Genomic DNA, 115,343 nt, shown 5'->3' on the forward strand with positions numbered 1-115,343 from the left:
AAAATAAGTCAAAAGCATGCCCAAGGGGCGCAGCGAAGGGTTAAAAGCTAAAAGTAAAAAGAAAGAATTTTTTCTTTTACCTTTTTACTTTTTACTTCTCCAGTTCCTTTGCCCCATGCCCCATGACCCATTTTTTAGTTAGGTAGGGTGGGCAATTAGCCCACCTAACTATCAACCTAGATTACAGATACTGTGCTAAAGTTTTAGCTAAGGTTGTTTTTGGTACTGCACCGACAACCGTATCGACTTGCCGACCGCCTTTAAACACCATGAGTGTCGGAATGCTGCGAATCCCATAATGGCTGGCAACAGTGGGATTTTGATCTGTATTCAGCTTCACCACTTTCACCTGTCCTGTGTATTCGGCAGCCACTTCATCTACGACGGGAGCCACCATGCGACAAGGACCACACCAAGGTGCCCAGAAGTCTACTAACACGGTAACTTCACTTTCGAGGACTTCTTGCCTGAATGTGGCTTCTGTCACGTTAGTAATGGATGACATACTCGCCTCCTGTTATTTCGTTTATTCGATTTTATCGAATAAATAAAATATAATCTAATTTTTGGGATAATGCAAGTATGAGATTCTTATATCATCCAGAGCGAAAACATATTTCATTGGCAGGAGTGTTGTATGCTTTAGGCGATCCTGTACGGTTAGAGATTGTACGGCAATTGGCGACTAAGGGGGAGCAGTGTTGTGCCGATTTTGATTTTGCGATCGCCAAGTCCACCATGTCCAACCACTTTAAAATTTTAAGAGAGTCTGGCGTAGTCTGGACGCGCAAAGAAGGAACACAACATATAAATTCACTCAGGCGAGAAGATTTAGAAGTATTGTTTCCGGGGTTGTTGGATGTAATATTGCGATCGGCACAACCGTTAATGAGTCAAGAGTCAAGAGTCATTGGTCATTAGTCATTGGTCATAGTCATTAGTCATTGGTTATTATTTACCAACCACTAACCACTAACCAATGTAGAGACGTGCCATGGCACGTCTCTACAACTACTAACCACTAACCACTAATCACTAACCAACCTAAATATCTAACCGCATTTCGTTGGTTGTCGAAAAACCAAGGCGTTCGTAAACTGGTTTGCCAGAGGGCGAGGCGTGGAGGATAACTCGCGTACAGTTTAGTATCCGCAAGTGGTCAACTGCCATACTCGTCAGCTGCTTGGCGATACCTTGACCACGGAAATGTACGTCAACATAAACACCCCAAACATAGCCATATTTACGATAATGCTCTGCAAGTACGTGGGGGTAAAGACCAGTAAACAACTGACAACTAGTTGAACCGATCACTTTACCGCCAGTTTCTGCAACAAAAGCTTTGTAGTATAATTCTCGCCGAGCGCGGCTGATAAAGTCCAGAATCACCTCAAGCCAGTCAGATCGGATGGATTCAGCTGAAACGTCGTTATCTCGCCATAGTTGATAAAAGTGTTGAGCAATCAAAGCATCTTCTTGGGGAATAGCTTCTCGAAAATGAACAGTTGGTGTTACCGACATTATTCAAAATACATGGGGTTGCGTTCCATCCTAGTATTTCTATATTCTCAGTAGAAGCATCTGTAATATTTTCCTCCACTCCTCCACTCCCCCACTCCTCTTATGACCGCACCAGCAGCACCTACATCAATGTGGAGTCCCCTGCGGCAGCCAGTATTTCGTGCTTTGTGGATAGCATCGGCGGTATCAACAATTGGTACTTGGATGCACGACGTAGGGGCAGCTTGGTTAATGACCACTCTGGCTCCCAACTCACCGCTGTTGGTAGCGCTAATGCAGGCGGCGGCTAGCTTACCTTTTTTTTGCTGGCATTACCAGCAGGAGCGATCGCCGATGTCGTCGATCGCCGCAAGCTGCTACTGTGGACACAAACTTGGATGCTGGTGGTTGCAGCCTTACTGGGAGTACTGACTCTGGCAAAAGTTATCAGAAAAATGGGTTTTAAACCCATTTTTCTGATAACGGTCTGTGAACTTCGTTAATGAGACTTGGATACTCGTGGACGAGCATTGGAACCTTGTTGATGAATCTTTGATACTCGTGAACAAATATCGGAACCTCGTCAATGAGTCTTGGATACTCATCAATGAGCATTGGAATCTTGTTAATGAATCTTTGACACTCGCGGACGAGAATTAGAACCTCGTTAAAGAATCTTTGATACTCGTGAACAAATATCAGAACCTTGTTAATAAGCATTTAATTCTCGTTAACGACTCTTTGCAACTTGTAGGCGAGTATCAGAATCTCATCGATGAATATTGGAAACTTGACTTTGGATTTTAAGAATTTCCTGTAGCTGCTGTTCATAGAAAAACTCCTTTTCTCCCAAGGCTGGAACCAAATCAGTTAACCAGTTTGCTTTCTCGTCATAACGTGCAAAAAAGGGACGTTTGCACCAATCGCGATCGCGTCCTTGCAAGAAAGAAAGTACAAAAACCTTCTCGCCCTTAATCTGTGCGACGCCATCCACTGCAACTTTACCCGGTAGTGCTGACATGACTGGGCCTCGAACCGTACGAGCTAAACCAGACACCTTTTGGATTGCGGCTTGAAATATTTCCCAAGCTTGAACGATTGGCACTTCAAAGTAGTGTTTTGCGCCGGTGTCACGTTCCATAAACATGTAGTAGGGGACGCAACCTAAGCGAACTTGCTCTTGCCACATCCGCGTCCATACTTGGGAAGAATCATTAATTCCACGCATGAGCGGCGCTTGGGTACGAATCTGTGCTCCTGTGGTGCGAATGTGGCGGATCGCTGCTTGAGCAATTTCGGTTTCGATTTCTTTCCAGTGGTCATAGTGTGCCATAATCGCGAGATGCTTGCCTGCAAGAGTTACCTTCTCAAACAAACGCAAGACATCATCAGCATCTTCATTTGTCACAAACCGATAAGGCCAGTAAGCTACTGACTTAGTACCAATCCGAATCGTCTGGATATGTTCAAAACCCTCACCTAATAGCGGTTCGATATACAAAGAGAGATGCCTAGCTTTCATCGTCATCGGATCTCCCCCGGTAATTAAAACATCTGTTACCTCTTGATGTTGGCGAAGATAGTCTTGGAAAAGTCCTGATTCGCGGGTAGCAAATTTTATTCCGTCCATACCGACAAACTGCGGCCAGCGAAAGCAGAACGTGCAATATGCATGACAAGTTTGACCGGCTGTAGGAAAAATCAGGACTGTCTCGGGATATTTGTGTTGAATTCCCGGTACTCGCTTGCCATCAAGAGTTGGAACATTGTATTCAACTTGCCCAGCTGGATGGGGATTGAGTTGCGATCGAATTGCATTTACAACCAGACGCAAATCTTCTCGGGTGGAATTTTGGAGATGCCAAATTACCTTATCCAGAGATTCGGGAGATAACATCTCTCCCTGAGGAAAGGTGAGGCGGAAAATTGGGTCATCAGGAATGTTCTCCCAATCAATTAGCTCCTCTACCACGTAGTTATTGACACGGAACGGCAACACTTGAGCAACTGCTTTGATTGCCAAGCGGTCTGCTGCTGAAAGTTTTTGCAGTTGGGGAAGCCGATCTATGTCTTTTATTCCATATAGTTCGATTTTCTTAGGTTTAATTTGTAACATTCATTAATCTCTTTAATATTTAGGATAAATTAGAAAGATTTTTACCTTTTGCCTGCTGGCTGAAACACTTGGTGTCTTTGTGCCTTGGTGGTTAAAAACTTTTGAACCACTAAGACACTAAGACACAAAGATAAAATGATTAATTTTCAATAGCACCCAATTCTTTGAGTGTATCTTTTTGTACCTCGTTCAAACCAACAACACCTTTAATGTTCATCCCTTCATAAGGTCTTTTTGGCAAAAACGTTTTGATGCACTCACCTGTTGTGATATTCCATTGTTTGATGGCTCCATCTTGGGAACCACTGAATAAATAACCATCGGAACTGAAAGTAACAGAACGCACCCAATTGCTATGTTCTTTCAGCGTGTTAATACGCTGGCTGCTGTCAAGATCCCAAATCTCTACGGTGTGATTGACGCAAGCACAGGCAATAATTTTACCTTCGGTACTAAAAGCCACAGAACGCACCCAATCTTGACAGTGTAAAATTTGACGGCATTCTCCAGTGTAAATATCCCACAGCCGTACAGTTTTATCATCGCTACCACTGGCTAAGATCCCCCCAAACCCCCCTTCCAAAGTAGGGCTAAAAGCAACAGACCAGATTCGCATCGTATGTCCTTCCAAAGTGCGAATACATTCACCTGTATGGACATTCCACAGCCGCACGGTTTTATCGTTACTAGCGCTAGCGAGAATTTCACCGTCGGGACTAAAAGTGACAGACTGCACCCAATTTGTATGCCCCTGCAAAGTCTCAAAGCATTGACCTGTACGAACATTCCATAGCTTGATACTACAGTCAACGCTACCGCTGGCGAGAGTTTGACCATCAGGGCTAAAAGCAATAGACCGAACGCGATCGCTATTTTGCAAAATTTTCACGCACTGTCCGGTCAGAATATCCCAAAATCTGATAGTGTGGTCATCACCGCCGCTAGCTAATATCCCCATCGAATTGTACGCCGCAGGCGTTCTTGGAGAGTAAGCGACAGACCAGAGACGACCAGTGTGCCCTTCCAAAGTGCGGATACATTCGCCAGTGTGAATATCCCACAACCGTACAGTTTTATCGTCGTTGCTACTCGCAATTATCTTCCCATCTGCACTAACGGCTAGGTCGTGTATCCAATTGGTGTATCCTTGCAAGACTTGGATGCATTGATAAGTCTCAACATCCCAAAACCTGACGGTTTTGTCATAGCCACCACTGGCAAGTGTTTTTCCATCCGGACTAAAGGTAACAGACCGTATGGAATTGGTATGTCCCTCAAGAGTTTTAAAACATTTGCGCGTTGTTATATCCCAAAGTCTGACTGTTTGGTCAGAACTGCCAGTAGCGAGAATTTTTCCATCGGGACTGAAGGCTACAGAACGTATTGAACTGGTGTGTCCTTTGAGAGTCTGCAAACATTCACGCTTTGTTATATCCCAGAGTTTAACTGTTTGGTCAGCACTGGCGCTGGCGAGAATTTTGCCATCGGGGCTAAAGTCTAAGGACAACACCAACTTTGTATGTCCTTGAAGAGTATCAAGGCATTGGCCTGTGTTCACATCCCAAAACTTAATAGTTTGATCGGCACTGCCACTAGCAAGAATTTTGCCATCAGGACTGAAAATTACATCACGTACGAAGCTGTTATGTCCCTTTAAAATTTTCAAGCATTCCTGGCTGCGAACATCCCAAAGTCTGATAGTTTCATCACTACTACCGCTAGCGACTATATGACCTTGGGGATTAAAGACTACAGACCTAATCCAATTAGTATGTCCCTGAAAAGTTGTTAAAAGTTTTTGGCTTTTGACATCCCATAGTTTCACAGTTTGGTCATCGCTACTACTAATAAGTGATTTTCCATCTGGACTAAATCCAACGGTTCTTACCCAGTTGTCGTGTGCTTTCCAATTACAAATTTGTTCACCGTTTGCAGTTCGCCAAAAACTAATTCTGCCATCGGCATCACCCGTAGCAACAATTTCTCCATTGACTGGGTGAAATGCTACTGACAAAACACTATCGAAGCTGCCAGTAAAAACAGACTTGGATAAATCTGAATTAGTAAAGTTGACATTATGCAACTTCACACCGATGAGGTATGCTTGACAAATCTTTAAATTGGCAAAATTACAACCACTTAAATCGATTCCTAAATGACAAAGGAGATTAATAATATTTCCTCCTGCATAACCTGATGTAAGTGGTGTATTTACCTGCAAGATGGTTAGAATTTGCAAAAGATGTTCTTTGATGAGATTTTTATTACCAAAAGTATTAATTAATCTTTCAGCAACTGGCTCCAATAGAAAACGAACTTGGGTATTTCTGATTTTTCCTTCTGTTTGAGCCTTTAGTAAGGCATACCTTTTGAAGAGTGAAATTTTCTCTAGAGTAATATCTGAGGTAATTTCTTCACAAATCTGGTTAACTAATTGGCTAACCATATATTCCATGACTACGGGCTGTAGCGTAAATCTAGATAAACCCTTTTCGTTATTAATTAGCGATCGCCGCCGCAGTGATTCTAAAGCTTCAATTAATTGTGGTTGTGATGCAGTGGAAATAATATCTGCTTGTAACTCTGAAAAGGAAGTGGGTTTCAAATTAATTGCCAGCCAAAATAAAATTTCTTTTTCTAAGTCTGATAAACGATTAAATTGCTGTTCTAAAAGATTACGAATATCCCCAACAAACACTGAATTACCTTGACTGAGAAATTCAGTAATATTCCCGCCAAATACTTCTTGAATAGTGGTGGCAACTATTTTTAATGCTAAGGGATTACCTGCGTAGTGATCTATTAATTTGTTCCAGTCTTCCTCTGAACCAAAAAAATCACCTTTACCAACAAAAATGCTCTTTGCTGCCAGATTTTCTAAACCGCTTAATTGTAAGATTCGAACTTTGAGTTGGTCTCCTTCCAAGGTAACAATTTCTCTCGGAATCTCTCGACTAGTTAACACCAAACAGCTTTGATGAGGCATTTCTCCTATTTGTCGGAACAGTTCCCCATATCCTTCATATCCTTTTTTATACTGTCCAGCACTTTCACCCCCCAGCAGGATTGACTCTGCATTGTCCAGTACGAGCAAACAGCGGTATTTCCGCAAACAGGCAATTAGTTGTGAAATTCCCGTTGTTACATCCGACCATTCGATTTTCGCTTCGTGGTCTGTGCAAAAGAACGCGATCGCATCTGCCAGAATCTCTTGGACAGTAGGTGCATGACGCAGCGATCGCCAGATCGCGTACTCAAACCGATCCTGAATTTTCTGTGCCAGCTTCATAGATAAAGCTGTTTTGCCAATTCCCCCCATACCAAATATCGCCACAAGTCGGCAGCGATCTTTGACTACCCATTTCTCTAAAAGGTCTAACTCCAACTCGCGTCCAAAGAAAATGGGAACATCTGGTGCTTCGCCAAAATCCCGCTGGGATGAGGCACTAGCTGTTGTTGATAACTGATATCTCTCGTTTAGGAGATTCCTGATGATCTCTAATTTTCCAGGAGTACTCCCGGCAATACCAAACTTTTGGTAGACCGAACCAAGCCGCTTACGCACCGCCGCCGCACTAATCTCAAGAGTGGTTGCTATAGACTCTGCCGTATGACCAGCTAAAGCCAGAACTAAGGCGCTTAGTTCTGCTTCAGATATATTGCGTTCAGTCGTAATTGCTCTCAAAAAGCTTTTGGAAATTTCAGTCATAGGGGTAAACCTCTCCAGACTAATTTATAAGTATGTGAGGTAAAAAAGAGCTTTTAGTTATACTTGGTTATCGTCAGTAGAATTCAAGACATCTCCTTTAGTCAGCTCTCTGGCAATCAAGAGGACGGGAGAGGATCAAACCAGCCCTAGAAAAGGCGAAAAATTACACTAGGTAACAAATCACCACTACCAAATATACTCTAAATTATCAACTTGTCAACCTAAATTATCAATGAGTATTGACAACTATATCAAGCAACTATAGAATTTATAACTAACTAGGTGTAAATATAGTTAACTAGTGCAAAATGGCAGAAATAACTATCCAGTTGAAAAACTAGCTTTCACCCGCGCATGGTGCAGCTACACAAACAAAGGCTGGGTCGGTAGGCTTCGTAGGAATAACTCCAGGCATTATCCTTTTGCCTTCTTGTACTAGGTATAAATCGCGAGGATAGCTAAAGTAACTAGCACTGAGGTATTCTATGCCACCACCTGAGGCTCCTAATCAATTTTTTGACTTGATCGAGCAAGATCTTCTTGTTTGTCAAAGTTGTAGGGATGGAATCATTGAAGTTACGATCCGCAAGATAGGTTTGGAAGAATTTGAACTGCGTCTGATTTCCTTCCGGGGTTCCTGGCGCTGTCCTTCTAAGGATCTGATTAGCTACGTAGAACAGTTACCACTAGATACGCACAGTCAAGTAGCTATCTATCGCGAACACTTCCAAAAGAGGTTGAGGAGTTTGTTACCTAATGGGTTTGGCTCACTCAAGCTAGATTTTTCAAAATCCAGAAGAGGAAGAACTGCGCCAATGTTTAGCTGCACGAAAACCGAATTGTTGGATTTTGACTGATTTGTGAGTAGGTCTGCTTAATAAAAGTATTTTTCGTGGTGACTGGCAATAGGAAATAATGAATAGAGAATGGTTAGTGGTTAGCGATCGCTAGTAAACTACTAACTACCAAATTTTACCTCTAGGTATGGAAAAGCAGTAAAAACTGTTTTCGCCCTTGAGGTCAACAAGTTAATAATTTTCAGTCCAAGAGAGTTTGGAAAAAGGCTACAGCAGGGCTGATCGGTGCAACAAGTCATCGCATCAGCTCTGTTTTTTTAAGTACTCAAACAGAATTAATTACACACCTCACATCTTGCACCAAGAAAAATTGATGTAATTTTATTACTCAGTAAAAAAAGCGGAACTCCTAATTTAACGATAAAAGTCAATAAAAATCAGGTAGCTTTATCGCACATCTTTTTACTTTATCTGGGGTTGTACGGTGAGGTGCAAGATATGAGACACGATGAATTCAATTTTGCTCAACTACTTATTCACATTCACCGATCGGGAGTTCACAATTATGTCTTTATTTCGCTTGGCTTGCGTGTTTCTTAAATATTTTTTATTAGCATTGGTTGGTTTAGCGATCGCCTATGTTTTATCATCTCCTTTTGGAGGCATAGGGATAGCAGCTATGCTATTTCCTTATGTTGTAGACTTAGTTATGCGATTTGGAATTGTTCTGTTCTGCGTAATCGCAACAACAATCATCTTTGAGTCTGTGCGATAAAAGATGTTTAGAAAGTCAAAAAAGCTTGTGCAACGATACTCTCTCAACAGAGAAAAACACAACAGTGTTACACCAATGAAGCTTAAATTTTATCAAGGCTATCTGAGCGATAAACAGTAGGAGTTGCGATTGATCTACATTCCGTTAAATACAAACTTCCAGCAGAGTCAAGCCATTGCTTTAATCTGCTGGAGTTTCTAGAGGTTAAATGTTTTATCTTAAGGTTTTAGTAGCGGCGATTGCTGCGTCCACCATTACCCCAGCTGCCACCACCTGAAGAATAATTTTTTTGATTGGTTTTCTCTGTACGAGGTCTAGCTTTGTTAACCTTCAAGTCTCTTCCCATCCACTCTGCGCCGTCAAGGGCATCAATAGCACTTTGTTCTTGTGCATCTGACTCCATTTCTACGAAGCCAAAACCGCGTAAACGACCTGTTTCGCGATCTGTAGGTAATTGAACTTTCTTAACTGTGCCGTACTCAGCAAAAACTTGCCTGAGGTCTTCTTCCCTAACCTCGTAGGATAAATTACCAACATAAATTGACATAGTGCATCTCCGAAATCACATAGGTAGAGAGTTAGATTCGGAGAGACGCTTCATAATAACCAAAACGATATTCTCAACCGAAAATAATTCCTGCCTTTGAAGTATAGCAAAAAATTTCCATGACCACAGCTTGTGGTGCGATCGCCATATCTTCACTATTTTTTATCGATAGATGGAATAAACCTATATTTATTTAATACTTGCTTTCCAGTTCTACGAGTGGCAAAGTTTACAAATTCTTGCACGGTTTTTGATGTTAGCTTTTTGATGATAATCCCGATAGGTCTTGTCATTTTATACCTATCGTTTTTGACATTTTGAATTGCGAGGAAGTCCAAGAAACGCGATCGCCCTTAGCAAAAATATAAATCAACCCTTATTTTTCATAGAATTCATCTCATTGAAGCCTAATGCAACTCGGCATAAATAACTCTACATTTAGAAGTAAGCCTAAAGATTAATTTATCAGCCATTCCTCCCTTTGCCTTCAAGCACTAGCAGCTAAAACTCATGAATCCATCATTGACTGCAACTGAAGTCCGTCAACTATGTCGCCAGGGAAAATTTCAAGCCCCTACTCCTGGACTTGCATCTGGGTATGTGCAGGCAAATCTAGTCATATTGCCCAAATCTATTGCATTTGACTTTCTGCTATTTTGTCATCGCAACCCCAAACCCTGTCCCTTACTTGATGTGACTGAAGTTGGGAACCCCGAACCTCAAATGGTTGCACCCGGTGCTGACATCAGATTTGACTTACCTCGTTACCATGTGTTTCGCCACGGTGAACTTCTAGAGGAAGTTACGGATATCAAAGAATTTTGGCGTGATGATTTTGTCGCCTTTTTGATTGGTTGTTCGTTTTCGTTTGAAGCAGCACTGATGAATGTAGGCGTACCCGTGAGACATATTGAGGAAGGCAAAAACGTACCGATGTATAAAACTAGTCTTAATTGTATGTCAGCAGGCGTGTTTTCTGGCCCCTTAGTAGTTTCTATGCGTCCCTTGTCACCTGCTGACGCCATTCGCGCCGTGCAGATTACCAGCCATTTTCCCAAATCTCATGGTGCGCCTGTACATCTAGGCGATCCAAGTGCAATTGGTATTGCAGATATAAATTCTCCTGATTTTGGGGATACAGTGACAATTCGTGAGGGAGAAATTCCTGTATTTTGGGCCTGTGGCGTGACCACACAAACAGCAATTGTTCAAGCCAAACCAGAAATAGCAATTACTCACGCTCCTGGACATATGTTTATTACAGACATCAAAGATGAATCTTTTTCTAGCTAAATAACCATCATGAACTGCTTACACTCCTAAGCATAAAAATTATTTTACTCTTTGTGTCTTAGTGTCTTGGTGAGACCAGCCCCCGTCTTGGCGGTTCCCGTCACGATGGGGGACTGGCGAACCCGAAGGGTGTTTCAAGATTTTTTTTAACCACCAAGGCACAAAGGCACAAAGTATTTTCAAATCAGTTTGCCTAATGAAAATTGCCTTGAAATACTGCCCAGAAATCTTAGACAAAATTGCCCAACTAGAATCTATCTGCGGACGGGATGTTGGTAGAGGCATTCAGCCACTAGTTCAAATAGCGAAGGGAGGACTGCTGGCAACAGCTTGTTCCATCGCTGAACATCCCGATCCTCACGTAGCTATTATTACTGGTTTTTTTCTGCCATACGCTAATCCACCTGCTCCCGAAACCGATGGCCCCATAGGTTGCGCTCTCTTAGCAGCAGGTCTGCTGAGAGTCGGTATACCTGTCAGAATTGTCACTGACTCTCTTTGCTTTCGTGCAGTCAAAATTGCACTGCTGGCAGCAGGAGTACCTGCTAGTATTCCTTTTGATATTGTGCCAGTGGAGACGACCACAGGAAATCATCAAGTGGTTTCCTCGCTGCTCAATTTTTGGGACTCTTTAGAAAGACCTATTTCTCATGTGATTTCTATAGAAAGACCAGGCCCTAGTTATGATGGCATAGTCCGCAATATGAGAGGACAAGATATTACAGCTTATACTGCACCTTTACATATTTTATTTGCTTCAGAAAAAATCATCTCCGTGGGAATTGGTGATGGAGGTAATGAATTAGGAATGGGCAACATTCCTAAAGAAGTAATTCATCAACATATTCGTCATGGTGAAAAAATTGCTTGCATCATTACCTGCAATCATCTAATTGTTTGTGGGGTTTCTAACTGGGGGGCAACTGGTTTATTAACGGCTTTATCTTTGCTTCGTCCTGACTGGAAATCGGCAATTATTTCAGGATTAAATCCAAAGATTGAGTTTCGTATTTTAGAAACAATTGTTAAGTACGGGCCAGCAGTTGATGGAGTTAAAGCGGTGCAAAGTCTTTCTGTTGATAATTTAGCTTGGGAATTTCATGCCCAAGTATTGCAAGTAACAACTCGATTAATGTGGTAATTTCCAAACTAAACTGGAATCATGCAATGGCGACCTGTGGTATCAGAGTTGTCAACTTCACCAATTAAGGAAGGATGACGACTCCACCAATAAGTTGATTTGAGGTAGCCTGGTTCCAATTGCATGAGGGGAAGACCATGCTGTTGCAACACCCCTTGAATGCGGTGAAATGCTTCTGGAAGCCGGTTAAAGGGAATATCAGGAAAAGCGTGATGCACACCATGATAGTTCAAACCACCCATCAACCATCCGACCAGGGAACTAGTGTTGAGATTGCGACAAGCATAGAACTGCGTCAGTTGATGACCTGTAAACCTGCCCCAAAGCGCATAGTGTTCTAAGTGATCGCGCGTCTGTCCTATGACTCCAGCAACCCGTTCTAAAATTAACCAAAATAACAAGTAGCGCAGCAGTACTCCTTGAGAAATGAGTAAGATCAGCAGAATACCGTTCACCAGAAGCATACCTGTGATATCAAGTAGCAACTGTTGACGTATCCGAGGTACTACCGTCTGGAAGCGCACACCCTTAATAAACGTTTTAAAAATCATCCCAAATCCCGCCAGTACAAAAATATCGCAGACCCACTGATGACGCACATACCAGCGCACAAGAGGATGAGCTTGCTGATACTCTTGCCAAGTCCACTGGACTCGTTCTGGATCTCGTAGATCAATCCCATTCCAGCCATGATGCAAACGGTGCAGTTCTGCATAGATACTGTGGGGCCACAGCATTGGCCAGCTGATCAATCGGGGCATCAAAGCATCGAACCAATTCCATCCCGTCAGCGTCCGATGAATCATATCATGGGTGCACAGAAGCCAGTAACCATAGAATATTCCCGCCAGCATTGTTGCACCGACAAAGAGGCTGACCTTCGGTGTTAACCAAGCTAATGTCACCAGGCTGAAAAATATCAAACCAAGTATGCTGAAGCGTAATAGTCCTACTAAAGGATTTACTTGGTGTAAGTCGGCGGTGACTTGCCGTAACTCTTGAGAGAGACTAGTCAAAGTCATGGTGCGATCGCCCATAACCCACCTCACCTGAAATTGTAACCTAAGTAACTATTAGCTTAGCTCTTGAAAAAACTATTGCCATGTTGTATGTTCTAAAGGCTTCCTTAGAATGGCACAAACAAAAGAGGGGCAAAACAGCTTTACGACTGCATATTATGCAAATCTGTCAATATCCTACTTACAGTTTGCTGGGTAAATTTTTGCAACATAATCCTAATTTTTAATACTTTCCCACTCTCGATAAAGTTTGGTTAAGGGGGAATGGGTAAAGGGGAAAGGAAATGACCGAGCGTGCTTTCTCCATTTAACCTTTAACCGAACCGTATTGTTCCCACTCTCCTAAAATCTTTTGTGCTTGCTGACAAAGTACGTCATGGAACTGAGCATTACTAGCTAATAAACCACCCCATTGATTAATATCCCCGGTGTTGTATTGCAATGGCTGACCATCAAAGTGGGTGAACTGACCACCAGCTTCTGTCAAAATTAGTTCTGGTGCTGCCATATCCCAATCTTTAGGAGCAGATTTTCCAGAAAGGGAAATGTAAATATCTGCCTGTTGTTCAACAATAGTGGCAATTTTACAGCCTACGCTACCAACGGCTTTTTGATTTTGACAAGGCAAGTTTTGCAGTAAATATTCTAGTCTGTCATTGCGATGCGAACGACTGACAACAAGGGTTAAATCTTCAATGCGTTCCCGTGAGGATACTTTCAAAGAGGTGCTTTGGCGATCGCTATTTTCTACAAATGCACCACCGCCCTTGGTCGCGTAGTACAATTTTCCTAACTCCGGGAGTGCTACTACTGCTAACATCGGGCGATGTTCCTTGACCAAGGCCATGTGAATGGCATACTCTCCAGTCTTTTCAATAAAGTCTCGCGTGCCATCTAAAGGATCGATAATCCACGCCCATCCAGAATTCGGGTGCTTGGTTTGTTCTTGTTTGTAGGTTTCTTCGCTAATATAGGCAAAATCTTCTTGACCTAAAGCCGCTTGTAGCTTCTCCAAAATGTGGCGACTTACAGCAATATCGGCAATGGTGACAGGGTCATTATCTTTATACTGCACTTCTAGATTTTGATAAGTTTCATGGTAATAAGACCGCAGTATTTCAGCTGCACTCCAACCGACAGAACAAGCTAGTTCGAGGATTTTTTGTAGGTCTTGCATGAATTTTGCCTTATATTTCATGAACTTATCACCCCACCCCTTGCCCCTCACCGCTAGCAAGGAGGGGTATATTAGTTATTACTTTCCCCCCTCTCGGCTTACCCAGAGGAGGGGGGTGAGGTTTCCATCCAGCGGCGTGTGCCAAAAAATTGACAGGAAAAAGCAGCAATCTTTGCAGCTGATGCTAATGCATCAGTGAAATTTTCCCGTAAGATGTAATGACAAAAAGCACCGTGGAAAATATCTCCAGCCCCCAGTGTATCAACAGCTGGAATTTTTGGCACATCTATAAAGCCATTTGTACTCCCCTCTGAATATGTGAGATACCGAATCGGTTTTTCGCCGTGGGTAATAGCAATGTGAGAAATGCCAAGTCCACTGAGATAGGCAAACACTTCTTCTTCTGTCTGGCAATGGGGAGGATGGAAATTAGCAGAACAAATCGCGTAATCTACAAATGGCAAACTTTGTTCAAACCCTGATTTCCAGCTACCAGCATCAATAACAACTGGGATATTTCTGGCTTTTGCTGTTTGGGCAATTTCTATCCCAACTGTCATTTGATGTCCGTCAATTAGTACGATATCAATATTTTGGAGAATGTCTAACGGAATAGCTTGGCTGTTGGCTTGAGTTTTGACAGCATTGATGGAAATTACTGCGCGTTCTCCGCTAGCTTGGGTAACAATGATAGAAGAAACTGGCGGTGGGTTTTCTGTGGTGGGATCAAGGTCAATGATTTCGATTTGATATTTTTGCAAGTCCCCACGAATTAGCTGCGTCATCGGGTGAGAACCCACTACACTTAACACTGTAGCTAGATTACCCAAATGGCTAAAAGCAACAGCAGCATTTGTAGCCGGGCCACCTGCGGCAACAGTATAGTCAGCAGCGACTATTTTTTGATTGTTCTTGGGGGGAGATTGGGCAAGGTAAATTAGATCCAAGGTTAATAAACCAACAAATAAGCCATTATTGGTCATTGGTTAGTGGTTAGTAGTTAGTGGTTAGTGGTAAAACTACCCCTGTCAAGGTGTAAGTCTTGGAAATGGATTTTTCTTGGTGTCTACCCTGCGGGAAGCCGAATAAAGCGCGTCCATGCGCCTTAGTGGTTAAAAAATTATTTTTCACCACCAAGACACTAAGACACTAAGAGGAAAATGGTCTTCTGTGCTAGCATTTGGGTTTGTTTTCTAACTACCTTGACAGGGCTAGTGGTAAAACCCAACTACTAACTACTATCTACTAACTACTAACAACTCTTATCTTTTCCTTCATGCAAACCGATCCAAAACCAGGAACACTCTATGTTGTCGGCACCCCAATTGGCAACCTGGAAGATATGACTTTCCGGGGAGTGCGAATTTTACAAGCGGTGGATCTGATTGCAGCGGAAGATACGCGCCATACGGGGAAGTTGCTACAGCATTTTCAAATTAAAACTCCACAACTGAGTTACCACGAACACAATCGTAATAGTCGCATCCCAGAATTATTAAAGCAGTTGGGTGAGGGTAAAGCGATCGCTCTAGTTACAGATGCAGGTATGCCGGGAATTTCTGACCCTGGATATGAATTAGTCAAAGCATGTATTGATGCTGGGATCGCGGTAGTACCAATTCCTGGTGCAAATGCGGCAATTACAGCTTTAAGTGCAGCAGGATTACCAACGGAAAGATTTGTGTTTGAAGGATTTTTGCCAGCGAAAGCTCAAGGGCGACGAGAACACCTAGAATCCTTGAAAACAGAATCTCGCACTTTAATTTTCTACGAGTCTCCCCACCGTTTGCAAGACACTTTACAAGATTTAGCAGATATTTTCGGAGCCGATCGCCAAATTGTCTTGGCACGGGAGTTAACTAAATTTTATGAGGAATTTTGGCGAGGAACGCTGGCAGAGGCACTTTCTTTGTGTCGCGATCGCGAACCCCAAGGAGAGTACACTTTAGTAGTAGCGGGAACTTCACCCACTCAATTGCAGCTATCAGAAGTAGAATTAAAAGCTGAGTTAACAAAACTCATCGCTCAGGGAATATCGCGATCGCAAGCTAGCCGGGAGTTAGCAAAAGTTACTTCCCTACCCCGCCGCCAACTCTATCAACTTGCTCTTACTATTGATACTGGGGATTAGGGCATAAAAATTATGAATTATGAATTATGAATTATGAAATTTTCAGCATTCATAATTCTCACCAATACCCAATTCCCGATCCCCAATTCCCAATGCCCAATGCCCAATTAGGCGATCGCTTCTTTTTGGTCATAAGTATTTTACATGTAGTTTCGCCAAGGTAAAGGCGGCATTACAATGGGATATATCGATCATGAGGAAAACGCAAGAATGACCCAAGTGGTTTTAGGAGAAAATGAAGGAATAGAATCGGCTCTGCGCCGCTTTAAACGCCAGGTTTCCAAAGCTGGCATCTTAGCTGATGTTAAGTATCACCGGCACTTTGAAACACCGTTAGAAAAGCGCAAACGCAAAGCAGTGGCTGCTAGACGCAAGCGGCGTTTTAAATAAACCGACTCGGTACTGACGTTGCTTGAAAAAATAATCTTAAATCAGCTAAAGCGCCTCCGCTATCATTTTTAAAAAAAATCAGCAAGAAGAACCACACCCCTGATTGGGGTGTAAGGGGATTGGCTTGCACAGGTACGGAGCGCGTCAAGTGTCCGATTGTGGTTAGATGGAGCAAGCAAAACTGCTGCCCATCAACCAAACTAGAAGAAAAAACAAAAAACACCGTGTTTGCCACGGTGAAGGTTTTTCGGCGTTCAATAAATTAGGGCTTCTTGGGCTTTCCTCTATAAAAATTGCGTAATTAACAAGTCACAATAATTACACATTCTTAGCTGGAGAAATTTTCGGTTCAGGAATGTAAATTATGCTGCTGTTACAACGGTTCATCGCTTTTTCTACTCCTTGTTTGAGGCATAATTCTACGCATTCAGTTACAAACAGGAGTACATCCGATACAAGCTGAGTTTCAGAAGCGGAAAATTTCCCCAATACATGGGAGACAGCATTAGTTTCATCATTATTAGTAGCATCTTTTGGTCTACCAATGCCGATCCTCAGGCGGGGGAAGTTTTGCGTACCCAGATGGGCGATCGCGCTTTTCATACCGTTGTGTCCTCCAGCAGAACCAGACAAGCGCAAGCGAGTCTTTCCTAGAGGTAAATCCATATCATCATAAATTATCAATACCGACTCAGGTGGCAACTTGTACCAATTGATGACAGCCTGTATAGACTGTCCCGAGCGATTCATATAAGTAAGCGGTTTCAGTAAGCGAATCTTGTCTTTTGTTGGTGCGATACCTTCGCCGTACTCACCTTGAAACTTGCGATTTTCTGCCAGAGGAATCTGCCAAGAACGCGATAGAGCATCCAACGCAGCAAAACCAATATTATGGCGTGTTTGTTCATACTTAGGCTCTGGATTCCCCAACCCGACAATTAGTTGGGGAATCACCAAAGCTGTTTTGGCAGTGGCTTCTGTCATTTGAAGTCTGAATTATGAATTATGAGTTATGAATTATGAAGGATTAAGTAAATATATTATCCTCCTGCCTTTTGCCTTCAATCTTCAAACTTCTTCCTTTTGCACAGCCTCTAATTTCTTCGGTTCAATTTCAGCAGTAGTCTTCACCGCTTCTTCTAACTGAGCTGCTTCTTTTTGAAACTCATTTTGAAACTCCCTAGAAGCATCTTGAAAACCGCGAATCGCCTTTCCCATACTGCGGCCAATTTCTGGCAACTTCTTCGGCCCAAAGATTAACAGCGCCACAACCATAATCAGAGCCATTTCCGGCAGACCAATACCAAATACATTCATTTGTGCTTTCTCCTGTCAACTCAAGAACTGCTGCGGAAACCCACAAATTTAGTTTAGACATAGTTAGTGGTTAGTGGTTAGTGGTTAACAACCAACTACTATCTACTAACTACTAACTACTAACTACCAACTTGACAAAAAAACCCGGACTGGCCGGGTGGGTAAGCGTTTTGATGCAAGCTTTAGAGCTTTCCTATCAATTAACGCCCTAAACTCCGCCAATCAACATTGACGTCCTGGATCATTATTGACTTGTTATAGAGTTGCAGAATAATCAGCAGAAACACGAAAAATAGACCCATAAAAACAGCCATCAGGGGGGTAGTACCCCAACCTGGAGCAACTTTACCATATTCAGAGTTCAGGGGTCTGAGGATATCTCCCAACCGCGTCCTTTGAGCCATATTTCACCTTAAGATCAGTTGCCAAAGCATTTTTTAATCTTCTGTAATATTCTATAAGAATAGCACTCATAATCTATCCCTAAATTATGGAACCCGCAACAGTTCTTAGCATTTCCGTTGGCGCGATTGTGATTGTCATCACCGCGCTATCTATTTACACTGCTTTTGGCCCACCCTCTAAGCAATTGAGCGATCCGTTCGAGGACCATGAAGATTAAATGGGAATTGGTTGGTGGTTGTTTGGAATAACCAACAATAAACAACCACCAACTACCAACAAAGAACAACCCAACCACTACCTAGCTCAAATTCTTGCACAAGTGTTGACTTGCAGTTGAAAACTGGCAATTTTCCATGGTTTGATAGTCAAGGTTCGTTCAGAAGATGAGAATGCAGTCTTCGAGAAGGAACGCTCCAACAAATCTACCGACTCTCCCAGACTCAACCCCAAATCACTCTGCAAACCCAACTCGGCTGTTTCTCCGCAGCATTCATAACAACGAATAATCCACTGGTGTGGGTCATCTTCTGCTTGCTTTAGCGCCATTAAGATTAAATTTTCAGCAGATAAATCTAAGAAACTCACTTCACTTTCTGCACGTATTTGTTCTGTGGTAGAAGAGTTGGAGGCGAGGTTGTTTGGACACACCATGACTTGCAAGGGTATATTCAATTCATACCCGCGTCGGGTAGTATAGGCTGATTTCCAGTCACCAGCATGGGGATACAAGGCATAAGTGAATTCATGTAAACCTCGATCTGCTTGAGGATCGGGCCAGCTGGGACTGCGTAGTAAGGTCAAGCGCAGCTGATTTGATTGAGCATCGTAACCATATTTACAATCATTCAGCAAACTAACACCGTAAGAATTTTGGATTTTGGATTTTGGATTTTGGATTGAGGATTGAGGAGATAAGCTAGCAGTTTCTCCCTTGTCCCTGTTGTCTCCCTTATCCCTTTCTCCAATCTCTTCCGTCAAATCTGCCCAACGCAAAGCGGGGACTTCCCATTTTGCCTGTTCTGCTGGAGTTTGAGGTTTGGTGGGGCGACGAATCGCACCACAAGGAATTTCGTAGGTGGCAAAGTCTGCTTCGACCTTAAGAGGAAAAGCGGCTTTCACTAATACTTGCTGTTCTTGCCAATCAACAGTCGTAGCGATTTTCAGCATTGGTGAAGCTGCCCAGAGAATGTAATCACAGCAGAACTCCGATTCGCCGAGTTGTTGCACCACACGTAGGCGGCTTTGTACTGGGCCGTTTTCTAGCCATTGAATAGATTTCAATTTGGCTGGTGGTAGAGGATGCTGGGCATAGTTGGGATCAATGTTCCATGCATCCCAGTATTGACCGCTGTCTTGAAAGGCTTGTAATTGATTTCCACATGGTTGATTGAGAACTTCTCTGTTATTGACTTTGTCAAAAACGCTAGATAAATTACCAGTTTGTTCGTCAACAATTACCTGCAAAAATTCATTTTCTAAAGTCAATCTTTCTGGCGAAATTTGTTCTTGCTTTTGCAGACCTAATTTGGTATCTTCATAATGAGCTGTATTATTGTCTTTTTCAAACTCAGAGGGACACAACCAAAAAAGACGACAGCCAACCGATGGAATATCGCTAGCCAAAAATAGCAGCGTTGATGCCTCACCCATCTGGGAGACAAGTTGCTGTCCGGAGGTATCATAAATCTGCCATTCCTGGTTGAGTGTTGGCGCTGAGGGTAAGGAAACAGCGACGACTTCAGAACGCTGCCAATTGAGAGAATTAAACACTACTACAGGCAAACTGTCGGGTTTTGGCGGATCTGGGAAGCGAATTTGGGATGCGATCGCCCTTAATGATTCCTGCAATATCTCCGTACCCACTTTTTCGACTTCCTGCCACTCTGGCAAGGCATCCTCGTAAACTTCAGTAATCGAGGAACCAGGCAGAATGTCGTGAAATTGGTTAAATAACACTTTCTTCCAAGCAGCTTCTAGTTCCGCCTTTGGATAACTTACCCCACCGCTAATTGTTGCGATCGCCGCAAACAGTTCCGCTTGGTACAACAAATTTTCACAACGACGATTCCAGCGTTTTTGATCCCCGTGAGTGGTATAGCAACCGCGATGGAATTCCAGATAGAGTTCATCGTCCCAGGTGGGGAGAGTGGGCGAGTCGGCGAGTGAGCGAGTGGGAGACTCTTGACTCTTGACTCTTGACTGAAGTTGCTGAAGATATTTCTCAGCAGTAGTAAATTCTAGTTGCGGGAACAAAGGAGATTTTTGCCAGCGTCGGGCGATTTCTAACATATCACGGGTGGGGCCACCGCCGTGGTCGCCGACACCAGGAAGCCAAAGCGAGTTTGCAAAACCAGTTTGAGTTTGCCATTCAATAGCGTAGTCAGCCATTTTCACTGGATCGATTCCTTCACCGATGGGTGCGGACATCAAACTAAATATTTCACTGCCATCGGGAGAATGCCACCAAAAAGCACCATAAGGAAACTTAGTCGTATCATTCCAGCGCAACTTTTGAGTCACGAAATATTCAATCCCTGCTTGTTGCATGAACTGCGGCAAAGTCGCACAAAAACCAAAAGTATCGGGAACCCAAACCACACTGGCAAGCTTGCCAAACTTTTCCAGCACGTAGCGCTGACCGTACAATAACTGCCGAACAATTGATTCACCAGCAATCAAATTTAATTCCGGTTCCACCCAAAAACCGCCCACAACTTCCCAATTTCCCGCTGCTACTTGTTCTTGAATAGTCCTAAACAAGTCTGGGCGATTTTCCTCAACCCAAGCATACAACGCTGGAGTCGAATGACAAAAAATCAACTCCGAAAAATCTTCCTGCAATTTTAGAACCGACTCAAAAGTACCTTGTGCTGCCCTCCAAGTTTCGCTTACACGCCACAACCACGCCATATCCAAATGAGCATGACCCAAAAGATAGATTTTGGATTTTAGATTTTGGATTTTGGATTGCAGCAGTTTATCACGTAAAGATAAAAGCGCCCGATCAAACTCTCCCTTCTCTTCCTCTGTGTACTCTGCGTCTCTGTGGTTCATTACCTCTTCCACCATTGCTGCTAAACTATCCAACTTCTCTGGCGCAAATTTTTCTAAATAACGCTGCGTCACAGCCAACTCATCAGCCACAAAACCGGGATCGAGACGGTTATCATCAGTGGACTCATAAACTAGTAGCGATCGCACCAACGCCCCATCACAATGTCCCGGACTCACCAAACGCAAAGCTACTAATAATTCCTCCCCTGGCGTCACCGCCTGACTGAGTAAAACCCGAGGAGAACAATCAAATAAATCTCCTTCACCCAGCAACTCTCCATTCACATATATTTCGGCAGAATTTGCCCACCAAACCAACGCCAGCCGCAAAGACAAACCCTGTAGGGCATAACCCTGTAAATCTTGAGGAATTACTAATTTTTGCGCTAACCACAAAACCTTTTGTCCCCCAGCCCAAGCAATATGTCCCTTAGCATTGATTTGGGCAGGTGTCCAATCAGACAAAGAGGATGCGTTTACCTCAGCAACAGCCAGATCCGCTGCCAAAAAGCGCCAATTCGGGAGAATATTCTCTTGACAAAAAGAGCGTAGTTTCTCGACTGCCGCCCAGATGAATTTAGTATTGGATGGCGATACGGGAGAGGTCATATTTTCGCTATGATGTAGTTCATTGTTAGTTGTCTGTTGTTTGTTGTTTGTTGTTTGTTGATTGTTGTTCGCTCGTTTATAAAAGACAACTACCAACCACCAACCACCAACCACCAACTACTAACAAACAACCACTTTATTGTTTGGTGAGAATCGGATCATTCACAAAGCTCTCAACAAAAATTCACTACCATGCCTTCTGCTTCCTCTGAACGCTATCAAAGCAGACTTTTTAACTTCGTTCACAAACAATCTCGACGCTGGAGTGAAGGGGTAGGACGCACCTTCCGCCATCTGCAAGTTGCTGCCAGTTGGTCGCTAGAAGCACTCATGTACCCTGTATTTATGCTGATTCAAAAAGCTGTTGAGTCAGCAAACAAACAACTACACGCCGGACAGCAACCACAAAGGCTACAGTTACAAGCACAAGCAAATGATACCGATTTCCAGCCTAAAACTCCTCCAGTAGCTGATATCCCCATTCAGCAAGTGCTACAGGCTGTGGAGAGTCTGCAACTTCAGTCAAGAGTCAAGAGTCAAGAGTCAAAAGTCAAAAGTCAAGAGTCAAATATTACCCCCACTCTCCCCCTCCCCCCTTCTCCTAATTCCCCCACTCCCCCTCTCTCCCCCTCTCCCCATCTTCTTCACATTCGGGGAATTGCCTCTGATTTATCTAATCGGCAGTTGGTGTTGGTCAGCCCTAATAATGAAATTCTGGATATTTTGACGCCTCAGCAGCAGCAACTATTGGAAGACCGAATTATTGCAGAAGTTGCTAACTACTGGCGTTGCTGGCGATTATCTCAAGTAAAGGAAGAAACAAAGGTATTAAGTGAAATTAATAACCTATTGATCAAGCTAACTTCCAGTAGCAGTGAAAATAACTTGCCAGCGCTATCCTCTGGTAATGTAGATAAAAATATTGGGTATTCATCTTTACTAAATACTGGGCGATCGCTGTCATTGCTAGATGCAGCTGTTGCCAAGTTGGAAACAAATACTTTAGAGCCAGTATCTCGCGCCAGTTGGCAGCTAATTCAAGTTCTCCAAACTCAGTTCCAGATATTTATTTACGGTAAAGAGCAGATAACTACCAACACACAAACAGTAGTTGTTGCTAATAATTTAAATAATCAGACGTCGAATATTAAGAACTTAATTTGGGCGGCAGTCAATTTCTTTTTTGGAGAACGCCAGGCTAAAAAACTAGAGCAAACTACACCTAAAAATAGAACTCCTGAAGCTTTACCAATCAGTCCAAACCAAAGATTTCTACAGCATTCTATTTCTCAAACCTTTATTAAAAAGCCTCAGTTGCAACTTAACGAAGTAGATCTATGGCTAAGCGAGAGTGATTTGTTTGGTGATTTTCAGGCAGTAAGTGAACCTGCAAATAATAATGTCAGCAATCAACAGTTAGTTGCATCGACTTCAACTCCAAACTCTACCCTTTCTACAACTCAGAAAGCAATCTCTTCTCTACAAAACTTCATTCATCGCTTCAAAAGCATCACATTACCACTAAAATCAAAATCCAGCGCGGGATTAGTACAACGGCAAAAACCAATTCTTGACCTTACTCCTACTCAAAAACAATCTGCTAAATTAGCCACTGACACACAAACTGCATCCACTATTTCTCAGTTGGAAAAACAAAGCGATCGCACTAAAATTTCTCAGCGGCGACACCGCCAAACTTCCGAAGTTGAAGCAAAACCAGATTGGATTGAAACGAAAGCCAAAATAGTTGGGTATGATAAGCATCTACTAGAGCAAATTTTAGAATTGTTGGATAGCACTATGCTTTGGCTAGAGGAACTATTCGTGAGCATTTTTCAGATGTTACAGAAGTTATGGCGTGGTAAATAAATTAGTTAGTAGTTAGTAGTTAGTAGTTAGTAGTTAGTCCAAAGAACAAACCACAAACAACAAACAACAAACAACTAATAAAATGATTAGACCTCAACGCATTGAACCTGGCCCTGGACAAGAATCAGTCTGGGACTATCCCCGTCCTCCTCGCTTAGAGGAAACAAACAAGCATATCCAAGTAATATTTAATGGTGTCACAATTGCAGATACTCACCGTGCTAAGCGTGTCTTAGAAACCAGTCATCCACCTTCTTACTACATTCCCCCAGAAGATATCAAAATGGAATACCTAATCCAATCACCGCAGTCTAGCTTTTGTGAATGGAAGGGAAATGCTGATTATTACACAGTCCGCGTAGGTGAAAAACAAGCGCAAAATTCTGCTTGGTACTATCCTAATCCTACACCTGCTTTTGCATCTATCAAAGACCATGTAGCTTTTTATGCTCATTTAATGGATGCTTGTTACGTGAACGGGGAAAAAGTCCAGCCGCAACCAGGTAATTTTTATGGTGGTTGGGTTACAAGCGATATTGTTGGGCCCTTCAAAGGTGGCCTTGGTAGTTGGGGATGGTAACTAGGTTTGTCCTTGGTAAATACAAATGACTAATGACAATTTTGCATTAGCTTAGGCGCGATCGCCTATAGTACATCATCCCGATCCCCATCCCCATGAATTCTTTAATCTGCTTAAGAGAATGTTAAAGTTAACACCTATATAAAGAAAATATGTAAGTATAATTTTTGAGATTGAGCAACTCTTCTTACAATTTATTCAGAGTTTTTGCCCTTATCACGTTTTTAGAAAATAAGTAAAATATTTTACATGATTTATAAAAACACTCATGTCTGCTGAGGCGATCGCACCTGAATTATGGGAGTGCATTAAGGCGATCGCCATAATCTCTACACTGCTTCCGAAAATCTCTATTTTGAACTTGAAGTAGAGATTAATCGTAGCTGAGAGACACTACTCTGAATTGACCGAGTGTAGTTGCTGTAATTAAAACAGTTTAGGAGTTCATAGAATGAAATTCGGAATTGATATTGGTCACAATTGCTCTCCAGATACAGGTGCTAAAGGAATTGATAAAACAGAAGATTTTTTAACAAAAGCTGTTGGCGAAATTGTGATCCAAAACCTACAAAAAGCAGGTCATAGTGTCGTTAATTGTACTCCAACTTCTGTTAGTAGTGTAAATGATTCTCTTCGTAAGAGAGTTGATAAAGCTAACCAAGCAAATGTAGATTTTTATGTTTCGATTCACTTTAATTCCTTTAATGGCAAAGCGCACGGTACGGAAGTTTTCGCTTTGAGTCCAAAAGGACGTGAAGTTGGTAAGAAAGTTCTTGACGAAATTGTTGCACTTGGATTTAATGATAGACGCGTTAGAGAAGCCAACTTTTTTGTTCTGAAAAATACAAATATGCCAGCCATTTTAATTGAGTGTTGTTTTTGCGATTCACCAATTGATATGGGCAAATTCAATGCTAAAGCAATGGCTGACGCTATTACTAAGGGTTTGATTGGCAATCCAGACGAAAGCAACAAGCCGCAAAATTTAATTATTAAAATGCCTACTTTCCTCAAACCTTCAACAGAACAAGTCAAAGATTTACCGAAGGAAAGTTGTATAGAAATTCAAGCTGGAACTTACCCAATCATGGATTTCCGTTTTGAAGAAGGGCATTATTTCATTGAATGGCCTAATACCAGTCAAGGCAACCGTCGCGAACACTTTGTTTTCGCAGGTCATAGCGAAATTAAATAAGCTAATAAAGATTTAGTTTGCATAATCTCTAGAGGATAAATATTTTGTAGTGCAGGCGGAAAGTCCACAACAACTATGCAAGTAAAAAATACATTAGCTTAACAAGTGATGCGATCGCTCTAATATTGTATATCTGAAATAGAGATGGGAATCATTCCGTCTCTATTAGTTTATATATTCTTTATTATGAATTAAAAGTTATAAGTTGGAACTCATAATCTTGAAAATTATTAATTATTTACTGTTGATTTGTAAAAGCTTGTGGTTCAAATATCAGATACGTTCCTCCCAGCCCTTCTACAATTGTGCGAGTATTAGCAGTCAACATTTTTTGGTAAGTGTCACCTTCGTTTCCCGATGTGCCCAAATTATCAACCAATAATTGCCTTTCAGAAACTTTTACTTTTGCTGTCTTCGCAACTGTATTAATTAAATCGGGATTAACTTGAGTGTTCACAAAAATAGTTGGTACTCTTGCTCGTCTGAGGTTTCTAACCAGTACTTTCACTCGTGCAGATGTGGGTTTTGTCTCACTATTAATATTCTTTAAAGCGTTTGGAGATGTAAGATCGTAAGCTGTGACATAATAAGCCATTGCATCATTAGTTGTCACTAACTTGCGATTGTTGCTAGGAATACTAGCAATGCGTAATTTCATCCATACATCTAACTGGTTTAGCTCTTTTTTAATTCTTTGAGCATTGCTGTTATATAGCGACGCATTTTCTGGTATTATTTTACTTAAGTTGCTGCTAATAATCTCTACCATCCTAATCCCATTTTTAGGATTGTGCCAAACATAAGGATTAGAAACAATTTTGCCGTTTCTCCTATACTGTAATGGATTGGGAACAGCACGCTGAGCAACTGCAATTTTAGCTGCTGGGCTTTTACTCGTCCTAATTAACCTCAACAAACTTGGTTCAAAACCGTATCCATTATAAAAAATTACTTTTGCTTGTTCTATCGCTGTGCTATCTTCTGGCTTTGGTTGATAAAGGTAGAGAGCAGTATCAGGGGATGTTAAGCAAGTAAGATTGATTGTTTGTGCTGCCACTTGTTTGGTTAAGTCACACAGTACACTTGTGGTAGCAACGACTTTGGGCAAATTACTATTTAACTCCGTGGGGGTAGTGGTGGTTGTGGAAGAAGAATTAACTAAATCAGTTGTATAATTACAGCCAACAAATCCAATAGTTAGGGCAACAAGGATAGCACGCAGAGATTGGGTTAGAAGTTTAATTGTGTAAGGATGGCGCGTATTGCTCATAGAAGTTGATTTCGCAGGCCAAATTGTGCAATCTATCTGTTGGAAATTGTAGCGACTGCGTTAGCAGTACGAGCCACAAGCAAGAAGTTTTCTTCGTGTCTTGGTGTCTTGGTGGTGAAAAAATAAATTTTATGAACCACCAAGACACTAAGACACCAAGTGGAATCAGCAAAAACCAGGCAATGAAAGCAGATTTTTCACCCTCCTTGAAAGGGCTGGTCTTCACACCTTACTATCAATGCTTGTACATCTAGCAGAATAACTGCAATATATTTCTGATACAAAAACTACTAACGAGCAACCAGTAACATTGATTGCCAGTTTGCACCCACCCTAATTCATTAAACAATAGATTGCTAAATTTCACTGATAATTGCGATCGCTTAATCCTGTTTAGCCTCAGAGAGAATACTTGAGACTGATGTCACAGGATAGACAAGCAAGAAATTTGGAGGAGCATCTATGTATTTCTGATGCCAAATTGATTACACATTAAATAAGCTCAACAGAGGTACTCTTGTACAACAGAGGTTCCTCCAAAACCTGATAAATGTTTGTACGGAAATTATGTTAAGAGTTGTAAAGCTATAAACTAAACATATATTTAAGACATTATGTTGAGCCAACCTGCCGCCTTGTCTTAGATAACTACAAATTATTCAACATTAACAATGAACAGTAATGACAAAAACAATGGAAGATCAGATCCATCTAACATGGATGAAATGAGAGTTACACCCGCCTCTCAAAAAACAGGAGCTTTCCCAAGGTCGATTGGTAGAACAATTAATAGAATCAAAGCCGATTTTTCTCCAGAAGCAGAAGAGCAGTTTGTTAGAAAATTCCAGATTTCGAGAAAGAGGACAAGAACAGCTATACGCTTTTTGCTGATGCTCGTGATTATACCGCTTTTAACTCAACAGATATCTAAGCAATTCTTGATAAGCCCAATAGTAGAGCATTTTCGAGGTAAAAATACACCTCAAATTTTTCTCAATTCTGAAATGGAAGAGGAAGCCCTGCATGAATTAAAATTTTTTGAAGAAAAGCTGAGATTTGAAAGCTTAATTTCTAAATCTCCTTCACTTTCTCCAGAAATCATAGAAGAAAAGGTTAAACAAAAAACACATGAAATAGCAGACGAATTTCGTAGGAAAGGTAGTGACGCTATCAGCAATATTTTTGCTGATATGCTATCACTATTTGCTTTTGCGTTAGTTATAGTTACCAGCAAAAAAGAAATTGTAATTGTTAAGTCATTTATAGATGAAATTATCTATGGTCTGAGTGATAGTGCCAAAGCTTTTTTGATTATTTTGTTTACAGATATATTTGTAGGGTTTCACTCACCACACGGCTGGGAGGTAATTCTGGAAGGATTGGCGGAACATTTGGGTTTGCCAGCAAGTCACAACGCGATATTTTTATTTATTGCCACATTTCCTGTGATTTTAGACACTATATTTAAATACTGGATATTCCGCTATCTCAGTCGGTTGTCACCTTCAGCCTTGGCTACATTAAAAGAAATGAACGAGTAAATAATTTTAATTTTTTAATGGCTTATGCGTGCAATGCTTTTGGAAGCACCGTGTCAACCTCTGCGATTAGCTGATTTACCTGTGCCAAAACCCAATCCTGAACAGGTACTGATTCGCATTCATGCTTGCGCTGTCTGTCGTACAGATTTGCATATTGTAGATGGAGAACTGACACACCCAAAACTACCTTTGATACCTGGGCATCAAATTGTGGGTACTGTAGAAGCTGTAGGGGAACGAGTGGAAAAATTTCGTGTGGGCGATCGCGTTGGCGTACCTTGGTTGGGTCATACTTGCGATCGCTGTCGTTATTGTGTGTCTGGACGCGAGAACCTTTGCGATTACGCCCAGTTTACTGGATACAACCTGGATGGCGGTTATGCCGAGTATACTGTTGCCGACTACCGCTTTTGCTTTTCCATTCCAGAGGGCTATCCTGACTTGCAAGCTGCACCGCTATTATGTGGTGGGTTAATTGGCTATCGCGCTTACAGAATGACTGGGGATGCTGAAAAACTCGGTTTTTATGGCTTTGGTTCCGCTGCCCATATTTTAATTCAACTGGCCCGTTATCAAGGGCGTCAAGTCTTTGCCTTTTCCCGTTCTGGCGATACTGAAGGACAAGAATTTGCCCGCCATTTGGGTGCAGTTTGGGCAGGTGGTTCTGATGAATTACCTCCGGAACCATTAGACGCAGCAATTATTTTTGCCCCTATCGGTAAACTAGTACCTGCCGCTTTGCGTGCAGTTGCTAAAGGCGGCGTGGTAGTTTGTGCTGGTATTCACATGAGTGATATTCCTGCTTTTCCCTACGAAATTCTTTGGGAAGAAAGGGTTTTGCGGTCTGTTGCTAACCTTACTCGCCGAGATGGGGAAGAGTTTCTAGCACTAGCACCCAAAGTCCCTATCCGAACAGAGGTAAATCTGTTTGGATTAAATGAAGCAAACGAGGCTTTAGACGCCCTTCGCAGTGGTAAAATTGAAGGCTCAGCAGTGTTGGTAGTTGATTAATGATTTGGGATTTTTAACTGAAGTGCGATCGCGGTTTTTTCCTGATTTTGGTAATTCTTATCTCCCCATCTTCTCTTCAATCTCCCTGCGGGTATTCCTCCCACAAAGTTGTAATTTCCCGCAGACTTTGATGATCGCCATTACCCAAAATGAGATGATCTAGCAGTGGGATACCCAAAAATTGTGCTCCTGCTAATAACTGCTTGGTTAATTCGATATCTTCGCGGCTAGGTTCAACATTACCGGAAGGATGGTTATGTGCCACTATTAGCCGTGTTGCACCTTGACGAATTACTTCTCGGAAAATCTCACGGGGAGGTGCAAGGGTTTCGGTAGCTGTGCCAATAGTAATTACTTGCGTTCCCAACAAGCGATTTTTTACATCTAACAGTACAACTGCAAAACGTTCTTGCGTTTGCCACATCAAATCTTGACTGAGAGTAGCGGCGGCAGCAGCTGGGCTATCGATGACTGTACGATCGGAAGGGCGAGATTGAAAGGCGCGTTTACCTAATTCGATTGCTGCTAATATTGTTGTTGCTTTTGCCGGGCCAATGCCGGGAATTTGCATCAATTCTGCGGCGCTAATATCTCGCAGAACTGCCAAAGGTTCGCGATCGCATTTACTCAATTCATGCAGAATGTATTGTCCTAAGCCCACAGCGGAAAGTTTGCCTGGCCCTTGACCAGTGCCGAGCAGAATTGCTATTAATTCAGCTGTAGATAATACTTTTGAACCGTGACTTAATAACCGCTCTCGCGGACGCTCAGTCTCGGGCATATCAACAATTCTGAGACAATAGGTCATAGACAAACCAAAGGAATAACGATGAAAGAGTATCTATACTCTAGTTATCCCCTGTAAGGCCTCAAAATCTCTACTAATTTGACAAAATATTTAAAGTTTTGTTGGTTGTTGGTTGTTTGTTGGTGATTGTTCTACCCACTAACCACTAACTACTAACCACCAACTAACACCTTACTGATAGGTTTGTGTTGCTTTGAGCATATGATAAGTGATGAGAAGCTGGGTGAGAGCGAGGGGGTAGCTTTGGATTGTTTCACCCGTCGTACCAGCAACTTTGCCTAACTCTGGATTACTTTCGCGATCGCATATGTTCTTTAAGTTGGGCATATCAGCACAAATCAAATGTTCTAGTTTGTTGACTTGTTCTAACGTTGCATGACCATCTACTTCTAAAACATCAACTGGTTTACCCATATCTCTGTCCAGTCCTAAACGGATGGCAGGCATGGAATTATTCTCACCAAGACCAAGAATTTGGGTAAAATCTGGATGGGGAATTGTTGGGCGTAGTACCAAACGGACATTTAGGTGTCCGTTCATTTGGTTTATATCGTCGTTGGGTGGATAGAAACTCACCACTATATCCGACCATTGCCGCTGCGGACGGATAAATTGCTCTGAATCTGGTTCCCGTTTTTCTAGTTCTGCCAGCACCTGTTCTTCTGTGTAGCCGCGCTTTTGGGTATCCCGCTTGACTTTCCACTGAGCGCGTAGTGGTTCGGGGGGTGCAAGGTAAGCTTTCACATCATAGTAATCGCGAGCACCACGAGTAGAATAACCCAGCAATCCTTCAACAATTACAAATTTGTTGGGTTTGATATACACAGGTGCCTCAAATGTACCTGTTTTGTGACTGTAGACAGGTTTGAGAATTGGTTGTCCCGTCCTGAGCAGCGATAGATGCTGCTGCATAATATCCAGATAGTTGCAGTCAGGATGGAGAGCCGTAATACCAATTTCTGCACGTTGCTTGCGATCGTACTTGTGGTAATCATCTGTGCAGATGACTGTAACATTTTCTGGACCGAGTACCTGAGCAATCCCTTTTGTCAGTGTTGTTTTGCCAGCGGCACTATCACCAACAATACCAAGAATGATTGGACGGCTCATGGTTCCTTCCCCCTGAAAATATTAGGTACAGTAAAACGCGATTTTGAATAGTATGCCAGTTTACTAATTCTAGAAATTAATGAAACATAACTCAAGGTGGAAAATGAATGCTGCTATCAAATTAAGTAACTAAATGTTGAGTTAATACCAATTTGCGTTCTAAAGTGTAATTCTGAATCGAGCGATAGCGGAGTGTAGAATCTCGCGAGATACTTCGCTTCATTTCGTTACGCTCAGTATGACAAAATTACAGTTCCGAATGCGGATTGGTATAATTACCGATAATTTAGGTTTTTTACTCTTTAAGACAATTTGTATCGATTTTTATCGATTGATGAAATTGGGTATTGGGTATTGGCGATCGGGTATTGGTGAGAATTATGAATGGTGAATGCTGAAAATTTTATAATTCATAATTTTTATGAGCCAGCGATCGCCGTATAGCAGCATCAGCATTTACAATTCCGTAGCCGTAAACTGTATCATAGCCAGGATCGCCCAAATCATAAGCAGTTTCTGCGAGAATTTCCCGTATCTGTTTTGCAGTTAGTCCTCTATTCACACTCCATACCAATGACGCAACTCCTGTAATATTGGGTGTGGATGCGGAAGTTCCATTGAAATAGCTAGTGTAGTCGAAATAATTGTAAAACGGCTCGGATTCATTACGAGTAGCATGGGTAGAAGCGTACTCTGATGGTGCTACGAAAGTTAAACCTGTGCCGTAATTGGAACCCCACCACTGTACACCTTCGCGCCCATAATCAACACGTGTCCCTGGTGTTTTAAGATTGCCATAGTAATCTTTAGTTCCCCAACAAGCACCTACGGCGATGACATTCTCGTATTTATTAGCTAAATCGGCGGGACTCGAAATAGCATTTTGGTTATCGTTACCAGTAGCGATCGCGAACAAGACATTGTTCTGATTATTAGCAATTAATTGTTCAAATCGTTCTGAGTAACCACCAGATAAGCTGAGGTTAATGACTAAAGTTTTACTTTGACTATTTGCCCAATCGATTAATGCTTGTGTTGCACCAGCCAAATCATCATCATCTGGGTTAGTACCAACTACATCGATATGCATAACCTGAGAATTCCAGTTGATTCCAGCTATGCCTATATCATTGTTGCTAGTAGCAGCGATCGCTCCTTGAACTAGAGTACCGTGAGAAAAATATGACCATTCATCAAAAGAATTGGAATTAATCACATTTGTTGTTCGGAGGTCGGAGTGAATATTACCGTTAAGATCAAATGCCAATCCTGTATCTTCAATCCCAATTAGGACATGATCTGAACCTGTTGTGAACCGCCAAGCTTTGTGAACATCCATCACATGCAGGTTCCATTGTTGATTAAACAGGGCGTCATTGGGTATTACTGATAAGTCAATGACAGTATCTGATAATTTAATGGTGTCAATACTCTCAAACAAAATTTGCTTGCCATCAACAGTTATGGCATCAAATACACGTGCTTGACTTAGATTTACTATGTCATAGGGATCGTAAAGTACGCCCTGATTTCTAGTAGTTGCATTGGTATTTGCAAAGCTGAATTTTGTAAAGTCGAAATTTGCAAAATTTAATTCTTGGACTTGTGCAGATGAAAAAGCAGAAAGATCGAGTAGATCTCGCCCTCCACTACCAAAGTCAATATTACCTTTGCCTGAGAATACTGTCTGTATAGAGTCAGGTAGATATGTAAATGTGTCTGCCCTCAGCGTTGGTTGATTGATGGCAGAAATAGCAGGTGTGCTATTGGAATTATTTGCTAGTCCCTGTTCTTCACTAGAATCTGAATTACCTACCCAATCTCTGTAGGTGATAGCTTCTGAATTAATGGGAATGCTACCGATCGCGTAGGCAGTATCGAGGGTGTTACCGGCATTATCAATCGGCGTTGCACAAACACTTAAGTCATATTTGGTTTTTGCTTTATCCTTGGGGTAAACTCGAATGTAATAAGTCCCAGCTTCCAAGGTTGTGTCGATTAATTCAGCTTTGTTGCCACTACGCTGGGAAGAAGCAATTACTTCTCGCCTATCTGCAATACCATTACCGTTTCCATCCTGAATTAGCTGGACATTGGCATTTGCTTTCAAGCCAGTCAAGGCAAGCTGAAAGCTACTACGACACTCAACGGTGAATTTGTAATAATCGTTTGGATCTTTTAGAGAGATTTTATCAGTAAAAATTTGGGAATTGGTTGTAATCGTGAAACTTCTAGCCGTATTTAGGGAATTGCCTGCAAGATCCGATGACATTGTTTAGACCTGACATTTAAGTGGTAGATAACATCAAAATCTATAATTTGTTTCTCTGATCGGAAAAAAACCTCTTTGTGTATAATTTTACTAAAATAAAATAAAAAATTTACTTAAAATTCAAACCATGAAAGACTTTTAAGTGATAATACTTACAAAAAATTGTATTTTTTGATACAAAATTCACTTTCAGAGACTAGAGACTGGTAAGTAGAAGGAGGACAAGGAGGGATGGGGTGAACCGCTTCGCGGAATTCAAAATTCAAAATTCAAAACAAAAATTTTGACTTTTGACTTTTGACTTTTCATCTCCCCCTCTCAAGAACTCTCCTTTGTCTCCCTTGTCTTCTCCCAGTACCCAGTACCTTAATATTGGTTATTCTATTGGTGAGTCTCGCAAAATACTCAAACAACAGCTGCTGATGCTCTCTTTTATTGATTCTTTTAATCCTTGGTTAGCGGGAGTGGGGTTGAATACTCTTTTGTTAGCTGTAGCTTGGATTGCTCCCAAAAAGCTACTCACCCCAGCCGGTTTATTTCATGCTTGGTTACTAGGCGTTCTGATTTGGGGAACATTAGGTTGGCAGGGATATGTAGTTGTAATGTTTTATTTTTTGGTTGGTTCTTTTGTCACACGCATTGGCATAGCCCAAAAGGAAGCTGAAGGCATTGCTGAAAAGCGTTCTGGGGCAAGAGGGCCGGAAAATGTTTGGGGTTCCGCTTTGACTGGAACGCTGTGTGCTTTGGGAGTAGGAATGATCAGTTGGGGAATTCTTCCTGTTCCCCAGTCCCTAGCCCCTAATCCTCAGTCCCTACTACTGTTAGGCTATGTGGCGAGTTTTAGTACCAAACTATCTGATACTTGTGCGAGTGAAGTCGGAAAAGCATATGGCAAAAGTACTTTCTTGATTACCACCTTACAACCAGTGCCGCGGGGAACTGAAGGGGCGGTAAGCTTGGAAGGAACTTTAGCTGGTGCGATCGCATCGGTTGCGATCGCCTTAGTGGGTTGGGGAGTTGGTTTAATTGAGCTATTGGGCGTGCTTTGGTGTGTGCTAGCAGCTTTTATTGCCACAAATTTAGAAAGTGTAATTGGGGCAACATTACAATCAAAATACGCTTGGCTCACAAATGAATTGGTGAATATTTTGAATACATTAATTGGTGCGATCGCGGCAATTTTTTTGGCTTGGTTATGGGCGATTACAATTGCCTAATGCAAGAATGCACAAGGCAAAAGGCAGAAAGCAGAAGGTTGTAACCAGTGAAATCTACTTTTTTGTCTGTTTCCAACTGTCTAGTTATTTCTGCCATGCTGCACTAATTACTTTCTGATACTAGGTAGGTATTTTTACCAGATTGTATGAGCAAAGCGGAGTTGCGACTCCGCCTTTCAAAGCTTAGTATGGCTAGTGTGGCAATCATAGCCTTTCCTCAAAATGTCTGCTAAAATACGAAATTTCTCTGATGGATAATTGTATAATTATTTATTTTCGTGTCTCTGCGTATTGACTCTATGGAATCTTCATCGTTTTTGACCGTTGATGAGCAACCAATTTCGATTGGACAAGTAGTCAGATACCTACAAATTTCTGGAAAATTGGGACAGTTTATTGGAGAAGTTCTGCGTCAGTATGTAATAGAAAAAGAACTACAAGTTCGAGAAGACATTGATATCAGCCCAGCTTTAACCGAACAGACAATTATTGATTTTCGGTTAAAAAATCAACTGACTGAACCGAAAAGTTTTCAAGAATGGCTAAAAAATAATGGTACAGATTACGATACATTTCACGCCAATGTCGCCCTGAACTTCAAGCTGGAAAGATTGAAAGCTGTAGTGACAGAACCAAAACTGCAAGAGTATTTTATAGAAAGGAAAATTTTCCTGGATCGGGTGGTCATTTCGCGAATTATTGTAGACAATCGGGAATTAGCTGAGGAACTACAAGCCCAAATCGAAGAAGGAGCTAGTTTTGAACAGTTAGCTAAAGAATATTCGCTGACAGAAGACCGAATTGTCAACGGAATGATGGGGCCGGTCAGCCGAGGAACAATGCCTGATAAACTGAGGGCAGCGGTTGATGTGGCTAGTCCAACAGCAGTGGTAGGACCAATAGAGCTGGAAGAACGTTATGGTTTGTTTCGTGTAGAACAATTTCTGCCAGCTTCATTGGAAGATACTCAACTAAAGCAAGCACTACAGAATGAGTTGTTTGAGAAATGGCTAGCAGAGAAAATTCAAAAGCTAACGGTAAAACTACAGGTGAGCTAAAACTCATAGATGATGAGTCTTCACATACAAGGGTGCTAGCCTCTCTAGCTTGGACACAAGCACCGTTATGCTTGTTAACTCCTGAACAACAAAACCTATTGAAACAACAGTCAGAAACTCAACGCTTCGGTTTAGGAGAAAAAATCTGGCCAAAAGATGGGGTAGGTTATCAGTTCTTGATAGTTACTGGTAAGGTTCGCTTGCGCGAAGAAGGAGTTGGTAAACCGTTGGCAACTCTGATGGCGGGCGATTGGTTTGGTAGTTTGCAAAAGTTTCCCGTCGAATGCAAAGCTGTAGCTGCTAGTAAAGAAGTATTGGTGGTGCGATGGAATACGGCAATCTGGGCAGAACTTTCCACACCACAAATAGAGGAGTTTTGGCGAGGAACTCAAGAAGAGGACACCGAGACGCGGAGAGTGGGTGACGCGGAGAGTGAAACTGTCCCCACGTCTTTGAGTCCCCGCGTTCCCGTGTCACCTTCTCCCACCCAACCAAATTATCCGTTCATCTCTAGCTGGAACACCGCCGCTGCTTGTTTAACAATGGTGGCGCAGCAATTAGATCACCCCGTCAAATTGGAATGGGTGCAACGCCAACTCAGAGGACAGCGCCCAAAATATCTTGTGGAAACAGCTGAAAAGTTAGGTTTTGTGCTGCGACGATTGCAAGTGAATTGGGGTGATTTGCAACAGCTGTCATTTCCAGCTTTGTTGCAGTGGGGTGGATCGACAACAAGTGAAGCCAGCTGGGTAGTAGCTTATGCAGTGAGAGGCGATCGCCTAATTATCGCCAATCCCCTCAATGGCGATCGCACTTGTGAAATTGTGCCACAGTCGCTAGTTGAAAACTATTGGAATGGGCAGCTGTGGCAAGTAGAACTGATCCAAAAGCAGGAAAGATTCAACCTCAGTTGGTTTCTACCCGCTGTCTGGAAGTACCGAGGATTGCTGACAGAAGTCCTGATCGCATCTTTGACGTTACAGATTTTGGGGTTGACGACGCCACTAATTACCCAAGTCGTGATTGATAAAGTCATGGTACAAGAGAGTTTGGCGACTCTCGATGTTATGGCGATCGCGCTGTTGTTGGTGGCAGTCTTTGAGGCAACTTTGGGCATCCTGCGGTTATTTATCTTTACCCATACCGCCCGTCGCTTGGATTTGAGTTTATCAGCGCAGCTATTTCGCCACCTGATGCGCTTACCTTTAGCTTATTTTGAGTCGCGGCGGGTAGGAGACACGGTAGCCCGCGTGCAAGAACTCGAACAAATTCGCCAGTTTCTCACAGGTACGGCCTTAACTGTGGTTTTAGACAGCATCTTTGCCGTGGTGTACCTGGTATTGATGTTTTATTACAGTATCCCCCTCACCTTCACGGCGTTGGCTGTACTACCTTTGTTTGCTATCTTGACCCTGGTAGCAACACCAATTCTCCGCAGCTGGCTGAATGAAACCTTTAACCGCAGTGCCGATAGTCAATCGTTTCTCGTAGAGACGGTGACAGGAATTCACTCAGTCAAAGCACATGCAGCAGAAGCAGTAGCACGCGATCGTTGGGAAGGTTTGTTTGCCCGTTTCATCCGCACGGGTTTTAAAGCTTCCACCACCTCCAACATTAGCAGCAATATTGGTGACTTCCTTACCAATTTCTCTAGCCTGCTGATTCTCTGGTTTGGTGCGAAGTTAGTGATTGAAAACAAGCTTACCATCGGTCAGCTTGTCGCCTTTCAAATGCTTTCTGGCAGAGTCACCGGGCCGTTGCTGCGTTTGGTGCAACTATGGCAAAATCTGCAACAGGTTCTGCTTTCCGTAGACAGAATTGGCGATATTCTCAACGTCGCCCCAGAGGCTGAACCAGGCACAGGTTTAGTTTTACCACCACTCAAAGGGCAAGTCACCTTTGAACAAGTCTTCTTCCGCTATCGACAGAATACAGAACCCGTGCTGCGGGGAATTTCCTTCACTGTCCAGCCAGGGCAATTCGTCGGCATTGTCGGACGCAGCGGTTCTGGTAAGAGTACTCTATCTAAACTTTTGCAACGCCTCTATCAAATCGAATCGGGACGTATCCTTATCGATGGTTTTGATATTAAAAGTGCAGACTTAGCCTCATTGCGTCAACAAATTGGCGTAGTTTTGCAAGAGGACTTTTTATTTAACGGTTCGATATTAGAAAATATCACCCTCGGCAATCCTGATATCACCGCCGAACAAGTAGTAGAAGCAGCGAGACTCGCCGTTGCCCACGATTTTATCAGTGAATTGCCCCACGGTTACGAAACCAACGTTGGCGAACGCGGTACAGCTTTATCTGGCGGACAGCGGCAACGCATTGCCCTAGCGCGGTTATTCCTCTCGTCAGCACCGATTTTGATTTTAGATGAAGCTACCAGCGCCTTAGACAGCGAAACCGAACAGCAGGTACTGCAAAACTTGCAAACAGTTTCCCAAGGGCGGACTGTGTTCTTGATTGCCCACCGTTTTGCACCCCTCAAGCGTGCTGATTTAATTTTGGTGTTAGAAAAAGGCGTTCTCGCCGAACGCGGTACTCATACGGAGTTGTTGCAGCAAAAGGGTTTGTATTGGTCACTGTATCAGCGGCAGCAGTTTAATATTTAGACCTCACCCCCTCTCTCCGCAAGCAAAGAGGGGGAATTTTACCATTTGAGTTCAAAAACTCTGCGTACCTCTACGGTAGCCTCTGCATTCCTCTGCGTAATACCATTTCACGTTAATCACGCTTCCTGAAATCATGCTTGCTGCCCTAGAAGGGAAATTACCTGAACGACAAGCCGATAACTATTCCAACCTTTGGCATTTGGAGTGATAAAGATGATTTCCTTTGGGAATCGCAAATTAAAAACTCTAACAAATACGTAACAGCTGAGTGGCAGTATGAAAGAGTCGAAGGGTTAGGGCACTGGTTTATGCTCGAACAACCAGAAAAGACGAATCGTCTACTTCTGGATTGGCTGGTCAAGCATTAGTCAAGCTGTTAAATATCTATAGCACGGCGAGATGCGATCGCACTTTCATCATCTGAAAGTACGATTGTCTTTTTATATTTTTATCGACAGACTAAAACAAAATCAAAATAGAAAGCTGTTAAATATTTTACGTTAGTGCAAGGAGTGATACTTAAATTTTTGAGTAACTATTACTCTAAGTCAAAAACTACCTCAAGACAAGCTCTTGGCATCAACCTGCGTAAAACCAAAAGATGACTATTGGCATCACTACGAGTTTGAAATCTACCATAAATAACACGTTGTGTGGGTGAAAGCCAACGCACTATCATCCACGGAGTTTGGTAAGTTATGTGTTGTTGATTCAACAAGAAAACCTCCTTAATCATTAAATGGAAAAGACACCAGTCAGCGCACAACAGTCAAAAGCAACTGGTGTCAGGTTTTCGTGTGGTAAATTTTGCAGCCATCGTCAGCAAAAATTTATTGTTCCATAGGCATAACCTCCCTACAAACAGCAGCAAGACCAAAACAAAGAGCTTCACCAACAGTAGTAGGAGTGGTAGGGTAGACCATACATACAGTTCGTAATTGCATAAGGAGCAGTTACGATCTGACACTAAGGAAAGACCAGTCAGGCAAATTGCTGTATTCTAATTAATCCAGCCAAACTGACTAGTCTTTCTGTATCCACAAAGTGAATGATACGTCTTGTTATTGGCACTGTCAAGACGTATCGTTCAAGAACCTTTCGTCTACTATGATAGAAGAAAATCCACAAACACAGGGTAAGTCTCCGTTAAGGCTACTAAGAGAACAAGCAGGTTTAACACGCCCTCAAGTTAGACAACTGATTGGTGTTTCCGAACGTAGGCAGGCTGACTGGGAATCAGGTAAAGCTATGCCTAGCGTTGAGAATGTTGTAGCCTTAGCTCGTCTGTATAAAGTTTCGCTTAAGACTATGTGCAAGTCTTTAGGTATTGATGTAAAAGATGTGCCTGATGATACAAATTAAATATTATTCTCAACAAAAAATTGAGACTAATAACTGTAGAGTGTGTGTAGCTTACCTTATAACTTTATAATTATATATCTAAATTAAATTAAGTATAATTACATATTCATAAGCGCAAAAATTGCATCAACTTCGCTTGTCTCTTCATCTACAGTTGTGGCTTGCTCAACTGAATTTATCCACTCGTGCTGCATTTGCCCTTGTTCACCCAGAAAATCATCCCAAATTTGCGATCGCACTAGTTGTAATAAGAGTTGCCATTCTTTCTCTACATCCGCAGCGCGAATGGTACGATCCACAAATTCCTCTACAATTGCAAAAGCAACTTGATTCGGTTCGCTAAGCAACTGTTTCAAGCCTTTTTCACAGTTACGAACGCTTTCGATATGAGCTATTTTCAAATTGATAAACACTTGTTGAGCAGAGGGCAATACAGTCAGCTTAAGTGTTTTCGCTTCTTTAGGGGTTAGTCCATCTAGATGTGGGCGAATGCGATACTGTACCAATCCCCGATAAGAAAGCTCAAACTCAGCTAAGCTGATGTGCATTTAAGTTGTATAATCAGGGCAGGCGAGACGCCCACCCCACAAGAGTTTGATTTTTTTGAGAATGCAAATTAAATGCCTTTTAGCTTAGTGTTTGGAATCCAAGCTTGAGTTTGCTGGGTATACCTGGGATGAGTTGGGCGCATATTGCTGCCTTTGTTTTCGGATTGATTCTTGCTCCCTTGTTTGGGTTACGCAGACGAGATTAGACCGCTAGCGAGTAAGTCAAAAGTCCTTAAACCCGGTTTTTTAAGATAAACCGGGTTGTTGATTGTTCTTAAAAAACAGTTTTTTGGTTAGAAACGTGGTTCAGCAGACCTTCACAAGCATCAACAAGTAATTCAATCACCTGATTAAATCCCTCTGAGTCGCCATAGTAGGGGTCTGGAACTTCTTTGAGAGTATGCTGAGAGCAAAAGTCACACATCAAGCGTACTTTATCGTGATATTGCCTACTTGGATCGAGATAGAGGATATTCTCATAATTTTCTCTATCCATAGCCAAAATCAAATCGAAGTCTTGAAAGTCAGACTTTTGAAACTGGCGGGCGCGACCACACATTTTTATTCCTAGCTTTTGAGCAGCCGCAACACTCATCCGTCGGTCAGGCGGGCTACCGATGTGATAGCTAGATGTTCCTGCAGAATCGCAGATGATGCTCCCGTTCAATTCACTCTGCTCGATCAAATGATTCATGATATTTTCTGCCGCTGGTGAGCGGCAGATGTTTCCTAGGCAGACAAACAGAAGTTTGTATGGCATAGATATTTTTGTCCTTTGTCCTTTGTCCTTTGTCATTAGGATAAGACAAATGACAAATGACAAGTGACAAATGACAAGTGACTATTTACTGAAATCCCGGAAGTTCTAACCCACTGGTCAATTCTTCCATACGTTCCCGCATTGTTGCTGTGGACTTGTTGTAGGCATCTTTCATTGCCGCAGTTACCAAATCGGAAAGTACTTCTGCTCCTTCATTAAGAGCATTGGCCGAAATTTCCACCCGCTTGGGTTCTTGGTTTCCGCTGACTATGACCTTAACCAGACCACCGCCAGCCTCTCCTTCAATTTCCATTTGCTCCAATTCGTCTTGAAGTCGCTTGGCACCTTCTTGCACTTGCTGAGCTTTTTTAAAGGCTTCAGCCAGTTCTTTCATTTTTCCTAAGCCAAAGCCAAATCCCTGTCCTTTTCCTGTCATAACAAATTATTCACCTGTGCTTTGATTAACAAGTCAAATTCAACAAATTCAATTATAGATGTGGTGGGTCATTTGCCTATTTCTGCTCTTAAGCCATAAACCCCAAGAATTTAATCAATATTACCAAAGGTAGCCAAATTAAAGATGAATTATTAATCATGAAGTAATCAAGTTAGATTTTACTTTCTTCCTTCTGTCTTGAAAATAGGGGAAAGGGGAAAGGGGAAAGGGGAAAGGGGAAAGGGGATGGGGGAAGGGATTTTCATTCCCTCGTTGTGGGCGTCTAACTTGAAAGTAACCTTACTCGTCAAGAGAGGACACCCCTCTCCGAGCTCGCGGAGAGGGGTAGGGGGTGAGGTTTTTTCATGCATGATGGTAAATTTTTTTTATCGCGACTGCCTTATTCCAGTCCAAGTGCTACAACTGTTGGAACGACAGCGACGGCGCTTAAAGTGTAGACGCGATCGCCGCATCCGCGCCTCCCCAAGAGTACACTGGTTCTTCTTCCTTCACAGATGCTTCCTTTACTGTGGGAAGATTATTGATGGGTTACACCCAGTCAAGAATTTGATGCTGCATTTGAACCATCCTATGTTCAACTTATTAAAATCTCAGTTGAAGAATACCCTCATTACATTGCTGTTGGCAACCCTATTTTTAGGAATAAGTACAGCTGGGTGGACTCCCTCCAGTAGCGCTGGACTACCAGCTGGGAATGCAATCACCGACGGCAAAGCTTTACTGCGCTATGCACTGCCAATAGATAATAAACCTGTGCGGGAACTACAAGCAAGCTTGGAAGATATATCCAACCAATTGCGGGCAAATAGACGTTGGGGTGCAGTCTCCAAAGACCTCGGCAAAGCATCTCGAATACTCAACAACCCTTCGCAAATTTTAGCCAGTGTACCAGATGAAAACAAACCCCGAGCCGAAGCTTTGATTTCTGAATTGAAATCTGGCGTAAATGAATTAGAAGAAGTCGCTAAAACCAAAGATAAAGAAAAAATTTTGACAACACGAACTGATCTGCTAAATATCGTTGGGGAACTTGAAGAGTTAATGGTGCAGGGATTTCCCTTTGAAGTTCCAGAAGAATACAGCAATTTGCCACAACTGAAAGGCCGTGCCACTGTGGAAATGAAAACCAACAAAGGTACAATTACCCTTGTGGTCGATGGCTATAACGCCCCTGTCACTGCTGGAAATTTTGTTGATTTGGTACAACGGGGTTTTTATAACGGTTTGGAATTCACTCGTGCTGAAGAATCCTATGTTGTGCAAACCGGCGATCCACCAGGCAAGGAAGTAGGTTTTATCGATCCCAAAACTGGCAAATACCGTGCGATTCCTTTAGAATTCCTGGTTGAAGGTGACAAAGAACCCACCTACGGTATTACCTTAGAACAAGCTGGTCGTTATACAGATTTACCAGTTCTGCCATTTTCTGCTTATGGTGCGGTGGCTATGGCTCGTCCAGAAAATGAAGTGAATGGCGGTTCTTCACAATTCTTCTTCTTTCTCTATGAACCGGAACTTACCCCAGCCGGACGTAACCTCTTGGATGGCCGTTACTCTGTTTTTGGCTACGTTACAGAGGGTAAGGAAGTTTTAAGAGAGCTGAAGGCGGGTGACAAAATTGAATCGGCAAAAGTCGTCAAAGGTGCAGAAAAGTTAGTAGAGCCAGAGCAAGCATAAATAGTTGTAATGGATAGTGGTTAGTAGTTAGTGGTTAGTGGGTATAACCAACTACTAACTACTAAAGTTGTAATCGATAGTGGTTAGTAGGTATAACCAACTACTAACTACTATCTACTAACTACTAACTCCTAACTCCTAAAGATTACCTGCGGTAAACACCTGCTCAGTTGCGATCGCTAAAACGATACATTTATCGTAACTTGGAAAGTAAAGCCCGATCGTTTGGCAATGGCGAAAAACTATTGTGAACAATGAATTATCTTTCCCACTAGTTCAAGAAATAGGCGAACAAGGACTATTAAAAATCTTGCAGCGCTTCTGTCCGGCAGACATTATCGGGGATGATGCGGCTGTAATTGCTACTGAACCAGGTAAAACTTTAGTGGTAACTACTGATGTTTTAGTTGAAAATATTCATTTCAGTGAAAACACTACGTCACCAGAAGATGTCGGTTGGCGAGCTGCTGCTGCTAATTTATCAGACTTGGCAGCGATGGGCGCTTACCCTTTAGGAATTACCGTTGGACTGGGACTTCCTGGCAATGTGTGTGTCAGTTGGGTAGAAAGCTTGTATCGGGGAATGACTGAATGCTTGCAATCTTACGATACACCGATTGTCGGCGGTGATGTGGTGCGATCGCCCGTCGTGACTGTTGCCATTACCGCCTTCGGTCAAGCTGACCCCCATCGAATTATCCGCCGTACCCAAGCTAAAATTGGGGATGCGATCGTTATCACTGGCGTGCACGGTGCGTCCCGTGCTGGCTTAGAATTGCTTCTGCATCCTGAAAAGGCAGAAAACCTCATTGAAGAGGAAAGAACGGCTTTAATTCGCGCTCACCAGCGTCCGAAACCACGACTTGATGTCTTACCTATCCTCTGGCAAATTTTAGACTCCTACTCCCAGACGCGCCATGGCGCGTCTCTACATCTCCCCATCGCTGGCATGGACAGCAGTGACGGCTTAGCTGACGCGGTAGTGCAAATTTGCCGCACCAGTAATGTTGGTGCTGTGGTTGAACGCACGCAGATAGCTTTTCCAAAAGTTTTTGACCAGTGGCTGACTAAAGAGCAAGCATTGGAATATGCCCTCTACGGTGGCGAAGATTTTGAATTAGTGCTGTGCTTGCCAAAAGAACCTGCTGATGAATTAGTGCAACAGCTTGGTCAGGGTGCAGCTATTGTAGGCGAGATTACAGAAGGGTCAACCGTAATTTTACGTGACCCAGATCAAGAATTCCCCGACCAAGTTTTGACTCTTAGCCAGGGATTTCAACATTTTGGTTAGTGGATAGTGGATGGTGGTTAGTGGTTAAAAACCAACTACAACATTTTGGTTAGTGTGGATAGTGGTTAGTGGTTAAAAACCAACTACTAACCACTAACTACTAACTACTAACTACTAACCACTAACAAATTATTTAACCCACTTCTCGGCTACTAGTTCTGCCAAGTCGAGAACACGTTGGCTGTAGCCCCATTCGTTGTCGTACCATGCCATAACTTTGACCATGTCACTGCCCATGACCAGCGTCAAGCTAGCATCAATAATGGAAGAGGCATCAGTACCCTGATAGTCGGATGATACCAGTTGTAGTTCGCTGTAGTCTAAAATACCCTTCAGTTCACCTTCAGATGCTTGTTTGAGGGCTGCGTTAACTTCCTCTGCAATGGTTGGCTTTTCGACTTGCACAACAAAATCCACCATTGAAACGTTGGGGGTAGGTACGCGCAATGCAACACCATTGAGCTTGCCTTTTAAGGCTGGCAATACCAGCGCCACAGCCTTTGCTGCACCGGTGGAAGTAGGCACAATGTTAATTGCCGCAGCACGCGCACGCCGCACATCCCGGTGAGAAGCGTCTAGCAAGCGCTGGTCTCCTGTGTAGCTGTGGGTGGTGGTCATTGTACCTTTGATGATGCCGAATTTCTCGTGCAGCACCTTGGCAATGGGAGCCAAACAGTTGGTGGTACAGCTGGCGTTGCTGATGATATGGTGTTTGTTGTGATCGTAATCGTGGTGGTTTACACCGATTACAAAAGTACCGTCTTCATTTTTACCAGGGGCAGTAATCAGAACCTTCTTGGCTCCTGCATTGACATGCTTCATCGCCCCTTCTTTAGCAGTAAATACCCCTGTCGCTTCGATAACTAGGTCAATTTCCCAATCTTTCCAGGGCAAGTTTTCTGGGTTGCGGTCGGATACGCATTTAACGGTTTTACCGTTAGCGATGATCGAGTTATCATCGGCAGTAATGTCAACACCCTTTAACTTTCCTAGCATCGAGTCGTACTTGAGCAGGTGAGCGTTGGTTTTGGGGTCTGAGGTGTCATTGATAGCAACAAGGTCAATGTTGCTATTCTCTCTACCCAACCAGCAGCGCATAAAGTTACGACCGATGCGTCCGAAACCGTTGATAGCAACTCTAATCACAGCGTCTTGCCCTCTGTTATATATGCCTAATTAAATCTTATGATTGACCCCGATCATATCGCAAAGGGGGGAGTATTTATAACTATAAACCGTTAGATCCCAAAAAAAAGTTAAATATTTTTTCGTGTTTGGTTAAAAAAGGGGGAGTGGGCATCGGGCATTGGGCATTGGGCATTGGAAATAACCAACCACCAACCACCAACTACTAACCACTAACCACTAACCACTAACTGCTGACTATTGACTACTGTCTGTGTAAAGGCTGTGATGAGCGATGTAACTTCTCACCGATTCTGGCACTAAGTAGCGGATCGATTTGCGATCGCGACACGAGTTGCGAATCAAACTTGACGAAATTCCTACTAAAGGGATATGCAATAATTGCCAGTGTATGCTATAAAACTGGTTTGCTAGTTGTTGCTCCACTTGCTTGCAGATAATTTCGCTTTGGGCTATACACTCACTACTAAGGAATCTGGGTGCGATCAACCAATCGCACTGGGGTGCTAACTCCTGTCCGCGATACCAACGAGGTAAGGTTTGGAATGTATCCAAGCCAACTATCCAATACCAATGAGTATTGGGATAAATAGCTGATAAATCAATCAGGGTATCGATGGCATAGGAAGTTCCCGATCGCAATTCTTCAACCAGTGAGACGGCAAACGCTGGATTATCTGCGATCGCCATCTGGAGCATGGCCACACGATGTTGAAACAAAGCTGCTTTTTTATGAGGAGGATGGTGCGATGGCACCCAAATTATTTCTTCGAGGGGTACTTGATGCAAAGCTGTTTCGGCTACTATGAGATGTCCCCAATGAATCGGATCGAAAGTGCCACCGAAAATTGCTATTTGCCGCATCCACTCTTTTACTTGGCTTGATTCAATTTCAAAGTAGTTGAATTTCCAATCTACTATTATAGCTAATTTCAGCAAATAAACCAAATTATGTATTTGAAAATACAGTCGTTTGTGTCCCGAAGGTGCAGAAATTCACAGAATAAACATAATATTGGTTTAAAAAGAGAAAAAACTACTAATGAGGTTAAAATCAATCTCAACCAGTAAAATCTGAGCACAAAAATTTACTGATTAGGAACATGAAATTTATACAGAGGTAGTATCGTTAAAAAACAAAATCCTGTTATGATACGCGTGTCATTTGTGAAGATTGTGTGGTGTGGTGTTAGAGGATTAATCAATGAAGAATTCTGTAGACTTTAGCGGTAGACCTTTTCATTTTATTGGTATCGGCGGCATAGGTATGTCTGCTTTGGCATACGTGCTAGCAAAGCGTCAATTGCCGGTTTCTGGTTCGGATCTTCGTCCTAATCACATAACCTGCAAATTGGAATCTATCGGAACTCATATTTTTGCTAAACAAGAAGCAAGCAATTTAGAATTCTTTCGCCCAACAGTCAACGGTAATCAAGTAGTCTTAAATGCTGAAGATGAAGAGCCAAATTTAGAATTGGCACAACTACCACAAGTTATTTGTTCAACAGCAATTAACACAAATAATTTAGAATACAAAGCGGCTATAGAATTAGGCTGCCCAATATTTCATCGTTCTGATGTATTGGCAGCTTTAATTGCTGAATATGACAGCATTGCCGTTGCCGGAACTCATGGTAAAACCACTACAAGTAGCATGATTGGTTACATGCTATTGCAAGCGGGGTTAGACCCCACGATTTTAGTAGGTGGTGAAGTCAATGCTTGGGAAGGTAACGCTAGGTTGGGACAAAGTCGCTATCTGGTGGCGGAAGCAGATGAGTCTGATGGTTCGCTAGTTAAACACGCTCCGGAAATTGGTATTATCACCAATATCGAACTGGATCATCCCGACCACTACGACAATTTGGAAGAAGTAGTGCAGATATTCCAGACCTTTGCTGAAGGTTGCAAGACGTTAGTCGGTAGCATTGATTGTGCAACGGTGCGCGATCGCTTCCAACCAACAATAAGTTATAGTTTATACCAAGATACAGGTGCGGATTATACCGTTACCAATATAGATTATCGTGCCGATGGCACCACTGCTTTGGTTTGGGAACAGGGTAAAGCTTTGGGTGTGTTAAAGTTACGTTTGCTCGGTCGCCACAACCTCAGCAATGCCCTAGCAGCGGTGGCCGTTGGTCGAGTTCTAGGTTTAGAATTTGGAGAAATTGCTAAAGGACTGGCGACCTTTGAAGGTGCAAGACGCCGTTTTGAATTCCGGGGTGAAGTTGATGGCATTACCTTCATCGATGACTACGCCCACCATCCCAGTGAAATTCGCGCTACTCTGGCTGCTGCGCGCCTGCAAGCAAGACCAGGACAAAGAGTAGTAGCCATATTCCAACCCCATCGCTATAGTCGCACACAGGCATTTTTTGAGGAATTTGCCCAATCTTTTACTCATGCCGATGCAGTCTTACTTACTGATATTTACAGTGCTGGGGAAGCCAATTTAGGACAGGTTAGCGGTGAACAACTCGCACAAGAAGTTGCCAAGTATCATCCGCAAGTCAACTATCAGGCTAATTTAGCTTTGATATGCGATTTTTTACAGCAAAATCTGCGCCCTGGAGACTTGGCGCTGTTTCTAGGAGCTGGGAATTTGAATCAAGTGATTCCGGAAGTAATCGCAACACTTCGTCAGCCGGCTACAGCCACATCCTGAAGTCATGAAGGAAGTGTTTTTAATGGCATTGACGTTAGTCTCGCAATGCTTCCATTGCCTCAAATTATTACCGTATTTCTACGGCGAATAAACATCAAAATTAAACTAAAATTTTGGTAAATATGAAAATTTCCCAGGCAGCTGTAAATGTCTGCACAAACTCTGGCTTGACTGCAAGTAAAAAACAATCGACTTATTCCGAAAACAAGGAAATTCGCTTACCTGGTACCGATTACGCGATTAGATCGCAAGTTTATCTGTCAGCATATACTTCCTACAGAGTGGGAGGGCCAGCAGAATGGTATATTGCTCCACGAAACATAGAAGCAATGCATGCTAGTGTCAGGTATGCAAAAGAACAAGGTTTACCAATAACAATACTAGGAGCAGGTTCTAACTTGTTAGTCAGCGATTGCGGTATACCGGGCTTAGTCATCGCTACCCGCCATCTCCGTCAAACTCACTTTAACCAGGAAACAGGTCTGTTGACCGTTGCTGCTGGAGAACCAATTCCTGGATTGGCGCTGGAGGCAGCAGAGCGGGGTTGGCAAGGTTTAGAATGGGCTGTGGGTATCCCCGGAACCGTCGGTGGTGCTGTAGTGATGAATGCAGGAGCGCACGACAGCTGCATTGCAGATATCTTAGTTAGTGCTCAAGTACTTTCACCCGACGGTACACTAGAAACCCTCACTCGTGAACAATTCGGTTACAGCTATCGCACTTCCATTCTCCAAGGAAGCGATCGCATAGTTACCCAAGCAACTTTTCAACTGCAACCAGGAGCAGATCCGGCACAAGTAATCGCAAACACCAAACAACACAAACTGCACCGACTAACAACGCAACCTTACGACAAACCCAGTTGTGGCAGCGTTTTTCGCAATCCCAAACCTTACGCCGCAGGTTGGTTAATTGAACAAACCGGTCTCAAAGGCTTCCAAATTGGTAACGCGCAAGTAGCACAACGCCATGCTAATTTTATTGTCAATTGTGGTGGTGCTAGTTCTTGGGATATTTTTAATTTGATCCGTCACGTTCAATACCAAGTACAAGACCGCTGGTCAATTTTACTAGAACCAGAAGTCAAAATGCTGGGAGAGTTTCCAGTTGTTTGTTGATAGTTGCGATTAAGCAATTATATTGAGGTTTGTAGTAAGCACTTAAGTGCTTACTACGAACTTTTTATCTCTATTTATCCGCATGCACGTAGTCCACAAAGTAAAATTTAGGACTAAGCCAGAATTTCAGCCAAGCGTAAGCTGCTAGACCTAATAATGCCGTCACAATCAAAGGTAAACCGAGTTTGACTCGAAGTGTATCGGGAAGGAGAACAACTCCACAAACAGTAATTGCAAAGTACGCCAAAAGTACCACTTGCAAGCGTTGCACAACCTTTAGCGCACCTCGACAGCTACTACAATACTGGGTGTGTTGTTTGTAGCGATCCAAGATTTGTTCGCGATTGTTATTGAGATTGCGGAATTCTGGAACGCTTATTCCAACTTCACTCCACGGTAGCTGTCCGTGACAATACTTATCAAACCAATTTCTAAACTCTATTACTAACTTATCTGCACTGGTAGGTAGCTTATAAGCAGTTTTCCAGCTTTGAGTAGTTTTTCTCTGTTGAAGAAAATATTCTTGCTGCTGTAAAAGAACCATATCTCCATCGATCACCGCATTGCGCTCGCTTATGTGTTCCCACCAACGGGGTGTAAGATGATGGAATGTTTTGGCAAAGTTACGAGAAAACAGAGCTACAATCCTAGATTTACCTGGACAAACTGGCATGCAGTAAGTAATAAGTCCAAACTGTCTTCCAGAGTCGCCAACACTGATAGTATACTCCAAGCGACAAGGCGGTTCAAAAGTGATTGTTGTTTGAAAGCGCCTAGAAGTAGTTGCTTCAATCAAGTTTGGTGTTGATTGCACAATTTTGATCGGGATTGGTTTTGCTTTTTCGCGATCGCCCTGTACCCCATGATGAGCAAAAGGAACATGACTGGGATCTGCCACATTTTCAATCAAGGTTTGCCAGTCGTATTCTAAGTCGCGTACAAAAGAAGACCAAACAAAACCTTTGCTTGCATCTAGTTGTGGTGACAGAGGTAAGGGTGTAGTCGCAGCCACATCACCTGATTTAGCATCAAGCCAAACCCAAAGTAAATCCTGTTCCTGACGAACTGGCAATGTTACTGCACATAGGTTTTCTTGATTCTTACTCACAAGTTCAGGATTTTCTGCTTGCGGAATGCGATCGCCTATTTTAGGCTATGAACTAAAAAGAGACGCGATCAATTGCGTCTCTACAACAGTATCTATCTAGCGTCCCACCAACTTATCCCGCAGATGCTTTATCTTATCCCGTAACTTCGCCGCCTCTTCAAATTCCAATTTTTTCGCCGCTTCTTTCATCTGCGCTTCTAATTGAGTAATCAATTCTGGAATATTTTCTAACGGCAACTCATCTATATGTTGATCGACTGTTTCTAACTCTTGAGCATTCAACCTTCGTGATACTTCCAAAAAAGACAAAATCGCGTTACTTGATTTTTTAACTATCGGCTGGGGTGTAATTCCATGCATGCGGTTGTATGCCATTTGAATACCACGACGGCGTTCGGTTTCTTCAATGGCTTTAATCATGCTATCGGTGAGGTTATCGGCATACATAATTGCTTGTCCTCGGACGTGACGCGCTGCTCTTCCGATAGTTTGAATTAAGGAACGTTCCGCACGCAAGAAACCCTCTTTATCTGCATCTAAAATTGCTACCAAAGAAACTTCTGGTAAATCTAAACCTTCCCGTAACAAGTTCACGCCAACCAAAACATCAAAGTTAGCATCGCGCAAGTTCTGAATAATTTCTATCCGTTCAATGGAATTAATCTCCGAATGCAAATACCTAACTCTAATTCCATTTTCTTGGAGATACTCAGTTAAATCTTCCGCCATGCGTTTAGTTAATGTGGTAATTAACACCCGTTCATGGCGGTCTACTCTATCTTTAATTTCACCTAACAAATCATCAATTTGCCCTTCTGTAGGACGGACGATAATTTCTGGATCAAGTACACCAGTTGGTCGAATAATTTGTTCAGCTACATGACCTTCGGAAACTTCTAATTCCCAATCTCCTGGAGTGGCAGAAACAAAAATACACTGGTTTACCTTTGCCCAAAATTCTTCTGCTTTCAAAGGGCGGTTATCAGCGGCGCTAGGTAGGCGAAAACCATGCTCAATTAAAACTTTTTTTCTAGCTTGATCGCCGTTGTACATACCACGAATTTGCGGCACGGTGACGTGAGATTCATCAATTACTAACAGCCAATCTTTAGGAAAATAATCAATTAAACATTCTGGTGGTTCTCCGGCTTGCCTTCCGGCTAGGTGGCGGGAATAGTTTTCGACGCCGTTGCAGTAACCTACTTCGCGCAGCATTTCCAAGTCGTAGCGCGTACGCTGATCTATTCGTTGCGCTTCTAGTAATTTCCCAGCTGATTCTAATTCAGCTTTGCGCTCTTTTAATTCTTGGGCGATCGCATCACAAGCTTCCTCTAACCTTTCTTCTGGGGTAACAAAGTGACGTGCGGGATAGAGGTTCACTGCTTGCAAACTCTGGAGTATTTCACCCGTCACCGGATCGACGTAACGAATCGCGTCAATTTCATCACCAAAGAACTCGATGCGGATAATGCGGTCTTCGTAGGCTGGCCCAATTTCTAGCACATCACCCCGGACGCGAAAACGTCCCCGACCTATTTCTAGATCGTTACGGCTGTATTGTACTGATGCTAAATCTCGTAAAATTTGCCGTTGATTAACTTCCATTCCTACCTGGAAGGGAATCGCAGCTTTAAGGTATTCTGCGGGTATTCCCAAACCGTAGATACAGCTAATCGATGCAACTACAATAACATCACGGCGTTCAAATAGCGATCGCGTCGCTGAGTGCCGCAACATATCTATTTCATCGTTAATGGAAGCAGTTTTTTCAATATATGTATCGGTGACAGGAATATACGCTTCTGGCTGATAGTAATCGTAGTAACTAACAAAATACTCTACAGCATTGTTAGAAAAGAACTCTCGTAACTCATTACAAAGCTGTGCAGCGAGAGTTTTGTTGTGGGCTAGCACCAGCGTAGGTTTGCCAATTTTCTCGATCGCTGATGCTATTGTAAATGTCTTCCCAGTTCCCGTCGCTCCTAGTAATGTTTGATAACGGTTGCCAGCTTGGATACTAGCAACTAATTGTGCGATCGCTTGTGGCTGATCGCCTGTTGGACTGAAGGGTGCTTGAAGACAAAATTCTGTCATACAAGTTTTGCTGTAAGTAACCTATCTTAATAGTAGCGAATGTACGCTTAGAACAAAGTAGACACCGAGTATCTATCTTGTTTAGGCAATTTTTGCAATCTTTCTTAAACAATCTTTACACTATTTGATGTTTATTTTTACTTATGTGTAGAGTTTAAATAAACATATACATATACAATAATTTTTAAAGTTAAACTTTGATATATAAGAAAAATTTCACTTCTCAGAAATATTCTAAAAATCACTTAATAATCTAGAGGTGCTGGGTTATGACTGTCAGCAGCAATGGTAAAGGAGTTAGTCCTCGCCAAAAGCGTGCCAAATTAAAGGGGGAAACTACTGTGGAAGTCGAAAACAACCAAAGTCAAAACTCAAATACAGATCAAGCAAATAATATGCCAGTGCAGCTAGAATCATCAAACAAGTTAGAAGTCAGCGATACACTTGCTATTTCTGGAGTGCGTCCCATCGCTGCTAGCGACTTGCAAGTTGCTGAAACAGTTTCAATTTCTGGTGTACGTCCGATTAGCACCAGTAGTTTGCAAGTTGTAGAAACCATGAACATCATGGGTATACGTCCCATCACCGCAAACACAGTGCATGTAGTTGATACTATTAACTTATCTGGAATTCGTCCTATTGCTTCCAGTTCCCTGGTAATTTCTGAAACTTACTCTGTGATGGGCAACCGTCCAGTAGCATCAAATATAATTGATGATTCTGAATCTATGATGGGTTTTCTTGATTAGATAAAACCATAATACCCGTAAATTTATTAACCCGGTTTCTCAAGCAAACCGGGTTTATTTATTGGATAATTTTGTTGATTTTTGATTGTTGGTGATTTAATACTAACTACTGAAAGGGTGAATTTAGTCGTGTATTTGTGTGCCTGAAAGACAGGATATTTATTAAAACCAACCCCTACTAACTATTCCCTATTACCTATTCCTTATTCTCTATTTTTATCTCTCTTTGAGCATAGTAATTAATATACCTAGCGGAAGAAGTAGATAGCAAAAAACATAGGTTAAATTGTAAATATAAACACAAAAACATTCAAGATTGATTGTCAATTCTTGATGTTTATATTATGAAATAAGGAGTACCAAAATGAGCTTAGAAGATAGAGCAAAAGCTACAGGTAAAAATGTAGAAGGTAAAGCTCAAGAAGCATGGGGAAACGTTACTGGCGACCCACAAGATAAAGCAGAAGGAAAAGCAAAACAAGCAGAAAGTGAAGTACGTCACGGTGTTGAAGACGTGAAAGATAACGTCAAGAAAAAGCTTGACTAGAACTACATTTTTAGCTGCGTATCAACAAAATGATTCCGGGTGCATTCTACTTTAGTGAAAAACTGCCCGAACTATAATTAACGCGCTTTTTTTCGCGCGGTTTTTGAGAAGTCCGCGTCAGCGGACTTTTTATTTACTGCCAAATTTGTAGGTAATAAGGCATAAATCTACTAATTTAGTGAATTTTAGTCTTCACCACTGTTTTCGAGGAGGCGACAATAATGAGTCTGCTACAGCAGAGTCGCAAATTTTTGACGGCTTTTGTTTTAATTTTAGTCCTGACGATTACGACTGCTTGTGGTGGTAATGTTACTCAAGTTGACCGCACTACACCTCCGCCAGGAGTTGGTCGGGATGTAACTTATTCACAATTAGAGCGAGGAAATACCGCTGCGGGACAAACTTTTGGTGACTGGGTTGTGCAAACATCTCGGGGGTTAGTTAAAGATGCTTATGTGCGCGATAACAACAAGTTAGGTGTTGTTATTTCCCCACAAGTTCGTCCAAATGAAGTACGTCCTTTAGCAAGATCCCTCGTTGAAGGTTTTCGCAAGAATTTCCCCAATCAAGACTTAACAGTTTTGGTATATGCACCCGACAAACAACTGATTTTGACAGCTAGGTATGATGTCCAAAGCAGGCAAATTCAGTACAGCTAGGAATTGATGTTTGTTGTTTGTTGTTTGGTGTTTGGTATCGTAACGACCAACTACCAACATTAAGAAAAGGAGATTAGTACAGTGACTAGCAGTGAAGAGTACAAACGCCAAATAATGAGAGATTTGGCTCAAGGGGATGTTGAATCGCTAGATGATGTTCCTAGCGATCCATCACAGCAGTATCAAAACTTTGATGATTTTGCTCAACGTAGTACGTTGGATCAACGTCGCCAAATGTTTGAACGGTCTTTACATCCAGACCGCATTCCTCCCAGCCAAATGGAACCGGAACTACAAAAGGCGATCGCTAATATTAAGCCAAATGAACGAGATGATGTAGCCCGTGCCTTTTTCAAACACTTCAAACAAAGAGGACTGGACGAACGTCATTTAGAGCAACAGCTTGGTCTTTCTACTCGCAACCCCAATCGCATGGGTGCTGATGATGTCAGCAAACTGGCCTCTTTTGCTTATCACAACTACCCCGACATTTTCCGAGAAGTGCTGGCAGAACAACCAGCTATTATCAAGTTTCTCAGCAATCCCATTGTGGGAGCTATTTTAGGACTTGCTGCGGCCAAGTGGTTAGGTGGTCGTAACAAATAAGCCTTGGGTGTTGAGTGCCAAACAAAAAAACGAGGGTATAGATTGCAACCCTCGTTTTTTGCTCATGTAGAGTAGTGCGATCGCAATCATTGGTGGGATTTCATCAATATACAAACACGACACTATAGGTAACTAAAATGACTCAGTACAACTATGCTCATTAGTTTAGTGTCACCGTAAAGACACTTACATACCGTTTGAACTTATTAATTTTACTTTACATAAACTTTACAAATTCTTTAACTAAAATATCTTATGTAAGTCCTATGAAGTTTGATTTTTACCAAAATTCAAACGTTTTTGAGTGTGAATTTTTTGTAAAATTTAGTAGGTGGCGTTTATTTCTACTATAAAATTAGTATCGCTTATTACTAAACTTCTTGGAAATCAAATTTAAAAACATCGCTAAGAGCTATAAAGTTAATGCGATTGTTTGGGTTTCCATGATGTTTATAAGTCCTTATTATCAGGGGCACTGCGATAGGGAAACAAATCTCCTGTCGCTATAATTTTAAAGTGCAACTGCTCAGAGATACTTAACGAAATCTCACTCCAGGGAGAATCTACCATCAATTTTTATATTCGTTAGGGGAGTGAGTTCAATGACTGGATTTCAGCTCGGAAAAAAATTAGGCAAGGCTGATTCTAGGGCAGCATTGAATAAATTTCAGATGAGAAAAAAGTTGCTAAAGGCTACAAATGTAGCGACACTTGCTGCTGTTGTAGTGGCGACGGTTAGCGCAGGACAGGCTCAGGCAGGTGTTATTGGCTTTGACGATTTGCCTGAATCTAAAATTGCAATCGATAATGGCTACGCAGGATTGAATTGGCATAATTTTTATTACCTTAATACTTCGACTTATGAATACAATCCTTCGGGATATGCAAATGGAACAGTTTCAGGTTCAAATGTAGCCTACAATGCTTTTGCAAATCCAGCTGCTGTAAGTATTGATAGTGGTGCATTTAATTTCAACAGTGTTTATTTAACAGGAGCTTGGAATGATGATTTGGATATTCTAGTAGAAGGTTTCTTAGATGGGGAATTAAAGTACTCAAGAGAAGTAACTGTAGATACAAATGACCCTGAAGAATTTCAATTTAATTTCTTGGGTATAGATTTTTTAAGGTTTACTTCTTTAAATAGCGGTACTCCTGCTGGGTATCAAGGTAGAGGTTCTCATTTTGTGATGGATAACTTTAACTACAACACAACAAAATCTGTCCCCGAACCTTTGACAATATTAGGTTCATTAACAGCAGGAAGTTTTGGTTTGGCTTTACATCGGAAATACAAGCGCAAAGAATAGCAAAATAAGCCACTTGATTAATCTGCGAAAACAGGGATGAGATTACTAAAAGCTTGAGAAAAAAGCCGCTGCAAGAAGAAATGAGAACTACCAAATTAACAGCAGTCAAGCGACTGTATAACCAAAAATTTTGGCTGTTAGCAATAGGAGCAGGTTTAGTTGCAATTCACCTAACTCTCACTTGGAAATCAGAAAATTCTGATCTTTTAGGTACAAGTTTTTTATATTGGCTAGCTGTATGTTTTTTAGTTTTTGAAAAACACGATAATTTAAATCTAGAAAGCGGAATTGTACCAAGTTTTTTAGGTTTATCATTAATTGTGATAGCACTCATAAAAAGTGCAACTATGACCAGTTTTGGAGGATTTTTATACCTCTTACCTCTAGTTTTTGCCCTTGGTCTTGCCTTGATAGCTTCTGGCTTTAAAGGATTGAAGCAGTATGGAGGTGAGTTACTGGCGCTATTTTTTATAGCTTTACCAAAACTATTACCAACTGAGCTAGTTAATATAACACCATTCACTGCCAAGCTATCGGCTTTTATGCTTTGGTATACAGGCTTTGAAGTGAATCGTTCTGGATTGAATATTTATTTACCAAATGGAAGTATAGAGGTAGCTAGTGGCTGTTCGGGTATAGAACTTATTTCGCAGATGTTGGGATTAGCACTTCTTTTCTTGTTGATGTTTCCGCAAAAACGGAAGCAAAAAATCATTGTACCAATCGTAGCTGCTACATTAGGATTTATTGTCAATTCTGCACGAGTTGCACTCATGGCTTTTATAGTGACAAAAGACGATATGGATGCTTTTGACTACTGGCATAGTGGAGATGGATCTCTTATATTTTCAATGATTGCTGTTCTGCTTTTTGGTTTATTCTGTTGGTTTTTAATTGAACATAATGAACCTAAAAATAAAGCCTCTAGGTCGTCATAAAGCAAATGAGGATATGGAAAAAACTCCGCCTTTCATTATTAATTTTAACTAGTGGTAGCATTTTTTTTGTTTTAGGGCTAGTTATTCTGTTGCCGAAACAATACAATCGTACAGCTACTCCCATTATTTTCCCAGAAGCAGTATCGATACCAAATTGGCAATTTAAATCTAGTAGTTCTCTCCCTCTGCTCGCAGAAAATTATCCTGAACTAATTGCCCAAAGAAATTATCAGTATGCTCTCAACAGTTCGCCCTTAGATATTGAAATGCGTTATGTCAAAACCTCAATAGGAGATGTTAAAACACTCATTAGAAAATACACAGAAATTTCATCATTTGATGCTATGCGTCAGCAAGAGGGTGTAGGCTACTATGGGCTAGGGTTTGACCAAAAAAGAGCTTACTTAAGTGCTTGTATTAATCCTGAAGGTAAAAGTACTTTTGATGGTAAACAGTTTAAACAACATCAGCAAAAATCCGATCGACGCTGGCAGCGTTTATTGCCTTGGTTATTGGGTCAGGAGAAACTAACAAACGATAGGTACTGTCTTTTGGCTCATTTATCGATTCCTTTAAACGCTTCTTCTCCAGAAGCTGCCTATAAAGTCTTGGAAAAAGCTTGGTTTACCTGGTATCAAGATTGGCGTTATCGTTTGCCCAAACATTGAATTTTGGACAACTGAATTCTTTAGTGTAATATTTCGCAAGGAAAATGACTAAATCTAAAGGCGAGAAGTTCATTCCTCAACAATTTGTTTTAACACAAGAAAGTTCGCTAGTTATTATGCGATCGCTAGGCTATGGTCTATTGATATTATCTTTGTTTGATTGGATAGCAATGTTTATCCCATCAAACTTTATGAACCCTGTTTGGGAATTTCAAACTTTAGGAGCAATAGTAGAACGTGTACCTGTGCCTTTAATTGGGCTAGCACTGATATTTTATGGAGAACTGCATTCACGAAAAACATGGGAATTTCCAATTTTGAAATTCTTATCTTGGCTCACTTTATTATTTACGCTATTGTTTATACTACTAGTCCCTTTAGGAATTTTTAATACTATCCGGCTCAATAACCAAAATGTGTCGCAAATTAATAACATATCCAAGCAACAAATTACTCGCGCTCAAGAGTTGGAAAAGCAGCTGAACCAAGTTACACCTGAACAAATAGATAAATTTCTCAAAAACCAAGGTCGCTCATTAGAAGGTAAGAAACCTGAAGAAGTTAGAAATATACTTTTAACGCAAGTGTCTCAAGCTAAAGAACAGATCAAGAATCAAGCAGAAGCTGCTCAGTCTTTTCGAGGGCTAAACTTAATCAAGACTTCCGTGAAATGGAATCTTGGTGCTTTAGTAGCTGCTGTTTTGTTTTTTGGTTTTTGGAAAGGAACCGATTGGTCAAGAATTAGCTAGCAATAGTTAGTGGTTAGTGGTTAGTAGGGGCGGGTTAAACACGTTCTTGCAGTGGTGTAAAACAAAAACAAAGGGCGATTAAAAGCGATCGCCCTTTGTTTTTATGAGTTAGATTAGGTTTTATCCCTAGTCTCCAATCCCTTCTTAAACCTTGGCTAGTTCAGGTGTGGGACGCTTGCTGTCACGAATAGCTGCGATCGCCTCTTTATAATCCTTGGCGTTAAACACAGCGGAACCAGCTACAATCGCATTTGCTCCAGCTTCCAAAACTTGCCAAGTATTATTTGCTTTCAGTCCTCCATCCACTTCGATCCAGGGATCAAGTCCGCGTTCATCACACATCTGACGCAACTTGCGGATTTTGGGAACTACACTAGGAATAAAGCTTTGACCGCCAAAACCAGGGTTAACGCTCATAAGCAATACTAAATCGCAAACATCCAGCACATACTCAATCAATTCCAAAGGTGTGGATGGGTTGAGTACAACACCAGCTTGTTTGCCAAGTTCTTTGATTTGGCAGAGAGTACGGTGTAAGTGTGGTGATGCATTATGCTCGCAATGCACGGAGATAATATCTGCACCAGCCTTGGCAAAGCCCTCTACATACTTTTCTGGTTCCACAATCATTAAGTGGACATCCAATGGTTTTTTCGTAACCGGACGAATCGCCTCCACTACCAGAGGACCTATTGTAATATTAGGTACAAAGCGACCATCCATCACATCAACATGAATCCAATCTGCTCCCGCCTCATCTACGGCGTGTACTTCTTCTCCCAGACGACTAAAATCGGCTGATAGGATAGATGGAGCAATCACAATCGGTTTTTTAGATAGGGTTTCGGTCATGGCTAGTGGATATTTATGCGTCCTTTTCTGTAAGTATTGTAACAAGACTTGAGTAAAGGCTCACTAGTTTGATATAGCCTTCTTTAGAAAGATGTGGTGTAGACGCCTCTAGGGCGACTTCCCCTAGGATTGAGGAGAGTAGAGAAAGTGGGAGGAGTGGAGTAAGTCGGGGAATAATAACTAATGACCATTGACCATTGACTCTTAACTCTTGACTCTGTACAGACGTGCCATGGCACGTCTCTACAACTCTTGACTTTATTACTCTTGACTATGGTGAAAAATAAAAGCTGGATCTTTTGGGGATTAATTGCTTCCTGCTTGGGTATGCCAGTAATTGCTTTGGAAACTTCCATTAGTATTAACGGCATAGATGCTCTTAGGCTACATAAACCACCGTATAATTTAACTGGTCGCAAGATTGCCATTGGTCAAGTGGAAATTGGGCGGCCAGGTAAGTTTGGCGTGGATAAAGCCGTCTCTAAGAATCGTTCTTTGAATTTAGCCGGTGTTTTTTTACGCAATGGCCCTGCCAAGTCAAATAGTGGTGTTGATCCTCACGCCTATAACGTTGCTGGGGTGATGGTCAGTACAGATAAAGCCTTCCCAGGGATTTCTCCAGGGGCACGGCTATACTCATCTGCTGTCGGTTCCACTAAAATGGGTCAACCAGAAGAGTGTTTGTCTGCACAGCACATTGCCTTGCAAAATAGCGGCGATATTCGTGCCATTAACTTTAGCTTTGGCGAACCGTTGAACCGCGATCCACGACCGGCTGCTGTTTTGGATGGAAACGCCTTGCTAACCCAATGCATTGATTGGTCTAGTCGCGTTCACAATGTCCTGTATGCGGTTGCTGGCAACCAGGGTAAAGGAGGAATTCCTATCCCTACCGATAATTTTAATGGAGTAAACGTGGCTTTTTCCTCTCGTCGAGGAGGAATTTTTAATAAAGTAGACGTTTCTAACTTAGTGGCGACTACTGAAGCTATGTCCCTTCGCTTGGCCGGAAAGGAAATCAATCTAGGACCGCGTCGAACCATCAGTTTAGTTGCTCCTGGTAGTAACATTCCTCTGCTCAATCCAGATGGTAAATTGAATAAGGTCACGGGTACTAGTTTTGCTGCCCCTCACGTTACAGCTACAGTTGCCCTATTGCAAGAGTTTGGCGATCGCCAACTGCGGACAAAACAACCGAATTGGAGTCTTGCTTCTCGCCGACATGAAGTGATGAAGGCAGTGTTAATGAACTCGGCTGAGAAGATCAAAGATGTTGGTGATGGTTTGCGCTTAGGAGTAACCAAGACACTAATTGACAAGCAAAATCAAGATTGGTTTAATTCTGACGCTTATAAAAACCCCAAAATTCCCTTAGATTCTCAAATGGGAACAGGTCATTTGAATGCGTATCGCGCTTATCAGCAATTTAGTGTCGGTCAATGGAATCCATCACAACCTGTACCGACCGTTGGTTGGGATTATCGTAATGTTAATGCTGGGTCTTATGTAGAATACGTTTTAGCAAAACCATTACAGCAGCAGAGTTTTGTTTCCATCACCTTGGCTTGGGACAGATTGGTGGAACTAAACGATAAAAATAATAATGGTCTGTTTGATGCCGGGGAAGATTTTCGCGATCGCGGTTTGAACAACCTTGATATCTATCTAGTTAAAAACGATACGACAATTGCGGATACAGCCACTGTTTGCGCCTCGATCAGTGAAGTCGATAGCGTAGAACACATTTTTTGTCCTGTCCCCACTACAGGCAATTATAAAATCCGCGTCCAGTTTGCCAAGCAGATAAACCAAGCGACTCAGCCTTATGCCTTAGCCTGGTGGACTGTACCCGCTAGGTAGGGATGGGGGGAGTGGGGGAGTGGGCATTGGAAATAACCACTAACTACTAACCACTAACTACTAACCACTAACCACTAACCACTAACCACTAACCACCAACAATTCTCAATAAAATTGTTGCCAAAACTGTAACCACCAAATGGCTGTGTCAGCTGAAATGTCATAGTCAATTAGAACACTATGGCATGTGGTGTGAAAACATGAAGCAGAAATTTAGTAGTGCTTGGGAAAATTTCCTACAAAGACGTTATGCTGTTCGTTTGGGAAGGCGCTATGCTCTAGCAGCTGCCAGTGTAGTTCTTATGGGCGTGATTGGATGTTCCCAAGTCAATGGTAGCACAAGCGTTTTTGCTCAATCGAGTCCGCCTCGCTCAGAATCTCCTATGCCTCAAAAATCTGTCTTGCCTAATACTAAACTCATTACTGCTAATACAAAGTTTGGCTTTAAACTTTTTTCAGAAATTCTCAAACAAGACAGCGATCGCAATATTTTTATTTCACCTACCAGCGTGGCGATCGCTTTAGACATGACCTACAACGGTGCTGGTGGCAGTACGCAACAAGCAATGGCGAAGGCACTCGAGTTACAGGGGTTAAGTGTGCCAGAAATTAACTCCTCTAACGCGGCTTTAAAAGTGCTTTTAGAAAATCCCGATCCACAAGTTCAACTAAGTATTGCTAACTCGCTGTGGGCAAATCAAGACGTTAGCATTAAACCTGATTTTCTCAAAATAACTCAGGATTTTTATCAAGCTAAAGTAACAAATTTAAATTTTAAAGATGCAAGTGCGCCTGGCATTATTAACAATTGGGTTAATGAAAACACTAGTGGCAAAATTAAGAAAATAGTTGAAAACATAGAACCCGATCAAGTGCTATTTCTCATCAATGCAGTTTATTTTAAAGGCAAATGGAATAATGAATTCGACAAACAGCAAACTGCCCAATACCCTTTTTATATAACATCTGGTAGTCAGAAACAACATCCGATGATGTCGCAAAAAGATAAATATAATTATTATGAAAACGAGCAATTTCAGGCAGTAAGTTTGCCTTATGGTAAAGAAGCTAAAATTAGCTTTTATGTTTTTCTGCCCAAACAGAACTATAACCTTAAATCTTTCTATCAAAATTTAAATGCTGAAAATTGGGAAAAATGGATGTCTCAGTTTAGTCAACAAGAAGGTTTTATTCGCTTGCCCCGCTTTAAAATGGATTATGAAGTGACGCTCAATGAAGCTCTGAAGGTCTTAGGTATGGGTGAGGCTTTCACCAATCAAGCGGATTTTTCTGGCATCGGAGAAAATCTTGCCATTAGCGATGTCAAACATAAAACCTTTGTAGAAGTCAATGAAGAGGGTACAGAAGCTGCTGCTACTACTTCCGTAGGAATAGTAGCAACATCTTTACCAGCTAATGAACCATTCCGGATGATTGTTGATCGTCCGTTTTTCTGTGCTATTCGCGACAACCAAACAGGTAGTATTTTATTTATGGGTTCGATTGTAGACCCACAAGCGTAAGATAATAGCCCAAATCAAGAGTTAAGTTGTGGGAAGAAATGCTTCTGGCGAACGGGTGCGCCTACCTCTAGCAAACGAATGTTAAACCGACTGCGGGTTAATACTCTCTTTTGTACTTGTTTCCCCTATTGGTTTATGGCAAGATTCTTCTGTTTGTTCAGAAATATTAACAACAGTTTCCCCAGAAACTAAATTTTCTCCCATCTCGCTTTGATTGGACATAACGTTAGGACGCAAGGCACTTAAAGCCGTCTTAATCACTACAGCAGTGGGTACAGCTAAAATTACACCTAAAAGACCGCCTATTCTTGCTCCTGTCAAAACCGAAATTAGCGCCCACACTGGGTTTAAACCCGTAAAACTACCTAAAATTCGAGGGCCAATTAAGTTCTCTAGAATTTGCTGCACGATTACCGCTGCAATTACTACCCTCACTCCCATCCAGAAATCTTGTAGCATCACCAATATCGTAGTTAAGGCGATACCTACAGAACCTCCGTAGGGAACAAGAGCCATAATGCCAATACTTAAGCCAAATAGCAGACCAAATGGCACTTTCAGCCATAAAAAGGTAGGAATCAGAGCTGATGCCATACAGGTAGATAAAATCAATTGAGTGATAAAGAAATTTTGAAAGCTGAGGCGTACTGTTTGCGAAAAAGCGTCGCGAAATTTGCTTGGCAACCAATCTACCAAACTTTGCCAGAGTTCATCGCCATGCTGCAACAGATAAAAAGTCAAAACCATCGTCAGCAGAAAGTCCAGCAGGCTGGTGAAAGTGACTACCGCCAGATTCAAAACTTGTCCGGCGATCGCCTGCAATTGTCCCTTAACGCGATCGTTGATTTGCACCAGTAGCGCATCAAGATTAATAGGTAAACCCATGCTTTCGGCTTTCTCGTTCAAGAGCATCAATTGGGAGCGTCCAGAGTCAATCAATTCCGGTAAACGCGCCACCAACTGTTGAGCTTGGGTGAGAGCGAGAGGAACGAGTGTAACTCCTAATGCTAATAGAATCGATAAAGCCAATAAAAATACTAAAATGGCAACTTGCTCTCGCCTTGCACCATGACGCTCCATCCAACTTACAGGATAATTGAGCAGAAACGCTAGCACAGAGGCTGCAACTAAAATGACAATCAGCGAATGGAAGTAATGAAAAATTACTGAAATCGCCCAGCCATTGAGTACCAAAAGTGGGGCGAACAGAGTGATCGCGCCTATTCGAGCTAATGGTGTGAACGTCTGCCACCAGTCTAAGAGCTTGCGTGTCTGCATCTGCCGATTGCGGGATACAACTGAATATAGTCCTTCTTTAAAGCCTATTATCTCTGACTACATTACTCTGATTCATCCGTCTAATTTAGGATTGCACTCAACCATATGGATAACTTTGAACCAATTGATGAATTGTCTTTGTCAAATAAGAGGAAAGAAGGACATGAGGACAGGTCGACAGATCGCCACGGAGATTTTAGTGACAATATCTCCGCGTCATCTTCCCTACACCTAGTTTGGTATTTGATTCCCATTCTTGGCTTTTTCCCATCTCTGTGGACTCTTTATTGTCGCCAAGGCAGTAGGGAACAACTTGCCACCAGTCGCCTGTCAATTACTCTAGCTATTTTCTGGCTGTTGGGCTACCTGTTTTTAGCAACTGGGTCAGCAAATTTAGATTTTATGTCGATGCGTCTACTGATTCTAAATACCTTTTTGACCTCTAGTTACTTTTTGGTGAGTCTGTGGTTGATATTTCTCACAATTCAGGGCAAGTCCAAACGCCTACCAGTTTTTAGCCGCTTTGCTGAAGAAGTAATTGATAAGTATTTGTCCTAAATCCTACTTTAGGGTGATGGCAATTGATAATTTTAATGATGCTTAGATCTATTTTCTAAAATTTCACATATTAATTTCTCAAGCTATCTAGCCAAAACCAGCGTGATGTTGCCATACTTCATAATTAAACGCATAAAAGTCTTGCAATGAGCCAAAAAACCGCAGAATTACAGCTAGAAGTATTTTGGATAACACTTATGTACGCAATTTAGCACTAAATAATAAAGAGTTGGCTATTATAGTCAGAATTCATCTGTTTTCCTAAAAGCAGATTTACCAAGTATTGTTCAGCAAGTGTGAGGAAGTCTGTGACCATCAAAAAAGGTTCTGCGCCAGAAAACCATTCCGCACGCCGCTCTAAATCAAGGAAGAAAAATAGCATTAATCCAAAATCTGGACGTTGGCTATGGTTTTGGATGGGTATGGGTGGTATTGCGTTGGTTTCAGCAACTACTGGGGCGCTGTTGGCAGTTTCTTTAAGCAGCACACCTTTAATGCAAGCTAGTCTCAGTGCAGATGAGGCGGCTGTTTTTGGTAGCGATCGCATTTCTGGAGGTGGACTGCGATTCTCAGAATTAACTCGCCCTGTGACTATTTTAGTGATGGGGATGAGCGTACTGCCATCGGATGTCCAAAACCCTCCTGAGGAAACTAAAAATCTTGGATATCTGCCTCAGGTGAACTCCTTTGATGGTCTTGCCGATGTGATGCTTCTGATCAGGTTTGATCCAGAGAAGAAAAAAATGGTCATGCTTTCCATCCCTAGAGATACACGTGTAGAAATAGAAGGGTATGGCAAGAAAAAAATTAACTACACTAATGTGCAAGGCGGGCCCGCTTTATCTGCTAAAACCGTTAGCAACCTCTTGGGTGACGTGGGAATAGACCGCTATATGCGGATTAACGTCTTGGGAGTTGCCAAGCTAATTGATGCCTTGGGAGGAGTGACGGTTTATGTCCCCAAAGATATGAAGTATCAAGATGATTCCCAGCACCTGTACATCAACTTGAAGAAAGGCAAGCAGCATCTCAATGGCGATCAAGCCCTGCAACTTTTACGCTATCGTCATGATGAAAATGGGGATATTGGTCGGATTCAGCGGCAGCAAATGGTCATCCGGGCTTTAATAGATCAGAGCCTTAACCCTACAACTGTGGCACAACTGCCCAAAATTCTTAACGTCGTTAAAGAAAATATTGATACCAACTTAACAGTTGAAGAATTATTGGCATTGGCAGGTTTTGGGGTGCGAACAAATCGTTCCAACATGCAAATGTTGATGTTACCTGGTCGATTTAGCCAAAAAGAAGAATTTGAGGCTAGCTATTGGCTACCAAGTCGCCAGCGTATCAAAACTATGCTGTCTCAGCATTTTGATGTGCCAACTGATACTTTCCCTCAAGCCATTGATCCAGGCTCACTGCAAGTTGCAATTCAAGATAGTACAGGTAGCGAAGACGCTGACCTCACACCTTTGATCGAAAACCTGCAACAAGCAGGCTATCGTAATGTCTATGTAGCTAAAAGCTGGGGTGAACCTCTAGATGTGACTCACATTGTCGCTCAACAAGGAGACGGCGACAGTGCGGAATCAATTCGCGGTACTTTGGGATTTGGAGAAGTACGGGTAGAGAGTACTGGTAATCTTGGCTCTGATATCAGCATCCAAGTTGGTAAAGACTGGTTGCAACAACAAGATTTGCTTGAACAACCAAGCCAATATTAGGAAGGCACAAACAAGTCAAAAGTTAAAAGTCAAAAGTCAAAAGTTAGTGGTTAGTGGTTAGTGGTTAGTGGTTAGTAGTTAGTGGTTTTTAACTATGCCCAATGCCCAATGCCCAATACCCAATACCCAATGCCCGATGCCCGATGCTTACTCTCCCCATCTCATCTTGATCGCTCCCAGATCCAGTCCTGCAAAATCGGATTTACTAACTCAGGAGCTTCATCTTGAGGGCAATGTCCCACGCCTTCTAAAGGTATAAACTTGTGTACTTGTGGAAAGTTGGCTAACTCTCTACCTAACTGTATTGGTTCCCAAGGGTCAGCTGTTCCCCACAAAATAATTGCTGGACAGGGTAGTTGAGGTAAAAGGTCTTCGGGTAGAGGCCCTTGAGAATAAGAGGTAAAAGCAAGAAATACTGCTGCTGCTCCTGGATCGCTGGCTGGAGAAGTGAGAATATCAACCAACTCTTCTGTTACTGCTGTGGAATTGGCATAAGCTTTCAAAAGAATTTGCCGCACTGTTTTCGGTTTGGCAACTCTCTTAAAAAAGAACTCGCCAATTGGTTTAAAAGATAGTACGCGCTGCAAAAGAGGCGCTCCCACACGACGATGCCAGGGTAAATTTTTGCGTTTGCGATCGTGTAACAAGCGCAGGGAACAGTTGAGCAACGCTACTCCTAAAGCAATCTCAGGGTTGCTCACGGCTGCTTGCATAACTACAATACAGCCAATGGAATTACCAACTAAAAAAGCAGGCTCTCCGACCACTTCACGGCAAAAATCCGCTAACTGTTGTCCCCAAGTTTCAATTGTGTAGGCAATACTTTCACCGGGTTTGGGTTTAGCTGAAGCACCAAAGCCGATCAAATCAATCGCATAAACACGACAATTTTCTGCCAGCGCAGGCATATTTTTCCGCCAATGCCACCAGGAAGCTCCAAAGCCATGTACTAAGATAACAGCTGGCCCAGCACTTCCTTGGGATTGATAGCAAATGGAAAAGCCTTGCCAAATCCAGGTTTTTGTCGGAGTAAGAGCGATCGCAGAAGTGGAGGAGGTCATAGGTCTTTTATCAATCAAAGTCTTAAATATAGAAAGTAGAAGTAGATATTTGTGTCTTTATTGTGACTAAACTTTACAAAAATTCAAGTTCAATATCTTCCGAAGCTAAGTCAAAAGTTACAAAAAAGAATCAGCAGTTCTTTTTACTTGTTTTGACTTTGTCTTTAAATACCATTGTCCCATTTCTGTAAGAAGTCTCGCGCCTGGAGAGTCTTCTGCTTCTTGATTAAGGTGCTGTACTGACTACTGAAATGAAGTCAAGTTGAGAAGTCACAACTTTATGTCATTTATACAGATTATTTGTTATGTCTACACAAACTTTTATTTCTGTAATAGTATTTTTAGGTTACGAAACTGCTGATACTTATGATACTTCTATTATAGTAATATCGCTTATACACCAATCAGCTAGAAGTACCTACTCTCAAAGCTGTGAAAACATTCATATACAATTTTAGACGCTTCTCATCAAGTAGGATATTACAATGGTAAATTAAATCAAAAATCAGAATATAAGTTGATATTTATTCCTTGCTTCCATCGAATATATACAACAGATGTGTAAAGTTTCTGTGGAATAAATGTTAGAAGTTATTACATAAAAGGAGAGTTGCTCGGTGATAGTGAGTTTATACTCGCCTTGAGTAAAAAACACAGGTAATCTCATTATGAGCATAAAAAATAGCAAGTAAATTAAATTGGATGGAAAGAGTAATTGAAGCTGTTTCAGCAAAGCAAAAATAAAGTTGTTATGACCATCAATTTAGATAGCATCCCTCCCACCTAAATTTTTGAGGTTCGCACACTAGAGGCAAAAGATTTAGAATGATGTGATTTGATTTATTTTTTCGCAGCGTCTATGTGAAAATGACGTTATAATTATTTATAATGTAATAAAGTTAGCACAATTGCTAGATTCAGTAGTTTTACAATTTACAACAGCCAAATTGGTCTATAAAATAATTGATTATTAAATATCCGCAAGATAGTGAGTGGCGAACTAAAGAATAACAGAATCAACCCAAATTTAACTATATTTTCTTCTAGTTCCTGCGAGTCAGAGAAGATGAATATACTAGAAACAATTGATACTCCTATAGGAAGCTACGCACCAGATTTTGAACTGCCAGGAATTGACGAGCAAGTACACCATCTGAGCCGCTATCTAGAAAAATTCCGTGCAGTCGGCGTCATTCCTATGTCTAATTGCTGTCCTTATGTAAAATTATATCTAGAAAGGCTCAAAAATATTCAAGCTGAGTTTCATGAACAAGGTTTCACACTGATTGGTTTGAATGGCAATGATGCCAGTCAGCTATCAACAGAAAGCTTTGAAAAGATGAAAGCTTTTGCAAAGTCAAACAAGTTGAACTTCCCCTACCTATGGGACTCTACTCAAGACGTAACTCGCAGTTTTGGTGTTAGCAAAACACCAATGGCTTTCTTAATAGATAAAGATGGCGTAGTCCGCTACAAAGGACTAATTGATGATAACCCTCAAAATCCGTTAACCGTGCGAGGACATTATTTGAAAACAGCGATCGCATTGCTGTTTAAAGGTCAAAAAATTTACCCTACAGAAACTCAACCCGTAGGTACTGCTTTGGTGTGGCGTAAATAGAGACAGATAGTCACAGTACTGTTATCTTAAATTGGAGGTAATTGCAAATTTTCGATAAAGCGTAACTTCATGGGAACAAATTACCGACGGGTTTTACTTAAACTGAGCGGTGAGGCCTTGATGGGCAACATGGGCTATGGAATTGATCCAGAAGTGGTAAAAGAAATAGCCGCAGAAGTAGCAGAGGTGGTAGCCACAGGTGTTCAAATTGCCATCGTCGTTGGCGGAGGCAATATATTTCGTGGCGTCAAAGCGGCGTCGGCGGGGATGGACAGGGCAACCGCTGACTACATTGGCATGATTGCCACGGTAATGAATGCCATGACACTACAAGACTCGCTGGAACGCATAGGGGTACAGACACGGGTACAAACCGCGATCGCCATGCAAGAATTAGCCGAACCATATATTCGTCGTCGTGCCATCCGTCACCTAGAAAAGGGGCGGGTGGTAATTTTTGGTGCGGGTTCTGGCAATCCTTTCTTCACCACCGATACCACTGCTGCCTTGAGGGCGGCAGAAATTGAAGCCGAAGTAATTTTCAAAGCCACTAAGGTAGACGGAGTGTACGATGCCGACCCCCACATTTATCCTGATGCCAAACGTTACAATACTTTGACTTATGGACATGTTTTAGCAAAAGATTTGCGGGTAATGGACAGTACCGCGATAGCCTTATGTAAAGAAAATAATATCCCAATTCTCGTCTTTGACTTAAGCGTGCGGGGTAATATCCACCGTGCAGTCATGGGAGAATCTATCGGCACCCTTGTGGGAGGTTCTTGTGAAATTAGCTGAAGCTGAGAGTACGATGCAAAAGACCGTTGAGGCGACTCAACGAGCTTTTAACACAATTCGCACTGGTCGCGCTAACGCGAGTTTACTAGATAAGGTGAATGTGGAATACTACGGTACTCCCACACCTTTGAAATCACTGGCTAACATCAGCACGCCGGATGCTACAACGATCATGATTCAGCCCTACGATCGCAGTACCTTGAACATGATCGAAAAGGCGATTTCCATGTCGGATGTGGGTTTAACCCCTAACAACGACGGTTCTGTCATTAGGCTGAACATTCCGCCACTGACGAGCGATCGCCGCAAAGAATTGGTAAAAGTTGCTGCTAAGTATGCTGAAGAAGGACGCGTTGGTATTCGTAATATCCGCCGCGATGCCTTAGAAACCATTCGCAAAATGGAAAAAAACTCTGAGATTTCTGAAGATGAAGCACGCGATCAGCAAGATAAATTACAAAAACTGACCGACAAATACGCTGCCAGAATCAACGAATTACTGGCAGAAAAGGAAAAAGACATCACAACTGTCTAAAACAGTAAGGGCGGGTTTACCTAGTAAATTGCTTTATGAGCTTGGAAGCAATATCGGGTTAAACTTGCCCATACAGGAGTGAAGAGTTGGGAGTGATGAATTGAACTCTTTACTCATTGCTCTTAACTCTTATTACTCGCTGTCAAAGTTAAGTGTATCTATACTGATATTCCTGCACTTGACAATATCTAAATGCCCAAGTCTTGCTTTTATAGTTGGTCAGCATAGGCATTTTATAATTTATTCCGTGATTTGGGTGTAGCAAATCCACAGGACGTTTATTCTCAAAGATCATCCACTTACTGAAGCGGAAATATTTACTAAAACTTTAAGTTTTATCTTAAACGCTTGGTGAAAAATTTGCGATAAGTGGAACTAACAAATTGTAGTTTAGTAACGGTCATGTGGAAATAGATAACTTATACACAATCAAAAAAAACATAAAAACTACGAAACATTATGGACGGCTTGGCAACAAAAACACGTAATAACAAGGTATCAAAAAGTAAAATCATTAAAAGAGTTTTTTTAAATACCAAGATTTACAGATGAAATTAGTTGGTTAAGAAGAATTATTCAGATAATATATACAATTTCAACAAAAAGCTGTGAAATTTTGGGCAGCAAACCCCCAAATTAAGTTAAATTTTGGTGACACTGTCTAAGCGTAGAGCCGAAAACTCAACAAAACTCAACAATTAACTCATTCAGGAACGAAAATTCAGACTTATGTACGATTGCATCATCGTCGGTGCCGGACCAGCTGGTGGAACAGCGGCATATCACTTAGCCAAACAGGGACGCTCTGTATTAATACTGGAAAAAGAATCTCTGCCAAGATATAAACCCTGTGGTGGTGGGGTGTCGCCGGCGATCGCTGAATGGTTCGACTTTGACTTTAGCCCAGCAATTTCTATTAAGGCCGACACAATTCGCTGCACGTGGAAAATGGGCGATCCAGTAGAAGCGAAACTACAAACCCCCGAACCAGTATGGATGGTACGGCGAGATGTTTTTGACCATTTCCTAGTTCAGCAAGCACAGAAACAAGGAGCAGAGCTAAAAGATAACACGGAAGTCACAGGCATTGAGTTTAAAAGTGACCATTGGCAAGTGAATACAGCGAACGATTCAGTAACAGGTCGTTATTTAATTGCTGCTGACGGTGCGAAGGGATCAATGGCAAAATGGTTAGGCTTCAAGGAACGCAAACGCCGCCTAGCAGGAGCGTTAGAAGCCGAAGCACCAGCCAAAGTGGAAAACGGTAATGTTGCCAACTTTGAGTTTGGTATGGTGAAAAACGGCTACCTCTGGAATTTTCCCAAAGCAGATGGTTATTCCATAGGTGTTGGTACTTTTATCGGTGGTGAACCACAGGACTTCAAGAAAATTTTGGATGAGTATGGCAACTCCTTTGGTGTGGATGTAAAAACTTGCAAGCAGTATGGCCATGCTCTTTGTTTGTGGAATGGCGAGCAAAAGTTGCACACCGAAAATGCTGTTTTGGCAGGAGAAGCAGCTTGTGTAGTTGATCCTTTTACCGCAGAAGGTATTCGTCCCTCTATTTTTAGTGGCTTAAAAGCATCAGAAGCCATTAACAAAGCCCTCGCTGGTGACATTAACGCTTTAGAAAAATACTCCGAGATCATTAATACAGAATGGGGTAGTGATATGGCTTGGGCGCAAAAATTAGCCGGACTGTTTTATCGCTTTCCTGGTGTTGGTTACAAAGTTGGTGTCAAGCGCCCTTCTGCACCTCAAACTATGGGTAAAATTCTGTGTGGGCAACTGCGCTACGGAGATGTAGCCGGTCGTGCCATCAAGCGTTTAACTCCTTTTGGTGGTTAGTCAATGGTCATTAGTCATTGGTCATTGGTCATTTGTAACGAATGACACTTAGTTTTAACCAGAAACTAAAGTTTGGGCTAAAAGTTAAAACGAGTTTTAACGGGTTGAAAAGCTCATCTAGTAAGCTAATCGCATACTTTAGCTTGAAGCTGGAAATAGATTTTAAGGTTATTAAGTAAGTAACATTCGCTATTAGTAGCTATTAGACCTCTTGCACGAATCAAAAAATCAGGATTGTCATTGTGAATGTAACCTAGTGGAATAAAGAATCTCACAGATGTCTCGCTGTGCTCAACATGACATTTTAAATGTTCATGTAAGAGGTCTATTGACTAATGACTAAAATTCATGTAATGGGTATTGGCTTAGATGGAGCCGCTGGGCTGGGGGAAAAACTTAGGCAAATAGTTGAAAATGCTACATTGCTTGTTGGCAGCGATCGCCACTTGAGTTATTTTCCCAACCACCCAGCTAAACGTTTGTTACTCAGAGATTTTACGGAAGCAATTGCTGAAATTCGCCACGAGTTGGCGCTAGGTACTGAGGGAATTGTCGTTCTTGTTTCTGGCGATCCGCTGTTTTTTGGTTTGGGACGCTTGCTATTAGCAGAACTTCCTCCAGAAGAACTGACATTTCATCCTCATCTAAGTTCAATACAGCTAGCCTTTAATCAGATCAAAGTTCCTTGGCAGGACGCCCGTGTCATTAGCGCGCACGGGCGTTCTGTTGACGAATTAATTCAAGCATTGCAGCAAGGTGTAGAAAAAATTGCCGTGCTGACAGATGGTAAGAATACCCCTAGTGCGATCGCACGTTTGGTGGAATGTCTAAATTTACCCAGTCAGTATCAGTTTTGGGTGTGTGAAAATTTGGGTGGCGATGACGAATGCGTGCAGTGTTTGCCAGTGGAAACATTGTGTAGAGACGTTGCATGCAACGTCTCTACATTTGCACCCCTGAACGTAGTGGTATTACTGCGCCAGCAACACGATAAAGAACTGGATCTAGAGAAATTACCACTGTTTGGGATACCAGATGATTGCTTTGTGAGTTTTAGCGATCGCCCTGGTTTGATGACAAAACGAGAAGTCCGCACCTTAGTTCTAGCAGAACTAGCACTGCGTCCCAGACAAATTATTTGGGATATTGGCGCGGGAACTGGTTCTGTCTCCATCGAAATTGCTCGCTTGTTCCCCACTGCCAAGGTGTTTGCTATTGAAAAAACTGCTGCGGGTAGTTCCTTAATTTCCCGGAACTGCGAACGGTTTCAAGTTAGAAATGTCATACCTGTTCACGGGAGTGCGCCAGAAGTTTTCGAGACATTGGAGGGGAAGTGCGATCGCGTTTTTATTGGCGGTAGTGGCGGTAACTTAACTGGAATTCTTGATACTTGTGCTAGTAAGTTAAATCCTGATGGCGTCATAGTTCTGGCTTTGGCTACCCTTGAGCATCTCAACACAGCTTTAGCATGGTTTACATCTCATGCTTGGGAGTATCAACTGTTGCAAGTGCAGTTATCGCGTTCTGTGCCAATTGGGCAGTTAACGCGGTTTGCGCCGTTAAACCCGGTGACAATTGTCAGTGCTACATACCCAGCCTCAGAAGTGTAGTGGTGTGGCACAGTTGAATTGGTGCATTAAGAGTAGGTTGGAAGGGCTAGGGGAAACGCGGGATGGTAAGCAAAAATGAGATGCGTTTGTCCAAAGCGTTGACCAAAAGTTTCTATGCGGCGTGTGGCAACTTCAGGTTTCATGCTTCCTACCCTTGAAAAACCTGCTCAGCAGTCAGCACCAATTCAGGAAAGGCTTTGGAAACAACGCGTTCTGCACCCCTAAACTGATTTACCTCATACTCCCCATCAACCAGACGGTAGACGGAAATAGTGGGCATTTTGGGAGAGCCAATATACCGTGCTGCGCCCAAAGCCAGATAGTCCACAATCCAGTATTCTGGTATGCCTAGCGTTTCGTAGTCATCTAGTTTTTTCAAGTAGTCATCTCTCCAATTAGTACTGACTACTTCGACCACCAGCTGCGCCGAACTACCAATAGAAATAGTTGAGTACTTTTCCCAGTAAGGGTCAATTCCAATGGTCTGTTTATCGAGAACAACCAAATCGGGTAAATCTGCTGTACCTGGTTTATCTGGTTTCACTAGAGTATTTCTAGATGTGAAGTAGGGAAGTTGTAGCCGTCGAATTTCGAGGGTAAGTTCAGCTGCAATAAAGCTGCAAATTACTTCATGTTGACCCACCGGACGCACTTCTACAATTTCCCCCTCAAACAGTTCATAGCGCCCCCCGTCTTCAGGGTACAATTCTAAAAATTCTTCAAAGGTTAGTGACTTAGATATAGCTTGAATCATAATACAGTTATTTGTATCACAGCCTATACCCTAATTTTGCATGGCTTCCCCGACCCCGCAACACATCTATAACCCCATCCAACCCCTGATGACTAAAATCAAACATTGGCACTAAAGGGGCAATTTCACCTGCTGTTGTGCCAAACCAGCGCTCTTTTGCCATCGGGTTCAGCCATGCTATGTAACGCGCTTTTTGTTTCAACTGGTTGAGAAATTTTTCGGTTAGCTCCAACCTTTCCAAGCTCAAACCACCTCGTGCCGCCCCAGCATCGCTAAAAATCAATACTCTGAACAAATTCTTCCGAAACTCTAGAAATTTTAGAAAATATTAAATTAAGTCGAATAATCAGACTACCCAAATTTTTCTTAGCAAATTATGACTCATCCCTTCTTGGAACGCTTGCACAGTCCCGATCGCCCTGTTATTGTTTTCGACGGTGCGATGGGAACTAACCTGCAACTGCAAAACCTCACGGCTGAAGATTTCGGCGGGCCGGAATATGAAGGTTGTAACGAGTACCTCGTTCACACTAAACCTGAAGCCGTGGCGAAGGTTCACCGCGATTTTCTCGCTGCGGGTGCAGATGTAATTGAGACTGATACTTTTGGCGGTACATCGATTGTATTGGCAGAATATGACCTCGCCGACCAAGCATATTACCTTAACAAAACAGCCGCAGAACTTGCAAAGCGCGTCGCGGCAGAATTCTCGACTCCAGATAAACCCCGGTTTGTGGCTGGTTCGATGGGGCCGACAACAAAACTGCCAACTTTGGGACACATCGATTTTGACACGATGAAAGATGCCTTCGCCCAACAAGCAGAGGCGCTGTGGGATGGTGGGGTTGATTTATTTATTGTCGAGACTTGTCAGGATGTGTTGCAAATCAAAGCGGCGCTGAATGGTATTGAAGAAGTCTTTGCCAAAAAAGGCGATCGCCGTCCTTTGATGGTTTCTGTCACGATGGAAACGATGGGGACAATGCTAGTTGGTACGGAAATTAACGCCGTGCTGACTATTTTGGAACCTTATCCAATAGACATTCTCGGTCTAAACTGTGCCACTGGCCCAGACCTGATGAAACCACATATCAAGTATCTTTCAGAACATTCTCCTTTCGTAGTTTCCTGTATACCTAACGCAGGTTTGCCGGAGAATGTCGGTGGACAAGCGCACTACCGCCTGACACCAATGGAATTACGGATGTCGTTGATGCACTTTGTTGAAGATTTGGGTGTCCAAGTAATTGGGGGTTGCTGTGGGACACGTCCAGAACACATTCAACAATTAGCAGAAATCACCAAAGAACTAAAGCCGAAAATCAGACAGCCTCAGCTAGAACCAGCAGCGGCGTCAATTTACAGTATTCAGCCTTACGAACAAGATAATTCCTTCTTAATTGTCGGTGAACGGTTAAACGCCAGTGGTTCCAAAAAGTGCCGCGAATTGCTGAACGCGGAAGATTGGGATGGACTGGTTTCGATGGCAAGGGCGCAACTAAAAGAAGGCGCACACATTCTGGATGTGAACGTAGATTATGTGGGGCGTGATGGCGTGCGGGATATGCACGAATTGGTTTCTCGCATTGTCAATAATATTACACTTCCCTTGATGCTCGACTCCACGGAATGGGAAAAGATGGAGGCGGGTTTAAAAGTCGCCGGAGGTAAGTGTATTCTCAACTCCACCAACTATGAAGATGGAGAACCCCGTTTTTTAAAGGTGTTGGAGTTAGCGAAAAAGTACGGTGCTGGTGTAGTAGTTGGTACTATCGATGAAGAGGGGATGGCGCGGACTGCTGAGAAAAAGTTTGAAATTGCCCAACGCGCCTATCGTCAAGCTCTAGAATACGGTATCCCGTCCCATGAAATCTTTTTCGATCCGCTGGCACTACCAATTTCCACGGGTATTGAAGAAGACCGCACCAACGGCAAAGCCACAATCGAAGCGATCCGCCGCATTCACCAAGAATTGCCCGGATGTCATATTATTCTCGGTGTTTCTAACGTTTCCTTTGGTTTGAACCCAGCCGCGCGGATTGTGCTGAACTCGATGTTTTTGCATGAAGCGATCGCGGCGGGTATGGATGCGGCGATCGTCAGCGCTAGCAAGATTCTACCACTATCGAAGATTGAGGAAAAGCATCAAGAAATCTGCCGCCAGTTGATTTACGACGAACGCAAATTTGAAGGCGATGTCTGCGTTTATGACCCCTTGGCAGAACTAACTACAATGTTTGAAGGGGTGACAACGAAACGCGACAAAGGCGTCGATGAAAGTCTCCCCATCGAAGAACGCCTCAAGCGTCACATCATCGACGGCGAACGCATTGGTTTAGATCAAGCACTTGCCGAAGCCTTAAAGAAATATCCTCCTTTGGATATTATCAACGTCTTCTTGCTCGATGGCATGAAAGTAGTAGGTGAGTTGTTCGGTTCTGGACAAATGCAGCTACCTTTTGTGTTGCAGTCAGCCGAAACCATGAAAGCGGCGGTGGCGTACCTCGAACCCTTCATGGAAAAATCAGAAGCTGGTGATGATAACGCCAAAGGTACATTTATTATCGCCACTGTCAAAGGCGATGTTCACGACATTGGCAAAAACTTGGTGGATATCATCTTGTCCAACAACGGTTACAAGGTGATTAACCTGGGGATTAAGCAGCCGGTGGAAAGCATGATCGAGGCTTACCAAAAACACAAGGCTGATTGTATTGCCATGAGTGGGTTGCTGGTGAAGTCCACCGCCTTCATGAAAGAAAATTTGGAGGTATTTAACGAAAAGGGAATTACTGTACCCGTAATTTTGGGTGGTGCGGCGCTGACTCCCAAGTTTGTCTATGAAGATTGTCAGAATACTTACAAAGGTAAGGTGATATATGGCAAGGATGCATTCTCTGATTTGCACTTCATGGATAAATTAATGCCAGCGAAAACGGCTGGTAAGTGGGATGATGTGAAGGGCTTTTTGGATGAACTTGCTGAAACTGCGGAAGTATCAGGAAATGGTCACAAACAGCCAGTAGCAGAAGCAGTGCAAGAACAAGCACCCCCAGAACCTCAAGTTGTCGATACCCGTCGTTCGGAAGCGGTAGCAGTAGATATCGAACGTCCGACACCGCCTTTCTGGGGAACGCAGCTGTTACAGCCGAGTGATATTCCTCTGGAGGAGGTATTTTGGTACTTGGATTTGCAAGCTTTGATTGCGGGACAGTGGCAATTCCGCAAGCCGAAGGAGCAATCTAAGGAAGAATATCAGGCTTTCTTGAATGAGAAGGTGTATCCGATTTTGGAAGAGTGGAAGCAGCGAATTATTGAGGAGAATTTGTTGCATCCACAGGTGATTTATGGGTATTTCCCTTGTCAGGCTGAGGGGAATAGTTTGTATATATACAACCACAAAGATACGAAGGACACCAAGGAGATAGCAAGGTTTGAGTTTCCCAGGCAGAAGTCGTTGAGGAGACTGTGTATTGCAGATTTCTTTGCGCCGAAGGAGTCGGGAGTTATTGATGTGTTCCCGATGCAGGCGGTGACGGTGGGACATGTTGCCACGGAGTACGCGCAGAAGTTGTTTGCAAATAATCAATACACTGATTATCTGTATTTCCACGGTTTAGCCGTGCAGATGGCGGAAGCGCTGGCTGAGTGGACACATGCTAGGATTCGCCGGGAGTTGGGTTTTGGTGCTGAGGAACCGAATAATATTCGAGATGTATTGGCACAGCGGTATCAAGGTTCGCGGTACAGTTTTGGCTATCCGGCGTGTCCGAATATTCAGGATCAGTACAAGCAGCTGGAGTTGTTGGGGACTGACAGGATTGATTTGTATATGGATGAAAGTGAGCAATTGTATCCGGAACAGTCTACGACGGCGATTATTTGCTATCACCCGGTAGCGAAGTACTTTAGCGCGTAGTACCCCACCCCCTACCCCCTCCCCGCTAGCGGAGAGGGGAATTAAATGAACCACATAGACGCGCTAGCGGCTTCCCGCTAGGGTAGGACGCAAAGGACACGAAGGAAGAAACACAAAGATTTTTAAGCTACGTTGCGCTATACTAACGCACCTTCAATAACTTCTATATACGTCCAACAATTACCTTAATAATTGAGAAATCAATACAACATCGCTGTGATTTGCCTGAGTGTAACATTAAAATTATTGGAAAATGCCCAGGAGGTGTTATTCGCGGTGAATCGTAAAGATCAACATATCTAAGTTGGCGATCGCCTTAAAACCCGATCCGCTTTAACCAAGCAAATACATCATCAACAGCGATACTCAGGTTTATACCTTCCAACACAGGTAATACATCTGTTCTAGCCAACAAATCTGGCAGGCGATTAGGCTGATAAACTAACACAGAGCGTTCACTTGGATCTATCAACCATCCTAGTTGAGTGCCATTTTTAACATAGTATAAAATATTGCCTGTAACTTTAGTTTGACTTTGGTCGGGAGAAAGAATTTCAATCACCCAAGCAGGAGGAAACTCAATACCAGTGCTTGTAATATCACCGCTATCATCAAGTGGTAGTTTGTTGGTGGCGACGACAACTACATCAGGAACAACTGAACGATTACCAAACGAACAGCGCAATTCTGGGAAAGCTTCATAGTTGCTACCTGCTGCATCTACCGCAGCGACTAAACGCTTTTGCAACAGGCTATGTTTGCCTCCTCCCACGGTTTCTGAACTGCCTCACCGTTAATATACTCCCAGGCTGGAGACTCATCAATAGATGGAAGTTTCAAGAATTCCTCTATGGTAGTGGCTCTTGGAACTACAATTGTCATTTCCGCAACTACCTTAATATGTACTATATAGATATTTTACCTTTAGACACGAAACGGGCTATTTTTGTTGTATTTGCTCTCTAACCCAAAGGCGAAAAGCCTTCAGCGTTGCATTTCTGCCAGTTGTTCTACTTTGCTCAAGATATTGAGGAATCACCTCAATCAGTGGAAATCTGGGAAAATTCAAGCTTTCCTGTGACTCTACATAAAGTCCATCTTGCAGTACATTAATTTGTAACTTACCTTTGTCAAATCGCCAAAGTTCAGGAACTTTTAGTGCTTCATAAATATTGGGATGAGTTCGGGATGTGATATCCACTTCTAGCGCTAAATCTGGTGGAGGGTCTACTGTTAAATCTAGTCGCTTCTTCCCGCGAATCCTCGCTTCGTTTTTTATATAGAAACACTGGTCAGGTTCTATACCTTGAGCCATAGCTTGGTTTTTGAAAGTGGTAGAACCAAGGCTGATAAACTCAATTTCTAACTCTTCTAGTAAAGCCTTGACCAAGTCACCAATAATTTCTTTATCATATTCATGCTCCGGCAGTGGTGTCATAATCTCTAGTATTCCCCGGTCATAGGCAATTCGTGCTGCACGGTGTTCCCCTAAATCTTCCAGAATTGTTTCAAATTCCTGCCAGCTGATATCTTTCAGCAGCACTCGTTGTCCCGGTGGAACCTGGATGCGCTTTAATTCCAACAACATCTCTCCACTCCCAGTAGTGCAAATCTAAATTTAGCTTACTTTGGTTGGCTGATACACTGCCATAATTATTAGTGCTTTATCAATGACATTATTTAAGGTGCGATCGCATCAATACTTAACCAAGCAAATAAGTTTCACTCCGGCAAACCCTTCACTTGTAGCAAATCTAATCCCCTTGCAAATATTTCATCTATTGGCAACATTTGCCCATCAGTCGTCATAAATTTATGGTCTTTTGTGGCTCGAATCACCGAACCATCTTCCAAACAATATTCAAATACTTCTTGTTGACCGCGATTATGCCACTGAGCAATCGTTTGTGTATACACATTTCCATTGTTATCAACAGTATACACTGTGCATTCAATGCCTTTTTCCACTATTTCCCCAATCGGCAAAAATCCATACTCTACCGTCAAAATTTCTGTGTCATAACTCAAGCAATATTCAGCAAACTTCAACATTTGCTCAAACAATTCTTCGGCAATTTGTTGCTTTACACCATTTTTTGCTGCACCATCGATAAATTTCTCTCGCTGTTTTTGCATTTCGGAAACTTTCTTTTTACCCATCGCCCGACGTAGCAAATCAGCTTGACCAAGAGAATATCCAGACATATCTTGAGCAATTTTCATGATTTGCTCTTGATAAACCATAATTCCATAGGTTTCATCTAGAATTGGTTCCAAAAGAGTGTGTTCATAATCAATCTTTTCTCGGCCATGTTTACGATTGATAAATTTAGGAATCAGTCCTGCATCTAATGGGCCCGGTCGATAAAGCGCCAATATAGAAGAAATATCTTCTATATTGGAAGGCTTCAAATCTCGCACTATCTGGCGCATTCCCGATGATTCTAACTGAAATACACCTTCTAACTCACCAGCTTCCAATAATTCATAGGTCTTTTTGATATCATGAGGTAGTTTGGCAGTTTCTCCACCTTTGGCTAATATTTTTTGAGCTTTTCTTTCCTGAGCAGTAATTACATAAGGATCGATTTTAAATCCGTGGTTATCTTCAATTAACTCGATGGTTTTCTGAATCATTGTCAGGTTCTTTAAACCCAGAAAATCCATCTTTAACAAACCCAGAGATTCTAAATCTTCCATAAAATACTGGGTAATCACAGAACCATCATTATTTCTTTGTAATGGCACAATTTCATCTAATGGTTCAGAAGAAATCACTACACCCGCTGCGTGCACACCAAAGGTTTTGTTAGTCCCTTCAATCCGAATCGCCATATCTACCCAGTGGCGGACTCTGGGATCGCTTTCGTATTTAGCTTTAAATTCTGGTTCTGGCGTCTCATCCGAAATCATCTTTTTGAGTGGCGCTGGTTTACCCCGCGATACAGGAATCAACTTCGCCATTTTGTCTGCTTCCCCGTAGGGAATATTTAATACTCTCGCGACATCTTTTAACACCGCTTTGGAAGTTAAGCGGTTAAAAGTGATGATTTGAGCAACTCTTTCTGTACCATATTTTTCAGTTACATAGTCTATGACTTCATCTCGTTTTTCAATACAGAAATCCGTATCAATATCAGGCATGGATTTCCGTTCTGGGTTGAGAAATCTTTCAAAGAGTAACCCGTGATGGACTGGATCAATGTTGGTAATTCCCATTGTGTAGGCTACTAAAGAACCAGCAGCAGAACCACGTCCTGGGCCAACGGGAATATCATGATCTCTAGCAAATTTGATGTAGTCCCACACAACTAAAAAGTATGTGGAAAAACCCATCTGCTGAATCATTTTTAGTTCATATTCCAATCTTTCTTTGTAAACTAAATCGATTTCGTTGCGAGATTTGCGATTCAGTTTTTCTAATAGTCCTTGCCAAGCAATTTCTTCTACGTAAGTATCAGGAGTGTGACCAGATGGAATAGGGTAATTAGGGATGCGAGGTTCACCGAGAATATTATACGGTTCGACTTTATCTGCAACTTCTACAGTATTTGCTACTGCTTCTTCAATTACGTCTTCTGGCAAATGATCGCGAAATAGCTGCTTCATTTCTTCAGCGGATTTAAGATACTCTGTACCGCTGTAACGCATCCGGTTATCTTCAATAATCAATTTGCCTGTTTGAATACACAACAATGCGTCGTGCGCTTCGACGTCGTAACAAGAAATATAATGGGAGTCATTTGTCGCAACAATCTTAATGCCTAACTCCTGGGCAATTTTCACAATTTCTACATTAACAATTCGGTCTTCTGGGGAGCCGTGATCTTGAATTTCTAAATAATAGTCTTCACCAAATACATCTTTGTACCATTGGGCAACTCTGCGGGCAGCATCTAGTTTACCAGCTAGAATTGCTTGGGGTACTTCTCCACCTAAACAAGCACTGGTGACTATCAAATCTTCATGATGTTCTTTGAGTAAGTCTTTACTAATACAAGGACGAGAAAAAATTCCTTTGCCTTGTACACCTTGGAGGTGAGAAATTGATGTTAATTTGACTAAATTTTTATAGCCTTTAGTATTTTTTGCTAAAACAACTTGATGATAACGGGGACGGCGTTCTTGTTTGGTGATATCGCCGTTAATAATATACATTTCGTTGCCAATAATTGGCTTGATATTCTTGCTACGGCAGATTTTTATTAGTTCGATCGCACCGTACATGACACCATGATCTGTGAGGGCGATCGCTTTCATGCCCAGTTCGATGGCGCGATCTACCAATTCTGGCAGTTGACTGGCACCATCCAAGAGACTGTAATCACTATGAATATGCAACGGAACAAAAGACATATGCCTTTCCTACCACAAGCGAACAACATCAAGATGCCCTTGTTCAGATTTTGAAAAGGGATGGTATCTTAGAGTAACTCAGTTTGCCAACATAAAACTTGTATTTTTCTGGAACTTGATATTCGCCAAGTGATGTTTTAATAGTGACATCGCTAGCCAAGTATCGAGCAATGAACGAAACAGACAGTATCGATCAGCCTCAAGTCAAACGCCGTCCTTGGTGGCAAAAAGTCCCGCTCACGTTGCAAATCGTCATCGCACTGATTCTAGCAATAGCAGTAGGAATTGCACTGGGTGGAGGAAATCCCAGCCCAGCCAACGAAGCCCTAATTAAGAACTTGGCAATTCCCGCAGAATTAGTACTCAAGGCTCTCCGCGCCCTAGCTCCACCACTGATTTTGGTGGCAGTGCTACACACTTTTATGACGGCAAACATTCCCGGTACAGCGGGACGGCGTTTGGCGGTACTACTGTTTACCAATACTACAGTAGCAATACTGATTGGACTTTTAGTAGCAAACGTCCTGCATCCTGGTACTTGGGGGCGTTTGACTGTTCCAGGAGGTACAACAACATCAGCAGAGCAAAAATTCGACCCGTGGGGACTAATTCAAGATGCTGTACCAAAAGCTATCCTTGAGCCGTTGGTAAATAACAACGTCATCCAGTTGATTGTGATTGCCCTGTCTTTTGGTATCGTCCTGCGTGCGATCAAATCAGAGATGGTGGCTCAAGGTAAGAATAGCTACCAACCCATTGAAGACGTGATTTCGATTTTGTTTGAGGCGGTAATCCGTATCCTCAATTGGGTGATTGCTTTAGTACCCTTGGCAGTTTTTGGGATCGTTGCTTCGACAGTTGCTAAAGAAGGTTTCGATCCGTTTATATCTTTGGCAGCGTTTATTGTGGCGGTGCTAATAGCCCTGGCGTTGCAAGCTTGCTACTATCTCACTAGAGTTAACTTTGGTTCTTGGGTGAAACCGTTGAATTTCTTGCGTGGCGGTTCCGATGCCTTTTTGATGGCTTTTTCTACATCTTCTTCAGGGGCGACTATGCCCGTCACCTTTGAAGTTTTGCAAGAAAAAATTGGCTTGCGAGAATCTTCTGCTGCTTTGGGATCGTTAGTTGGGGCAAATTTCAACAATGATGGCACTGCCCTTTACGAAGCAATGTCTGCATTGTTTATCTCTCAAGTGCTGGGACAACATTTAAATATTGGGCAGCAATTTCTTGTCATTCTCACCTCAATTTTTGCCTCGGTGGGTGCAGCTAATATTCCCAATGCGGGACTGGTGACAATGACACTCGTATTCACTTCGGTTGGTTTGCCCACTCAGTATATTGCCGTGCTTGTAACTGTAGACTGGTTTTTGGATCGCTGCCGCACTGCAATTAATGTGATGGGAGATATGACTGTCAGTGCTTTACTTGATGGTAAAAAGCCTCATTCTCAAGGCAAGTTTTAAATTTAATCAAGAGTCAATAATTCAAAGTCAAGAATTCATAGTCTCTAGTCTCGAGTTTAAACTCATAATCTTTTAACTCTTGACTCTTGACTCTTGATTTTTTAACTCTATGACTCTTTAGTTTGAATAAGGTCGTTTGGCATCACAATCTCTAGTCCAACACCTTTTGAGAAGTCCAACTCTGTAGAGATGAGCGAAGCGGCGGGGATTTAATACCAGTTTGGTATTTGAGTTAAATAAGGGCTGGTTGAGATATTGCAACAGAGGAAATTTAAGTTTGGTGTGTTTTGGAGTCATAGGAGCAGGACAATACTATTAGATAAAACTTCACGGCAGTAGACGGCATCTTGTATTTAAGCTGCCTGTCACTTATTTCCTAGTTAAACCGTACACAATGTATATTCAATTGTCCTTGGGACAATTGCGGAAAATTTGGCGAACCGATCGCCAAATCTCGTATGTTAATTTTTTATAGGTTTTTCAAATAAGTATTTATATTTATAAAGTAACATCAACATATGCGAATATCAGGTAAACTTACTGTCTCTTCTAATTTGGTACACTCAATCCGGAATTCTTCAGATGATTTTAGTGGGGGCTTTATACCCCTACACTTTTTCTTCTGTGATTTGCAGCCTGCGTGAGCAAAGATTCCGCAAAGGCGATCGCTTCTTGGGCTGATTTACCGCCTGCTAGTTGAGCCAGTTCTTCTCGACGTTTGGTTAAGTTATCTAAAGTAGTAATACGCACAACGGTACGTTCTTCTGGATGTCTGTTATGTTCTTTTTTACCCTTAACTTTATTGATCACTTGCTTGTCTACGCGAAAATGCCGATCTGCCATTGCGGCAACTAAAGGCTGGTGAGTAACACACAATACTTGGTGAAATTGACTGAGTTGGTGTAATTTTTCGGCGATCGCCTGTGCTACTCGTCCGGAAACGCCGACATCAATTTCATCAAATACTAGCGTCCCCGTTGCATCTGCTTGGGAAAAACAAGCTTTCAGCGCTAGCAAAAACCGACTCATTTCCCCACCAGAGGCAATTTCTGATAAAGGTTGTAGCGGTTCTCCTGGATTGGGACTAAACATAAATGTAATTTTGTCTGCTCCAGCAGCAGTGGGAAAAGTTGGTACAATCTCCACTTGAAACTGTACCTTTTCCATAGCTAAGGGTTTTAATTCCCTAATTAGTTTGGCTTCTAATTTAGCTGCGGCGGTGCGACGCAACTGACTCAACTGGTGGCAAGCTTGAGTAAGCTTAGCCAAACACTCCGCCTCTTGTGTTTCTAGACTTTCAATAGATTGTTCGCTGTCATTCAGTTCAGCTAATTCCGCTTGGATACGCTGGTAGTAGTCAATTACCTCAGCCAGCGTCGGCCCATACTTGCGGCAAATTTTCTTTAATTCTCGAATGCGTTCTTCTACTTCTTCTAATCGCTGCGGATCTGCCTCCAAACTTTCTCCATAGGCGTTAATTTGCCTTGCTACTTCCGCTACAGTTGCCTGAGCATCCCTCACCAAATCTAACAGCGTTTGCAACTGGGAATCGTATTCTACCATGTCACTCAACGTTACTTCGCTGTCTCCCAGCAAATCTGTCGCGGTTGGGGTTTCATCGTCGTTTTGGTACAAAGCTTGGTATACTTTGTAACTCATCTGTTGGAGTTCAACAACATGATTCAGGCGTTGGTGTTCTTGCTGGAGTTGCTCTAGTTCATCAGGATCGCTAAGGTTGATATCCCCGAGTTCCTTAACTTGATAGGACAGTAAATCTAGTTGTTGCAAGCGTTCCCGTTCTGATGTCCGGCGTTTTTCTAATGTCTGATGGGCTTGTTGGTAGGCGCTAAAAGCAGTGGCGACTTCTTGTCGCTGCTGCAACAGAGATTCTCCACCATACACATCTAACCAATCGCGAATTTGAGCAGACTGTCCAACTAAGACTGTTTGACCTTGAGCAGTAATTTCTACCAAGCGATCGCGCAGTCCTGACATCACCTGCTGATTGACTAACACTCCATTTATCCGCGATCTACTCCGTACTTTCCCAGATGAAATGGTAATTTCTCGGCTAATCACTACGGAATTTTCATCAATGAGATCGATTTCCTGTTCTGTCAACCAAGCTACTAAGGCAGAATTAGAGGAGAAAGTTGCTTCTACCATTGCCCTACTTGTACCTGTGCGAACCACGCGACTAGAGACTTTTCCGCCTAATACCGCATCAATGGCATCCAAGATAATCGACTTGCCTGCGCCGGTTTCACCTGTCAATACATTCAATCCCAAACCAAATTCCAATTCCAGCTTGTCAATGAGGGCAAAATTTTCTATTTGCAACAGAGACAACATTGAGCTAAATTCTCCGTGAGGGCAGACGCCAGATACTTCTAACTTTAGGGACACTAGTACAGTCAGGCAGGAGGTAAGAGGCAACTGTGCTGAAGGCGTAAATTCCCACTAAATTAAGGTTTTGTCTCTTTGTAACAGTTGGATAATTGTAGCCGTGATGTACTAGCGATCGCCTTTTTGCACCCTGCAAAATCTACTACTTTTGAATACACAAGCATCCTTGAGTTTAGCAAACTTAGTACATTAAGGCAGAAGACAGAAGAGAATAATCCTTATTACATTAATTATTGTGACTTGTTCTTAACTTGTTGGTTATTTTCGTTATGCAGCACTAGTTTAATTTTGGCTTTAGTAAGTATAGCAATCTAGCTATGAACCTTCTTAATTACTCCTGCTTTGGAATCGATAATGTATTGATATAAATAGCCGTCATGAACTGTAAATTACAGTACTAATGAAAATTCTTGCCTTGCTCTTTCTTTGGGCTTTCTCCCAGTTTCTACCTTCTGCTTCCTGCCGGGGTGCTCCTCCTGCCTCCAGGATAGCTGTCTTATTTTGGTTTATGCCTTTTTTTAGAAACCTACTCTCTCAACAAATTGTTACAATACTTAACATAATAGCTCCGATGCGGTGGTAAGCTCATGAATGCAAAAACAGTTTCCCCTACTTCCCTGGAAGTTGATTATGAAGTAGTACCGGACAATGGTGCTAAAGCATCTGTTGTGAGTTTACCAGCACTAGAAGAAGCTCAAGGACATAGAGGGCTGGTCAGTTCCACAATTGAACCTGAGGCAGCATTGCGATACGATCCGCAGGCGATCAAGATCTACTATAAAAGTCGTCCCCTGCAAGTTTTGCGACGCATTATCGCGGTTTTGACACCAACGATCAGCTTTGCTCTTGGTGCATGGTTGGATAGCAAATGGGGAATAGCCGTTAAAAATGACCGTCGCCGAGCAATTCGCCTGCGAGAAATCCTAACAAATTTAGGCCCTGCCTATATTAAAATCGGACAAGCATTGTCTACCCGACCTGATCTAGTTCCTCCGGTGTACCTAGAGGAACTTACCCAGCTGCAAGACAAGTTGCCACCCTTTCCCAACGAAATAGCTTATCAATTTATAGAAGAAGAATTAGGCGCACCTCCACAGGAGGTTTACGAGGAACTTTCACCAGAACCAATCGCCGCCGCTTCCTTGGGGCAAGTATACAAAGGTAAGCTGAAAACTGGTGAGGAAGTCGCCGTCAAAGTCCAACGTCCTGACTTGCGAGAACGGATTGCTATTGACTTGTTTATCTTACGGCAATTAGCAGGATGGGCGCAGAAAAATTTTAAACGCATCCGCAGCGATTTGGTAGGTATCCTCGATGAATTAGGCGATCGCATCTTTGAAGAGATGGACTACATTCACGAGGGAGAAAATGCTGAGCGCTTTTATCAGTTATACGGTCATCTTAAAGACGTTTACGTACCGAAAATTTACTGGGAATACACCAACCGTCGCGTTTTGACGATGGAGTGGATTAACGGTACAAAATTAACTGAACCAGAAAAAATTAGCGCCCAAGGCATCAACGCCCGCTATTTAATTGAAGTGGGAGTGCAGTGTTCCTTGCGACAGTTGCTAGAACATGGATTTTTCCACGCCGATCCCCACCCTGGTAATTTGTTAGCCACCACCGATGGGAAATTGGCATATCTGGACTTTGGCATGATGAGCGAGATTAAGCCGCCACAGCGTTACGGTTTAATTGAAGCCATTGTTCATGTAGTTAACCGTGACTTTGAAGGATTGGCATACGACTACGTCAAGTTAGATTTTCTCTCACCGGAGACAGATTTAACGCCGATTATTCCGGCATTTGCCAAAGTATTTGCCAATGCTCAGGGAGCTAGTGTAGCTGAGTTGAACATTAAAAGCATCACTGATGAACTATCGGCTTTGATGTATGAGTATCCCTTCCGCGTACCTCCCTACTACGCTTTGATTATTCGTTCTCTGGTAACGCTGGAAGGTATCGCTATCTATATTGACCCCAACTTCAAAGTCTTGAGTGAGGCTTATCCTTACGTTGCTAAACGATTGTTAACCGATCCAGCACCAGAATTAAGAGCATCGCTGCGGGATCTGCTTTTCAAAGAAGGTCGTTTCCGCTGGAACCGCTTGGAAAACTTGTTACGCAATGCTCGTAACAATCAAGACTATGACTTGAATTTGGTATTGAATCAAGGGGTAGATTTTCTCACTTCCGAACGCGGTGCTTTCATTCGCGATCGCTTGGTGGATGAATTTGTGAAAAGTGTAGAAGCATTGAGTAAAAATATTCTGCACAACTTCACATACCTACTGCGGGAACGGGTTGGTGTCACAGCAATTAACGAAACGCCTGCTGCTACAGATGAGCAACAACAAACCTTGGAGCATATCAAACGAATATTAAATATTCTCCGCGAAACTCGTGGCTTTGACCCGACGCAGCTTGCTCCGCAACTAGCCCAAATGTTGGTAAATCCCGGAGTGCAGCGTTTGGGACAACAAATTGCCAGCCAGTTGGCGCAAAAAGCGATCGCCAGGTTGATTCGAGAATTGTTGGTATCGTCAGAAATTGATAGTACGCAAGATGCGAGTTTAGAAGCACCTACAAGGATTTCTTTGCCTGCAAGAGTTTGATTTAGAAATGCCTGCACCCTAGAAGGGTGGGGCTGTACGAACAAAGCCTGCCTTCGCAGGCTGTGAGGTTTTTTGCCTACGAAGGTGGGTTTAAAAATGCTTTATTTAAACGCAGAGGCACGCAGAGTAAGCGCAGAGGCACGCAGAGTTTTTTAATTTAAATTCGTTATGAACCATAATCCCCAGTCCCAATCCCCTTTAATGCAGTAATTCCTCTACCTGATGCTGACTCCATAAAGTTCTGTATAGACCTGGTTGTTGCAAAAGCTCTATCTGTGTACCCATCTGGACGATTTTACCTTTATCCATGACAAAAATTCGGTCAGCAGCGGCAGCAGCGGACAGTTGGTGAGTGATGAAAACTACAGTTTTGCGTTTTGTACCCCCAGAAAGATTTTTTAAGATTGTTGTAGCTGTTTGATTGTCAACGCTGGAAAGGGCATCATCCAAAATTAAAACTGGGGCATCAATTAACATTGCTCTCGCAAGGGTGGTGCGTTGCCGCTGTCCACCAGAAAGAGTAATACCGCGTTCTCCGACGATGGTTTCATATTGCTGGGGGAAATTGATGATTTCTGGGTGAATTTGGGCAGTTTTGGCGGATGATTCTACTTTTTGTTGTTCGGCGACGGGATCGCCATAGCGGATATTATTTTTGATGGTGGTGCTGAAGAGAAAACTATCTTGGGGAACGTAGGCGATCGCACTGCGTAAATCTGCTAGGGCAATTTTAGTAATGTCTACCTCATCCAAAAATAACTGGCCTGGTTCGATATCTAACAAGCGAGGTAAAGCATTTGCCAAGGTAGATTTCCCTGAACCAATGGCTCCCACAATTGCTACAGTTTCCCCGGGTGTGATAGTAAAGCTGATATTGTCTAAAGCGGGAGTGGCAGCACCAGGATATGTGTAACTGAGGTTTTTCGCTGTCAGTTTCCCTTGCACTTCCTCTGTGGGTAGATGAATTGAATCTGTTTCGTCTTTGATCTCGGGTGTTACCGTTAAAATTGACTCGATGCGATCGACACTCACTTCACCTCGTTGATAAGCAGTGATTGTGAAACCTAATAGGGCGGTGGGGAAAACCAAACGCTCTACATACAGAAGCAGGGCGACAAAATCACCAACATCAAGCGTTCCAGAGGCTATCCGCGTTGATCCGAGCAAGATGATGACTAGCGAACTGATATTGGCTAGTCCGCCAATCAAGGGAAACAGCGTATTTCGGCTTTTTGCTAGTTTGAGGTTAGCTTGCAGCAGATGCTGATTTTTTTTAGCAAAAGCCCGGCGCTCATTTTCCTCTTGGGCATAAATTTTTATTAGGGCGATGCCGCTGATATCTTCTTGGATTAAGTCGCTAAGGTCAGAAAGTCGATCCTGTACTGCTAATTGTTCATTGCGGAGGCGATCGCTAAACAGATGCACCACATAGAACATAAAAGGATATACTGCCAGTGATGCTAATGTCATCTCTACATTGATAGATAGCATGACTGGCAGTGTCAGGCTGTAGGCAAACACGGTATTTGCCAAACTCAGAACAGCAAAACCCAACAACCGCCGGATGTTGTCCACATCACTTGTAGCGCGACTAATCAAATCACCTACGGTATTGGTTGCAAAATATGAGGGTTCTAGTTTGAGTAAATGTTCAAAAATCCGCTGTTTCAGTTCATATTCTACCTGACGCCCTACACCAAATATCCAGATGCGGGAGGCCATACGAATCAGCCACATTGCCGAAGTCAACAAAACAATGGGCACTATGTAATTTAATAATTGATTTAAGCTAAATGTTCCCGAGAGTTTGTCAACGCAAGTACGAATCAATAAAGGAATATAAACACCCAGCCCATTGACAGTTAACAAAGCAACAATACCTAATGTTGCCTCTTGCCAATGGGGACGCAGGTAAGCAGCAAGTATAGCAAGGCGTCGTCTTTGTGCCATTCCAGCAATTTTATACCTTATATAATCTTGGGCAGGCCAAAATCTGGCTATCTCTGGCTACAGATAGAAATAAAGTTTAAACAAGGCCAGTCAGCTACAAATGTAGCATTGTGGCCTTTTTAGATGCTGCTTTTTTAGCCTTATGGCTGTCAATTTACCACCGATAAAACTGCACTTTTGTCAAGAGGATATTGGAAGAATGATTGGGTAAAGATTTTCGGATGGCTTTGACTACATTTAAGTTATGATGTCAGGATAAGTATATTAACTTAATTGCAATAGTCCTTTTGTGCTATCCTGCGACTCACATATGGCTGTCTACCACGCAAGAAAACGTAAACCTGGTTGAGATAACTTTCCCACACTCGCGTTGTCAGTGCCAAAGTTTGGGCATTGGGTATAAAATCTTCCAATCGCAACCCACGTCTGGCAATTTCGGCTGGAGTTTGCAACAGATAAGGTGCGACTTTCGCGTCCATAGAATTTAATCCCAGTTGCGCGATCGCCCCATCACCCGCCATATCTGATATGCTCTCTACATTAGGGTCTTGTTTTAATGCCACCAGTACCCCCGATGTTGGTGTACTTATGAAAGCTAAGTCAGAATTACCAATCTTGGCGATCGGCGACCGAAGCAGAAAGTAGGCTACAGCTGGTGTACTAGCCAAAAGCAGAATCGTTAAGGCCCAAGCAAGATACATACCTCCTGGTTTGTCTATTGCTCCGCCCTTGATTTTCTGAGCAGCAAACAGCAACAGCAAAATTGATGCTCCTAAAGGCTTGAGCGGAAATGATATTACCTCCCACAATGCGGAGATTGCTGGCTCATTCGGGTTAACAAACCATAACAAGACGAGCATCAGAAAAATGACCAAGAACAATCGTCCGACAAAAGTTCCTGTGGGATAAAATCTTTGGAACAAGGAGACTAAAACCGCTAAGAGAAGCAGCCAAAGAAGAACCCGGCTTAATAGTACAAACATAAATTTACTCTCAAATCTTCTGGTGCGGTCAGCCTAGCAATTTTGGGCATTTGAGTTATTTTAGCGTCAAATAAGTAGTAATAGCACTGTTATCTGACCTCAAATTCCTCATAACGCCACTCCCCAAAAGCGGAGGGATATCTCCGCACGGGGGTGGCTCCCCCTCACACAAAGACCACCGTCGTAGTGATTTTAGAGCAAATTTTTTCAACTGACCGCAGTATTTGTAATTTTCTAGATCAGTAATGTGGTTCAGGTAAATTAATTTAATGAAGTAGTTAACTAAGCAAAAGGAAAAACGATGTCGCCTGAAAAGCCTACAATTTTGGTAACGGGAGGGGCTGGATATATTGGTTCCCATGCTGTGCTTGCTTTGCTGCGATCTGGGTATGAGGTCGTAATTCTCGATAATTTAGTGTATGGACATCGTGACTTGGTAGAAACAGCTTTAAAAGTAGAGTTGGTAGTAGGTGATACAAGCGATCGCTCACTACTGGATCGGTTATTTCAAAGTCGTGAAATTGCGGCTGTGATGCACTTTTCTGCCTACGCCTATGTGGGAGAATCAGTGATCGACCCTGCTAAATACTATCGCAACAATGTCTTAGGCACTCTGACCCTCCTAGAAGCGATGCTAGCAGCTTCTGTAAATAAATTTGTATTTTCTTCTACTTGTGCAACTTATGGAGTCCCCGAGGTCATACCTATTCCAGAAGACCATCCCCAAAATCCGATCAATCCCTATGGCGCTACCAAGCTGATGGTAGAGCGAATTCTCTCTGATTTTGATGCCGCCTATGATTTTAAATCAGTAATTTTCCGCTATTTCAACGCCGCTGGAGCCGATCCCGGTGGTTTGTTAGGGGAAGACCATAACCCAGAAACTCATTTAATTCCCTTAGTTCTGCAAACTGCTTTGGGTAAACGCGAATCTATATCGGTTTTCGGCACTGATTACCCCACTCCCGACGGTACTTGTATTAGAGATTACATACACGTTAATGATTTGGCTGATGCTCATGTCTTGGGCTTGGAATATTTATTGAAAGGCGGCGACAGCGGAGTGTTTAATTTAGGAAATGGTAATGGTTTCTCTGTTAAAGAAGTTATTGATACAGCCAAACATGTAACGGGTGCGGATATTAAAGTCACAGAGTGCGATCGCCGTCCTGGCGATCCACCTGTTCTGATTGGTAGTAGCGACAAAGCTAAAAAAATCTTAGGCTGGCAACCACAATATTCATCCTTAGAAGAAATTATTAGCCATGCATGGCAGTGGCATAAACAGCGACATAAGTAGGGACTAGGGATTAGGGTACGTGGGGAGAGTAGGAGAGTAGGGAAGTGGGAGAGTGGGGGAGTGGGGGCTAGGGGTCCCCTCTGGGGTTGGGGGCTGTGGGAGAGTGGGAGAATAACAACCAACCACTAACTACTAACCACTAACTACTAACTACTAACCACCAACCACTAACTACTATCCCTATTCCTATTAACTCGTTGCACTAAAAAGAATAAAAAACCAATTGTTATCAAACCAAAACCAGCGATCGCCCACGGTAGCGCTGTCCTAGTTTGTGTGTTGGGAATGTTCTGGTTAATATCTTGTAAATCTTGTGTATTTTCTCGTACTGATTTTCCTGCTGCTACAGTAACATTAAATTTCAAATTAAATGGTTTAAAACTTGCTTGTGCTGTTGATTCACCACGCAAATGTAGCTGATAAGTTCCTGGTCTGGGGAATGTAAATTTCGCTCCAGGTATTCCTTGATAACGCTCTGCCGAGACTGATTCTAAAGTTGGTTCCAAAAGTGGTGGTTCTCCAGAGGCATAAGGTTCAGCGTAAACAGCTAACTGACAATTGCACTCTGCCAGTGGAATCACCTTACCACCTTTACGGGTGAGGGCAAACCAAACTGTTGTAGGTTCTCCGGATCTAGGAGTATCATTTGGTTCAATATGGAGAGTTGCACCTACTTGCGCTGTTGTTTTCACTTGATGGGCAAAGACAGTAGGATTAAAAGTAACAATAAATACAGATAAAATAGTTAATAATACATATTTAAACATAACTTGACCATCTTTTAAGTTAAAATTCAAAAGTAAAAAGGTAAAAGAAAGAAAAATATTTCTTTTTGTCTTGATCTCAAAAGGATACAAGAGAGTGAATTTATTGATGGAGAAACATAAAGATGTCCTTGTTTCAAGCCCCTAGATTTATATATGAGGATTTCTTTTTACTTTTATCTTTTTACTTTTTACTTGTTTGACAGCGCTGAAGAATAAATCTTAAGAGATGGATCGCCGTCGTAACTTTGCGATTATTTCTCACCCAGACGCGGGTAAAACTACACTAACCGAAAAGCTTTTACTCTACGGTGTAACAATCCAAGAAGTAGGAGCAGTCAAAGCCTGTTCCAATGCCATGCTACCTTAGACTGGATGGCAATGGAACAGCAACATAGATAATTCCTAATAGGCGCGATGGATAAAACGCCCGATCGCAGCAGCACAACGAAGAGCAATTTTTTTGCGGAAGTAATAGGATTGAGAATAAAGTCGAATTGGTGCCTGAGTGTGTTGCCAATATGCTTTATCTGTCAAAGTTGGAGGTGCACCTCCTAAAGCTTGGAAAATAAGTTGTTTTCGCCAGGGTTTTATCTGCCCTCCTGATGCATGAGACATAATGTTCACAGTAACACCACCAAAATCCATTCCCATTTTACTGACAGTACTCAATGGTTCAGAAGACAACATCAGTGCCAAGTTAAGGACGCATTGATCGCTTTGGAAATAGGGATAACGCCCTAAAGCAAGAAGGAAATCACTGAGCTTGATGTATCCTGCGGACTCAAAGGTTTCTAGTAATTTCTGCCATATTTCAAGTACGGACTTCTGGTTTTGCTTCAGCCCAATAAAGCCAGAATTGTAATATCGGTCTAGTTCGCGATGGCAAACAAAACCGTAGCGTTCAGCAAGTTCTTTCCAAGCAAGTCGATAAGGATGATTGGCGGGCATATAATCGTAGGCATCTTCGCATAGGGTAATACCACGACTAACCCACTCTACGTAAAAATCCCAAGGACTTTTATTGACAATATCAGGGTCAAAATAAAATAATGCTTCAACTTCTGGGCAGTAATTTTCCCAAAGTTGCAACATAAAATCGGGCTTGTAATTAGAGAAAAACTTTGAGGTGGTTAACTCAACAAATCGAATGACACAAAAGTAAAGATGAAAACCTCTGTAGAGAATAATCTCCTCTATCTTAGGGATGAAATTATCTATAGAGTTTTAATTGGCGATCGCCTCAGTGCATAGATAACTTGAAACGCAATAACGCTGCTAGGGCATCTGCAACTTGAGGGGCTGCATTCGCAATTAGTACAATCAAGTGTTAGGAAGTTACATTTATAGCTTCACAAGTTTCTCGCCAACGTTCACCCATTACAATCGCGCTATCTTTAAAAATATAACGGTTAATTTTTACGCAGATATTTACGCTGATGCGCCTTGAAGTTTTAGAAGCCAAAATTAATAGTGGGCATTTAATTAACTTTGAGGTCTTTAATTTATGAAATTGTTGCTCCTAGCTTTGATCGTTATGATTGGTGCGCTTGGTGTGACTCCGAATGCCTCTGCTGACCAAACAAATGTTCGTCCTGCCAAAGAATCTGGCAATCAAAAAGCTGCTTCTTTGATAACCCAACCAGTCACGATTAATGGTAACTGGGTTAATGTCATTAACCGAAATCATCATCTCCAACAAACTTCAGGTTCAATTTCAGTGGTACGCGAGCAAGGATGCCAAAAGATTGATCCGCTTGAGTTAATTAACAATCTAGGTCGTATTTTGGAGGAATGCGAAAAGCAAAAAAATAATCCAACTCCTCAACATACTCAAATAGAGTATTTCCAGACTCCCAAACAACTAGATTCTGGTATTAACGTAACAGTCACTCAATTCTGATTTGGATTAAACAACTCTGGTTAATTACCTATTAAGTTGAATAACTCTTCACGAGTTTTTTGCTACTCTTAAAACATGCTCCACATCACTATTCACATATAAGTAGTTTTAACGGTAACTAAATTAGCGATCGCACCTAAATTAATCAACCACAAACCCTCTCGACAACTGTGAGAAATTGCCGCAGTACTGGTGTTTCTTTCTGTGGTTGCCACATCACTGCTGTTTCTACTAACGGTGTTGCTTGTGCGATCGCTCGATACACTACACCCATACGCTGAAGATTTTGCAAAGAAGACGGCACAATTGCAATTGCCATTCCAGCAGAAACTAGTCCAATGATAGTTTGCATTTGGATAGCTTCTTGTGCAACTTTCGGTGTAAAGTTACTTTGCTGACACAGAGCAACTATTTTGTCGTAAAGTCCAATTCCTAGATGGCGGGGGAATAAAATAAACAATTCATCCGTTAGCGATCGCACTGCAATTCGTTCTTGTTTCGCTAAAGGATGGGTTGCAGGCAAAGCTACAACCAGATTTTCTTGCTGAATGCATTTCCAACTGAAGGTATCATCTTCTAAAGGAGGATGCACAAAGCCGACTTGGATGTGTTGATTGCGTAGCGCCACCTCCTGCTCTGCTGTCGTTAATTCCTGCAATACTAATTCCACTTCGGGAAACTTTTGGCGGAAGGCTTGCAAGATCGCAGGTAGCACGTTATAGGTGACAGAACTAACAAACCCTACCTGCAATTGTCCTGTTTCTCCCCTACCCGTGCGGCGCGTTAACTCAATTGCCTGTTCCAGCTGTGCTAGCAGTTGATAAGCCTCACGTAAAAATACTCTTCCTGCTTCCGTCAGTTGTACCTGGCGCTTGGTTTTGCGATGAAATAATTCCACTCCTAATTCTGCTTCGAGTTGTTGAATTTGCTGGCTTAAAGGCGGTTGGGCTATGTGCAGTCGTTCAGCAGCTCGACTAAAGTGCAGTTCCTCCGCTACGGCAATCAAGTAACGCAGGTGTCGTAGTTCCATAGTTTTGATATTTTAAAAGTTTCAATTATGAATAAATATATATTGGACATATGAAAAATTTCTATCTATGATGCTCCTACAGAAGCATTTCAGGAGTCTAAGGAAATCAAAATGTCAGAAAATCTTAGAAGCAGAGTTGTCACCCAAGGAGTGCAGCGATCGCCCAATCGTGCCATGTTGCGTGCCGTTGGATTTCAAGATCAAGATTTTACTAAACCAATTGTTGGGATTGCTAACGCATACAGCACCATCACCCCTTGCAATATGGGGATCAACAAACTGGTACAAAGGGCAGAAATAGGCATCAACAACGCCAACGCGATGCCGCAAATATTCGGCACAATTACGATTAGCGATGGCATTTCGATGGGAACCGAGGGGATGAAATACTCCTTGGTGTCGCGAGAAGTAATTGCCGACTCCATCGAAACAGCTTGCAACGGACAAAGTATGGATGGAGTGCTGGCGATCGGCGGTTGCGATAAAAATATGCCAGGAGCAATGATTGCGATCGCCCGGATGAACATTCCCGCCATCTTTGTTTATGGCGGTACGATTAAACCCGGACACTACAACGGACGCGACTTAACCGTCGTCAGTTGTTTTGAAGCGGTAGGCGAATACAGCGCCGGGAAAATCGACGAGGATGAGTTATTAGAAGTTGAACGCCGTGCCTGTCCTGGTGCAGGTTCGTGCGGAGGAATGTACACAGCTAACACCATGTCTAGTGCGTTTGAAGCAATGGGGATGAGTTTGCCCTATTCTTCAACAATGGCAGCAGAAGATTCAGAAAAAGCCGACAGCACAGAAAAATCGGCATTTGTTTTAGTAGAAGCAATTCGTAAGCAAATCTTACCCCGTCAGATTATCACCCGCAAATCTATCGAAAATGCAATTTCAGTAATTATGGCGGTGGGTGGTTCCACAAATGCCGTGTTGCATTTTTTGGCGATCGCCCGTGCTGCTGGTGTAGAACTAAGCCTAGACGACTTTGAAGCGATCCGTGCTCGTGTTCCAGTTTTGTGCGATTTGAAACCCAGCGGTAAGTACGTGGCTACAGATTTACATCAAGCTGGTGGTATTCCCCAGGTCATGAAAATGCTACTAGTGCATGATTTACTGCACGGAGATTGCCTCACCATAAGTAGTGAAACGATTGCACAAGTGTTGGCAGACGTACCCAATGAACCGTCACCAAACCAAGATGTGATTCGTGCTTGGGGCAACCCGATGTATCCGCAAGGACATTTAGCTATCCTGAAAGGGAATCTGGCAGCAGAGGGAGCAGTAGCAAAAATCACTGGTATAAAAGTTCCTAAAATTACTGGACCAGCACGAGTTTTTGAATCAGAGGAATCTTGTTTAGAGGCGATTCTGGCAAAGAAAATCAACAAGGGTGATGTGATTGTCATCCGCTACGAAGGCCCCAAGGGCGGCCCCGGTATGCGAGAAATGCTCGCTCCCACTTCAGCAATTATCGGTGCAGGTTTGGGTGATAGTGTGGGGTTAATCACCGATGGGCGTTTCTCCGGCGGTACTTACGGTATGGTCGTTGGGCACGTTGCACCAGAAGCGGCGGTTGGAGGTGCGATCGCTCTAGTAGAAGAAGGCGATACGATCACTATTGATGCTCATGCTCGTTTATTGCACCTGCACGTATCTGATGAACAATTAGCTCGTCGTCGCGCTCTTTGGCGACCCCGTCCACCACGTTACACTACTGGTGTGCTGGCTAAGTATGCCAAATTGGTATCTTCTAGCAGTCTTGGTGCAGTTACTGATTTGGATTTATTTTAGTTAATAATTAATAGTCAATAGTCCAGAGTTTTTTGACTAGTGACTATTGACCAAATTTAATTCAAGTAGGACTAGATGACAACCAGCAATCACCCCCTGTTCTCTTCCTTAGCGATCGCCCCTGGTACAGTTACAGGAATAGAGCAAGAGGTGTCTCAAATCTGCATTGCTCAGGATTGTGGCAAAAAGCAAGACATAAATAAATAATGTAAAAGCTGCATATCCGAGAGTAAGTGCGATCGCCAATCCAAATATAATTAAAAATCTAGATTTAGAAGGTTGATTTTTCGGCTGAATAGCTGACATTGGTGTTGGATTCAAGGAACCTATGGTGCCCAATAAGACTAGTTATAACTACAAGTTCCAAGAAATGAATTTCAGCAGGCAAATTTTGCATTAAAAAATACTAGAATATCTAGAGATTCAGCACCGTAAATATTCTTCCTTTAAAAGCTATTAAAGCTTTTAAAGCTACTAATTTTTTAACTCTATGTGGGTTGAATTTTGATTTCGCTACCTAAAATTTTGTTGCGAACCACAATAGCCCTATCGGAGAACCGGTGTTTTATGCCATCATGGCAAAATAGGATACGTATACTTTGTTGATTTGCAGGGAAATTAAATCATGGCTCTCCATCTAGGTGATACAGTCCCGAATTTTACCCAAGCCTCTACACACGGCGACATCGATTTTTATGAATGGGCAGGTGACAGCTGGGTAGTGCTGTTCTCCCACCCCGCAGACTACACACCTGTTTGCACCACTGAGTTAGGTGTCGTTGCCAAACTCAAGCCAGAATTTGACAAGCGTAATGTCAAAGTCATAGCCCTCAGCGTTGATGACGTTGAATCACACAAAGGCTGGGTTGGTGATATCGAAGAAACACAAAGCACCACCCTTAACTACCCAATTCTGGCAGATGCAGATCGTAAAGTTTCTGACCTTTACGACATGATTCACCCCAACGCCAACGCCAGCGTAACTGTGCGGACAGTGTTTATCATCGACCCCAACAAGAAACTGCGTCTGACTTTGACTTATCCCCCCAGCACCGGACGCAACTTTGATGAAATTCTGCGGGTGATTGATTCGTTGCAACTGACTGATAATTACAGCGTTGCTACACCAGCTGACTGGAAAGATGGTGATGATTGCGTTATAGTCCCCTCACTGAAAGATCCAGAAGTGCTGAAGGAGAAATTCCCCAAAGGGTATCAGGAAGTCAAGCCTTATCTACGGATGACTCCTCAACCCAATAAGTAATTTTACTTAGTTAAAGAACCTCACCTTCATTATGGAGGTGAGATTTTTTATATTTTGTGAATGAATTATTACCTTTGTGTCTTAGTGCCTTTGTGGTGAAAAATAATGTCTTTTTAACCACAAAGACACTAAGACACCAAGTAAAATCTTTTGTAGAATTCACGTATTAACGTTGCGAAAGATTAAAACTAGCTGTAGTAGGCTAATAAATTTTTGGAATTGATAAGATCTAGACGATCGCTCTATTAGTGGGGCGATCGCTCTTTTTGTTTGAGAGACATAATTGTCCAGACAATGATTTGAATTTAGGGATGAATTAAGCTTAAATCCCAGCACCGCTATAAGTAAGAATTTTTATAAGAAGAACATAGGTAAATTTAAAATGGATATCAAGAACGGCTTTGTAGGCACTGTCGGCAACACGCCATTAATTCGGTTAAACAGCTTTAGCGAAGAAACTGGCTGCGAAATTCTCGGTAAAGCAGAATTTCTCAATCCTGGTGGTTCCGTCAAAGACCGCGCGGCACTTTATATTATTCAAGATGCAGAAGAAAAAGGCTTGATTAAACCGGGTGGTACTGTCGTAGAAGGAACAGCTGGCAATACTGGCATTGGACTGGCACATATTTGCAATGCCAAAGGCTACAAATGCTTGATTATCATTCCTGATACCCAGTCTCAAGAAAAGATGGATGCCTTGAGGGTATTAGGTGCAGAAGTCCGTCCCGTCCCTGCTGTACCTTATAAAGACCCCAACAATTACGTCAAGCTATCTGGCAGAATAGCTGCTGAAATGGAAAACGCCATTTGGGCAAATCAGTTTGATAACTTAGCCAACCGTCACGCCCACTATGAAACTACCGGGCCAGAAATTTGGATGCAAACAGACGGTAAAATTGACGCTTGGGTGACATCAACCGGAACTGGCGGCACATATGCAGGTGTGTCTATGTTCCTGAAAGAAAAAAATCCGGATATTAAATGCGTAGTTGCCGATCCAATGGGTAGTGGTTTATATAGCTACATTAAAACTGGTGAAATCAAAATAGAAGGCAATTCCATCACTGAAGGCATCGGTAATAGCCGTGTCACTGCAAATATGGAAGGCGCACCAGCTGATGATGCCATCCAGATAGATGACAAAGAAGCCCTACGGGTAGTTTATCAACTGCTGCGGAAAGACGGCTTGTTTATGGGCGGTTCTACAGGAATCAACGTCGCCGCAGCTGTTGCTTTAGCAAAACAAATGGGGCCAGGACATACTATTGTCACTATTTTGTGTGATAGCGGTTCCCGTTACCAGTCACGCATCTTTAACCGTGAATGGCTACAATCAAAAGGACTTTCACCAGAATAGCTATTAGTCATTAGTCATTGGTCATTTGTTTTACCAATGACCAATGACTAATGACCAAGGACAAATGACAAATGAACAGTATTTCTAAATCATCAAACTCACCTGTAACACCTCCTGTTTATCCTCGATGCGTCCGCGTCTGCCAAAATCGTACTTGCCGCAAGCAAGGCGCTGCTAAAGTATTAGTAGCTTTTGAAGCTATATCTATCCCTGAAGTCACGGTAACAGGTAGCAGCTGTTTGGGACAATGCGGCAATGGGCCAATGGTGCTGGTGCTACCAGATATGGTTTGGTATAGTGGCGTCCATCCCAGTGAAGTGCCTTTGGTGGTTGAAAAGCATCTAGTAAACAATCAAAGAGTTACAAAGATGCTCTATTATCGGTTTCATCCGCAAGGATAAGAGGTTTATTAATAGCCTATAGAGAGGCCTGCACTCTTGTTAACTGAAGCGAGATATCCGATGAATATTCAGCAGCTGCGTGAATCTTTAAAACTAAAGTGGGTGGAATACTATTATAAAAATCGTCCTTGGCTGGTAAAAATGCGAATATGGGGAACCTATGATGGTCAGCGCCGACCTTCCTCTGGTTTTATTTTGGCAACTCTGTCAGTTTTAGAACCCCAACTGGATCAAATTCTTCCTTTTCTTTCGGAACTAAATAACAATCCCGACCAAATAGTTGCAGCTTTAGGTCTTAATTTCAATCCTGAAGAAAACTTGCATTTAATCGAAGAAGATAATCAAGATAGTTATGATACAGATGCACATCACAATCAAACCAACTCTCATTTAAAAAGGATACTTCCCGAAAAACAAACTAACGGGAAAGCTAATCCTACACTTCAAGTTGCACTTTCATCATCAGGTTTGCACCTGTCTGAAAGACGTTTAGAAACTGACGGAGTTGTTGTCAGGCGTAACACAGGTAATAGCAAATCGTTGATTGCGAGTACAGCTACCACCGAAGTGGAAAATCATAGGAAGTCTGTACCAACACTAGCAGTGATTCACAAGTCAGAAAGCAACGGTAAGTCTAAACCATTGCTAACAGTGATTAGGAAAGCTGAAAGCAACGGCAAGCCTGCGCCTGCATTGGCAGTGATTCACAAACCCGAAAGTAACGGCAAGCCCATACTAGCACCAGCAGTGATTCGCACAAATGAAAACAATAGCAAACCTGTGGCATCAGTAGTTTTTGCCAGCAAGGTGGAAGGTGACAGGCAGCTTTTACCATCTGTAATGGTTGCTAGCGATGTAGGAAACCAAGGCAAGCTTGCGACAATACCACAAACAAACTTTAAAGATCAGTTTTATTTACCACCTACCAATAAAGCCTGTAAACTTGCTTCTTGGGTAGATGGCTTTTGTCAGGGTGCTGGATGGGATAAAGACGAAGCTATTTTTATCTCATTTTGAATTTTGTCAGAAGAAATATTCTCCCTATCGGGTGCATCACATCATCAATTTATCATCCATAAATTATATTTTTTAAGACCTGACCCCAGATTTTTTTTATTGGCTTATATCTTGCACCTATTCAGTATTATCAGCTCAAAGCATATTCATTTGCTTTACCTTTGTGTCTTAGTGTCTTAGTGGTTCAAAAATTATTTTTTTTCACCACAAAGGTACATAGACACCAAGAAAAATCCATTTCTGAGATAAACATCTGAACAGGGGTATACCTAACTCCTAGTTACCGGGGATTGTAATTGTAACTAGTATAAAAATCTCGACGGCTAGAATGAGATGGATTGATACCATCATTGCGGGCGCGACGCCGCAAGTCACCAATATCTGGTGAAACATTGACGGCATCTTCAATACTAATTTGACCAGATAGCATCAACTGACAGAGGGCTTGATTCATAATTTGCATACCTTCATTGGTGCTATTTTCCATTAGTTGGAAGGCTTCTATTTCTTCACCTTTGAGTAGGAAATCTTGCATAGCGGGTGTATTAATCAAAATTTCCATAGCCGCCGTGCGCTTTCCATCTGTTGTTGGCAGCAAAATTTGGGCAATGACAGCGACTAGTGAGTCAAGGATTTGTACTTTTGCAGCTGCTTGCTCATCAGGATTATAAATATTGAGCAAGCGATTAATAGCAGCGATCGCATTTTTTGTATGTAACGTTCCGATAACTAAGTGACCAGTCTGTGCTGCTTTGATGGCAGTATCCACGGTCATGCGATCGCGCATTTCCCCAATTAATATTACATCCGGATCTTCCCGCAACGCCGATCGCAAAGCTTGATGAAATCCATGGGTATGCAACCCCACTTCCCGCTGACTGATTAAACTTTTTTGAGAGGAGTGAATGTATTCGATTGGATCTTCAATGGTAATAATGTGTTTCTGAACTGTCTCGTTGAGATAGCGAATCATTGCCGCTTGGGTGGTAGATTTACCCGCACCAGTTGAACCTGTGACTAATATTAATCCCTGTTTTTTGTTAATAATTTCTTTGAGAACAAGCGGCAAACCTAAATTATCAATCGAAGGCACTTCGAGTGTAATTAGCCTTAATACCATTGCTCCGCCAGTCAAAGTTTCAAAACAGTTGACACGGCAGCGCAAAAACCCTGGATAAAAAATTGCTGCATCTAATTCTTTATTTTCGGCAAAATGCTGACGCTGAAATGGGGAGAGGATTTCTGATAGATACCCTTCAAAAATTTTTGGTGTAACTGTCTCTCCAGATTTATATGTCACCATTTGACCCCGAATCCGAAATCGGGGTATCTCACCAACACGAATATGAATATCAGAAGCTTTTTGAGTATAGGCATCGCGAACCATCTGTTGAATAGAAATAACCTTTTTCTGTGTTGGTTCTATTCTTTCCCGCAATATATTCTTGGGCGGTGGTGGTAGCGGTAGATGCGGTAACTTGGAAGTCAAAATCTGGGACGTTATTTCTTCGTCCATTAGCGTTTCCCCTGGCAAATATAAATGACATTTAAATTTCGGAGCAAAGGTTTAACTTAATTTGAAAATCGACAAAAGACTTTCTTAGATTGTAAATCTTCTCAGTTAATCTACCTATTTAAAAGATTATCTTCATCAACTCTTCAGGAAAACCCTTAGGTAATGTGAATTTCAGGCATTGGTAGGTTAGCTTTGAAAGTTAGTAGTTAGTAGTTAGTAGTTAGTGGATAGTTGTTAACCACTAACCACTATCCACTAACTACTATCCTCCTCCTTCCTTGACAACTATGAAAATCATCAAACGCATTACCACTTGGCTAGAAATCCGTGCTTCTACCCCTGCATACAGTGGTTGGGTACTGATGGGAATTGCCATTTGTTTTTTTGGGGCTGGTATCAATACGATGGCTGGCTGGCTTTATGCGATTAGTGGGGTCAGTTTTGCTTTATTGGGGATAGCATCTGTGTTACCACCGCGATCGCTGTTTGGTTTAGTTGTCAATCGCCGTCCCATCGAGTCAGTCACCGCTGGGGATAATTTGAAGGTTGAATTAGAAATCATCAATTCCACCAAGCAATCTGTGAACTTGTTGCAAGTCGCAGATATACTTCCCTTTGTCTTGGGAAAACCACAACAGCAAGCAATAGAAACTATTCCACCCCAAAACAGTTACCGCTGGGTATACTACTACCCTACCCAACGACGGGGTGTGTATCGCTGGCATACAGTCGAACTCGGAAGTGGTGCGCCCTTGGGATTATTTTGGTGTCGCCGCCAGCGTGACTGTGCAGCGAGGGCGATTGTGTATCCTCCAGTCTTACCTCTGGTTAGCTGTCCCCTGATTGATAAAATTGGGCAAGATGATAGCCTCAATGGCGATCCCCGTGGCAAACCCTTGCAGACAGCAAATGAAGGACTTGTGCGATCGCTACGTCCTTACCGCATTGGCGATCCCATGCGTCTTATTCACTGGCGCACTAGCGCCCGCTACGGAGAATTACGAGTGCGGGAGTTAGAAATTGTTACTGCTGGACGTGAGACGGTTATCGCCCTTGATAGCAGTGCTAACTGGGAAGAATCCAACTTTGAACAAGCAGTAATTGCCGCAGCTTCGCTGTATTTTTATGCACAGCGGCAGCAAATGCAGGTGCAACTGTGGACAGCATCTACTGGTTTAGTTAAAGGCGATCGCGTTATGATGGAAACCCTGGCAGCAACTAACTTTAGCGAAGATGCTACCAATCCCCTTCCTACAAGCTACCCCTTGATTTGGCTGACACAAAACCCCTTAACTCTCTCCTCGCTTCCTGATGGTAGTCGTTGGGTATTGTGGCAAAGTCTGCAAGCACCACAAGAACAAGCAGTAGTGAATAGAGATTGTCCTGGTATAGTTCTGCAATCAGAACAAAAACTGGAAACTCAACTACAACAAACCTTTAGTTCATAGTTGATGCAAATTTCATGTATTCATAATTCCAATGCCTATAAATTACAAAAGTTAACAACTATGCTTCTTGCTGTTGGCGATCCCAGAAAGCTGAACAGACGAGTATTTGAGGAAATATAGCTAATTTGGAGCGGCTAACAAAAGGGGGGATTCTCCCCAGTAATAGCTTACTAAGGCTGCGGTACAATGCAAAGAAATGTGTAAATTATGAGTAGCCGTCCCTATGATCTCACCAGAAGTAAACTCAAAATCCAGCGACAAGAATTTAGAAGCAATGCGGCATTTTTCCGAACAATATGCTAAGCGCACTGGAACATACTTCTGTTCTGAACCTTCTGTAACCGCAGTGGTAATCGAAGGACTTGCCAAACACAAAGATGAACTCGGATCTCCTTTATGCCCCTGTCGCCACTACGAAGACAAAGAAGCTGAGGTGAACGCTGCTTATTGGAACTGTCCCTGCGTACCAATGCGGGAACGTAAAGAGTGCCACTGCATGTTATTCCTCACCCCAGATAATGAGTTTGCTGGAGACAAACAAGAAATTTCTCTAGAAACAATCAAACAAGTGCGAGATGGCATGGGTTGACCGAATCAGTGAACAGTAACCAGTAAACAGTGGCCAGGTAATTGTCCACTGGTAACTGGTAGATCAAAACAAGGCAATTCATTCATTGATAACTAATTCATAACTAATGACTGATGACCTGCCCCAGCAATTTTGGCTAGGTGTAGAGCAGTTTAATGCTGGGGAATTCTATGACTGTCATGATACCTTAGAGGCTCTGTGGATAGAAGCAACAGAGCCGGAAAAAACCTTTTATCAAGGAATTTTACAAATTGCCGTAGCGCTATATCATCTGGGTAATCATAACTGGCGAGGTGCAACAATTTTGCTCGGAGAAGGCAGCAATCGCTTGCGTCGTTACCCATCCGTTTACGGTGGCATAGATGTAGATGAGTTATTAAATCAGAGTGTCGCGTTATTGCGAACGTTACAACAAACAGAGCCAGAAAAAATTGCGACTATGAACTTGGGTGAAGATGAAGCTTTGCCCTTGCCCAAGATTGTGCGAGAGAATGAGACTAGGAAATAGGTGAAAATTATGAATGATGAATGCTAAAAATTTCATAATTCATAATTCATAATTCATAATTTTTATGCCCCATGCCCCTTTTTTGTTGGTAGTGAAACCTTAAGTTTGAGGCAAACGTCAGTTATTCTCAGCAAGTAGCTATCCTGACATACTCAAGTAGTTGAGATAATTAGAATACAAGCTAAAATATTAAATCCCAAATTGCTATGATGCCTTGGTATCAATTGCCTCTATTTTCGATACGTCGCGCTGCATTAACGTTGATGCTGCCAGCTGCATTTTTAGGTGCGATCGCATTCCCCAATCAGCTGCAAATTGCTACAGCACAAACATCAGGACAAACATCAGGAGAAAATCGCCCCATCCAGATTAAATCGGACATACAAGAATACGACGCCAAAACACAAGTGGCAACCGCTCGTGGTAATGTGCAAATGGTGTATGCAGCCCGAGGAATTCAGGCTACAGCCGCCCAAGCCCAATATTTCAGCAAAGAACGCCGCATAGTTCTAAGTGGGAACGTGTATGTTTTGCAACAGGGCGGCAATAGTATCCGGGGTGAGACGGTAACATATTTGATTGACAACGGACGATTTGTTGTTCAACCTAAAGCTGGTCGTCAGGTAGAATCTATCTACATAGTTAACGATAGCCAAGTGAACCAAGCTACTTCACCAGCGCCAGCGACAGCTCCTTTTCAACGCTCTAATTAAGAGTGTTGATGGTTGGTGGATAGTAGTTAGTGGTTAGTAGTTAGTAGTTAGTAGTTAGTAGTTAGTAGTTAGTAGTTAAAAATTACCCAAAAGCAACCAACAACTAACAATCAACAATCAACAACCAACAACCAACAACCAACAACAAAGGGCAAAGAAAGTGAAAATTGTCCTAGAGAATATTCACAAATCTTATGGCAGGCGAGCGGTTGTCAATCGCGTCAACCTTTCTGTTGCCCAAGGTGAAATTGTCGGATTACTTGGCCCGAACGGTGCTGGTAAAACAACGACTTTCTACATAGCCACAGGTCTGGAAAAACCCGAGCGGGGAACTGTATGGCTAGATCACGATAATATTACTTCACTGCCAATGCATAAAAGGGCGCGATTGGGCATTGGTTATCTAGCACAGGAAGCGAGTGTTTTTCGGCAGCTGTCAGTGCGGGATAATATTCTGTTGGTGCTAGAGCAAACTAATGTGCCACGTTGGGAGTGGCCAAAGCGGTTGGAAACATTATTGCAAGAGTTTCGTTTGGAAAAAGTGGTTAATAGCAAAGGAATTCAATTATCAGGAGGTGAGCGACGCCGGACAGAATTGGCAAGAGCACTAGCAGCTGGTAGGGAAGGGCCGAAATTTTTACTTTTAGATGAACCTTTTGCGGGAGTTGACCCAATCGCAGTTTCGGAAATTCAGCATATTATCGAAAAATTGCGCGATCGCCATATGGGGATCTTAATCACAGATCACAACGTCCGCGAAACCCTTGCCATTACAGATCGAGCCTACATCATGCGCGAAGGTCAAATCCTCGCTGCTGGCAATGCAGACGAACTCTATCAAAATCCCTTGGTGCGGCAATACTATTTGGGCGATAATTTTCAGGTTTAGTCAATAGTCAAAAGTCCATAGTCAAAAATAATGGCTCTTGACTCTTGACTCTTGACTCTTGACTCTTGACTCTTGACTAATGGCTAAATACAAATCTTTCTACACCCTCAATTCGCTGTTGCCCTTTTCCATAATGGATCGCTACCTCGCGAGCGAATTATTGCCACCTTTTTTGTTTGGAGTTGGGGCATTCTCTTCTCTCGGTGTCACAATTGACGCCGTATTTGACTTAGTACGGAAAATAGTAGAATCAGGGCTACCAATAGGCATTGCCTTGAAAGTTTTTTTATTAAAATTTCCCAATTTTATTGTTTTAGCCTTCCCCATGTCCACACTGCTAGCTACTTTGATGACCTACAGTCGTCTAGCTAGCGAAAGCGAATTGATTGCCCTGCGTGGTTGTGGAGTGAGTGTCTATCGCATGGTCTTAACTGCTGTAGTGTTGAGTTTCATGGTGACAGGATTGACATTTGTGTTTAACGAGCAAATCGCACCAGCAGCAAATTACCAAGCATCTCTGACCCTAGACCAAGCACTCAAATCAGACAAGCCAACATTTAAGCAGGAAAATATTTTTTATCCTGAATATCGCAGTGTTGAGCAACAAGATGGTACTAAGGAGAAAATATTAACACGCTTGTTCTACGCTGACAAATTTGATGGCAAGCAGATGAAAGGCTTGACAATTATTGATCGTTCTCAACAGGGTTTGAATCAAATTGTCGTAGCAGAATCAGGCGAATGGAATGCTTCTCAAAATGTCTGGGATTTCTACAACGGTACTATATATTTAGTTGCCCCCGACCGCTCCTATCGCAACATTTTGCGATTTGAAAAACAACAACTCAGACTACCCCGCACAGCATTAGATGTGGCACAAAGAAGCCGCGACTACGACGAGATGAGTATTGCTCAATCGTTAGAACAATTAGAATTGGAACGTGTTGGCGGAGATGAGCAAAAAATTCGCAAACTAGAAGTGCGGATTCAACAAAGAATTTCCTTGCCTTTTGTCTGTGTAGTTTTTGGCTTAGTGGGTGCAGCAATGGGAACTATACCCCAACGTACGGGGCGAGCCACAAGCTTTGGTGTGAGCGTTATAGTTATATTTAGTTATTATTTATTTCACTTTATTGCTGGTGCAATGGCACAAGCAAATATCCTTTCTCCATTCATAGGGGCTTGGTTGCCCAACTTTGTGTTTACAGGAATCGGTATATTTTTATTGATGCGGGTGGCGCGACGATAGGAATGGTTAGTGGTTAGTAGTTAGTAGTTAGTTGGTTGTTGACTGCTTCTACTATCCACTAACCAATAACTACTCACTAGCTCCTAAAAAGCGATATTTTTGCTCCAATTCCAAGCTAAGAATACAGGCTGTCAACCATACTAAACCTGCGGCATAGCCAGCTACCACATCAGTAGGCCAATGTACGCCCAGATAGAGCCGACTAAAACCGATCGCCACAATTAAGACAGCGCTCAAGGCAAAGATTCGTCTTCGGTATTGAGGAAATTGTTTTGCCAGAAGATAGCCTAGAAAGCCATAAATTACCATTGACACCATTGAATGACCGCTAGGAAAGCTGTAGTGACGCACATTGACAATATAATTCCACAATGCTGGACGTGCTCTACAAAATAGTTCTTTGAGTAAAAAATTTAAGCTGATTGCACCGAATGCAGCTGTGGTCAAAGTAGTTATTTCGGAGCGACGCTTATAATGGCGCAGTCCTGTTCCCAATCCCAAACAAACCAACAGCAAAACTAGTGGCTCACCCAGAAAAGTGACACCAAGCATAATGCGATCGAGAAGTGGTGTGTGCAGTTTCTGAATTGCTAACAAAATGGCTTTATCAAGTCCATATCCGCGCAGTAGTACTGTGCAAGAGATCAGGGTACCAACAGCTACTGATACCAGAACAAGTCGATTGCCTGCTTGGTCTAATTGTTTCAGGTTTTCCTGAACCTTAGCAATAGATAAACCTGTTACTGTTGAAGTAACAGGTGATGTTCGGGCTTGTTTGGTGTAATCTAAAACGATCTCTTGGAGAAGCAGGGCGATCGCATTCGGGCTTTTATCTGGATGGAAAATAACAAGAACATTGCCTGTGAGATGGCTAGCACGAGCTTGTGCAATGATTTCCTCCTCTGACAATCTCAATTCAAGGTATCTTTTGAGAGCTTCCGAATCATGAAGTCCACTTACCTTGTATCTAGCTCTTCCTTTAACAGCAGTATGTATTGCCCGAATCAAAGGAATATCATTGCGGAGATTATCAATAGGAGTGCCCATTTTTATACTGAAATAATCCTCGTGGTGCTATTTGGGACTGTGGGTTGAATGAACTGTGCTGTTAAACTTGCAACAGTCAACAGCAACTTCTAGCTTCATTATGAACTTTATGAACGTTGTTTGATGTAACTATGTGGATGGCTATCTTAAAAAGTAAAACAGCCTTTATATGTTTGAATGTAAATTTTATACTAAAGCAACCGCATAACTAATGACTAATAACTACTGAAACGTTAGGATAAAATCACTATTTTAGTGTGGGTGAGAAATTTATCTAGGACTCGGAGTAGAATTTTCATTGTTAAAAATTTACATTACTTAAATAAGTACTTGTAAATCTGGGGAATACCTTCTCTAATCTAAAATTTGAGCGCCTTCTGCCACGGCGCTTCTTGTTCGCCCGCAGGTGGCGAACCCGCGCCTCCTCTGCCTCCTAGCTTTGATATTCTGTCTTGGTTTTATAGGAATTGCCCATGTCAGATCGTCGTTACCCTCCCGCCTACTTACGCTATCTCAAAGCCAGGTTATGGAATTTAGCACAACCTGGTTTTTGGGGAACAGCAATTTTTTTATCTGTAGTAGGACTGGTAATTAAAGAATACTGGACACACCCAGATTTATTTCATTTCGGGCAAAAAAAACAAGTTGCTGCACAAAAGCCCGCAAACTCTTCTTTGTCAGCAGAAGATCAAGCTATTGCTGCGGATATTGATAACTTGCCAGTCCTATTTTATGACTTTGATCGCGGAACTCTACCTTCAAAGGTAAGCAATTCTAAAAACACCCAAGCAAACAACAGCCAAGCTTTTTTAGACAATGTGAGCAAACAACAGACAGCAGCTACTGAGGCTTATTTAATAAATAGCTTGAAGCAAGTTAATTCTGCACCAATATCAAAGCTAGAAAATCCGTTTGTAGCACAAGCAGAAAATTTATTGCAACTAAAAGATTTTCAAAATGAGAGTAAGTTTTTAGGGGTAAATGGCCTAACGCCGTCGTCTGCTCAAATAGATACAGCACAATCCTCAACGAATGTGGGGATGGGATTAACTAACCAAATTGACTCTACTCAAAGTACTGTTGTAGTCAGTCCTCTGCAAACAGCACTCAACCAATCAACAAACCAAAGTCTGTCCATTGGGAATGGCGTAACTTCAATTCAAACAAATCCGTTGGGGCGATCGCCGTCCAATACCGGGCTAAATGGAGATGCGATCGCTCCGGTGACAAACGGAATGGGTTATACTCAGCCAACAGTAACCAATTTGGCACAAAACTCCACTTCTATCCCCAATCAAAATTTAGCTCCCCATCCCGCTAATATTCCCAACCAATTTCCCAATATCTCTACTAATCTAAGTGACACTCAGGCAATACCCAGTGTTCAGTCAGGCACATCTGCGGTAGCGCCTATTACCCAAACTCCCACTCAAGGTGCTATCACTCCCAGCAATCCGGGGGTAAATAGCAACTCTGGCAATCCTTCAGGATTACAGCAGTATAATTCTTTTTCACCTTCTCAGTTTCCCGGCCCATATACAGGTGGGAAGCAAATTAATGGTATTTCTTATCCATAAAGAGCGATCGCTGCACTCCTTGGGTAACAACTCTGCTTCTGAGATTGTCTGACATTTTGATTTCCTTCGCGCCGTCATCTCAACTTTCGGCACATCTCCTGTAGTGATTATTTCAAAATATCAGAAAGGCTACTATTTATTTCCATGCCCCGATTCCAAGAGAGCAGCTAACCGCTTTGCTTACTCGTGAATTATGCCATCTGGCATGATTGCACCATACAACATTGTCCCAGTGAGATATGCCCCGTAGAGATTAGCTCCCTGTAAGTTGGCAGCGGTAAAGTCAGCATCTATTAAATCTGCCATTTTCAGGTGCGCCCCATCGAGTATGGCTCCTGTAAGCTTGGCTTCAAACAGATTTGCTCCATTTAGATTAGCTCCTGTAAGGTTTGCTCCCGTGAGGTTGGCTCGAACCAAAGAAGCTTCTCTGAGATTAACTCCCACTAAGTTTGCTTGACTCAAATCAACTTCACTCAGAGATGCTCCTTGTAAATTCGCTCCACTAAGATTTACGCCATACAAGTAACCACCGATGAGGTTTGCGCCTTTGAAATTTCTTTCTCCTGACCGATAACGCCAGAGAAGTTCATCTATGTCCATTGCGATCGCTTTAAAACTCCTTTATTTAGTGTGGCTCACATCACAAAATGTATCAGTTATTTGTGTTACTTAATATTTATGCCAGACAAAATATGATATTAAGTTAATAATTTGTTGGTTGTTGGTGGTTACTACCCCTACTACCCCCATCTCCCCATCTCCCCCTCTTCCTAAAATGGCATGAATTGAAGCAAGACAGAGGTAAGACTTCCTAAGAAGTCCATAAAACTGGGTTTACCACGATCTAACTTTGCGGTTTGGGGTGTTTGCAGTTCTTTAATAAAAGCTTGTGCTGTTTGTCTTCCATCATTATCGTTTTGATTTGTAAATAATTTTTCTGCTATTTGGGCATCTTGAAAAGCGCCTTGTCTGTCAAATAGTTGGTAGCGAGCAATGGCACGAGCTAGGTAAGCACCAGCAAAGTCAGGTTTAGCTGCGATCGCTTGATTAAAATATTCTAAGGCTCGCTGCTGATTACCTTTTTGCGCTTCAGCCACACCCCAAGCATAAAATTCTTCTGGTTTGGCAATTTGTAATGGTATGCCAAATGCACCTTGCAAGTTAGCACTGTTGAGATTAACGCCAGTCAATTCTGCATTGACTAGATAAGTATTTCGCAAGTCTGCACCAATTAGAATTGCCCCATTGAGCTTAGCACCGCTCAAATTTACACCAAATAAACCAGCGCCGCTCAAGTCTGCACCAGTCAAATCAGCGCCACTCAGGTTAGCGCGGCTGAGGTTAGCACCTGTAAGATTAGCTCCTTTTAGATTCGCATTACTCAAGTCAGCCATTATTAACCCCGCGCCGCTGAGGTCACAGTTTTGACATTGCTTGCTTGCTAACAACTGTCTTATATGTTCTGAATTCGCAGCGAGAGCAGTTTGACTAAAGCTGATTGTGGCTGTAAATGTTGCTATGGCTAGGATTTGACTTTTCATAATTGGTGTGGCAATATCTGTTGCTTGTACTGAATACCCAACTTTACCGTAGACACATTTATACTTCAGCTGAGATTTTTCGGCATCAATTTTGATCGCGTTTGTAAGAGATTGAGTTCAGAACATACCCGCAGCATGAGTTGTGTTTATTACTGAGGGCTGATGGAAATCTGTTAACTCAGATGAAAGCTAGTGAGGTGAGGACTAGCGTTTGGAGTGTGAATCTATGCCATATCAGGATATTGCGGATTTACCAGACTCTGTGAAAAAGCATCTGCCCAAACACGCGGCGGAGATATTTCTTGCAGCCTTCAACAATGCCGAAAAAGAATATGGTGAAGAGGAAACGGCTTTTCGCGTGGCTTGGGCAGCAGTGAAACGAGACTACGAAAAAGGGGAAGATGGCAATTGGCACAAAAAACCAGAGTAGGACTACATATCTTTGCGCTGATTATTTATTTTCCTTCAAGAAAGCTTCTACAGTTTGGTTAAAAGCCTCTGGCTGACTCAAAAACGGCCAATGATTGCCAGGAACTTTGCATAAACGTAAATTTTTCAGGTATGTTTTGTAGGGCTTGAGTTGCCAATCTTGGCGGTTAACTCCTTTTTCTGGCTGTACAAACAGGGCGGGAGTGTGAATGGGGACTGTTAAACCGGGGATCTGTATGACTTCCTCAAAAATGCGATCGCGGGCGGCAATTGTAAACTTACTACCCCAGCTACCAT

101 protein-coding genes and 3 pseudogenes (1 of these 104 running past the window's edge) are annotated in these 115,343 nt (G+C 42.4%); 61 read left to right on the plus strand and 43 right to left on the minus strand.

Annotated features, from left to right (window positions below; translation table 11 throughout):
* Positions 1–181: 181 nt before the first annotated feature.
* Positions 182–505 (minus strand): thioredoxin, encoded by a 324-nt coding sequence (gene trxA / locus HXY43_RS20025; RefSeq protein ID WP_026731706.1) that lies wholly within the window; start codon positions 503–505, stop codon positions 182–184.
* Between the two features lie 77 nt (positions 506–582).
* On the opposite strand from trxA, the gene HXY43_RS20030 reads away from it, so the two are divergent.
* Positions 583–921, plus strand: a complete 339-nt coding sequence (locus HXY43_RS20030) for a helix-turn-helix domain-containing protein (RefSeq protein ID WP_026731705.1) — start codon at positions 583–585, stop codon at positions 919–921.
* Positions 922–1,044: 123 nt separating this feature from the next.
* On the opposite strand, the gene HXY43_RS20035 is transcribed toward HXY43_RS20030, so the two are convergent.
* Positions 1,045–1,521, minus strand: coding sequence for a GNAT family N-acetyltransferase (locus HXY43_RS20035; RefSeq protein WP_290886667.1), 477 nt, complete (start codon positions 1,519–1,521; stop codon positions 1,045–1,047).
* Positions 1,522–1,650: 129 nt separating this feature from the next.
* Between HXY43_RS20035 and HXY43_RS20040 the strand changes: the two are divergent.
* Positions 1,651–2,003: pseudogene (locus tag HXY43_RS20040) on the plus strand (MFS transporter).
* A 266-nt stretch (positions 2,004–2,269) separates the two neighbouring features.
* Here the strand turns inward: HXY43_RS20040 and HXY43_RS20045 are convergent.
* Complete coding sequence (locus HXY43_RS20045; RefSeq protein ID WP_290886670.1) at positions 2,270–3,616, minus strand: hypothetical protein; 1,347 nt, start codon at positions 3,614–3,616, stop codon at positions 2,270–2,272.
* Positions 3,617–3,755: 139 nt separating this feature from the next.
* On the minus strand, positions 3,756–7,325 hold the full coding sequence (locus HXY43_RS20050; RefSeq protein ID WP_290886673.1) for an NB-ARC domain-containing protein: 3,570 nt from the start codon (positions 7,323–7,325) through the stop codon (positions 3,756–3,758).
* 485 nt (positions 7,326–7,810) lie between these two features.
* Here HXY43_RS20050 and HXY43_RS20055 point away from each other — a divergent pair, with 485 nt between their 5' ends.
* Both HXY43_RS20055 and HXY43_RS20060 read left to right on the plus strand, forming a co-directional pair.
* The gene (locus HXY43_RS20055; RefSeq protein WP_290886676.1) at positions 7,811–8,182 is read left to right on the plus strand and encodes a hypothetical protein; all 372 of its coding nucleotides are present in this window, start codon (positions 7,811–7,813) and stop codon (positions 8,180–8,182) included.
* 448 nt (positions 8,183–8,630) lie between these two features.
* Positions 8,631–8,897: a hypothetical protein gene (locus HXY43_RS20060; RefSeq protein WP_231510244.1), complete on the plus strand. Its 267-nt coding sequence runs from the start codon at positions 8,631–8,633 to the stop codon at positions 8,895–8,897.
* A 226-nt stretch (positions 8,898–9,123) separates the two neighbouring features.
* On the opposite strand, the gene HXY43_RS20065 is transcribed toward HXY43_RS20060, so the two are convergent.
* The gene (locus tag HXY43_RS20065) at positions 9,124–9,444 is read right to left on the minus strand and encodes an RNA-binding protein (RefSeq protein WP_026731696.1); all 321 of its coding nucleotides are present in this window, start codon (positions 9,442–9,444) and stop codon (positions 9,124–9,126) included.
* A gap of 510 nt (positions 9,445–9,954) precedes the next feature.
* Between HXY43_RS20065 and HXY43_RS20070 the strand changes: the two genes are divergently transcribed.
* Together HXY43_RS20070 and HXY43_RS20075 are read left to right on the plus strand one after the other, a co-directional pair.
* On the plus strand, positions 9,955–10,737 hold the full coding sequence (locus HXY43_RS20070) for a putative hydro-lyase (protein ID WP_290886682.1): 783 nt from the start codon (positions 9,955–9,957) through the stop codon (positions 10,735–10,737).
* A gap of 196 nt (positions 10,738–10,933) precedes the next feature.
* Positions 10,934–11,878: a DUF4392 domain-containing protein gene (locus tag HXY43_RS20075; protein ID WP_290886685.1), complete on the plus strand. Its 945-nt coding sequence runs from the start codon at positions 10,934–10,936 to the stop codon at positions 11,876–11,878.
* An 8-nt stretch (positions 11,879–11,886) separates the two neighbouring features.
* On the opposite strand, the gene HXY43_RS20080 is transcribed toward HXY43_RS20075, so the two are convergent.
* From HXY43_RS20080 to HXY43_RS20090, 3 genes are all read right to left on the minus strand, one after another.
* Positions 11,887–12,915: a fatty acid desaturase gene (locus HXY43_RS20080; protein ID WP_290886688.1), complete on the minus strand. Its 1,029-nt coding sequence runs from the start codon at positions 12,913–12,915 to the stop codon at positions 11,887–11,889.
* A 289-nt stretch (positions 12,916–13,204) separates the two neighbouring features.
* Positions 13,205–14,074, minus strand: coding sequence for a 3'(2'),5'-bisphosphate nucleotidase CysQ (locus HXY43_RS20085; protein WP_290886691.1), 870 nt, complete (start codon positions 14,072–14,074; stop codon positions 13,205–13,207).
* 98 nt (positions 14,075–14,172) lie between these two features.
* Positions 14,173–15,057, minus strand: a complete 885-nt coding sequence (locus tag HXY43_RS20090) for a sugar kinase (RefSeq protein WP_290886694.1) — start codon at positions 15,055–15,057, stop codon at positions 14,173–14,175.
* 293 nt (positions 15,058–15,350) lie between these two features.
* Between HXY43_RS20090 and rsmI the strand changes: the two genes are divergently transcribed.
* From rsmI to rpsU, 3 genes are read left to right on the plus strand one after another with little or no spacing between them, the layout of a single operon-like run.
* Positions 15,351–16,205, plus strand: a complete 855-nt coding sequence (gene rsmI / locus HXY43_RS20095; RefSeq protein ID WP_290886697.1) for a 16S rRNA (cytidine(1402)-2'-O)-methyltransferase — start codon at positions 15,351–15,353, stop codon at positions 16,203–16,205.
* 26 nt (positions 16,206–16,231) lie between these two features.
* A complete protein-coding gene (locus HXY43_RS20100) occupies positions 16,232–16,369 on the plus strand; it encodes a hypothetical protein (RefSeq protein WP_290886701.1) in 138 nt (45 codons plus the stop codon).
* Between the two features lie 46 nt (positions 16,370–16,415).
* Complete coding sequence (gene rpsU / locus HXY43_RS20105) at positions 16,416–16,595, plus strand: 30S ribosomal protein S21 (RefSeq protein WP_009459242.1); 180 nt, start codon at positions 16,416–16,418, stop codon at positions 16,593–16,595.
* Here the strand turns inward: rpsU and HXY43_RS20110 are convergent.
* From HXY43_RS20110 to psbH, 4 genes are all read right to left on the minus strand, one after another.
* The gene (locus tag HXY43_RS20110) at positions 16,588–16,818 is read right to left on the minus strand and encodes a hypothetical protein (protein WP_290886726.1); all 231 of its coding nucleotides are present in this window, start codon (positions 16,816–16,818) and stop codon (positions 16,588–16,590) included. The two genes, rpsU and HXY43_RS20110, sit on opposite strands and share 8 nt — an antisense overlap.
* A gap of 95 nt (positions 16,819–16,913) precedes the next feature.
* Positions 16,914–17,579 (minus strand): aminoacyl-tRNA hydrolase, encoded by a 666-nt coding sequence (gene pth, locus HXY43_RS20115; protein ID WP_290886728.1) that lies wholly within the window; start codon positions 17,577–17,579, stop codon positions 16,914–16,916.
* A gap of 84 nt (positions 17,580–17,663) precedes the next feature.
* Positions 17,664–17,912 carry a TatA/E family twin arginine-targeting protein translocase gene (locus HXY43_RS20120; protein WP_026731687.1) on the minus strand — a complete coding sequence of 83 codons (249 nt, stop codon included), beginning with the start codon at positions 17,910–17,912 and terminating at the stop codon, positions 17,664–17,666.
* A gap of 200 nt (positions 17,913–18,112) precedes the next feature.
* Positions 18,113–18,316 (minus strand): photosystem II reaction center protein PsbH, encoded by a 204-nt coding sequence (gene psbH / locus HXY43_RS20125; protein ID WP_026731686.1) that lies wholly within the window; start codon positions 18,314–18,316, stop codon positions 18,113–18,115.
* An 86-nt stretch (positions 18,317–18,402) separates the two neighbouring features.
* Here psbH and psbN point away from each other — a divergent pair, with 86 nt between their 5' ends.
* Entirely contained in the window at positions 18,403–18,534 is a 132-nt protein-coding gene (gene psbN, locus HXY43_RS20130; RefSeq protein ID WP_016871838.1) for a photosystem II reaction center protein PsbN, read from the plus strand.
* A gap of 86 nt (positions 18,535–18,620) precedes the next feature.
* Here the strand turns inward: psbN and HXY43_RS20135 are convergent, their stop codons facing one another.
* Positions 18,621–21,980: an alpha-mannosidase gene (locus tag HXY43_RS20135; RefSeq protein WP_290886735.1), complete on the minus strand. Its 3,360-nt coding sequence runs from the start codon at positions 21,978–21,980 to the stop codon at positions 18,621–18,623.
* A gap of 192 nt (positions 21,981–22,172) precedes the next feature.
* Between HXY43_RS20135 and HXY43_RS20140 the strand changes: the two genes are divergently transcribed.
* The 3 genes from HXY43_RS20140 (at position 22,173) to HXY43_RS20150 (ending at position 25,624) form a co-directional block, all read left to right on the plus strand.
* Entirely contained in the window at positions 22,173–23,849 is a 1,677-nt protein-coding gene (locus HXY43_RS20140) for a hypothetical protein (RefSeq protein ID WP_290886738.1), read from the plus strand.
* 82 nt (positions 23,850–23,931) lie between these two features.
* Complete coding sequence (locus tag HXY43_RS20145; protein WP_290886741.1) at positions 23,932–24,429, plus strand: DUF427 domain-containing protein; 498 nt, start codon at positions 23,932–23,934, stop codon at positions 24,427–24,429.
* A 451-nt stretch (positions 24,430–24,880) separates the two neighbouring features.
* Complete coding sequence (locus HXY43_RS20150; RefSeq protein ID WP_290886744.1) at positions 24,881–25,624, plus strand: N-acetylmuramoyl-L-alanine amidase; 744 nt, start codon at positions 24,881–24,883, stop codon at positions 25,622–25,624.
* 238 nt (positions 25,625–25,862) lie between these two features.
* Here the strand turns inward: HXY43_RS20150 and HXY43_RS20155 are convergent, their stop codons facing one another.
* Positions 25,863–26,894: a zinc ABC transporter substrate-binding protein gene (locus tag HXY43_RS20155; protein ID WP_290886747.1), complete on the minus strand. Its 1,032-nt coding sequence runs from the start codon at positions 26,892–26,894 to the stop codon at positions 25,863–25,865.
* A 671-nt stretch (positions 26,895–27,565) separates the two neighbouring features.
* On the opposite strand from HXY43_RS20155, the gene HXY43_RS20160 reads away from it, so the two are divergent.
* Positions 27,566–28,435, plus strand: a complete 870-nt coding sequence (locus HXY43_RS20160) for a CemA family protein (RefSeq protein WP_082209727.1) — start codon at positions 27,566–27,568, stop codon at positions 28,433–28,435.
* A 24-nt stretch (positions 28,436–28,459) separates the two neighbouring features.
* On the plus strand, positions 28,460–29,446 hold the full coding sequence (locus HXY43_RS20165; RefSeq protein ID WP_290886750.1) for a zinc-dependent alcohol dehydrogenase family protein: 987 nt from the start codon (positions 28,460–28,462) through the stop codon (positions 29,444–29,446).
* A gap of 76 nt (positions 29,447–29,522) precedes the next feature.
* On the opposite strand, the gene radC is transcribed toward HXY43_RS20165, so the two are convergent.
* Both radC and HXY43_RS20175 read right to left on the minus strand, forming a co-directional pair.
* The gene (gene radC, locus HXY43_RS20170) at positions 29,523–30,254 is read right to left on the minus strand and encodes a DNA repair protein RadC (protein ID WP_290886753.1); all 732 of its coding nucleotides are present in this window, start codon (positions 30,252–30,254) and stop codon (positions 29,523–29,525) included.
* A gap of 171 nt (positions 30,255–30,425) precedes the next feature.
* Positions 30,426–31,364, minus strand: coding sequence for a phosphoribulokinase (locus tag HXY43_RS20175; protein ID WP_290886756.1), 939 nt, complete (start codon positions 31,362–31,364; stop codon positions 30,426–30,428).
* Between the two features lie 238 nt (positions 31,365–31,602).
* On the opposite strand from HXY43_RS20175, the gene HXY43_RS20180 reads away from it, so the two are divergent.
* Entirely contained in the window at positions 31,603–31,755 is a 153-nt protein-coding gene (locus HXY43_RS20180; protein ID WP_290886759.1) for a hypothetical protein, read from the plus strand.
* A gap of 12 nt (positions 31,756–31,767) precedes the next feature.
* Here the strand turns inward: HXY43_RS20180 and HXY43_RS20185 are convergent, their stop codons facing one another.
* On the minus strand, positions 31,768–33,636 hold the full coding sequence (locus tag HXY43_RS20185; RefSeq protein ID WP_290886762.1) for a S8 family serine peptidase: 1,869 nt from the start codon (positions 33,634–33,636) through the stop codon (positions 31,768–31,770).
* Positions 33,637–34,058: 422 nt separating this feature from the next.
* On the opposite strand from HXY43_RS20185, the gene HXY43_RS20190 reads away from it, so the two are divergent.
* The 4 genes from HXY43_RS20190 (at position 34,059) to HXY43_RS20205 (ending at position 39,891) form a co-directional block, all read left to right on the plus strand.
* On the plus strand, positions 34,059–34,853 hold the full coding sequence (locus tag HXY43_RS20190) for a TIGR00297 family protein (protein ID WP_290886982.1): 795 nt from the start codon (positions 34,059–34,061) through the stop codon (positions 34,851–34,853).
* A gap of 299 nt (positions 34,854–35,152) precedes the next feature.
* Entirely contained in the window at positions 35,153–35,911 is a 759-nt protein-coding gene (locus tag HXY43_RS20195; RefSeq protein ID WP_290886765.1) for a peptidylprolyl isomerase, read from the plus strand.
* Complete coding sequence (locus tag HXY43_RS20200) at positions 35,860–38,529, plus strand: peptidase domain-containing ABC transporter (RefSeq protein ID WP_290886768.1); 2,670 nt, start codon at positions 35,860–35,862, stop codon at positions 38,527–38,529. The genes HXY43_RS20195 and HXY43_RS20200 overlap by 52 nt, the downstream gene beginning before the upstream one ends.
* Before the next feature lie 1,107 nt (positions 38,530–39,636).
* Entirely contained in the window at positions 39,637–39,891 is a 255-nt protein-coding gene (locus tag HXY43_RS20205; protein WP_290886771.1) for a helix-turn-helix transcriptional regulator, read from the plus strand.
* Between the two features lie 98 nt (positions 39,892–39,989).
* Here HXY43_RS20205 and HXY43_RS20210 read toward each other — a convergent pair whose 3' ends face one another.
* The 3 genes from HXY43_RS20210 to HXY43_RS20220 form a co-directional block, all read right to left on the minus strand.
* A complete protein-coding gene (locus tag HXY43_RS20210) occupies positions 39,990–40,439 on the minus strand; it encodes a hypothetical protein (protein ID WP_290886774.1) in 450 nt (149 codons plus the stop codon).
* 274 nt (positions 40,440–40,713) lie between these two features.
* Positions 40,714–41,199: a low molecular weight protein-tyrosine-phosphatase gene (locus HXY43_RS20215; RefSeq protein ID WP_290886778.1), complete on the minus strand. Its 486-nt coding sequence runs from the start codon at positions 41,197–41,199 to the stop codon at positions 40,714–40,716.
* An 85-nt stretch (positions 41,200–41,284) separates the two neighbouring features.
* On the minus strand, positions 41,285–41,635 hold the full coding sequence (locus HXY43_RS20220) for a YbaB/EbfC family nucleoid-associated protein (protein WP_026731668.1): 351 nt from the start codon (positions 41,633–41,635) through the stop codon (positions 41,285–41,287).
* Positions 41,636–42,205: 570 nt separating this feature from the next.
* Between HXY43_RS20220 and HXY43_RS20225 the strand changes: the two genes are divergently transcribed.
* Together HXY43_RS20225 and thiL are read left to right on the plus strand one after the other, a co-directional pair.
* Positions 42,206–43,333 carry a peptidylprolyl isomerase gene (locus HXY43_RS20225; protein ID WP_290886985.1) on the plus strand — a complete coding sequence of 376 codons (1,128 nt, stop codon included), beginning with the start codon at positions 42,206–42,208 and terminating at the stop codon, positions 43,331–43,333.
* A gap of 247 nt (positions 43,334–43,580) precedes the next feature.
* Positions 43,581–44,624 carry a thiamine-phosphate kinase gene (gene thiL / locus HXY43_RS20230; protein WP_290886783.1) on the plus strand — a complete coding sequence of 348 codons (1,044 nt, stop codon included), beginning with the start codon at positions 43,581–43,583 and terminating at the stop codon, positions 44,622–44,624.
* 129 nt (positions 44,625–44,753) lie between these two features.
* Here the strand turns inward: thiL and HXY43_RS20235 are convergent, their stop codons facing one another.
* Both HXY43_RS20235 and nadD read right to left on the minus strand, forming a co-directional pair.
* Complete coding sequence (locus tag HXY43_RS20235; RefSeq protein ID WP_290886786.1) at positions 44,754–45,770, minus strand: type I glyceraldehyde-3-phosphate dehydrogenase; 1,017 nt, start codon at positions 45,768–45,770, stop codon at positions 44,754–44,756.
* A 237-nt stretch (positions 45,771–46,007) separates the two neighbouring features.
* Positions 46,008–46,634, minus strand: a complete 627-nt coding sequence (nadD, locus tag HXY43_RS20240) for a nicotinate (nicotinamide) nucleotide adenylyltransferase (RefSeq protein WP_290886789.1) — start codon at positions 46,632–46,634, stop codon at positions 46,008–46,010.
* 340 nt (positions 46,635–46,974) lie between these two features.
* On the opposite strand from nadD, the gene murC reads away from it, so the two are divergent.
* Both murC and murB read left to right on the plus strand, forming a co-directional pair.
* Complete coding sequence (murC, locus tag HXY43_RS20245) at positions 46,975–48,438, plus strand: UDP-N-acetylmuramate--L-alanine ligase (protein ID WP_290886792.1); 1,464 nt, start codon at positions 46,975–46,977, stop codon at positions 48,436–48,438.
* A 122-nt stretch (positions 48,439–48,560) separates the two neighbouring features.
* Entirely contained in the window at positions 48,561–49,556 is a 996-nt protein-coding gene (gene murB, locus HXY43_RS20250; protein WP_290886795.1) for a UDP-N-acetylmuramate dehydrogenase, read from the plus strand.
* Between the two features lie 70 nt (positions 49,557–49,626).
* Here murB and HXY43_RS20255 read toward each other — a convergent pair.
* Positions 49,627–50,691: pseudogene (locus HXY43_RS20255) on the minus strand (pheophorbide a oxygenase); the annotation flags it as partial.
* Between the two features lie 69 nt (positions 50,692–50,760).
* Complete coding sequence (uvrB, locus tag HXY43_RS20260) at positions 50,761–52,758, minus strand: excinuclease ABC subunit UvrB (RefSeq protein ID WP_290886798.1); 1,998 nt, start codon at positions 52,756–52,758, stop codon at positions 50,761–50,763.
* Positions 52,759–53,027: 269 nt separating this feature from the next.
* On the opposite strand from uvrB, the gene HXY43_RS20265 reads away from it, so the two are divergent.
* The 8 genes from HXY43_RS20265 (at position 53,028) to HXY43_RS20300 (ending at position 58,984) form a co-directional block, all read left to right on the plus strand.
* The gene (locus HXY43_RS20265; RefSeq protein WP_026731659.1) at positions 53,028–53,507 is read left to right on the plus strand and encodes a hypothetical protein; all 480 of its coding nucleotides are present in this window, start codon (positions 53,028–53,030) and stop codon (positions 53,505–53,507) included.
* 364 nt (positions 53,508–53,871) lie between these two features.
* Positions 53,872–54,054, plus strand: a complete 183-nt coding sequence (locus HXY43_RS20270) for a CsbD family protein (protein WP_026731658.1) — start codon at positions 53,872–53,874, stop codon at positions 54,052–54,054.
* Between the two features lie 221 nt (positions 54,055–54,275).
* The gene (locus tag HXY43_RS20275; protein WP_290886802.1) at positions 54,276–54,713 is read left to right on the plus strand and encodes a hypothetical protein; all 438 of its coding nucleotides are present in this window, start codon (positions 54,276–54,278) and stop codon (positions 54,711–54,713) included.
* 81 nt (positions 54,714–54,794) lie between these two features.
* Complete coding sequence (locus tag HXY43_RS20280) at positions 54,795–55,319, plus strand: hypothetical protein (protein WP_290886805.1); 525 nt, start codon at positions 54,795–54,797, stop codon at positions 55,317–55,319.
* A 602-nt stretch (positions 55,320–55,921) separates the two neighbouring features.
* Positions 55,922–56,629 (plus strand): PEP-CTERM sorting domain-containing protein, encoded by a 708-nt coding sequence (locus HXY43_RS20285; protein WP_290886808.1) that lies wholly within the window; start codon positions 55,922–55,924, stop codon positions 56,627–56,629.
* A gap of 80 nt (positions 56,630–56,709) precedes the next feature.
* Complete coding sequence (gene crtA, locus HXY43_RS20290) at positions 56,710–57,567, plus strand: cyanoexosortase A (RefSeq protein WP_290886811.1); 858 nt, start codon at positions 56,710–56,712, stop codon at positions 57,565–57,567.
* A 5-nt stretch (positions 57,568–57,572) separates the two neighbouring features.
* Positions 57,573–58,235, plus strand: a complete 663-nt coding sequence (locus HXY43_RS20295; RefSeq protein ID WP_290886814.1) for a cyanoexosortase A system-associated protein — start codon at positions 57,573–57,575, stop codon at positions 58,233–58,235.
* A gap of 44 nt (positions 58,236–58,279) precedes the next feature.
* Positions 58,280–58,984, plus strand: a complete 705-nt coding sequence (locus tag HXY43_RS20300) for an HpsJ family protein (RefSeq protein ID WP_290886817.1) — start codon at positions 58,280–58,282, stop codon at positions 58,982–58,984.
* A 144-nt stretch (positions 58,985–59,128) separates the two neighbouring features.
* On the opposite strand, the gene rpe is transcribed toward HXY43_RS20300, so the two are convergent.
* Positions 59,129–59,836, minus strand: a complete 708-nt coding sequence (rpe, locus tag HXY43_RS20305) for a ribulose-phosphate 3-epimerase (RefSeq protein WP_290886820.1) — start codon at positions 59,834–59,836, stop codon at positions 59,129–59,131.
* 273 nt (positions 59,837–60,109) lie between these two features.
* Here rpe and HXY43_RS20310 point away from each other — a divergent pair, with 273 nt between their 5' ends.
* Both HXY43_RS20310 and HXY43_RS20315 read left to right on the plus strand, forming a co-directional pair.
* The gene (locus HXY43_RS20310; RefSeq protein WP_290886823.1) at positions 60,110–61,696 is read left to right on the plus strand and encodes a S8 family serine peptidase; all 1,587 of its coding nucleotides are present in this window, start codon (positions 60,110–60,112) and stop codon (positions 61,694–61,696) included.
* Between the two features lie 200 nt (positions 61,697–61,896).
* Positions 61,897–63,219 (plus strand): serpin family protein, encoded by a 1,323-nt coding sequence (locus HXY43_RS20315; RefSeq protein WP_290886826.1) that lies wholly within the window; start codon positions 61,897–61,899, stop codon positions 63,217–63,219.
* A gap of 81 nt (positions 63,220–63,300) precedes the next feature.
* Here the strand turns inward: HXY43_RS20315 and HXY43_RS20320 are convergent, their stop codons facing one another.
* Complete coding sequence (locus HXY43_RS20320) at positions 63,301–64,497, minus strand: AI-2E family transporter (protein ID WP_290886829.1); 1,197 nt, start codon at positions 64,495–64,497, stop codon at positions 63,301–63,303.
* 105 nt (positions 64,498–64,602) lie between these two features.
* On the opposite strand from HXY43_RS20320, the gene HXY43_RS20325 reads away from it, so the two are divergent.
* Entirely contained in the window at positions 64,603–65,055 is a 453-nt protein-coding gene (locus tag HXY43_RS20325) for a hypothetical protein (RefSeq protein WP_290886832.1), read from the plus strand.
* Positions 65,056–65,363: 308 nt separating this feature from the next.
* Positions 65,364–66,782, plus strand: coding sequence for an LCP family protein (locus HXY43_RS20330; protein WP_290886835.1), 1,419 nt, complete (start codon positions 65,364–65,366; stop codon positions 66,780–66,782).
* A 161-nt stretch (positions 66,783–66,943) separates the two neighbouring features.
* Here HXY43_RS20330 and HXY43_RS20335 read toward each other — a convergent pair whose 3' ends face one another.
* Positions 66,944–67,843, minus strand: a complete 900-nt coding sequence (locus HXY43_RS20335) for an alpha/beta fold hydrolase (RefSeq protein WP_290886838.1) — start codon at positions 67,841–67,843, stop codon at positions 66,944–66,946.
* Between the two features lie 1,066 nt (positions 67,844–68,909).
* On the opposite strand from HXY43_RS20335, the gene HXY43_RS20340 reads away from it, so the two are divergent.
* The 5 genes from HXY43_RS20340 (at position 68,910) to cbiE (ending at position 74,255) form a co-directional block, all read left to right on the plus strand.
* Positions 68,910–69,464 carry a thioredoxin family protein gene (locus HXY43_RS20340; protein WP_290886841.1) on the plus strand — a complete coding sequence of 185 codons (555 nt, stop codon included), beginning with the start codon at positions 68,910–68,912 and terminating at the stop codon, positions 69,462–69,464.
* 69 nt (positions 69,465–69,533) lie between these two features.
* Positions 69,534–70,262: a UMP kinase gene (gene pyrH / locus HXY43_RS20345; RefSeq protein WP_026731643.1), complete on the plus strand. Its 729-nt coding sequence runs from the start codon at positions 69,534–69,536 to the stop codon at positions 70,260–70,262.
* Complete coding sequence (frr, locus tag HXY43_RS20350; RefSeq protein ID WP_290886846.1) at positions 70,249–70,797, plus strand: ribosome recycling factor; 549 nt, start codon at positions 70,249–70,251, stop codon at positions 70,795–70,797. The genes pyrH and frr overlap by 14 nt, the downstream gene beginning before the upstream one ends.
* Positions 70,798–71,526: 729 nt before the next feature.
* Complete coding sequence (locus HXY43_RS20355; RefSeq protein WP_290886849.1) at positions 71,527–72,645, plus strand: geranylgeranyl reductase family protein; 1,119 nt, start codon at positions 71,527–71,529, stop codon at positions 72,643–72,645.
* Between the two features lie 335 nt (positions 72,646–72,980).
* Entirely contained in the window at positions 72,981–74,255 is a 1,275-nt protein-coding gene (gene cbiE / locus HXY43_RS20360) for a precorrin-6y C5,15-methyltransferase (decarboxylating) subunit CbiE (protein WP_290886851.1), read from the plus strand.
* Positions 74,256–74,403: 148 nt separating this feature from the next.
* Here cbiE and HXY43_RS20365 read toward each other — a convergent pair whose 3' ends face one another.
* Positions 74,404–75,009 (minus strand): Uma2 family endonuclease, encoded by a 606-nt coding sequence (locus tag HXY43_RS20365; RefSeq protein WP_026731639.1) that lies wholly within the window; start codon positions 75,007–75,009, stop codon positions 74,404–74,406.
* 16 nt (positions 75,010–75,025) lie between these two features.
* On the minus strand, positions 75,026–75,304 hold the full coding sequence (locus HXY43_RS20370) for a hypothetical protein (RefSeq protein ID WP_290886856.1): 279 nt from the start codon (positions 75,302–75,304) through the stop codon (positions 75,026–75,028).
* 81 nt (positions 75,305–75,385) lie between these two features.
* Here HXY43_RS20370 and metH point away from each other — a divergent pair, with 81 nt between their 5' ends.
* Positions 75,386–78,928, plus strand: coding sequence for a methionine synthase (gene metH / locus HXY43_RS20375; protein ID WP_290886859.1), 3,543 nt, complete (start codon positions 75,386–75,388; stop codon positions 78,926–78,928).
* 316 nt (positions 78,929–79,244) lie between these two features.
* On the opposite strand, the gene HXY43_RS20380 is transcribed toward metH, so the two are convergent.
* The 3 genes from HXY43_RS20380 to HXY43_RS20390 form a co-directional block, all read right to left on the minus strand.
* Positions 79,245–79,700 (minus strand): Uma2 family endonuclease, encoded by a 456-nt coding sequence (locus HXY43_RS20380; RefSeq protein WP_367161492.1) that lies wholly within the window; start codon positions 79,698–79,700, stop codon positions 79,245–79,247.
* A 168-nt stretch (positions 79,701–79,868) separates the two neighbouring features.
* The gene (locus HXY43_RS20385) at positions 79,869–80,516 is read right to left on the minus strand and encodes a Uma2 family endonuclease (protein ID WP_290886862.1); all 648 of its coding nucleotides are present in this window, start codon (positions 80,514–80,516) and stop codon (positions 79,869–79,871) included.
* A gap of 134 nt (positions 80,517–80,650) precedes the next feature.
* A complete protein-coding gene (locus HXY43_RS20390; RefSeq protein WP_290886865.1) occupies positions 80,651–83,284 on the minus strand; it encodes a DNA polymerase III subunit alpha in 2,634 nt (877 codons plus the stop codon).
* Between the two features lie 170 nt (positions 83,285–83,454).
* Here HXY43_RS20390 and HXY43_RS20395 point away from each other — a divergent pair, with 170 nt between their 5' ends.
* Positions 83,455–84,750 carry a dicarboxylate/amino acid:cation symporter gene (locus HXY43_RS20395; RefSeq protein WP_290886868.1) on the plus strand — a complete coding sequence of 432 codons (1,296 nt, stop codon included), beginning with the start codon at positions 83,455–83,457 and terminating at the stop codon, positions 84,748–84,750.
* Positions 84,751–85,350: 600 nt separating this feature from the next.
* Here HXY43_RS20395 and recN read toward each other — a convergent pair.
* A complete protein-coding gene (gene recN / locus HXY43_RS20405) occupies positions 85,351–87,102 on the minus strand; it encodes a DNA repair protein RecN (protein WP_290886873.1) in 1,752 nt (583 codons plus the stop codon).
* Positions 87,103–87,743: 641 nt separating this feature from the next.
* Between recN and HXY43_RS20410 the strand changes: the two genes are divergently transcribed.
* Positions 87,744–89,774, plus strand: a complete 2,031-nt coding sequence (locus HXY43_RS20410) for an AarF/ABC1/UbiB kinase family protein (RefSeq protein ID WP_290886876.1) — start codon at positions 87,744–87,746, stop codon at positions 89,772–89,774.
* A gap of 198 nt (positions 89,775–89,972) precedes the next feature.
* On the opposite strand, the gene HXY43_RS20415 is transcribed toward HXY43_RS20410, so the two are convergent.
* Positions 89,973–91,724, minus strand: a complete 1,752-nt coding sequence (locus HXY43_RS20415; protein WP_290886879.1) for an ABC transporter ATP-binding protein — start codon at positions 91,722–91,724, stop codon at positions 89,973–89,975.
* A 269-nt stretch (positions 91,725–91,993) separates the two neighbouring features.
* Entirely contained in the window at positions 91,994–92,707 is a 714-nt protein-coding gene (locus HXY43_RS20420; RefSeq protein ID WP_290886882.1) for a hypothetical protein, read from the minus strand.
* A 301-nt stretch (positions 92,708–93,008) separates the two neighbouring features.
* Here HXY43_RS20420 and galE point away from each other — a divergent pair, with 301 nt between their 5' ends.
* Entirely contained in the window at positions 93,009–94,007 is a 999-nt protein-coding gene (gene galE / locus HXY43_RS20425) for a UDP-glucose 4-epimerase GalE (RefSeq protein WP_290886885.1), read from the plus strand.
* 167 nt (positions 94,008–94,174) lie between these two features.
* Here galE and HXY43_RS20430 read toward each other — a convergent pair whose 3' ends face one another.
* On the minus strand, positions 94,175–94,774 hold the full coding sequence (locus HXY43_RS20430) for a hypothetical protein (RefSeq protein WP_290886888.1): 600 nt from the start codon (positions 94,772–94,774) through the stop codon (positions 94,175–94,177).
* Between the two features lie 226 nt (positions 94,775–95,000).
* Here HXY43_RS20430 and HXY43_RS20435 point away from each other — a divergent pair.
* Positions 95,001–95,164 (plus strand): annotated as a pseudogene (locus HXY43_RS20435) (GTP-binding protein); the annotation flags it as partial.
* A gap of 12 nt (positions 95,165–95,176) precedes the next feature.
* Here HXY43_RS20435 and HXY43_RS20440 read toward each other — a convergent pair.
* Positions 95,177–95,866, minus strand: coding sequence for a hypothetical protein (locus HXY43_RS20440; RefSeq protein WP_290886891.1), 690 nt, complete (start codon positions 95,864–95,866; stop codon positions 95,177–95,179).
* 412 nt (positions 95,867–96,278) lie between these two features.
* On the opposite strand from HXY43_RS20440, the gene HXY43_RS20445 reads away from it, so the two are divergent.
* On the plus strand, positions 96,279–96,674 hold the full coding sequence (locus HXY43_RS20445) for a hypothetical protein (protein WP_290886893.1): 396 nt from the start codon (positions 96,279–96,281) through the stop codon (positions 96,672–96,674).
* Between the two features lie 145 nt (positions 96,675–96,819).
* Here HXY43_RS20445 and HXY43_RS20450 read toward each other — a convergent pair whose 3' ends face one another.
* The gene (locus HXY43_RS20450; RefSeq protein ID WP_290886896.1) at positions 96,820–97,704 is read right to left on the minus strand and encodes a LysR family transcriptional regulator; all 885 of its coding nucleotides are present in this window, start codon (positions 97,702–97,704) and stop codon (positions 96,820–96,822) included.
* A 111-nt stretch (positions 97,705–97,815) separates the two neighbouring features.
* Between HXY43_RS20450 and ilvD the strand changes: the two genes are divergently transcribed.
* The 6 genes from ilvD to HXY43_RS20480 all read left to right on the plus strand — a co-directional run bounded on the left by ilvD (position 97,816) and on the right by HXY43_RS20480 (position 103,540).
* Positions 97,816–99,501, plus strand: a complete 1,686-nt coding sequence (gene ilvD / locus HXY43_RS20455; RefSeq protein ID WP_290886899.1) for a dihydroxy-acid dehydratase — start codon at positions 97,816–97,818, stop codon at positions 99,499–99,501.
* 75 nt (positions 99,502–99,576) lie between these two features.
* Complete coding sequence (locus HXY43_RS20460; protein ID WP_290886902.1) at positions 99,577–99,708, plus strand: hypothetical protein; 132 nt, start codon at positions 99,577–99,579, stop codon at positions 99,706–99,708.
* Positions 99,709–100,126: 418 nt separating this feature from the next.
* Positions 100,127–100,765 (plus strand): peroxiredoxin, encoded by a 639-nt coding sequence (locus HXY43_RS20465; RefSeq protein ID WP_026731622.1) that lies wholly within the window; start codon positions 100,127–100,129, stop codon positions 100,763–100,765.
* Positions 100,766–101,147: 382 nt separating this feature from the next.
* Complete coding sequence (locus HXY43_RS20470) at positions 101,148–102,122, plus strand: cysteine synthase A (protein WP_290886906.1); 975 nt, start codon at positions 101,148–101,150, stop codon at positions 102,120–102,122.
* 71 nt (positions 102,123–102,193) lie between these two features.
* Positions 102,194–102,523, plus strand: coding sequence for a (2Fe-2S) ferredoxin domain-containing protein (locus HXY43_RS20475; protein ID WP_290886909.1), 330 nt, complete (start codon positions 102,194–102,196; stop codon positions 102,521–102,523).
* Positions 102,524–102,583: 60 nt separating this feature from the next.
* Positions 102,584–103,540, plus strand: a complete 957-nt coding sequence (locus tag HXY43_RS20480; RefSeq protein ID WP_290886912.1) for a DUF5331 domain-containing protein — start codon at positions 102,584–102,586, stop codon at positions 103,538–103,540.
* Positions 103,541–103,820: 280 nt separating this feature from the next.
* On the opposite strand, the gene HXY43_RS20485 is transcribed toward HXY43_RS20480, so the two are convergent.
* Positions 103,821–105,056, minus strand: a complete 1,236-nt coding sequence (locus HXY43_RS20485) for a type IV pilus twitching motility protein PilT (protein WP_290886915.1) — start codon at positions 105,054–105,056, stop codon at positions 103,821–103,823.
* A 287-nt stretch (positions 105,057–105,343) separates the two neighbouring features.
* On the opposite strand from HXY43_RS20485, the gene HXY43_RS20490 reads away from it, so the two are divergent.
* From HXY43_RS20490 to HXY43_RS20515, 6 genes are all read left to right on the plus strand, one after another.
* A complete protein-coding gene (locus tag HXY43_RS20490; protein ID WP_290886918.1) occupies positions 105,344–106,504 on the plus strand; it encodes a DUF58 domain-containing protein in 1,161 nt (386 codons plus the stop codon).
* Positions 106,505–106,727: 223 nt separating this feature from the next.
* On the plus strand, positions 106,728–107,093 hold the full coding sequence (locus tag HXY43_RS20495; protein ID WP_026731616.1) for a ferredoxin thioredoxin reductase catalytic beta subunit: 366 nt from the start codon (positions 106,728–106,730) through the stop codon (positions 107,091–107,093).
* Positions 107,094–107,199: 106 nt separating this feature from the next.
* A complete protein-coding gene (locus HXY43_RS20500) occupies positions 107,200–107,601 on the plus strand; it encodes a DUF309 domain-containing protein (RefSeq protein ID WP_290886922.1) in 402 nt (133 codons plus the stop codon).
* A gap of 206 nt (positions 107,602–107,807) precedes the next feature.
* Positions 107,808–108,314: an LptA/OstA family protein gene (locus HXY43_RS20505; protein WP_290886925.1), complete on the plus strand. Its 507-nt coding sequence runs from the start codon at positions 107,808–107,810 to the stop codon at positions 108,312–108,314.
* A 160-nt stretch (positions 108,315–108,474) separates the two neighbouring features.
* Positions 108,475–109,203, plus strand: coding sequence for an LPS export ABC transporter ATP-binding protein (gene lptB / locus HXY43_RS20510; RefSeq protein ID WP_026731613.1), 729 nt, complete (start codon positions 108,475–108,477; stop codon positions 109,201–109,203).
* A gap of 133 nt (positions 109,204–109,336) precedes the next feature.
* On the plus strand, positions 109,337–110,452 hold the full coding sequence (locus HXY43_RS20515) for an LptF/LptG family permease (protein WP_035139650.1): 1,116 nt from the start codon (positions 109,337–109,339) through the stop codon (positions 110,450–110,452).
* Between the two features lie 69 nt (positions 110,453–110,521).
* Here HXY43_RS20515 and HXY43_RS20520 read toward each other — a convergent pair whose 3' ends face one another.
* Positions 110,522–111,499 carry a phosphatase PAP2 family protein gene (locus tag HXY43_RS20520; protein ID WP_290886929.1) on the minus strand — a complete coding sequence of 326 codons (978 nt, stop codon included), beginning with the start codon at positions 111,497–111,499 and terminating at the stop codon, positions 110,522–110,524.
* Between the two features lie 473 nt (positions 111,500–111,972).
* On the opposite strand from HXY43_RS20520, the gene HXY43_RS20525 reads away from it, so the two are divergent.
* On the plus strand, positions 111,973–113,076 hold the full coding sequence (locus tag HXY43_RS20525; protein WP_290886931.1) for a hypothetical protein: 1,104 nt from the start codon (positions 111,973–111,975) through the stop codon (positions 113,074–113,076).
* A gap of 180 nt (positions 113,077–113,256) precedes the next feature.
* On the opposite strand, the gene HXY43_RS20530 is transcribed toward HXY43_RS20525, so the two are convergent.
* Together HXY43_RS20530 and HXY43_RS20535 are read right to left on the minus strand one after the other, a co-directional pair.
* A complete protein-coding gene (locus HXY43_RS20530) occupies positions 113,257–113,676 on the minus strand; it encodes a pentapeptide repeat-containing protein (RefSeq protein WP_290886934.1) in 420 nt (139 codons plus the stop codon).
* A 170-nt stretch (positions 113,677–113,846) separates the two neighbouring features.
* Entirely contained in the window at positions 113,847–114,617 is a 771-nt protein-coding gene (locus HXY43_RS20535; protein WP_290886937.1) for a pentapeptide repeat-containing protein, read from the minus strand.
* A gap of 226 nt (positions 114,618–114,843) precedes the next feature.
* Between HXY43_RS20535 and HXY43_RS20540 the strand changes: the two genes are divergently transcribed.
* Positions 114,844–115,047: a ChaB family protein gene (locus HXY43_RS20540; protein ID WP_026731607.1), complete on the plus strand. Its 204-nt coding sequence runs from the start codon at positions 114,844–114,846 to the stop codon at positions 115,045–115,047.
* A gap of 21 nt (positions 115,048–115,068) precedes the next feature.
* Here HXY43_RS20540 and HXY43_RS20545 read toward each other — a convergent pair whose 3' ends face one another.
* On the minus strand, positions 115,069–115,343 hold the 3' portion of the coding sequence (locus HXY43_RS20545) for an alpha/beta hydrolase (RefSeq protein WP_290886991.1). 562 nt of this gene lie beyond the right edge of the window; the window shows 275 of its 837 coding nt (coding positions 563–837); the start codon falls outside the window, past its right edge; its stop codon occupies positions 115,069–115,071.

The sequence above is a fragment of the Fischerella sp. genome, assembly GCF_013388695.1.
Taxonomy (GTDB): domain Bacteria; phylum Cyanobacteriota; class Cyanobacteriia; order Cyanobacteriales; family Nostocaceae; genus PCC9605.

Excerpts from the sequence above, each read along its gene's own strand:
- pth (WP_290886728.1), bottom strand. The coding sequence starts at position 17,579 with ATGACAGAAGCCACTGCCAAAACAGCTTTGGTGATTCCCCAACTAATT.
- HXY43_RS20440 (WP_290886891.1), bottom strand. The coding sequence starts at position 95,866 with ATGTTGCAACTTTGGGAAAATTACTGCCCAGAAGTTGAAGCATTATTT.
- cbiE (WP_290886851.1), top strand. The coding sequence starts at position 72,981 with ATGACTAAAATTCATGTAATGGGTATTGGCTTAGATGGAGCCGCTGGG.
- murC (WP_290886792.1), top strand. The coding sequence starts at position 46,975 with ATGAAGAATTCTGTAGACTTTAGCGGTAGACCTTTTCATTTTATTGGT.
- HXY43_RS20445 (WP_290886893.1), top strand. The coding sequence starts at position 96,279 with ATGAAATTGTTGCTCCTAGCTTTGATCGTTATGATTGGTGCGCTTGGT.
- HXY43_RS20495 (WP_026731616.1), top strand. The coding sequence starts at position 106,728 with ATGATCTCACCAGAAGTAAACTCAAAATCCAGCGACAAGAATTTAGAA.
- HXY43_RS20220 (WP_026731668.1), bottom strand. The coding sequence starts at position 41,635 with ATGACAGGAAAAGGACAGGGATTTGGCTTTGGCTTAGGAAAAATGAAA.
- HXY43_RS20210 (WP_290886774.1), bottom strand. The coding sequence starts at position 40,439 with ATGCACATCAGCTTAGCTGAGTTTGAGCTTTCTTATCGGGGATTGGTA.
- HXY43_RS20485 (WP_290886915.1), bottom strand. The coding sequence starts at position 105,056 with ATGGACGAAGAAATAACGTCCCAGATTTTGACTTCCAAGTTACCGCAT.
- HXY43_RS20030 (WP_026731705.1), top strand. The coding sequence starts at position 583 with ATGAGATTCTTATATCATCCAGAGCGAAAACATATTTCATTGGCAGGA.
- trxA (WP_026731706.1), bottom strand. The coding sequence starts at position 505 with ATGTCATCCATTACTAACGTGACAGAAGCCACATTCAGGCAAGAAGTC.
- crtA (WP_290886811.1), top strand. The coding sequence starts at position 56,710 with ATGAGAACTACCAAATTAACAGCAGTCAAGCGACTGTATAACCAAAAA.
- psbN (WP_016871838.1), top strand. The coding sequence starts at position 18,403 with ATGGAACCCGCAACAGTTCTTAGCATTTCCGTTGGCGCGATTGTGATT.
- HXY43_RS20340 (WP_290886841.1), top strand. The coding sequence starts at position 68,910 with ATGAATATACTAGAAACAATTGATACTCCTATAGGAAGCTACGCACCA.
- HXY43_RS20080 (WP_290886688.1), bottom strand. The coding sequence starts at position 12,915 with ATGGGCGATCGCACCATGACTTTGACTAGTCTCTCTCAAGAGTTACGG.
- HXY43_RS20185 (WP_290886762.1), bottom strand. The coding sequence starts at position 33,636 with ATGTCATCGGATCTTGCAGGCAATTCCCTAAATACGGCTAGAAGTTTC.
- HXY43_RS20200 (WP_290886768.1), top strand. The coding sequence starts at position 35,860 with ATGGCTAGCAGAGAAAATTCAAAAGCTAACGGTAAAACTACAGGTGAG.
- HXY43_RS20275 (WP_290886802.1), top strand. The coding sequence starts at position 54,276 with ATGAGTCTGCTACAGCAGAGTCGCAAATTTTTGACGGCTTTTGTTTTA.
- HXY43_RS20190 (WP_290886982.1), top strand. The coding sequence starts at position 34,059 with ATGCTCTCTTTTATTGATTCTTTTAATCCTTGGTTAGCGGGAGTGGGG.
- pyrH (WP_026731643.1), top strand. The coding sequence starts at position 69,534 with ATGGGAACAAATTACCGACGGGTTTTACTTAAACTGAGCGGTGAGGCC.
- HXY43_RS20075 (WP_290886685.1), top strand. The coding sequence starts at position 10,934 with ATGAAAATTGCCTTGAAATACTGCCCAGAAATCTTAGACAAAATTGCC.
- HXY43_RS20155 (WP_290886747.1), bottom strand. The coding sequence starts at position 26,894 with ATGAGCAATACGCGCCATCCTTACACAATTAAACTTCTAACCCAATCT.
- rsmI (WP_290886697.1), top strand. The coding sequence starts at position 15,351 with ATGCAAACCGATCCAAAACCAGGAACACTCTATGTTGTCGGCACCCCA.
- HXY43_RS20335 (WP_290886838.1), bottom strand. The coding sequence starts at position 67,843 with ATGACCTCCTCCACTTCTGCGATCGCTCTTACTCCGACAAAAACCTGG.
- HXY43_RS20085 (WP_290886691.1), bottom strand. The coding sequence starts at position 14,074 with ATGCAAGACCTACAAAAAATCCTCGAACTAGCTTGTTCTGTCGGTTGG.
- HXY43_RS20295 (WP_290886814.1), top strand. The coding sequence starts at position 57,573 with ATGAGGATATGGAAAAAACTCCGCCTTTCATTATTAATTTTAACTAGT.
- HXY43_RS20505 (WP_290886925.1), top strand. The coding sequence starts at position 107,808 with ATGATGCCTTGGTATCAATTGCCTCTATTTTCGATACGTCGCGCTGCA.
- HXY43_RS20365 (WP_026731639.1), bottom strand. The coding sequence starts at position 75,009 with ATGATTCAAGCTATATCTAAGTCACTAACCTTTGAAGAATTTTTAGAA.
- HXY43_RS20195 (WP_290886765.1), top strand. The coding sequence starts at position 35,153 with ATGGAATCTTCATCGTTTTTGACCGTTGATGAGCAACCAATTTCGATT.
- galE (WP_290886885.1), top strand. The coding sequence starts at position 93,009 with ATGTCGCCTGAAAAGCCTACAATTTTGGTAACGGGAGGGGCTGGATAT.
- HXY43_RS20160 (WP_082209727.1), top strand. The coding sequence starts at position 27,566 with ATGAACAGTAATGACAAAAACAATGGAAGATCAGATCCATCTAACATG.
- HXY43_RS20205 (WP_290886771.1), top strand. The coding sequence starts at position 39,637 with ATGATAGAAGAAAATCCACAAACACAGGGTAAGTCTCCGTTAAGGCTA.
- nadD (WP_290886789.1), bottom strand. The coding sequence starts at position 46,634 with ATGCGGCAAATAGCAATTTTCGGTGGCACTTTCGATCCGATTCATTGG.
- HXY43_RS20145 (WP_290886741.1), top strand. The coding sequence starts at position 23,932 with ATGATTAGACCTCAACGCATTGAACCTGGCCCTGGACAAGAATCAGTC.
- HXY43_RS20420 (WP_290886882.1), bottom strand. The coding sequence starts at position 92,707 with ATGTTTGTACTATTAAGCCGGGTTCTTCTTTGGCTGCTTCTCTTAGCG.
- recN (WP_290886873.1), bottom strand. The coding sequence starts at position 87,102 with ATGTTGTCTCTGTTGCAAATAGAAAATTTTGCCCTCATTGACAAGCTG.
- HXY43_RS20070 (WP_290886682.1), top strand. The coding sequence starts at position 9,955 with ATGAATCCATCATTGACTGCAACTGAAGTCCGTCAACTATGTCGCCAG.
- HXY43_RS20320 (WP_290886829.1), bottom strand. The coding sequence starts at position 64,497 with ATGCAGACACGCAAGCTCTTAGACTGGTGGCAGACGTTCACACCATTA.
- HXY43_RS20175 (WP_290886756.1), bottom strand. The coding sequence starts at position 31,364 with ATGAGCCGTCCAATCATTCTTGGTATTGTTGGTGATAGTGCCGCTGGC.
- HXY43_RS20520 (WP_290886929.1), bottom strand. The coding sequence starts at position 111,499 with ATGGGCACTCCTATTGATAATCTCCGCAATGATATTCCTTTGATTCGG.
- rpe (WP_290886820.1), bottom strand. The coding sequence starts at position 59,836 with ATGACCGAAACCCTATCTAAAAAACCGATTGTGATTGCTCCATCTATC.
- HXY43_RS20410 (WP_290886876.1), top strand. The coding sequence starts at position 87,744 with ATGAATGCAAAAACAGTTTCCCCTACTTCCCTGGAAGTTGATTATGAA.
- HXY43_RS20300 (WP_290886817.1), top strand. The coding sequence starts at position 58,280 with ATGACTAAATCTAAAGGCGAGAAGTTCATTCCTCAACAATTTGTTTTA.
- HXY43_RS20225 (WP_290886985.1), top strand. The coding sequence starts at position 42,206 with ATGCTGCATTTGAACCATCCTATGTTCAACTTATTAAAATCTCAGTTG.
- HXY43_RS20385 (WP_290886862.1), bottom strand. The coding sequence starts at position 80,516 with ATGTTGTTGGAATTAAAGCGCATCCAGGTTCCACCGGGACAACGAGTG.
- HXY43_RS20045 (WP_290886670.1), bottom strand. The coding sequence starts at position 3,616 with ATGTTACAAATTAAACCTAAGAAAATCGAACTATATGGAATAAAAGAC.
- HXY43_RS20490 (WP_290886918.1), top strand. The coding sequence starts at position 105,344 with ATGAAAATCATCAAACGCATTACCACTTGGCTAGAAATCCGTGCTTCT.
- HXY43_RS20450 (WP_290886896.1), bottom strand. The coding sequence starts at position 97,704 with ATGGAACTACGACACCTGCGTTACTTGATTGCCGTAGCGGAGGAACTG.
- uvrB (WP_290886798.1), bottom strand. The coding sequence starts at position 52,758 with ATGACAGAATTTTGTCTTCAAGCACCCTTCAGTCCAACAGGCGATCAG.
- HXY43_RS20165 (WP_290886750.1), top strand. The coding sequence starts at position 28,460 with ATGCGTGCAATGCTTTTGGAAGCACCGTGTCAACCTCTGCGATTAGCT.
- HXY43_RS20465 (WP_026731622.1), top strand. The coding sequence starts at position 100,127 with ATGGCTCTCCATCTAGGTGATACAGTCCCGAATTTTACCCAAGCCTCT.
- ilvD (WP_290886899.1), top strand. The coding sequence starts at position 97,816 with ATGTCAGAAAATCTTAGAAGCAGAGTTGTCACCCAAGGAGTGCAGCGA.
- rpsU (WP_009459242.1), top strand. The coding sequence starts at position 16,416 with ATGACCCAAGTGGTTTTAGGAGAAAATGAAGGAATAGAATCGGCTCTG.
- HXY43_RS20395 (WP_290886868.1), top strand. The coding sequence starts at position 83,455 with ATGAACGAAACAGACAGTATCGATCAGCCTCAAGTCAAACGCCGTCCT.
- HXY43_RS20100 (WP_290886701.1), top strand. The coding sequence starts at position 16,232 with ATGAATTATGAAATTTTCAGCATTCATAATTCTCACCAATACCCAATT.
- metH (WP_290886859.1), top strand. The coding sequence starts at position 75,386 with ATGACTCATCCCTTCTTGGAACGCTTGCACAGTCCCGATCGCCCTGTT.
- HXY43_RS20540 (WP_026731607.1), top strand. The coding sequence starts at position 114,844 with ATGCCATATCAGGATATTGCGGATTTACCAGACTCTGTGAAAAAGCAT.
- HXY43_RS20090 (WP_290886694.1), bottom strand. The coding sequence starts at position 15,057 with ATGACCAATAATGGCTTATTTGTTGGTTTATTAACCTTGGATCTAATT.
- HXY43_RS20180 (WP_290886759.1), top strand. The coding sequence starts at position 31,603 with ATGACAAAATTACAGTTCCGAATGCGGATTGGTATAATTACCGATAAT.
- murB (WP_290886795.1), top strand. The coding sequence starts at position 48,561 with ATGAAAATTTCCCAGGCAGCTGTAAATGTCTGCACAAACTCTGGCTTG.
- HXY43_RS20430 (WP_290886888.1), bottom strand. The coding sequence starts at position 94,774 with ATGTTTAAATATGTATTATTAACTATTTTATCTGTATTTATTGTTACT.
- HXY43_RS20470 (WP_290886906.1), top strand. The coding sequence starts at position 101,148 with ATGGATATCAAGAACGGCTTTGTAGGCACTGTCGGCAACACGCCATTA.
- psbH (WP_026731686.1), bottom strand. The coding sequence starts at position 18,316 with ATGGCTCAAAGGACGCGGTTGGGAGATATCCTCAGACCCCTGAACTCT.
- HXY43_RS20460 (WP_290886902.1), top strand. The coding sequence starts at position 99,577 with ATGACAACCAGCAATCACCCCCTGTTCTCTTCCTTAGCGATCGCCCCT.
- HXY43_RS20065 (WP_026731696.1), bottom strand. The coding sequence starts at position 9,444 with ATGTCAATTTATGTTGGTAATTTATCCTACGAGGTTAGGGAAGAAGAC.
- HXY43_RS20480 (WP_290886912.1), top strand. The coding sequence starts at position 102,584 with ATGAATATTCAGCAGCTGCGTGAATCTTTAAAACTAAAGTGGGTGGAA.
- HXY43_RS20475 (WP_290886909.1), top strand. The coding sequence starts at position 102,194 with ATGAACAGTATTTCTAAATCATCAAACTCACCTGTAACACCTCCTGTT.
- HXY43_RS20120 (WP_026731687.1), bottom strand. The coding sequence starts at position 17,912 with ATGAATGTATTTGGTATTGGTCTGCCGGAAATGGCTCTGATTATGGTT.
- HXY43_RS20500 (WP_290886922.1), top strand. The coding sequence starts at position 107,200 with ATGACTGATGACCTGCCCCAGCAATTTTGGCTAGGTGTAGAGCAGTTT.
- HXY43_RS20140 (WP_290886738.1), top strand. The coding sequence starts at position 22,173 with ATGCCTTCTGCTTCCTCTGAACGCTATCAAAGCAGACTTTTTAACTTC.
- HXY43_RS20270 (WP_026731658.1), top strand. The coding sequence starts at position 53,872 with ATGAGCTTAGAAGATAGAGCAAAAGCTACAGGTAAAAATGTAGAAGGT.
- radC (WP_290886753.1), bottom strand. The coding sequence starts at position 30,254 with ATGACCTATTGTCTCAGAATTGTTGATATGCCCGAGACTGAGCGTCCG.
- HXY43_RS20285 (WP_290886808.1), top strand. The coding sequence starts at position 55,922 with ATGACTGGATTTCAGCTCGGAAAAAAATTAGGCAAGGCTGATTCTAGG.
- HXY43_RS20060 (WP_231510244.1), top strand. The coding sequence starts at position 8,631 with ATGAATTCAATTTTGCTCAACTACTTATTCACATTCACCGATCGGGAG.
- HXY43_RS20530 (WP_290886934.1), bottom strand. The coding sequence starts at position 113,676 with ATGGACATAGATGAACTTCTCTGGCGTTATCGGTCAGGAGAAAGAAAT.
- HXY43_RS20525 (WP_290886931.1), top strand. The coding sequence starts at position 111,973 with ATGTCAGATCGTCGTTACCCTCCCGCCTACTTACGCTATCTCAAAGCC.
- HXY43_RS20415 (WP_290886879.1), bottom strand. The coding sequence starts at position 91,724 with ATGGCACAAAGACGACGCCTTGCTATACTTGCTGCTTACCTGCGTCCC.
- HXY43_RS20325 (WP_290886832.1), top strand. The coding sequence starts at position 64,603 with ATGGATAACTTTGAACCAATTGATGAATTGTCTTTGTCAAATAAGAGG.
- HXY43_RS20150 (WP_290886744.1), top strand. The coding sequence starts at position 24,881 with ATGAAATTCGGAATTGATATTGGTCACAATTGCTCTCCAGATACAGGT.
- HXY43_RS20310 (WP_290886823.1), top strand. The coding sequence starts at position 60,110 with ATGGTGAAAAATAAAAGCTGGATCTTTTGGGGATTAATTGCTTCCTGC.
- HXY43_RS20050 (WP_290886673.1), bottom strand. The coding sequence starts at position 7,325 with ATGACTGAAATTTCCAAAAGCTTTTTGAGAGCAATTACGACTGAACGC.
- HXY43_RS20265 (WP_026731659.1), top strand. The coding sequence starts at position 53,028 with ATGACTGTCAGCAGCAATGGTAAAGGAGTTAGTCCTCGCCAAAAGCGT.
- HXY43_RS20535 (WP_290886937.1), bottom strand. The coding sequence starts at position 114,617 with ATGAAAAGTCAAATCCTAGCCATAGCAACATTTACAGCCACAATCAGC.
- HXY43_RS20355 (WP_290886849.1), top strand. The coding sequence starts at position 71,527 with ATGTACGATTGCATCATCGTCGGTGCCGGACCAGCTGGTGGAACAGCG.
- HXY43_RS20315 (WP_290886826.1), top strand. The coding sequence starts at position 61,897 with ATGAAGCAGAAATTTAGTAGTGCTTGGGAAAATTTCCTACAAAGACGT.
- HXY43_RS20055 (WP_290886676.1), top strand. The coding sequence starts at position 7,811 with ATGCCACCACCTGAGGCTCCTAATCAATTTTTTGACTTGATCGAGCAA.
- HXY43_RS20515 (WP_035139650.1), top strand. The coding sequence starts at position 109,337 with ATGGATCGCTACCTCGCGAGCGAATTATTGCCACCTTTTTTGTTTGGA.
- HXY43_RS20135 (WP_290886735.1), bottom strand. The coding sequence starts at position 21,980 with ATGACCTCTCCCGTATCGCCATCCAATACTAAATTCATCTGGGCGGCA.
- HXY43_RS20390 (WP_290886865.1), bottom strand. The coding sequence starts at position 83,284 with ATGTCTTTTGTTCCGTTGCATATTCATAGTGATTACAGTCTCTTGGAT.
- HXY43_RS20035 (WP_290886667.1), bottom strand. The coding sequence starts at position 1,521 with ATGTCGGTAACACCAACTGTTCATTTTCGAGAAGCTATTCCCCAAGAA.
- HXY43_RS20215 (WP_290886778.1), bottom strand. The coding sequence starts at position 41,199 with ATGCCATACAAACTTCTGTTTGTCTGCCTAGGAAACATCTGCCGCTCA.